Source organism: Pseudomonas sp. B21_DOA, assembly GCA_030544685.1.
Classification (GTDB): Bacteria; Pseudomonadota; Gammaproteobacteria; order Pseudomonadales; family Pseudomonadaceae; genus Aquipseudomonas; species Aquipseudomonas fluorescens_AO.
Window position 1 is genome coordinate 5467944 of record CP086683.1, and the last position, 115343, is coordinate 5583286.

At 59.8% G+C, this 115343-nt stretch carries 83 protein-coding genes, 1 tRNA gene and 14 pseudogenes (2 of these 98 cut by a window edge); 41 read left to right on the forward strand and 57 right to left on the reverse strand.

Annotation, left to right across the window (positions count from 1 at the left end):
• Window positions 1–284, reverse strand: the 5' portion of a protein-coding gene (gene zwf / locus LJU32_25370) for a glucose-6-phosphate dehydrogenase (protein ID WKV88651.1). The gene continues 1183 nt to the left of window position 1, outside the view; the window shows 284 of its 1467 coding nt (coding positions 1–284); it begins with the start codon at window positions 282–284; the stop codon falls past the left edge of the window.
• Between the two features lie 226 nt (window positions 285–510).
• On the opposite strand from zwf, the gene LJU32_25375 reads away from it, so the two are divergent.
• Window positions 511–1371 (forward strand): MurR/RpiR family transcriptional regulator, encoded by an 861-nt coding sequence (locus LJU32_25375; protein WKV91199.1) that lies wholly within the window; start codon window positions 511–513, stop codon window positions 1369–1371.
• A 122-nt stretch (window positions 1372–1493) separates the two neighbouring features.
• Here the strand turns inward: LJU32_25375 and LJU32_25380 are convergent, their stop codons facing one another.
• The 11 genes and pseudogenes from LJU32_25380 to edd form a co-directional block, all read right to left on the reverse strand.
• Window positions 1494–2348 carry a D-hexose-6-phosphate mutarotase gene (locus LJU32_25380; protein ID WKV88652.1) on the reverse strand — a complete coding sequence of 285 codons (855 nt, stop codon included), beginning with the start codon at window positions 2346–2348 and terminating at the stop codon, window positions 1494–1496.
• A 291-nt stretch (window positions 2349–2639) separates the two neighbouring features.
• Complete coding sequence (locus tag LJU32_25385) at window positions 2640–3989, reverse strand: carbohydrate porin (protein WKV88653.1); 1350 nt, start codon at window positions 3987–3989, stop codon at window positions 2640–2642.
• 193 nt (window positions 3990–4182) lie between these two features.
• Window positions 4183–5342, reverse strand: a pseudogene (gene ugpC, locus LJU32_25390) (sn-glycerol-3-phosphate ABC transporter ATP-binding protein UgpC).
• A gap of 2 nt (window positions 5343–5344) precedes the next feature.
• The gene (locus LJU32_25395) at window positions 5345–6190 is read right to left on the reverse strand and encodes a carbohydrate ABC transporter permease (GenBank protein ID WKV88654.1); all 846 of its coding nucleotides are present in this window, start codon (window positions 6188–6190) and stop codon (window positions 5345–5347) included.
• Window positions 6183–7091: a sugar ABC transporter permease gene (locus tag LJU32_25400; GenBank protein ID WKV88655.1), complete on the reverse strand. Its 909-nt coding sequence runs from the start codon at window positions 7089–7091 to the stop codon at window positions 6183–6185. The genes LJU32_25395 and LJU32_25400 overlap by 8 nt, the downstream gene beginning before the upstream one ends.
• Before the next feature lie 213 nt (window positions 7092–7304).
• Window positions 7305–8606 (reverse strand): ABC transporter substrate-binding protein, encoded by a 1302-nt coding sequence (locus LJU32_25405; protein ID WKV88656.1) that lies wholly within the window; start codon window positions 8604–8606, stop codon window positions 7305–7307.
• A 118-nt stretch (window positions 8607–8724) separates the two neighbouring features.
• Window positions 8725–9984: an AGE family epimerase/isomerase gene (locus tag LJU32_25410; protein ID WKV88657.1), complete on the reverse strand. Its 1260-nt coding sequence runs from the start codon at window positions 9982–9984 to the stop codon at window positions 8725–8727.
• Between the two features lie 194 nt (window positions 9985–10178).
• Window positions 10179–11648: a HAMP domain-containing protein gene (locus LJU32_25415; GenBank protein ID WKV88658.1), complete on the reverse strand. Its 1470-nt coding sequence runs from the start codon at window positions 11646–11648 to the stop codon at window positions 10179–10181.
• Window positions 11638–12369: a response regulator transcription factor gene (locus tag LJU32_25420; GenBank protein WKV88659.1), complete on the reverse strand. Its 732-nt coding sequence runs from the start codon at window positions 12367–12369 to the stop codon at window positions 11638–11640. The genes LJU32_25415 and LJU32_25420 overlap by 11 nt, the downstream gene beginning before the upstream one ends.
• 174 nt (window positions 12370–12543) lie before the next feature.
• A pseudogene (locus tag LJU32_25425) lies at window positions 12544–13502 on the reverse strand (glucokinase).
• Window positions 13499–15325, reverse strand: a complete 1827-nt coding sequence (gene edd / locus LJU32_25430; GenBank protein ID WKV88660.1) for a phosphogluconate dehydratase — start codon at window positions 15323–15325, stop codon at window positions 13499–13501. The pseudogene LJU32_25425 and the gene edd overlap by 4 nt, the downstream one beginning before the upstream one ends.
• 220 nt (window positions 15326–15545) lie before the next feature.
• Between edd and gap the strand changes: the two genes are divergently transcribed.
• The 8 genes and pseudogenes from gap to LJU32_25470 all read left to right on the forward strand — a co-directional run bounded on the left by gap (window position 15546) and on the right by LJU32_25470 (window position 26179).
• Window positions 15546–16547, forward strand: coding sequence for a type I glyceraldehyde-3-phosphate dehydrogenase (gap, locus tag LJU32_25435; protein ID WKV88661.1), 1002 nt, complete (start codon window positions 15546–15548; stop codon window positions 16545–16547).
• A 199-nt stretch (window positions 16548–16746) separates the two neighbouring features.
• Window positions 16747–17274 (forward strand): sigma-70 family RNA polymerase sigma factor, encoded by a 528-nt coding sequence (locus LJU32_25440; GenBank protein WKV88662.1) that lies wholly within the window; start codon window positions 16747–16749, stop codon window positions 17272–17274.
• A gap of 101 nt (window positions 17275–17375) precedes the next feature.
• Window positions 17376–18340: pseudogene (locus LJU32_25445) on the forward strand (FecR domain-containing protein).
• A gap of 122 nt (window positions 18341–18462) precedes the next feature.
• A pseudogene (locus tag LJU32_25450) lies at window positions 18463–21047 on the forward strand (TonB-dependent hemoglobin/transferrin/lactoferrin family receptor).
• 107 nt (window positions 21048–21154) lie between these two features.
• Window positions 21155–21751, forward strand: coding sequence for a biliverdin-producing heme oxygenase (locus tag LJU32_25455; GenBank protein ID WKV88663.1), 597 nt, complete (start codon window positions 21155–21157; stop codon window positions 21749–21751).
• Between the two features lie 166 nt (window positions 21752–21917).
• On the forward strand, window positions 21918–22328 hold the full coding sequence (locus LJU32_25460; GenBank protein ID WKV88664.1) for a YbaN family protein: 411 nt from the start codon (window positions 21918–21920) through the stop codon (window positions 22326–22328).
• A 169-nt stretch (window positions 22329–22497) separates the two neighbouring features.
• Window positions 22498–24636: a methyl-accepting chemotaxis protein gene (locus LJU32_25465; GenBank protein WKV88665.1), complete on the forward strand. Its 2139-nt coding sequence runs from the start codon at window positions 22498–22500 to the stop codon at window positions 24634–24636.
• A gap of 196 nt (window positions 24637–24832) precedes the next feature.
• Window positions 24833–26179, forward strand: a complete 1347-nt coding sequence (locus LJU32_25470) for a CoA transferase (protein ID WKV88666.1) — start codon at window positions 24833–24835, stop codon at window positions 26177–26179.
• Between the two features lie 117 nt (window positions 26180–26296).
• On the opposite strand, the pseudogene arcD (LJU32_25475) reads toward LJU32_25470, so the two are convergent.
• Window positions 26297–27723, reverse strand: a pseudogene (gene arcD / locus LJU32_25475) (arginine-ornithine antiporter).
• A gap of 437 nt (window positions 27724–28160) precedes the next feature.
• Between arcD (LJU32_25475) and arcD (LJU32_25480) the strand changes: the two are divergent.
• From arcD (LJU32_25480) to LJU32_25535, 12 genes and pseudogenes are all read left to right on the forward strand, one after another.
• Window positions 28161–29587 (forward strand): annotated as a pseudogene (arcD, locus tag LJU32_25480) (arginine-ornithine antiporter).
• A 34-nt stretch (window positions 29588–29621) separates the two neighbouring features.
• Window positions 29622–30877: pseudogene (arcA, locus tag LJU32_25485) on the forward strand (arginine deiminase).
• Between the two features lie 68 nt (window positions 30878–30945).
• Window positions 30946–31956 carry an ornithine carbamoyltransferase gene (locus tag LJU32_25490; GenBank protein WKV88667.1) on the forward strand — a complete coding sequence of 337 codons (1011 nt, stop codon included), beginning with the start codon at window positions 30946–30948 and terminating at the stop codon, window positions 31954–31956.
• 160 nt (window positions 31957–32116) lie between these two features.
• Window positions 32117–33046, forward strand: coding sequence for a carbamate kinase (gene arcC, locus LJU32_25495; protein WKV88668.1), 930 nt, complete (start codon window positions 32117–32119; stop codon window positions 33044–33046).
• A gap of 63 nt (window positions 33047–33109) precedes the next feature.
• On the forward strand, window positions 33110–33472 hold the full coding sequence (locus LJU32_25500; protein WKV88669.1) for a DUF5064 family protein: 363 nt from the start codon (window positions 33110–33112) through the stop codon (window positions 33470–33472).
• A gap of 207 nt (window positions 33473–33679) precedes the next feature.
• Window positions 33680–35188 (forward strand): sigma-54-dependent transcriptional regulator, encoded by a 1509-nt coding sequence (locus LJU32_25505; protein ID WKV88670.1) that lies wholly within the window; start codon window positions 33680–33682, stop codon window positions 35186–35188.
• Window positions 35189–35637: 449 nt separating this feature from the next.
• The gene (gene gcvH / locus LJU32_25510) at window positions 35638–36021 is read left to right on the forward strand and encodes a glycine cleavage system protein GcvH (GenBank protein WKV88671.1); all 384 of its coding nucleotides are present in this window, start codon (window positions 35638–35640) and stop codon (window positions 36019–36021) included.
• Between the two features lie 10 nt (window positions 36022–36031).
• Window positions 36032–38884 (forward strand): aminomethyl-transferring glycine dehydrogenase, encoded by a 2853-nt coding sequence (gene gcvP, locus LJU32_25515; GenBank protein ID WKV88672.1) that lies wholly within the window; start codon window positions 36032–36034, stop codon window positions 38882–38884.
• Between the two features lie 201 nt (window positions 38885–39085).
• Window positions 39086–40462: an L-serine ammonia-lyase gene (locus tag LJU32_25520; GenBank protein ID WKV88673.1), complete on the forward strand. Its 1377-nt coding sequence runs from the start codon at window positions 39086–39088 to the stop codon at window positions 40460–40462.
• A gap of 87 nt (window positions 40463–40549) precedes the next feature.
• Window positions 40550–41674 carry a glycine cleavage system aminomethyltransferase GcvT gene (gene gcvT / locus LJU32_25525; protein ID WKV88674.1) on the forward strand — a complete coding sequence of 375 codons (1125 nt, stop codon included), beginning with the start codon at window positions 40550–40552 and terminating at the stop codon, window positions 41672–41674.
• 404 nt (window positions 41675–42078) lie between these two features.
• Window positions 42079–42291 carry a cold-shock protein gene (locus tag LJU32_25530; GenBank protein WKV88675.1) on the forward strand — a complete coding sequence of 71 codons (213 nt, stop codon included), beginning with the start codon at window positions 42079–42081 and terminating at the stop codon, window positions 42289–42291.
• Between the two features lie 97 nt (window positions 42292–42388).
• Window positions 42389–42877, forward strand: coding sequence for an RDD family protein (locus LJU32_25535; GenBank protein WKV88676.1), 489 nt, complete (start codon window positions 42389–42391; stop codon window positions 42875–42877).
• Between the two features lie 177 nt (window positions 42878–43054).
• Here the strand turns inward: LJU32_25535 and nadA are convergent, their stop codons facing one another.
• From nadA to LJU32_25630, 19 genes and pseudogenes are all read right to left on the reverse strand, one after another.
• Window positions 43055–44113 carry a quinolinate synthase NadA gene (gene nadA / locus LJU32_25540; protein ID WKV88677.1) on the reverse strand — a complete coding sequence of 353 codons (1059 nt, stop codon included), beginning with the start codon at window positions 44111–44113 and terminating at the stop codon, window positions 43055–43057.
• Window positions 44114–44382: 269 nt separating this feature from the next.
• A tRNA-Lys gene (locus LJU32_25545) sits at window positions 44383–44458 on the reverse strand.
• A 62-nt stretch (window positions 44459–44520) separates the two neighbouring features.
• Window positions 44521–45213: a 7-cyano-7-deazaguanine synthase QueC gene (queC, locus tag LJU32_25550; GenBank protein ID WKV88678.1), complete on the reverse strand. Its 693-nt coding sequence runs from the start codon at window positions 45211–45213 to the stop codon at window positions 44521–44523.
• A gap of 1 nt (window position 45214) precedes the next feature.
• Complete coding sequence (queE, locus tag LJU32_25555; protein WKV88679.1) at window positions 45215–45862, reverse strand: 7-carboxy-7-deazaguanine synthase QueE; 648 nt, start codon at window positions 45860–45862, stop codon at window positions 45215–45217.
• A gap of 167 nt (window positions 45863–46029) precedes the next feature.
• Window positions 46030–46868: pseudogene (ybgF, locus tag LJU32_25560) on the reverse strand (tol-pal system protein YbgF).
• Between the two features lie 6 nt (window positions 46869–46874).
• Window positions 46875–47372 (reverse strand): peptidoglycan-associated lipoprotein Pal, encoded by a 498-nt coding sequence (gene pal / locus LJU32_25565; GenBank protein ID WKV88680.1) that lies wholly within the window; start codon window positions 47370–47372, stop codon window positions 46875–46877.
• 52 nt (window positions 47373–47424) lie between these two features.
• A pseudogene (gene tolB, locus LJU32_25570) lies at window positions 47425–48704 on the reverse strand (Tol-Pal system beta propeller repeat protein TolB).
• A gap of 17 nt (window positions 48705–48721) precedes the next feature.
• Window positions 48722–49798 carry a cell envelope integrity protein TolA gene (gene tolA / locus LJU32_25575; GenBank protein ID WKV88681.1) on the reverse strand — a complete coding sequence of 359 codons (1077 nt, stop codon included), beginning with the start codon at window positions 49796–49798 and terminating at the stop codon, window positions 48722–48724.
• The gene (gene tolR, locus LJU32_25580) at window positions 49749–50249 is read right to left on the reverse strand and encodes a protein TolR (protein WKV91200.1); all 501 of its coding nucleotides are present in this window, start codon (window positions 50247–50249) and stop codon (window positions 49749–49751) included. The genes tolA and tolR overlap by 50 nt, the downstream gene beginning before the upstream one ends.
• A gap of 23 nt (window positions 50250–50272) precedes the next feature.
• Window positions 50273–50968 (reverse strand): protein TolQ, encoded by a 696-nt coding sequence (gene tolQ, locus LJU32_25585; protein ID WKV88682.1) that lies wholly within the window; start codon window positions 50966–50968, stop codon window positions 50273–50275.
• Entirely contained in the window at window positions 50958–51425 is a 468-nt protein-coding gene (gene ybgC, locus LJU32_25590) for a tol-pal system-associated acyl-CoA thioesterase (GenBank protein WKV88683.1), read from the reverse strand. Before ybgC ends, tolQ begins: the two co-directional genes overlap by 11 nt.
• Window positions 51426–51552: 127 nt before the next feature.
• On the reverse strand, window positions 51553–52614 hold the full coding sequence (gene ruvB / locus LJU32_25595) for a Holliday junction branch migration DNA helicase RuvB (GenBank protein WKV88684.1): 1062 nt from the start codon (window positions 52612–52614) through the stop codon (window positions 51553–51555).
• Window positions 52615–53222: pseudogene (gene ruvA / locus LJU32_25600) on the reverse strand (Holliday junction branch migration protein RuvA).
• 114 nt (window positions 53223–53336) lie between these two features.
• Complete coding sequence (gene ruvC, locus LJU32_25605; protein WKV88685.1) at window positions 53337–53864, reverse strand: crossover junction endodeoxyribonuclease RuvC; 528 nt, start codon at window positions 53862–53864, stop codon at window positions 53337–53339.
• Between the two features lie 155 nt (window positions 53865–54019).
• A complete protein-coding gene (locus LJU32_25610; GenBank protein ID WKV88686.1) occupies window positions 54020–54766 on the reverse strand; it encodes a YebC/PmpR family DNA-binding transcriptional regulator in 747 nt (248 codons plus the stop codon).
• Between the two features lie 118 nt (window positions 54767–54884).
• The gene (gene aspS / locus LJU32_25615) at window positions 54885–56660 is read right to left on the reverse strand and encodes an aspartate--tRNA ligase (GenBank protein ID WKV88687.1); all 1776 of its coding nucleotides are present in this window, start codon (window positions 56658–56660) and stop codon (window positions 54885–54887) included.
• A gap of 98 nt (window positions 56661–56758) precedes the next feature.
• Window positions 56759–56980 carry a zinc ribbon domain-containing protein gene (locus LJU32_25620; GenBank protein WKV88688.1) on the reverse strand — a complete coding sequence of 74 codons (222 nt, stop codon included), beginning with the start codon at window positions 56978–56980 and terminating at the stop codon, window positions 56759–56761.
• Between the two features lie 130 nt (window positions 56981–57110).
• A complete protein-coding gene (locus LJU32_25625; GenBank protein ID WKV88689.1) occupies window positions 57111–57449 on the reverse strand; it encodes a ribbon-helix-helix domain-containing protein in 339 nt (112 codons plus the stop codon).
• Window positions 57450–57630: 181 nt separating this feature from the next.
• A complete protein-coding gene (locus LJU32_25630; GenBank protein WKV88690.1) occupies window positions 57631–58101 on the reverse strand; it encodes a DNA starvation/stationary phase protection protein in 471 nt (156 codons plus the stop codon).
• A gap of 692 nt (window positions 58102–58793) precedes the next feature.
• Between LJU32_25630 and LJU32_25635 the strand changes: the two genes are divergently transcribed.
• Window positions 58794–59015, forward strand: coding sequence for a cold-shock protein (locus LJU32_25635; GenBank protein ID WKV91201.1), 222 nt, complete (start codon window positions 58794–58796; stop codon window positions 59013–59015).
• A 63-nt stretch (window positions 59016–59078) separates the two neighbouring features.
• Here LJU32_25635 and LJU32_25640 read toward each other — a convergent pair whose 3' ends face one another.
• Complete coding sequence (locus LJU32_25640; GenBank protein WKV88691.1) at window positions 59079–59285, reverse strand: SlyX family protein; 207 nt, start codon at window positions 59283–59285, stop codon at window positions 59079–59081.
• A gap of 3 nt (window positions 59286–59288) precedes the next feature.
• Entirely contained in the window at window positions 59289–59714 is a 426-nt protein-coding gene (locus tag LJU32_25645; protein WKV88692.1) for an HIT domain-containing protein, read from the reverse strand.
• An 889-nt stretch (window positions 59715–60603) separates the two neighbouring features.
• Here LJU32_25645 and LJU32_25650 point away from each other — a divergent pair.
• Entirely contained in the window at window positions 60604–61953 is a 1350-nt protein-coding gene (locus LJU32_25650; protein ID WKV88693.1) for an OprD family porin, read from the forward strand.
• A 108-nt stretch (window positions 61954–62061) separates the two neighbouring features.
• Here LJU32_25650 and LJU32_25655 read toward each other — a convergent pair whose 3' ends face one another.
• Together LJU32_25655 and LJU32_25660 are read right to left on the reverse strand one after the other, a co-directional pair.
• Window positions 62062–62904, reverse strand: coding sequence for a mechanosensitive ion channel family protein (locus LJU32_25655; GenBank protein ID WKV88694.1), 843 nt, complete (start codon window positions 62902–62904; stop codon window positions 62062–62064).
• 159 nt (window positions 62905–63063) lie between these two features.
• Window positions 63064–63549, reverse strand: a complete 486-nt coding sequence (locus LJU32_25660; GenBank protein ID WKV88695.1) for a YajQ family cyclic di-GMP-binding protein — start codon at window positions 63547–63549, stop codon at window positions 63064–63066.
• 141 nt (window positions 63550–63690) lie between these two features.
• On the opposite strand from LJU32_25660, the gene LJU32_25665 reads away from it, so the two are divergent.
• Genes LJU32_25665 through LJU32_25675 form a run of 3 tightly spaced genes read left to right on the forward strand, consistent with a single transcriptional unit; the run spans window position 63691 to window position 67278 of the window.
• Window positions 63691–64608, forward strand: a complete 918-nt coding sequence (locus LJU32_25665; protein ID WKV88696.1) for a putative 2-dehydropantoate 2-reductase — start codon at window positions 63691–63693, stop codon at window positions 64606–64608.
• A gap of 45 nt (window positions 64609–64653) precedes the next feature.
• Window positions 64654–66690 (forward strand): HAMP domain-containing protein, encoded by a 2037-nt coding sequence (locus LJU32_25670; protein WKV88697.1) that lies wholly within the window; start codon window positions 64654–64656, stop codon window positions 66688–66690.
• Window positions 66691–66693: 3 nt separating this feature from the next.
• On the forward strand, window positions 66694–67278 hold the full coding sequence (locus LJU32_25675) for a cob(I)yrinic acid a,c-diamide adenosyltransferase (GenBank protein ID WKV88698.1): 585 nt from the start codon (window positions 66694–66696) through the stop codon (window positions 67276–67278).
• Window positions 67279–67397: 119 nt separating this feature from the next.
• Here LJU32_25675 and LJU32_25680 read toward each other — a convergent pair whose 3' ends face one another.
• From LJU32_25680 to secA, 4 genes are all read right to left on the reverse strand, one after another.
• Window positions 67398–68345, reverse strand: a complete 948-nt coding sequence (locus LJU32_25680; GenBank protein ID WKV88699.1) for a Nudix family hydrolase — start codon at window positions 68343–68345, stop codon at window positions 67398–67400.
• Complete coding sequence (locus LJU32_25685; GenBank protein WKV88700.1) at window positions 68342–68974, reverse strand: glutathione S-transferase family protein; 633 nt, start codon at window positions 68972–68974, stop codon at window positions 68342–68344. Before LJU32_25685 ends, LJU32_25680 begins: the two co-directional genes overlap by 4 nt.
• A 180-nt stretch (window positions 68975–69154) precedes the next feature.
• Entirely contained in the window at window positions 69155–70372 is a 1218-nt protein-coding gene (argJ, locus tag LJU32_25690) for a bifunctional glutamate N-acetyltransferase/amino-acid acetyltransferase ArgJ (protein WKV88701.1), read from the reverse strand.
• Window positions 70373–70493: 121 nt separating this feature from the next.
• Complete coding sequence (gene secA, locus LJU32_25695) at window positions 70494–73235, reverse strand: preprotein translocase subunit SecA (protein ID WKV88702.1); 2742 nt, start codon at window positions 73233–73235, stop codon at window positions 70494–70496.
• A gap of 307 nt (window positions 73236–73542) precedes the next feature.
• Here secA and LJU32_25700 point away from each other — a divergent pair, with 307 nt between their 5' ends.
• The gene (locus LJU32_25700) at window positions 73543–73998 is read left to right on the forward strand and encodes a DciA family protein (protein WKV88703.1); all 456 of its coding nucleotides are present in this window, start codon (window positions 73543–73545) and stop codon (window positions 73996–73998) included.
• 133 nt (window positions 73999–74131) lie between these two features.
• Here the strand turns inward: LJU32_25700 and LJU32_25705 are convergent.
• Window positions 74132–75618, reverse strand: a pseudogene (locus LJU32_25705) (DUF853 domain-containing protein).
• A gap of 186 nt (window positions 75619–75804) precedes the next feature.
• Here LJU32_25705 and LJU32_25710 point away from each other — a divergent pair.
• The 4 genes from LJU32_25710 to LJU32_25725 all read left to right on the forward strand — a co-directional run bounded on the left by LJU32_25710 (window position 75805) and on the right by LJU32_25725 (window position 80757).
• Window positions 75805–77694: a methyl-accepting chemotaxis protein gene (locus LJU32_25710; GenBank protein WKV88704.1), complete on the forward strand. Its 1890-nt coding sequence runs from the start codon at window positions 75805–75807 to the stop codon at window positions 77692–77694.
• Window positions 77695–77910: 216 nt separating this feature from the next.
• On the forward strand, window positions 77911–79002 hold the full coding sequence (locus tag LJU32_25715) for a glycosyltransferase family 1 protein (protein ID WKV91202.1): 1092 nt from the start codon (window positions 77911–77913) through the stop codon (window positions 79000–79002).
• Window positions 78995–79765 (forward strand): polysaccharide deacetylase family protein, encoded by a 771-nt coding sequence (locus tag LJU32_25720; protein WKV88705.1) that lies wholly within the window; start codon window positions 78995–78997, stop codon window positions 79763–79765. The genes LJU32_25715 and LJU32_25720 overlap by 8 nt, the downstream gene beginning before the upstream one ends.
• Window positions 79762–80757 carry a flippase-like domain-containing protein gene (locus tag LJU32_25725; protein WKV88706.1) on the forward strand — a complete coding sequence of 332 codons (996 nt, stop codon included), beginning with the start codon at window positions 79762–79764 and terminating at the stop codon, window positions 80755–80757. Before LJU32_25720 ends, LJU32_25725 begins: the two co-directional genes overlap by 4 nt.
• A 71-nt stretch (window positions 80758–80828) precedes the next feature.
• Here LJU32_25725 and LJU32_25730 read toward each other — a convergent pair whose 3' ends face one another.
• Together LJU32_25730 and purU are read right to left on the reverse strand one after the other, a co-directional pair.
• On the reverse strand, window positions 80829–81005 hold the full coding sequence (locus LJU32_25730) for a hypothetical protein (protein ID WKV88707.1): 177 nt from the start codon (window positions 81003–81005) through the stop codon (window positions 80829–80831).
• Window positions 81006–81086: 81 nt separating this feature from the next.
• Window positions 81087–81935, reverse strand: a complete 849-nt coding sequence (purU, locus tag LJU32_25735; GenBank protein ID WKV88708.1) for a formyltetrahydrofolate deformylase — start codon at window positions 81933–81935, stop codon at window positions 81087–81089.
• A gap of 337 nt (window positions 81936–82272) precedes the next feature.
• On the opposite strand from purU, the gene LJU32_25740 reads away from it, so the two are divergent.
• On the forward strand, window positions 82273–82650 hold the full coding sequence (locus LJU32_25740; protein WKV88709.1) for a DNA binding protein: 378 nt from the start codon (window positions 82273–82275) through the stop codon (window positions 82648–82650).
• 97 nt (window positions 82651–82747) lie between these two features.
• Here the strand turns inward: LJU32_25740 and sbcB are convergent, their stop codons facing one another.
• Window positions 82748–84178 (reverse strand): exodeoxyribonuclease I, encoded by a 1431-nt coding sequence (gene sbcB / locus LJU32_25745; protein ID WKV88710.1) that lies wholly within the window; start codon window positions 84176–84178, stop codon window positions 82748–82750.
• A 267-nt stretch (window positions 84179–84445) separates the two neighbouring features.
• Between sbcB and LJU32_25750 the strand changes: the two genes are divergently transcribed.
• The 6 genes and pseudogenes from LJU32_25750 (at window position 84446) to LJU32_25775 (ending at window position 91146) form a co-directional block, all read left to right on the forward strand.
• Window positions 84446–85162, forward strand: a complete 717-nt coding sequence (locus LJU32_25750; protein ID WKV88711.1) for an RDD family protein — start codon at window positions 84446–84448, stop codon at window positions 85160–85162.
• The gene (locus LJU32_25755) at window positions 85159–86136 is read left to right on the forward strand and encodes a stage II sporulation protein M (GenBank protein ID WKV88712.1); all 978 of its coding nucleotides are present in this window, start codon (window positions 85159–85161) and stop codon (window positions 86134–86136) included. Before LJU32_25750 ends, LJU32_25755 begins: the two co-directional genes overlap by 4 nt.
• Complete coding sequence (locus LJU32_25760; protein WKV88713.1) at window positions 86123–87661, forward strand: DUF4129 domain-containing protein; 1539 nt, start codon at window positions 86123–86125, stop codon at window positions 87659–87661. The genes LJU32_25755 and LJU32_25760 overlap by 14 nt, the downstream gene beginning before the upstream one ends.
• Window positions 87658–88820 (forward strand): annotated as a pseudogene (locus LJU32_25765) (DUF4350 domain-containing protein). The gene LJU32_25760 and the pseudogene LJU32_25765 overlap by 4 nt, the downstream one beginning before the upstream one ends.
• Window positions 88817–89818, forward strand: coding sequence for a MoxR family ATPase (locus LJU32_25770; protein WKV88714.1), 1002 nt, complete (start codon window positions 88817–88819; stop codon window positions 89816–89818). Before LJU32_25765 ends, LJU32_25770 begins: the two are co-directional and overlap by 4 nt.
• Complete coding sequence (locus LJU32_25775; GenBank protein WKV88715.1) at window positions 89815–91146, forward strand: DUF58 domain-containing protein; 1332 nt, start codon at window positions 89815–89817, stop codon at window positions 91144–91146. The genes LJU32_25770 and LJU32_25775 overlap by 4 nt, the downstream gene beginning before the upstream one ends.
• Window positions 91147–91483: 337 nt before the next feature.
• Here the strand turns inward: LJU32_25775 and LJU32_25780 are convergent, their stop codons facing one another.
• The 10 genes and pseudogenes from LJU32_25780 to LJU32_25825 form a co-directional block, all read right to left on the reverse strand.
• Window positions 91484–93241, reverse strand: a complete 1758-nt coding sequence (locus LJU32_25780) for an Ig-like domain-containing protein (GenBank protein WKV88716.1) — start codon at window positions 93239–93241, stop codon at window positions 91484–91486.
• Between the two features lie 250 nt (window positions 93242–93491).
• The gene (locus LJU32_25785) at window positions 93492–94829 is read right to left on the reverse strand and encodes a hypothetical protein (GenBank protein ID WKV88717.1); all 1338 of its coding nucleotides are present in this window, start codon (window positions 94827–94829) and stop codon (window positions 93492–93494) included.
• A 1-nt stretch (window position 94830) separates the two neighbouring features.
• Complete coding sequence (locus LJU32_25790) at window positions 94831–95217, reverse strand: hypothetical protein (GenBank protein ID WKV88718.1); 387 nt, start codon at window positions 95215–95217, stop codon at window positions 94831–94833.
• A pseudogene (locus LJU32_25795) lies at window positions 95210–99332 on the reverse strand (insecticidal toxin complex protein TcaB2). Before LJU32_25795 ends, LJU32_25790 begins: the two are co-directional and overlap by 8 nt.
• The gene (locus tag LJU32_25800) at window positions 99329–101290 is read right to left on the reverse strand and encodes an Ig-like domain-containing protein (protein WKV88719.1); all 1962 of its coding nucleotides are present in this window, start codon (window positions 101288–101290) and stop codon (window positions 99329–99331) included. The pseudogene LJU32_25795 and the gene LJU32_25800 overlap by 4 nt, the downstream one beginning before the upstream one ends.
• Complete coding sequence (locus LJU32_25805) at window positions 101236–102873, reverse strand: Tc toxin subunit A (protein ID WKV88720.1); 1638 nt, start codon at window positions 102871–102873, stop codon at window positions 101236–101238. Before LJU32_25805 ends, LJU32_25800 begins: the two co-directional genes overlap by 55 nt.
• 336 nt (window positions 102874–103209) lie before the next feature.
• The gene (locus LJU32_25810) at window positions 103210–104469 is read right to left on the reverse strand and encodes a hypothetical protein (protein WKV88721.1); all 1260 of its coding nucleotides are present in this window, start codon (window positions 104467–104469) and stop codon (window positions 103210–103212) included.
• A 32-nt stretch (window positions 104470–104501) separates the two neighbouring features.
• The gene (locus LJU32_25815; protein WKV88722.1) at window positions 104502–105959 is read right to left on the reverse strand and encodes a hypothetical protein; all 1458 of its coding nucleotides are present in this window, start codon (window positions 105957–105959) and stop codon (window positions 104502–104504) included.
• Window positions 105960–106394: 435 nt separating this feature from the next.
• Window positions 106395–106754 (reverse strand): PilZ domain-containing protein, encoded by a 360-nt coding sequence (locus LJU32_25820; GenBank protein ID WKV88723.1) that lies wholly within the window; start codon window positions 106752–106754, stop codon window positions 106395–106397.
• 229 nt (window positions 106755–106983) lie between these two features.
• On the reverse strand, window positions 106984–107370 hold the full coding sequence (locus tag LJU32_25825) for a tetratricopeptide repeat protein (protein WKV88724.1): 387 nt from the start codon (window positions 107368–107370) through the stop codon (window positions 106984–106986).
• Between the two features lie 172 nt (window positions 107371–107542).
• Between LJU32_25825 and pyk the strand changes: the two genes are divergently transcribed.
• A complete protein-coding gene (gene pyk / locus LJU32_25830) occupies window positions 107543–108994 on the forward strand; it encodes a pyruvate kinase (protein WKV88725.1) in 1452 nt (483 codons plus the stop codon).
• Between the two features lie 167 nt (window positions 108995–109161).
• Here pyk and LJU32_25835 read toward each other — a convergent pair whose 3' ends face one another.
• Genes LJU32_25835 through LJU32_25845 form a run of 3 tightly spaced genes read right to left on the reverse strand, consistent with a single transcriptional unit; the run spans window position 109162 to window position 111969 of the window.
• Entirely contained in the window at window positions 109162–109905 is a 744-nt protein-coding gene (locus tag LJU32_25835) for an enoyl-CoA hydratase-related protein (GenBank protein WKV88726.1), read from the reverse strand.
• Window positions 109906–109934: 29 nt separating this feature from the next.
• On the reverse strand, window positions 109935–110870 hold the full coding sequence (locus LJU32_25840; protein WKV88727.1) for an iron-sulfur-binding ferredoxin reductase: 936 nt from the start codon (window positions 110868–110870) through the stop codon (window positions 109935–109937).
• On the reverse strand, window positions 110863–111969 hold the full coding sequence (locus LJU32_25845; GenBank protein ID WKV88728.1) for a GGDEF domain-containing protein: 1107 nt from the start codon (window positions 111967–111969) through the stop codon (window positions 110863–110865). The genes LJU32_25840 and LJU32_25845 overlap by 8 nt, the downstream gene beginning before the upstream one ends.
• 487 nt (window positions 111970–112456) lie before the next feature.
• On the opposite strand from LJU32_25845, the gene LJU32_25850 reads away from it, so the two are divergent.
• Window positions 112457–113980 carry a fumarate hydratase gene (locus LJU32_25850; GenBank protein WKV88729.1) on the forward strand — a complete coding sequence of 508 codons (1524 nt, stop codon included), beginning with the start codon at window positions 112457–112459 and terminating at the stop codon, window positions 113978–113980.
• A gap of 197 nt (window positions 113981–114177) precedes the next feature.
• A pseudogene (locus LJU32_25855) lies at window positions 114178–115343 on the forward strand (toxin); it runs 3304 nt beyond the window's last position.

Here is a 115343-nt window from a genome sequence, read left to right on the forward strand (position 1 = left end):
GCCTTGAGGAAATCGACATGCAGATAGGTCAGGCGCGCGAGAAAGCGCTCAGCCACGGTTTCGTTCAGCTCTTTGCCGACGTAACGGCGCAATTCGGCGGCGATGAACGCCATGTGCTGCTGCTCGCTGCCGGGCTCACGGGCCAGCGCGATGATGCGCGTGTCCTCATGCAGCAGATCGGCACCGTCAAGGTGATACAGGGCAGGAAACAGCTTGCGCAGGGCCAGATCGCCAAGCGCGCCGAACAAGGCAAAGGTGCACGGTTCAACCGTAATGGAAGGCATGATGTTTGTTCTTTTATCAAGTTAAGCTACAAATACCTTTTTTCAAGGCATCACTCAAGGGAAAATGTAGTAATAACCACAACATTTTCGCAGAATACTCAATCCGAGTGGTGGTCGCCCGGACGCATCAGTAGGATAGGCCACCGTCACGGGCCATATCAAAGGCCCAATTTGCATAGCCCGACGCAACTCTGCGTCGGTGAATCAGGAATTCCATATGGACCGCGTGCGAAATTTACTGGAACAGATCCAGAGTCGCCTTGAAGAGCTGAACAAGGCCGAACGTAAGGTCGCCGAGGTGATCCTGCTCAACCCGCAGCAGGCCACCCGCTTCAGCATCGCCGCCCTCGCCCAGGCCGCTTCGGTGAGCGAGCCGACGGTCAACCGTTTCTGCCGTTCGTTCGGTGTCAGCGGTTACCCCGAGCTCAAGCTGCAATTGGCGCAGAGCCTGGCCAGTGGCGCGGCGTATGTCAGCCGTGCGGTTGAAGCCGATGACAATCCCGAGGCCTACACGCAGAAGATTTTCGGCAGCGCCATCGCCTCGCTGGACAGCGCGTGTCAGGCACTCGACCCGAACCTGATCAGCCGCGCCGTCGACCTGCTGATCCAGGCCCGGCAGATCCATTTCTTCGGCCTCGGCGCTTCAGCCCCGGTGGCGCTCGATGCGCAGCACAAGTTCTTCCGCTTCAACCTTGCGGTCACCGCGCATGCCGATGTGCTGATGCAGCGGATGATTGCTTCGGTGGCGCACACCGGTGAGCTGTTCGTGATCATTTCCTACACCGGCCGCACCCGCGAGCTGGTGGAAGTGGCACGGATCGCTCGGGAGAACGGTGCTTCAGTGCTGGGCCTGACGGCGGAGAATTCGCCGCTGGCCAAGGCGAGTACCTTGAGCCTGAATATTCCGTTGCCGGAAGACACCGACATTTATATGCCGATGACCTCGCGAATCATTCAGTTGACGGTGCTGGATGTGTTGGCGACGGGGATGACCTTGCGCCGTGGCGTGGATTTCCAGCCGCATCTGCGCAAGATCAAAGAGAGCCTGAATGCCAGCCGGTATCCGGTTGGGGATGAGTTCAACTGATCTCTGTCGGCTGATCGTTCCCACGCTCTGCGTGGGAATGCCTCAAGGGACGCTCCGCGTTCCGGCTCCGAAAGGGACGCAGAGCGTCCCGGGCTGCATTCCCACGCAGAGCGTGGGAACGATCAAGCCGCCGCCCACGCCTGCAAACTCAAATGCGCCTTCTCTCCCGGCGCCAGATGCAGGCTGTCGGTGCCACCCGCCGCCGCCTCCACGCAGACGAATTCAGAAATCTCATCCCAGCTCACCCCCAGCAACGGACGTGCGCCTGGGTGCCACACCACGGTGTCGCCACTGTCGCCGGTATCAATGCACAACTCGCGTTGCCAAGCGTGATCCTTGAGCTGCAATTCGCCGCCATGCTGGAACACTCGCTGACAACCACCATCAACGCGCAACTCGCCTTCCTGCTGGCAAACCTGACGATTCAACTGATCATAACCCTGCGCACCTTCGAGGCCAGACAGCGCTATCTCGCCGACATCGCCAATACGCCAGTAAGCGTGCAAAGCCTGGCTCAACTGGCACGGCATGTCGTCTTGATGCTCGGTACTCAGGCGTAATTCCATGCGTTCGCCCAAATGCGCGTGCAGGTCGACCTGCCAATCGCACAGCTGCAATTGCCAGTGCAGGCGCACGCCGTCTTCGGCGCTGCTGCTGTCGAGCAACTTCCAGTCGAGCAATCGCGCCCAACCGTGCGACGGCCACGCATTTTCGCTTGGATGACGGCCATACCAAGGCCAGCACACCGGCACGCCACCGCGAATCGCGCCGACATGCGGCCACTTCGCCGCGCACCACAACCACGGTTTTTGCCCACGCGGCTGAAAGTGCAGCAATTGCGCCCCCTGCCGACTGAACACCGCCTGACACAACGGATGATCGATCACCAACACGTCGCGCATCTGATAGCGCTCCCAGGCGAACACCGGTCGCTCGCGCAGGGATTTGAAGAAGCGTTGCAGCGGATGCTCATGCATTGGCTACGGTCCTGAAAATCATGGGGTACTTATCAATCCAAAAGCCTTGCATAGCACTTTGTGGCGAGGGATTTATCCCCGCTGGGTCGCGAAGCGGCCCCAAATCCGATAAACACAATCTGGCTGATACACCTCGCTGAATGGTTTCAGGGCCGCTTCGCAGCCCAGCGGGGATAAATCCCTCACCACAAATGCGTACGACCCAACCCTTTCTGCGGTTCTCGCAAAAAAAGCGGACAGCCTGGGCTGTCCGCAAAATGCGCACATAGAGAGGAGCTTATCGCAGACGCGTCAGAACGTTGACTGAATTTTCAGGCCAGCGACCAAAGCGTTATCGACTTCATCCACACCGCCCGGATGGGTGATGTATTGCAGGTTGGGACGCACGGTCAGCCAGTTGGTGACGTGGAAGCCGTAGTTGAGTTCGTAGTTGTATTCGGTCTCACGAATCGGCGAGAACGCGGCGTTGTCGTAGTCGGAAACACCGTTGGAGGCGTTCAGCAGTTCAGCGTTGCGCTTGACGTCCTTGTTGACGTGGATACGCGCTGCGCCAATACCGATGTCATCTTTCGGACGGGCATCGAACGGGCCTTTGTAGACAAACATCACCGACTGGTAGTTGTCGATGAAGTTGGTGTCCTTGTCGTGGAAGGTCGCGTTGGCGGCGATGTTCAGACCGCGAGTCGCATCACCGTTGTGGCTGGTGAGTTGCTGCTGCGCGACGAACCAGTAACCGCTTTTGCTGTTGTGCGATTTGTAGGCGTCACCGGTGGTCGCCGCGTCGAAACCGTTGACGTCTTCGCGAACGTCGTCGGCATCGGCCGTGCTCTTGTAGTAACCGACGCGGTATTCGCCCGGCAGGCTGTTGACCTTCGGCGACCAGACCAATTCAACCGGCAGAACGGTACCCTTGGTGCCACTGCCGCTGAGCTTGAAGCCGTTGCCGTGTTCCAGCTGCGACGGGTTCTGGTTGTACGCACCGATCTGCGCGTAGAGCTCGTCGTTGATGTTGTACTTCACGCGGATCGCGGCCTGGCTGACTGGCCAGTTGTACCAGATGTTGGTTGCCCAGTTACCCACTTGCGAACCGCAGAACGCGAGGTTCTGGAAATCGCACGGGAAGGTGTTGAAGTCTTCGCCTTCGCCGAAATAACCGGCCTTGACGTCGAGCTTGTTGTCGAAGAACTGGTGCTGGATCCACAACTGGGTCAAACGCACCATATGGCCACGGCCGTAGACCTCCTGCGAGGAGCTGAGGGTGCCGGCACGTGGATCACCAACGCGGTCGTTGGAGATGTTGTAGCCGTTACGGTTGGTCAGCTGGATCTTCGCTTGCGTGTTGTCCCAGCCCCACAGTTTCTGCAGATCGAGGGCCACGCCGAGGCCGAACTGGTCGCTGTAGCGGCCGGTCTTGTCGTCGTCATAACCACCGTGCAGGTTGGCGCCCATCTCGCCAACGTAGTCGGCCTTGATGTCGATACCCTGCTCAATCAGCTTGGTGCGCTCGCCGCCCCAGTCGCCGGTCATCCACTTGGAGTCGGAGCTGAACGCATCCGCCGCCATCGCATTACCGGCCAGCACCAGTGCAGCTGCCGCAGAAACCTGGCAGATCAACCGGGCATTGACGTGTTTCTTTTTCATCCCTACATCCTCGTCTTTATTGTTATTAACTGTTTTTATCTAACGCGGTTTACATAAAGTGCGACGAATGACAGGCCATTCACCGCGTTTGCCCTTGTGGGAGCGGGCTTGCTCGCGAATGCGGAGTGTCAGTCAATACATGTGTTGCCTGACACTCCGCATTCGCGAGCAAGCCCGCTCCCACATTTGTTTTTCAGCGGCCTTTGAACTGCGCCACATTTGCCGACCGGGTTTCGCTCTGCACTTGGCCCGCAACGCCCAGACGCTCACCGGTGTTGGCATCAAACAACAACACTTTCGACGGATCGAACTGCAGCGTCAGGCTTTCGCCCACCTGCGGTGCCACGTCCGGCGCCAGTCGGCAGCAGACCTTGGTGTCATTCAGGTTGACGAATACCAGCGTGTCCGGGCCGGTCGGTTCCGTGACCTGCACTTCAGCGCGGATGCTCGGCAGACCATTGCCCTCGCCGTTCGCCAGACAGATCTGCTCCGGGCGCAGGCCGAGGATCACTTCGCGATCTTCAAGCCCGGCGTCCTGCATGCTCATCGGCAATTCACAACGCGCCTGGCCGCTGTCGAGCAGCGCCAGCAGACGACCGTCCTTGCGCTGCAAACGCAGGGGGATGAAGTTCATCGGCGGCGAACCGATGAAGCTCGCCACGAACAGGTTCGCCGGGTCGTTATAAATGTCTTTCGGCGTACCGAACTGCTGAATGATGCCGTCCTTCATCACCGCGACTTTATCGCCCAGGGTCATCGCTTCGATCTGGTCGTGGGTCACGTAGACCGTGGTGGTTTTCAGGCGCTGGTGCATCAGTTTCATTTCGGTGCGCATCTCGACGCGCAGCTTGGCGTCGAGGTTGGACAGGGTTCGTCGAACAGGTAGATCTTCGGCCGCCGCGCCAGAGCACGGCCCATCGCCACGCGCTGTTGCTGACCACCGGAGAGCTGGCCCGGCTTGCGATTGAGCAGGTGTTCGATCTGCAACAGCTTGGCCACGCGGGCGACTTCTTCGTCGATCGCTGCCTGCGGCATCTTGCGAATCTTCAGGCCGAACTCGATGTTCTCGCGCACGCTCATGGTCGGATACAGCGCGTAGGACTGGAACACCATGGCGATGTCGCGATCCTTGGGGCTCATGCCGCTGACGTCCTGGTCACCGATCATGATCGCGCCGCCGGTGATGGTTTCCAGCCCGGCGATGCAGTTCATCAAGGTCGATTTGCCGCAGCCCGACGGGCCGACAAGGATCAGGAATTCACCGTCCTTGATCGACAGTTCGATGTTCTTCAGGGTGTCCGGCAGGCCGGCCCCGTAGGTCTTGTTTACGTTGCGAAGTTCAAGCGTAGCCATGATTACCCCTTGACCGCGCCGGCCGTCAGCCCGCGCACGAAATACTTGCCTGCGACCACATAGACCAGCAGGGTCGGCAGGCCGGCGATCATCGCCGCTGCCATATCCACGTTGTATTCCTTGGCGCCGGTGCTGGTGTTGACCAGGTTATTGAGCGCCACGGTGATCGGTTGCGAATCACCACTGGAGAACACGACCCCGAAGAGGAAGTCGTTCCAGATCTGGGTGAACTGCCAGATCAGGCAGACCATGATGATCGGCGTCGACATCGGCAGAATGATGCGGCGGAAAATCGTGAAGAACCCCGCGCCATCCAGACGCGCAGCCTTGACCAGCGCATCGGGAATGCTCACGTAGTAGTTGCGGAAGAACAGCGTGGTGAACGCCAGACCGTAGACCACGTGCACGAACACCAGGCCGGTGGTGGTGCTCGCCAGGCCCATCTTGCCGAGGGTGAACGAGGCCGGCAGCAGCACGGTCTGGAAGGGCAGGAAGCAGCCGAACAGCAGCAGACCGAAGAACAACTGCGAACCACGGAAGCGCCACATCGACAGCACATAACCGTTCAATGCACCGATGGCGGTGGAGATGATTACCGCCGGTACGGTGATCTTGATCGAGTTCCAGAAGTAGCCGTCAACCGTGGCCCAGGCCTTGACCCAGCCGATGCCGCTGACCACGGTCGGCCAGCTCAACAGGTTGCCGGTGCTGATGTCTTCCGGGGTCTTGAAGCTGGTCAGCAACATGACCACCAGCGGCACCAGATAGAGGAACACCGCGAGGATCAGCACCGCGTAGATCGCGATGCGGCTCAAGCTGATGGCGGGTTTGGCAGCAAGACTAGTCATTACGCTTGGTCCTCAGCTCGGAGTACAGGTAAGGCACGATGATCGCGAGGATCGCACCGAGCATCAGAATCGCACTGGCCGAGCCCATGCCCATCTGGCCGCGACTGAAGGTGAAGGAATACATGAACATCGCTGGCAGGTCGGAGGAATAACCCGGGCCGCCGGCGGTCATCGCCGCAACGAGGTCGAAGCTCTTGATCGCGATGTGCGCCAGGATCATCACCGCACTGAAGAACACCGGACGCAGGCTTGGCAGCACGACTTTCCAGTAGATGCGCGGCATGCTCGCGCCGTCGATCTGCGCCGCGCGGATGATCGATTGATCGACGCCACGCAGGCCGGCGAGGAACATCGCCATGATGAAGCCCGAGGCTTGCCACACAGCGGCGATCACCAGGCAGTAGACCACGCGATCGGGGTCGATCAGCCAGTCCAGACGGAAGCCTTCCCAGCCCCAGTCACGCAACAATTTGTCCAGGCCCATGCCCGGGTTGAGCAGCCATTTCCACGCGGTACCGGTGACGATCATCGAGAGCGCCATCGGGTACAGGTAAATGGTGCGGATGAAGCCTTCGCGACGGATGCGCTGGTCGAGGAAGACCGCCAGCAACACGCCGATCACCAGGGTGATGCCGATGAACATGCCGCCGAACACGGCGAGGTTCTTGCTCGCCACCCACCAGCGATCGTTGTCGAACAACCGCGCGTATTGCGCCAGGCCGGCCCACTTGTAGTTGGGCAGGAAGGTCGAGGTGGTGAACGACAGAATGAACGTCCACAGGATGTAGCCATAGAAGCCCACCAGCACGATGAACATGCTCGGCGCCAGCACCAGTTTTGGCAGCCAGCGTTGCAATGCATCGAACGGCGAGGCCTTGCTGAACACAGCAACAGAACTCATGGGGAAATCCACAATAAGGGTTTACGAAAGCATTCCCTTGTAGGAGTGAGCCCTGTGGCGAGGGATTTATCCCCGATCGACTGCGCAGCAGTCGCGAAATCATTACATGCGGTATTTCACACACTGCACCGCTGCAACTTTCCGGGGTCGCTTCGCAACCCATCGGGGATGAATCCCCTCACCACAAACGCCCACTCCCACAGGGGCCAAGCATTACTTGGCCGACTGAACCGCCGCGCCGAGTTTCTTCGCCGCATCGGCCGGGTCGGCTTTCGGGTCGTTGATGTAGTTGGTGACTACGTCAAAGAACGCGCCTTGCACGGCCAGCGTGGTCGCCATGTTGTGCGCCATGCTTGGTTGCAGGCCGCCGGACTTGGCGTCCGCGAGGAAGTCCTTGGCAGCGGTCTGTGCGCAGGAGTCGAAGCCGAGCTTGTCCATGTTGTTCAACATGTCGTTGCGCACCGGGATCGAGCCTTTGTTGATGCTGAAGACTTTCTGGAAGTTCTCACCCAGCACGACTTTGGCAATGTCCTGCTGACCGGCCGCAGTGCCGGCGTCCTTCTGCTTGAACACGGCCAGCGAGTCGATGTTGTAGGTGAACGCCTTGTCGGTGCCCGGGAACGCTACGCACTCGTAATCCTTGCCGGCGACTTTCTTGGCGGCGGTCCATTCGGACTTGGCCCAGTCACCCATGATCTGCATGCCGGCCTTGCCGTTGATGACCTTGGCCGCTTCGAGGTTCCAGTCCTGGCCTTTGCCGTCCGCGTCCATGTAGGTCGCGACTTTCTTCAGCTCAGTGAGCGCTTTGACCATTTCCGGGCCGGTCAGCGCTTTGTTGTCGAGATCGACCAGGGCTTTCTTGTAGCCGTCCACGCCCATGACCGAGAGCACCACCGCTTCGAACACGGTGCTGTCCTGCCAAGGCTGACCGCCGTGGGCCAGCGGAATGAAGCCAGCGGCTTTCAGCTTGTCGCCGGCGGCGTAGAACTCTTCGAGGGTGGTTGGATTTTTGGTGATGCCGGCTTTCTTGAAGACTTCCGGGTTGATCCACAGCCAGTTCACACGGTGAATGTTCACCGGCACGGCCACGTAATCACCGTCGTACTTCACGGTGTCGGAGACCTTCTTGTCGAGCAGGCTGTCCCATTTTTCCGACTTGGCGACATCTTTCAAAACGTCGGTGTCGAGAAGGCCGGTCGATGCCCATTCCTGGATGTCCGGGCCTTTGATCTGCGCGACGCCTGGCGGGTTGCCGGCAACGGCGCGGCTCTTCAGTACGGTCATGGCAGTCGCACCGCCACCCCCGGCGACAGCGCCGTCTTTCCAGGTGAAACCGTCTTTTTCGACTTGGGCCTTGAGCACATCAACAGCGGCTTTTTCGCCACCGGAAGTCCACCAGTGCACGACTTCGACCGAACCTTTGGAGTCGGCAGCGGAGACACTGAGCGGCAGGATTGCGAGCGGGAACAGGGAGGCGACAGAAATGACAGTAGCGAGGCGAGAAATCGCATTCATTCGAAATGTACCTTTCTTGTTGTTATGCATTGCAAGTCTGGTGCTTGCGCTGCACGGAGTTTAAACAGAGCGTTTCGCTTCGCAGGTAACGAAGGGACGCGTAAATGTCACGACATGGTTACACAGGAACAGGCCGCGACAACTGCGCCAAAGCCGTGGCCATGCTTGGCGCCAGCGGTAATCGTGGAATCAGCACAGCCTGCCAGGCGTGATACAGATCGGGCTTGCCCGGCCAGATATCGGCACTCGGCACATTCTGCGGATTGAGTTCGTGATGCCAGCTGCCGTTGCAGCGGTCGATGAAATTCGTCTCGCAGAATTCCCAGAACAGTCGGTACCAGGTTTCGTATTGCGCGTCGCCGGTGCGCTTGAGCAAAGCGCTGGCGGCGGCGCTGGCTTCGGCATGCGTCCAGTGCAGGCGATGGCGAACCACGGCTTGGTTATTCCAGTCGAGGGTGTAGACGATGCCCGGCGCGCCATCGACATCCCATCCGTGGCGGCAATTGTTTTCGAAGAGTTTTTGCGCATCCACGGCCAGCCAGCCGGGCGTGAGCATGCCGGCTTGCACCCGTGCGGCCTCAAGGTGCAGGAGCAAGCGCGCCCATTCGAAACCGTGGCCCGGCGTGGTGCCGTAAGGACGGAAACCGTCAGCGGGGTTGTCGTGGTTGTATTCGCGCAGCGGTTGCCAGTCGCGATCGAAGTGTTCGATGACCATGTAATCGTTGGCCGCAGCGTGACCATGAATCACTCGCTCGACGATGCGCTGGGCGCGCACCAGCCAGCGCGGGTCTTCAGTGACATCAGCCAGCGCAAGGAACGCTTCGGTCGCGTGCATGTTGCTGTTGGCGCCGCGATAGGCTTCCTCTTCGCTCCAGTCGCGATTGAAGAATTCACGCATGGCGCCCTCTTCTTCGCTCCAGAAATAAGTGTCGATGATGTCGATTGCGTCATCGAGCAAAGCTTGGGCGCCGGGCCGTTGCGCGACTACGGCAGAGCTGGCGGCGAGCGCGACGAAGGCGTGCAGGTAGGCGTTCTTGCCGGTGTTGTCGTCGCGGTGCTCGGCCACCGCAAACCAGCCGCCGTGCAACGCATCACGCAATGGCCCGCGCAACGCGGCGATACCGTGGTCGACCAGTTCGGCAAATCCCGGCAGGCCCTGAATGTGGGCCATGGCGAAGCTGTGGGTCATGCGCGCGGTGTTCATGGTTTCGGCTTGCGCGTGCGCCGGCAAACGGCCGCGTTCGTCGAGATTGCCGAAACCTTCGGGCAACTTCGCCGCCTTGGCGAAATCCAGCAGACGCAGGCCTTCGGCAGCGAGCCATTGCTGGTGGGCAGGAGCGTTCAGCCAACTGCTGAAGTCTGGGTGAAAGGTGTCCATCGCGTGACCCTTTTTTGTTGTTAGGACTGCGGGCAGTCTAATCAACGGGCCGGGGCGGGCTTGTAACGAAGGGGACGGGGTTTGTCACGGGCCTGTGACATTAGCAAAGCAAAGTCAAAAGATCGCAGCCTTCGGCAGCTCCTGCATTTGAAATGCGTTTCCATGAGCTGCCGAAGGCTGCGATCCTTTGATCTTCAATCAACCGAACGCGGCAACTGCAACGTCACCCGCAACCCGCCCTCACGCAGATTTTGCAGCGTCACCTCGCCGCCATGGCTGTGGGCAATATTGCGCGCGATACCCAGACCCAGTCCGTAGCCCTGCTGTTGCCCCGCCAAACGGAAATGCGGTTCGAACACTTGCTCCAACCGCTGCTGCGGTACGCCCGGCCCTTCATCGTCGACGTGCAGAACAAACGCGCTGTCATCGTCATCGATGTGCAGATGCGCGTTCTGCCCGTACTTCAAGGCGTTGTCGATCAGGTTGCCGATGCAGCGCTTGAGCGCCAGCGGTTTGCCCGGGTACGCCGACAGCGCGCGGCCATGTTGAGTGACGCGGCCATTGCCGTTCGGCGCCAGGTAAGGCTCGACCAGACAATCGAGCACATGATTGAGATCCACCGGCTCGATGTTCTCGTGGATGTCGGTGTCCTTGACGCATTGCAGCGCGCCTTTGACCAGCAGCTCCAGCTCATCCAGATCGCGGCCGAACTTGGCTTGCAGCTGTTCATCTTCGAGCAGTTCGACGCGCAAGCGCAGGCGCGTGATCGGCGTGCGCAGGTCGTGGGAAATCGCGCTGAACAACTGGCTGCGTTCGGTCAGGTAGCGGCTGATGCGTTCGCGCATGGTGTTGAACGCGCGGCCGACTTCGACCACTTCACTGCCACCACCCTCCGCCACCGGCTCGACATCGGCACCCAGCGACAGATCCCGCGCTGCTCGCGCCAGGCGCTTGAGCGGCCGGCTCTGCCAGTGCACCAGCAAACCGATGAACAACAAAAGAAAGCCGCTGGTGAGGACGATAAACCACACCTGCTGCGCCGGCAGGCCTTGCTCTTCGAGACTGGTGTAGGGCTCGGGCAGCAACGAGGCGATGTACAGCCACTCGCCCGGCGCCATCTGAATTTGCGTGACCAGCACCGGCGGATTCACCGGCTCCAGGGTCAGCGCGTAATGCGCCCAGGAGCGCGGCAGCTCATCAAGTTTCAGCCCGGCGTTGAAAATCCGCAGGTCTTCGGGGCTGACGAAGGTCACCGAAATGTCCGTGTCGTGACCGAGGGACTGGCGCAGCACTTCGTCTACCGCTTGCATCACCGCAGCCTTGCGCGGCGTCACCGGCAGCACGTCCATGCCCAGCGGCTTGTCATTGAGCGTCACGACAAATCGGGTACCGCCCATGCTGCGCAATTGATCGAGCACCAGCGGCCGATAGGCCACCGGCAAGGAACGGAAATAGCTGACGCTGGCGGTCATCGAATGCGCCAGGCTGCGGGCACTGGTGACCAGACCTTCGAGTTGAGTGGCGCGCAGTTGCGAGACCCAGATCACGCTCGACAGCGTCTGCGCGAACAGCACCGCCAGCAGGGTCAGCAGCAACATTCGCCCGAGCAGTGAGCGCGGCACCGGCACGCGGCTGGCGAACTTGCGCAGCGTCTCAGTGAGCATTGCCGGCAACCACATTGGCTGCCAACTGATAACCGCTGCCGCGCACGGTGCGGATCAGCCGTGGCGGTTTCTCGGTGTCGCGCAGGCGTTGGCGCAAACGGCTGACGGCCATGTCGACGATGCGATCGAGCGGCATCAGATCGCGGCCACGGGTGGCGTTGCCGATGGTGTCGCGGTCGAGGATTTGCTGCGGATGATCGAGGAACAGTTTCAGCAGGGCGAAATCGGCGCCGGAAAGAATCACTTCCTCGCCGTCGGTGTGGAACAGCCGATGACTGACCGTGTCCAGGCGCCAGTCGTCGAAAGCCAACACTTCACTGCCGCTGCGTTCGTGGGCGAATTGCGCGCGGCGCAGCAGGGCCTTGATCCGCGCTTGCAGTTCGCGCGGGCTGAACGGTTTGCCGAGGTAGTCGTCGGCGCCGAGCTCCAGACCGATCACCCGGTCGGCTTCGTCGGAACTGGCGGTCAGCATGATGATCGGCACCTGCGCCTGACGCGGATGCTGGCGCACCCAGCGGCACAGGCTGAAACCGTCTTCGTCGGGCAGCATCACATCGAGGATCACCAGATCGCTCGGCGCCTCGTTGAGGGCCTGACGAAAACCGGCACCATCGGCGGTGGCCCGCACCTGAAACCCGGCGCGGGTCAGGTAGGTTTCCAGCAACTCGCGTATTTCCTGGTCGTCATCGACCAACAATATCGACTTGTTGACTGAGCTCACTTCGAAGGCATCCTTGTTGTTGGAGTTGGGGCGGATTATGCCTGATGAACCTGGAAAATTTGTCGCCTGTTGATCGTTCCCATGCTCTGCGTGGGAATGCAGCCCGTGACGCTCCGCGTCACTGGACGCGGAGCGTCCCTTGAGGCATTCCCACGCGGAGCGTGGGAACGATCTCTATGCAGTTGTTGCTTGATCCAGCGCCACACCGGCGCCGACCAGGCCGGAATACGGCGCGGTCACCAGCCACACCGGGATGCCTTTGAAGTAGTCGCTCATGCAACCCTTGTCGGCGAAGCAGCGGGCAAAGCCGCTTTCGAGGAAGAAATCGGCGAACCGAGGAATCACCCCGCCAACGATAAACACGCCGCCGCGCGCGCCGGTGGTGAGCACGTTGTTGCCGGCGACGCGACCGAGCCAGCAGCAGAATTGCTCGAGTACTTCCAAAGCGATCGGATCACCGGCAAGGCCGGCGGCGGTGATCGCTTCCGGCGTCTCAAGCTTCGGCTCATGGCCATCCACCGCGCAGATTGCCCGGTAAAGGCGCGGCAGGCCGCCGCCGCTCAACGCGGTTTCCGCGCTGACATGGCCGATCTCGTTGTAGATGTGTTGCCACAGCTGCGTTTCCCGCGGGCTGCTCAGCGGCAGGTCGACGTGGCCGCCCTCGCCCGGCAACGCGGCAAAGCGCCCTTCGCCGAGATCGAGCAAAGTGCCAACCCCAGGCCAGTGCCCGGGCCGATCACCACCGCCGGGCGCAACGGCTCCGGCGTGCCTTCGCAGACCACGCGGAATTCGTCCGGCTGCAAACGCGTCATGCCCAGCGCCATCGCCGAGAAATCGTTGGTCAGCAACAACTGCTCGACCTGCAAGGTCTTGCAGAACGCGCTGCGGCTGAGCCGCCAGTGATTGTTGGTGAACTTGAATTCATCGCCACTCACCGGACCTGCCACCGACAGGCACACTGAGCCGATCGAACCCGGCGCCAGGCCGAGCCCGCTCAGGTACAGAGCAATTGCCTCTTCCGGGCTGGCAAAGTCGGCCGTGGCCAGCACCTGAACCGATTGCAGTTGCTGGTTTTGCCACAACGCGAACCGCGCGTTGGTGCCTCCGATGTCACCGACCAAAGCCAGTTTCAATTAAGCGTCTCCAGGGCAGAAGTGAAGGCGCTGGCGCCCTGCTCCGCCGAGCTGAAGGCCATGCGCATGAAGCCAAACAACTCGCGTCCGCTGCCAATGTTGTTGCCCAACAGGCCCTTGGCAGGTTCGCGCGCTGCAAATTCGGCGGCGTCGACCTTCAGTTCCAAGGTACCTTTGACGCCATCGACGCGGATGATATCGCCCTCTTGCACCCGCGCCAAAGCACCACCGACATAAGCTTCCGGGCTGACGTGAATCGCCGCCGGGATTTTCCCCGACGCGCCGGACATGCGCCCGTCAGTCACCAGCGCCACCTTGAAGCCGCGATCCTGCAGCACGCCGAGGAACGGCGTCATCTTGTGCAGCTCCGGCATGCCGTTGGAACGCGGACCCTGGAAGCGCATCACGGCGACAAAATCCTTCTCCAGCAGACCGGCCTTGAATGCATCCGCCAGATCCTGTTGATCCTGGAACACCATCGCCGGCGCTTCGACAATCTGGTTCTCCAGCGCCACCGCAGACACCTTCATCACGCCGCGACCGAGGTTGCCTTCCATCACCCGCAGTCCGCCTTCTTGCGAGAACGCACGGGACACCGGACGCAAAATGTTTTCGTCGAGGCTGTTGGTCGGGCCTTCGCGCCAGACCAGTTCGCCGTTATCGAGGAACGGCTCTTTGGTGTACTGGCTCAGGCCGTGGCCGAGCACGGTGTTGACGTCTTCGTGCAGCAGGCCGGCGCCAAGCAGTTCGCGGATCAGGAACGACATGCCGCCCGCGGCCTGGAAGTGGTTGATGTCGGCTTTACCGTTCGGGTAAACGTGGCTCAGGGTCGGCACGACTTCGGAGAGGTCGGCCATGTCCTGCCAGGTCAGTTGGATGCCTGCGGCCATGGCGATGGCCGGCATGTGCAGGGTGTGGTTGGTCGAACCGCCAGTGGCGTGCAGGGCAACGATGGAGTTGACCAGCGCCTTCTCGTCGACGATTTCGCCGATCGGCATGAAGTTGCCGTTCTGCTTGGTCAGGCGCGTCACTTGATGCGCGGCTTCGCGAGTCAGTGCGTCGCGCAGTGGCGTGTTCGGGTTGACGAAAGAGGCGCCCGGCAAGTGCAGGCCCATGACTTCCATCAGCAACTGGTTGGTGTTGGCGGTGCCGTAGAACGTGCAGGTGCCCGGGCTGTGGTAGGACTTCATCTCCGATTCCAGCAGCTCTTCGCGGGTGGCTTTGCCTTCAGCATATTTCTGCCGGACGTCGGCTTTTTCCTTGTTGGAAATCCCCGAAACCATCGGCCCGCCCGGCACGAAGATCGTTGGCAGATGGCCGAAGCGCAGCGAGCCCATCATAAGGCCCGGAACGATCTTGTCGCAGATGCCGAGCATCAGCGCGCCGTCGAACATGTTGTGCGACAGCGCCACGGCGGTGGACATGGCGATCACTTCGCGGCTCGGCAGGCTCAGTTCCATGCCCGGCTCGCCCTGGGTCACGCCGTCGCACATGGCCGGAGTGCCGCCGGCGAACTGGCCGACCGAGCCGATCTCGCGCAGGGCGTTCTTGATCTGTTCCGGGAAAACTTCGTACGGCTGGTGCGCCGAAAGCATGTCGTTATACGAAGACACAATGGCGATGTTCGCCGAGTTCATCATCCGCAGGCTGTGCTTGTCTTCCGTGCCGCAACCGGCCACGCCGTGGGCGAAGTTGGCGCATTGCAGCTTGCCGCGCATCGGGCCGTCGGTGGCGGCGCCGCGAATCAATGCAAGGTAAGCCTGACGCGTGGCGCGGCTGCGGGCGATAAGCCGTTCGGTGACCTCAAGAACGCGGGGATGCATGTGTAGAACTCCAGGCTAACGGATGTGGCGACCTGATTGTCTATGCTGATCAAACGCCGTTGTTGTTGGAATGACAGACGGCTTTTTTGACCATTCGGACCAGTTGATTCAGGTCACTCGTTGTAGATAAAACAAAATATTGCCACTAAAAAGGCTTGTTTTCTATTTTTATGCGAATAATCTTGTAATTCCAACAACAAAACGACGGCGGCGCTGTTCCATGACTCTTCGAATTGCAATCAATGGTTTCGGCCGCATCGGCCGTAATGTCCTGCGCGCACTGTATACCCAAGGCTATCGTCAAGACCTGCAGATCGTCGCGATCAACGATCTGGGTGACAGTTCGATCAATGCCCATCTGCTCAAATACGACACCGTCCACGGCACGTTCGACGCCGAAGTGGCGCACGATAACGAAAGCCTGACGGTCAATGGCGACCGCATCGCGGTCAGCGCCATTCGCAACCCGGCCGACCTGCCATGGGCTGCAGAAAAAATCGACGTAGTGTTCGAATGCACCGGTCTGTTCACCGACCGCGCCAAAGCCGCCGCGCACATCAGCGCCGGCGCGCGCAAAGTGATCATCTCGGCCCCGGCCAAAGGCGCCGACGCCACGGTGGTTTACGGCGTCAACCACGACATTCTGCGTCAGTCGCACCAGATCGTTTCCAACGCTTCGTGCACCACCAACTGCCTCGCGCCAGTGGCGCAGGTGCTGCATCGCGAGCTGGGGATCGAAAGCGGCCTGATGACCACCATTCACGCCTACACCAACGACCAGAACCTCACCGACGTCTATCACAGCGACCCGTACCGCGCCCGTTCCGCCACACAGAACATGATCCCGAGCAAGACCGGCGCGGCCGAAGCGGTAGGCCTGGTGCTGCCGGAACTGGCGGGCAAACTGACCGGCATGGCCGTGCGTGTACCGGTGATCAACGTGTCGCTGGTCGACCTCACCGTGCAACTGAAGAAAGAAGCCAGCGCCGACGAAGTCAACGCCCTGCTGAAAGCGGCGAGCCAGCATTCGAAAATCCTCGGTTACAACACCTTGCCGCTGGTTTCCAGCGACTTCAACCACAACCCGCTGTCGTCGATCTTCGATGCCAACCACACCAAGGTCAGCGGCAAGTTGCTGAAAGTGCTGGCCTGGTACGACAACGAATGGGGCTTCTCCAACCGCATGCTGGATAACTGCCTGGCGTTGTGCAACGCCGAATAATCCCAGCCGGCCCCCAATCCTTGTGGGAGCGAGCTTGCTCGCGAAAGCGGTTCCTCAGTCGACATTCAAGCGCCTGACACTCCGTCTTCGCGAGCAAGCTCGCTCCCACAGGGGTTTCTGATTTCAATTGAAATCAACGCTTGACCATTCAGCTGGATGATAAGCATTATCATTCGCTCGAAATGGATCAGGTCCTCCCGTGAGTCAATCGCGTTTCAACCACGTCTTCCTCGCCCAGCGCACGTCCCTGCTGCGCACGCTGGAACGGATGGTCAACAATCACAGCACCGCTGAAGACCTGTTGCAGGAGACCTACCTGCGCGTGACCCGGGCGTTGAGCGAACGGGCCATCGACCACCTTGAACCCTTTGTCTTCCAGACCGCGCGCAATCTGGCGCTGGACCATTTGCGTGCGCGCAAGATTCATGCGCGGACCATGATCGATGACGTGCCTCAGGACGTAGTACAGAGCATCGCCGCGCCGGCCAGCAGCGCCGAAGACGCCGCCCATGCCGAACAATTGCTGGAGCGTTTGAACGTGAGCCTCAGCCAGCTCAGCCCGCGTCAGCAGCAGATCTTCATCCTCAGCCGTTTGCACGGCCACAGCTATCAGGAAATCGCTGATGAACTTGATGTTTCGCTGAGCACCGTGCAGAAGGAACTGAAACTGATCATGTCGATCTGCATCGGCGTTGCCGAACGACATAACGGCAGCGGCAAGTTTTGAGCTGCAAGCTACAAGTAAAAACAAAAAGCAGTATTGCATCCGGCTTGCAGCTTGCAGCTTGAAGCTAGAAACTGCTTCGCCAGAAGCCCTGAGGAACCACCGTGACGGACACCCACCGCTCGCCTTCGCCCGATTCGGCGCGGGACGCTGCAGCTGCAATGGACCAGGCGCTGGACTGGCTCATCGTGCTCGGCAGCCCGGATGAGGAACAGACCCGGCAATTTCATGCCTGGCTGGCGGCTGATCCGTTGAATGCCGAGGCATTCGCCAAGGCCCAGGCCATCTGGGATGGCCCGCAAGTCGCACTGTGCGCCGAGGCTCTGGCAGCAAAACCGGTAAAAATCACTTTTCTCAAACGCTTGCGCCCGCACTGGAAACCGCTGGCTACCGCTGCGGTGCTGATCCTCGGGCTGTTCAGTTTCAGCAACCTGCCGATGCGCATTCAAGCGGATCACCTCACCGTGGTTGGCGAGCGTCAGCGGCTGCAACTGGAGGACGGCTCGAAGGTCCTGCTCAATACCAACTCGGCGTTTTCCAGCACCATCAACGATCAACAGCGCGTGGCCCGGCTGTTTCAGGGCGAGGCGTTTTTCGAGATCGCCAGCGGGCGCAATCAGCCGCTGGAGATAGACGCAGGCCCGGTGCAGGCCAGCGTGCACGACACCGCATTTGCCGTGCGCTACCTCGACGGGGTCGCACAAGTGAACGTGCAGCGTGGCGATGTCGATCTGCGCGCCACCCACAATGATGCCCGTGTGCGCCTGCGTGCCGGGAAAGCATTCGCATCGGCCCCAACGGATTTGATCGCCCGGCCAAGCTCGACGCCAATGCCGACCTGGCCTGGGTTGAAGGCCGTCTGGTGTTCGAGAACTGCCCGCTCAATCAGGTGCTGGCCGAGCTGCGCCGCTACTATCCGGGCTGGATTATCAACAACAACGAGCAATTGGCCGACGTCGCCGTCACCGGCAATTACCGCCTCGACCAGCCGCTGGACGTGGTCCGCTCCCTCGCCCACATCACCTCGGCACGCCTGCAGGAATTCCCTGCACTGGTGATCCTGAACTGAATGAGAATTATTTTTACTCGATAGCCAACGGCAGTACGTCTCGTTATAGCCAATGCAATTGATTCGCATCTGACCATGCCAATCAGCACCTATAAAGATTCGTGCGACACGGAGCGCTATCGATGTCCTCACGCCTTACCCGCCAGACTGCTTCCCCTTCCCGCGTCCTCTCGCTGCTGACGGCGGCCATCCTCATGGCTGGCACCGCACCGCTGCTGGCGGCCACCGAGCAACCGGCGCGCAACATGGGCGATTACTCGTTCGCCATCAACCAGCAACCGCTGGTTTCGGCACTCAATGCCTTTACCGCCGTGACCGGTTGGCAGGTCGGTTTGCCGGCCGAGTTGGGGCAGAACGTTTCGTCGCCGGGAGTGCGCGGTTCGCTGCCGCCGGAGAAAGCCCTCGAGCGCCTGTTGGTGGGGACCAACCTGAGCTTTCGCAAGCTGAGCAACAACAATGTCGTGCTGGAAAAACGCAACAGCAGCGGCACGCTCAATCTGGATCAGGTGACCATCAGCGCCACTCGCCAGGAACAGTCAGTCAACAGCGTGCCCTCGACGGTCAGCGTGCACGATCGCCAAGCGCTTGACCGCAACAACGTCAACACCATCAAGGATCTGGTGCGCTACGAGCCGGGCGTTTCCGTTGGCGGCGCCGGGCAGCGTGGCGGCATCAGTGGCTACAACATTCGCGGTATCGACGGCGACCGCATCTTGACCCAGGTCGATGGCGTGGAGATTCCTAACGGTTTCTTCAACGGCCCCTACGCCAAGAGCCAGCGCAACTACGTCGACCCGGAAATCGTCAAACGCGTGGAAATCCTCCGTGGCCCGGCCTCGGTGCTGTACGGCAGCAACGCCATTGGTGGCGCGGTCAGTTACTACACGCTGGACGCCGACGACATCATCAAACCGGGCAAGGACGTCGGCGCGCGCCTGAAAAGCGGTTACAGCTCCGCTGATGACAGTTGGCTGAAATCCGCCACCGTCGCCGGCCGCAGCGGTGAGTTCGACGGCTTGCTGCATTACAGCCAGCGCGACGGACACGAAACCGAGTCCTTCGGCGGCAACAATGGCACCGGCCTTGCGCGCACCGCCGCCAACCCGGAAGACGTGCGCGCGACCAACGTCCTGGCCAAGCTCGGCTGGAACTACAACGACGATTCGCGCCTGGGCCTGACCTACGAAAAGTACAAGGACGATCGCGACACCGACCAGAAAAGTGCCTACGGCGGCCCGTATTTCAACGGCGCGCCGACCATTCCGAGCAGCATCCTGCCCGGCGGCATGTACCAGTGGCGCACCGGCAACGACACCATCACCCGCGAGCGTTTCGGCATCGAACATTCGTTCGCCCTCGACAGCCTGCTGGCCGATAACGTCAAGTGGAGCCTCAATCACCAGATCGCCAAGACCGACCAAAGCACCGAAGAGTTCTACTACCCGATCACTCGTAAGGTGCTGCGTACCCGCGACACGATCTACGAAGAAAAACAGTGGGTATTCGACGCGCAACTGGACAAGGCCTTCGCCATCGGTGACACCGATCATCTGCTGACCTACGGCACCACGATCAAGCAACAGAAGGTCACCGGTTCACGCAGCGGCGACGGCACATGCCTGGCGGTCGGTCGCGGCTGCACGGCGATTGGCGCGACCAGTGCGGCGGACGTGCTGGCCAAGGCCAGCGATTTCCCCGATCCGACCATCAACACCTCCAGCCTGTTCGCTCAGGATCAGATCAGCTGGAACGACTGGACCTTCCTGCCGGGCCTGCGCTACGACTACACCCAGCTCAAGCCGCACATTACCGAGGAATTCCTCAACACCGTGAACGCCGACGGCCAGGGCACGGTCAGCGACAAGAACAAGACCTGGCACAAAGTCTCGCCGAAATTCGGCCTGACCTATGCGCTGACGGAACACTACACCTGGTACGGGCAATATGCCGAAGGCTTCCGCACCCCGACGGCGAAAGCGCTGTACGGGCGTTTCGAGAACAACACCAGCGGCTACACCGTCGCGCCCAACTCCGACCTTGAGCCGGAAAAAGCAAAGGTTTCGAAACCGGCCTGCGCGGCAATTTCGAGCAGGGCTCGTTCGACGTCGCGGTGTTCTATAACAAGTACCGCGACTTCATCAACGAGGACGCGGTCAAGCCGGGCGACGATCAGTTGACCTTCCAGAGCAACAATATCAAGCGCGCCACGATCAAGGGCGCGGAGGTCAAAGGACGCTTGAACCTGGATGCGTTCGGTGCGCCGCAAGGTCTGTATACCCAGGGTTCGATCGCCTACGCCTACGGTCGCAACAACGACAACGGCGAACCGATCAACAGCGTCAACCCACTCACCGGCGTATTCGGCCTCGGTTACGACCAGGACAACTATGGCGGCCTGCTGAGCTGGACGGTGGTGAAGAAAAAGGACCGCGTCGACGACAGCAACTTCAAGTCGCCGGACGGCGTCAGCAGTCAGTTCAAAACCCCGGGCTTCGGCATTCTCGATCTGGCCGGCTATTACAAGGTGACCGACGACGTCACCGTCAGCGGCGGAGTCTACAACCTGACCGACAAGAAATACTGGCTATGGGATGACGTGCGCGGTTACGACAGCGTTGGCGAAGCCTCGGTGACGCAACCGGCCAACCTCGACCGGCTGACCCAACCGGGACGCAACTTCGCGATCAACCTGATCTGGGACATCTGACCCGCCCGGCCTCACTGCGCGTGTTATCGCTGCGCAGTGAGGTTTTTACTATCCGCCGCCCGCCCGTACGTCTTGTTATCAAGCGCCTCATTTATCAAGGACACCCCATGACTGCCCCGGAAAAAGCCCTGCGTTCGCAACGCTTGAACCAGATCACCCACGAGCCGCACAGCAAACTCGATGCGCTGGTCAAAGCCCACGCACCCTTCGAAACCCGCGCCAGCTTCGCCCGTTTCGTCGTTGCGCAATACCTGTTCCAGGCGGAACTGGTCGAGCTGTACAACGATGCCGAACTGACCGCGATCGTCCCGGATCTGCCGGCCCGTTGCCGCGCCGAAGCGGCCAAGGCTGACCTCGCCGACCTCGACACCGAAGTCCCGGCGCCGGTGGCCGGCGCGCTGAAAAATCCGAGCAAGGCACGGGCGCTGGGCTGGATCTTCGTGTCGGAGGGTTCGAAGCTCGGCGCGGCGTTTTTGATCAAGCGTGCGGTGGCGCTCGATCTGAGCGAAACCTTTGGTGCCCGGCATTTGGCTGAACCGCAAGGTGGCCGTGCCGAGGGCTGGAAAAGCTTTGTGCGCACCCTCGATGCGTTGCCGTTCACGGCAGCGGAAGAGGCGGAAGTTGAGCAAGGTGCACTGGATGCGTTCAACCGCTTTACCGTGCTGCTGGAACGGGCTTATGCGACTGAAGTCGAACCTGCCTGATCCTCGACACAGCAGAGAATCCTGTGGGAGCTGGCTTGCCAGCGATGGCGGTATGTCAGTCAACTTTGTAGTCACTGATCGACCGCTATCGCTGGCAAGCCAGCTCCCACAGAGGACTGAGTAAGTCTGTAGAATCCCCGACTCGCTTCACTGCCACTTCGAGCCCATGCCCGCACCCGCCCCATCAAAACTCGCCCGTCTGCTGTTCGGCCTGCTGGCCTATATCAGCCTCGGCATTGGCCTGATCGCCATCGTCGTGCCCGGTCTGCCGACCACCGAGTTCATCCTCCTTGCCGCATGGGCCGCGACCCGCAGTTCGCCGCGCTTGAGCGCATGGCTGGAAAATCACCGGCTGTTCGGGCCGCTCCTCAGTAACTGGCGCAACGGCAGGATCATCGCGCGCAAGGCCAAACTCAGCGCCACCGTCAGCATGCTGCTGTGCGCCACTTTGATGCTGGTCATGCTCGATCACGGCTGGCCGATCTACCTGGCGATTGCCGGCATGGGCCTGGGCAATCTGTGGATCTGGTCGCGCCCGGAAACGCCCGTCACGGTCGCGAAACATTCCTGTAATTAACGCCTTTTCAGCACTTTCCCCTGCGCAAACGTTTAGCGGCGACCGTCCGTCGGCAAGCGCCTCATGCCGTCTCGCTTAACGCCGATGAGGATTGAATGGCGCTGAATGGATTTGGCAAAACGGGCCTCAGGCCCAGCCACCTGTTTCTTTCCATTCGCGAGACCGCCCCATGTTCGACGCTCTGTCCATTCGCCTGAAAATCGTCCTGCTCTCCGGCCTGTGCCTGCTCGGAGTGGTGGCGCTGATTGTCAGCATGAACATCTACCAGACCAACCAGAACGACGAGTTGGTCAGTCAATCCAGCAACCAATTGCTCACCGCCAGCGTGCAGAACCTGCTGCAGGCCAAGGCTGCCGAGCAGGCAGTGCGGGTGCAGAAAACCTTTGGTGAAAGCCTGCTGGTGGTCACCTCCCTCGCCGACCAGATCAAGGATCTGCGGACGATGGCGGCCAAGCGTTCGCTCGAAGCTGGCGCCGTGCGTGAAGAGTTGAACCAGAACCTGAAAACCGCCTTCGAGCGCAACGACAAAGTGCTGGGCATCTGGCTGGCTTTCGAACCCAACGGCCTCGACGGCAAGGACAGCGAATTCGCCAACGATGCCGCGCGGCAGTCCAACGAAGCCGGGCGCTTCGCCTCGTACTGGAGCCGTGCCGCCGGCGCTGCGCTGAATACGATCATGGTCGAAGATGACCTGACCAAAACCACTCTCAGCGTCAGCGGCACGCCGTACAACAGTTGGTACACCTGCCCTCGCGACAACAAGCGCACCTGCCTGCTCGACCCGTATGCCGACACCGTCGGTGGCAAGGAAATGCTCATGACGACCATTTCCGTGCCCGTGATGGTCGACGGCAAAGCGATCGGTGTGGTCGGTGTCGACATCGCGCTCGACGCCCTGCAAGCCGCCGCCGTCGACTCGCAGCGCAGCCTGTTCAACAACGCCGGGCACATGCTGATCGTTTCCGGCAGCGGCGTGCTCGCGGCCGACAGCGCTGACGCAACGCGGGTCGGCAAAAAAATCAACGACGCCCTCGGCGCTGACGGCCAAGATGTATTGCAACTGGTCGGCAGCGGTACGGCGAAAATCCTCGAACAGGGCGACCTGATTCGCGCGGTTTACCCGGTTGATCCGATCGGCAACTCGCGCGCCTGGGGCGTGGTCATTGACCTGCCCGAGCATGTGCTGCTGGCCGATTCGGTAAAGCTGCAAGCAGTACTGGATGACGCACAACAAACCGGCGTGATCACTGCCCTGCTGGTGGCGGGCGTGGCCGGTCTGGTCGGCCTGCTGCTGATCTGGCTCACCGCTTCCGGCGTCACCCGTCCGATCAACAGCGTCGCCGACATGCTGAAGAACATCGCCAGCGGCGAAGGCGATCTGACCCAGCGCCTGAACTACAGCAAGAAAGACGAACTGGGCGAACTGGTGAACTGGTTCAACCGCTTCCTCGACAAGCTGCAGCCGACCATCGCGCAGATCAAACAAAGCATCACCGAAGCGCGCGGCACGGCTGACCAGTCTTCGGAAATTGCCCGCCAGACCAGTGAAGGCATGCAGGTGCAGTTCCGCGAAATCGATCAGGTCGCCACCGCGTCCAACGAAATGAGCGCCACCGCCCACGACGTCGCCAACAGCGCCTCGAACGCCGCCAATGCGGCCAAGGGTGCCGACCAGTCGGCGAAGGACGGCATGGCGATCATCGAGCGCAGCACCCGCGACATCAATCAGCTGGCCGATGAAGTCAGCAAAGCGGTGACCGAAGTCGAAGCGCTGGCGGTCAACAGCGAGCAGATCGGTTCAGTGCTGGAAGTGATCCGCAGCATCGCCGAACAGACCAACCTGCTGGCTCTCAACGCCGCCATCGAAGCCGCCCGCGCCGGCGAAAGCGGTCGCGGTTTTGCCGTGGTCGCCGATGAAGTGCGCAACCTCGCCAAGCGCACGCAGGATTCAGTGGAAGAAATCCGCATCGTCATCGAGCGCATCCAGACCGGCACCCGTGGCGTGGTCGCGACCATGCACTCGAGCCAGACCCAGGCGCACAACAACGCCGGGCAGATTCGTCAGGCCGTTGATGCACTGGGCAAGATCAGCGACGCGGTGACGGTGATCAGCGACATGAACCTGCAGATCGCCAGCGCCGCCGAAGAGCAAAGCGCCGTGGCCGAAGAGGTCAACCGCAACGTCTCGGCAATTCGCACCGTGACCGAAACCCTGACCGAACAGGCCACGGAATCGGCAGCGATCAGCAGCCAGCTCAACAGCCTGGCGAGCCAGCAGATGAAATTGATGGATCAGTTCCGCGTCTAGCCGCAAGAGCGGGAACAACAAAAATCCCTGTGGGAGCTGGCTTGCCAGCGATGGCGGCAGGTCAGTTGACCATTCTGTGGCTGACACACCGCTATCGCTGGCAAGCCAGCTCCACAGGGTAAGTGTTCACCCTGTGGTTTCATCTAAACCGCGATTCTTTTGCACTATCATCCCCTCTCGTTCCGGAGGGCCTTCGATGACTGATCTGCTCACGTCCATCCAAACCGCACTCGGCCTGCCGCGCACGCCGATCCCCTTCCACGGTGACGGCGCGTTGCCCTCGGCGTTCGCCGTCACCGATCTGGCCTGCGCCAGCATCGCCGTTGCCGGGCAAGCGCTCAGCGAATTGCTTCACCAGCAAACCGGGCACTTGCCTGCGGTTGCAGTCGACCGACGTCTGGCCTCGTTCTGGTTCTCCACCTCGCTGCGCCCGATCGGCTGGCAAGTGCCGCCCTTATGGGACGCGATCGCCGGGGACTATGCGACCCGGGATGGCTGGATCCGTCTGCACACCAACGCCCCGCACCACCGCGCCGCCGCCGAACGCGTGCTGGGGGTCTGCGCCGACCGCGCGGCGATGGCGGCGAAAGTTGCGCAGTGGGGCAGCACCGATCTTGAACAGGCGGTGGTCGAGGCCAAGGGTTGCGCCGCCGAAATGCGCAGTTGGGCGCAATGGCAGCAGCATCCGCAAGGGCTGGCGGTAAATGCCGAAGCGCTGGTGCAGTTCATTGAGCGGACGGACGAGAACCGCACTGCATGGCAAGGCTCGATCGCACGGCCTCTGGCCGGGATCAAGGTGCTCGACCTGACCCGTGTCCTCGCTGGTCCCACCGCCAGCCGCTTTCTCGCCGGGCTGGGCGCCAACGTGCTGCGCATCGATCCGCCGAGCTGGAACGAACCCGGCGTGGTTCCTGAAATGACCGTGGGCAAACGCTGCGCGCGGCTGGATCTGCAAGTGCCAGCGGATCGCGCAGTGTTCGAAGGTTTGCTGCAGGACGCTGACATTCTCCTGCATGGCTATCGCGCCGATGCGCTGGAACATCTGGGGTTTGGTATTGAACGTCGAAGGCAACTGGCACCGGGGCTGATCGACGTCTGCCTCAATGCCTACGGCTGGAGCGGCCCCTGGCAGAACCGCCGGGGTTTCGACAGCCTGGTGCAGATGAGCAGCGGCATCGCCGAGGCCGGACAGCATTGGAAGCACAGCGATAAACCGACGCCGCTGCCGGTGCAGGCGCTCGATCATGCCACCGGGTATCTGCTGGCGGCGAGTGCGATCAGATTGCTGACGAAGCGTCTGGCCAACGGTCGCGGGGGTTCGGCGCGGTTGTCGCTGGCGCGTACGGCGAAGCTGTTGGTCGAGCATGGGCCGGGGATACTTGATCCGCTGCGGACCGAAGACGTGCAGGATCAGGATTCGGCAATTGAACAGACCGCGTGGGGGCCGGCGCGGAGGTTGCGCGTGCCGGTGCAGATCAACGGGGTGGCGGTGCGGTGGGATTGGCCGGCAACTGATCTGGGTTCGCATCGGGCGCAGTGGTGATTTTAAGGCCGCCTTCGCGAGCAAGCTCGCTCCCACAGGGTGCTGTGTCGTGCACAAAACCCATGTGGGAGCGAGCTTGCTCGCGAAGAGGCCGGCCCTGCCAAAGCAACATTCCGATCACAACGACAACACCCCGCTATACAACCCATAAGCCGCCAGCCCCGCGCCAATCACCACGCAGGCAAAAATCCCTTTCTCCACCGTGGTAAACACCGGCTGGCCCTGTTCACGCTTGGCCTTGGCAAACAGAATCACCCCAGGGGCATACAACAGCGCCGACAGCAGCAGATATTTCACTCCGCCGGCATACAACAGCCACACCGCGTAAACCAGTGCGATGCCGCCGATCAGCAGATCCTTGGTGCGCTCGGCCGACGCGTGTTCATAGGTTTCGCCGCGCCCGCTGAGCAGCACCGCGTAGGCCGCCGACCACAAATACGGCACCAGAATCATCGACGAGGCCAGGTAAATCAGGCTGGTATACGTGCCCGCCGAGAACAGCGTGATCAGCAGGAAAATCTGAATCATCGCGTTGGTCAACCACAACGCATTGACCGGCACGTGATTGTTATTTTCCTTCTTGAGGAACGCCGGCATGGTCTTGTCCTTGGCCGTGGCGAAGAGGATCTCCGCGCAGAGCAAGGCCCAGGACAACAATGCACCGAGCAGGGAAATCGCCAGCCCGACACTGATCAGCAACGCGCCCCATGGTCCGACGATGTGCTCCAGCACCGCCGCCAGGGAAGGGTTTTGCAGATTGGCCAGTTCCGGCTGGCTCATGATCCCCAGCGACAGCACGTTGACCAGCACCAGCAGCGCCAGCACGCCGAGAAAACCGATCACCGTGGCGCGGCCGACATCGCTGCGTTTCTCCGCGCGGGCCGAGTAGACGCTGGCGCCTTCGATGCCGATGAACACGAACACGGTGACCAGCATCATGTTGCGCACCTGATCCATCACCCCGCCGAAGTTGGGATTGCTGCGGCCCCAGATGTCACGTGTAAAGATGTCAGCCTTGAATGCCACCGCAGCGATGACGATGAACATGATCAGCGGCACCACCTTGGCCACGGTGGTCAACTGGTTGATCAGCGCCGCCTCCTTGATCCCGCGCATCACCAGAAAATGTACCGCCCACAACAGCACCGAGGCGCAGCCAATGGCGATTGGCGTGTTGCCCTGGCCGAACACCGGAAAGAAATAGCCGAGTGTGCTGAACAGCAAGACGAAATAGCCGACGTTGCCCAGCCACGCACTGATCCAGTAACCCCAGGCCGATGAGAACCCCATGTAATCGCCAAACCCGGCCTTGGCATAGGCATAGACGCCGGAGTCCAGCTCCGGTTTGCGATTAGCCAGGGTCTGGAAGACGAACGCCAGGGTCAGCATGCCTATTGCAGTGATGCCCCAACCGATCAGGATCGCCCCGGCATCGGCGCGTGCCGCCATGTTCTGCGGCAAGGAGAAAATTCCCCGCCGATCATCGACCCCACTACCAGCGCGATCAACGCACCAAGGCGCAGCTTTTGCGTCGGTTGCGACATGCAGATCTCCTTGAAAAAGCCGCTGTTGTTTATTTGTAACAACAGCTGACTAAAAAGCTAAGAGTAGATGACGTTTATCAGGTAATGCCCGGCTGCGCACTCTTATATATAGCTGATAACGATAACGCGTAGCACGTTAAGTCAGTTTTGTGCGCTGATCCTGATAATTCAATTCTGTGCTGAAAACAGATGACGGACATTTGCCAAACGCGGAAAAGCAACTAGCGTCATAGTTCGAAAGCATTAATAGCTATTCCCAATTGCGTTAGCGAAACGGCTCTGGCACGGGCCTTTCAGACCGCAGCTTTATTCCCGCAACGGGTGGATAAGTCATTCATTAACAATGGAATGTGACCATGCACTGATCCAAGTCAGCTGTTCGAACAGACAACAGTACTAGGCTGTGAGCTCTCCTTTCCTGCAATGGAGTCATGCAAATGTCTGAAGCGCCCGGAAAACTAAGACTCGGTGCACTGGTTGCACTGGTAGTCGGATCAATGATTGGCGGCGGGATATTTTCGTTGCCACAAAACATGGCCGCCAGCGCCGACGTCGGTGCCGTGCTGATCGGCTGGGCCATCACTGCAGTCGGCATGCTCACCCTCGCTTTCGTCTTTCAGACCCTCGCCAATCGCAAGCCTGACCTGGATGGCGGTGTCTACGCTTACGCCAAGGCCGGATTCGGCGACTACATGGGATTCTCCTCGGCCTGGGGCTACTGGATCAGCGCCTGGCTGGGCAACGTCGGTTACTTCGTTCTGCTGTTCAGCACCCTCGGTTACTTCTTCCCGATCTTCGGCGAAGGCAATACGCCGGCGGCGGTGATCGGCGCATCGTTGTTGCTGTGGGGCGTGCATTTCCTCGTGCTGCGGGGATCAAGGAAGCAGCGTTCATCAACCTGGTGACCACCGTCGCCAAGGTCGTGCCACTGCTGCTGTTCGTGCTGATCGCGATCTTCGCGTTCAGACTGGACATCTTCACCGCTGACATCTGGGGCGTGAAAAACCCCGATCTGGGCAGCGTGATGAATCAGGTGCGCAACATGATGCTGGTCACCGTCTGGGTGTTCATCGGCATCGAAGGCGCAAGCATCTTCTCCGCCCGCGCCGAGAAACGCTCGGACGTCGGCAAGGCCACCGTGATCGGTTTCATTACCGTGCTGCTGTTTCTGGTGCTGGTGAACGTGCTGTCGCTGGGCATCATGACCCAGCCGGAACTGGCGAAACTGCAGAACCCGTCGATGGCCGCCGTGCTTGAGCATGTGGTCGGTCACTGGGGTGCGGTGCTGATCAGCGTCGGCCTGATCATCTCGCTGCTCGGCGCCCTGCTGTCGTGGGTGCTGCTGTGTGCGGAGATCATGTTCGCCGCTGCCAAAGACCACACCATGCCGGAGTTTCTGCGCAAGGAAAACGCCAACCATGTGCCGGTCAACGCCCTGTGGCTGACCAACGCCATGGTGCAGATCTTCCTCATCATCACCCTGTTTTCGGCCAGCACTTATCTGTCACTGATCTACCTCGCCACCTCGATGATTCTGGTGCCGTACCTGTGGTCGGCGGCCTATGCCCTGCTGCTGGCGGTGCGCGGCGAGAGCTACGAAGGCTTTGCCGCCGAGCGGCGCAAGGATCTGATCATCGGCGGTATCGCCCTGATCTATGCGGTGTGGTTGTTGTATGCCGGCGGGGTCAAGTACCTACTGCTGTCGGCCCTGCTCTATGCGCCCGGCGCGATCCTGTTCGCCAAGGCCAAGCTGGAACTCAAACAACCGGTTTTCACCAACGTCGAGAAGCTGATTTTCGCCGCAGTGGTCGTGGGCGCCGTGGTGGCGGCCTACGGTCTCTACGATGGCTTCCTGACGCTGTAACCCCTGATTGATTGTCATCTGGAGGAACACAGAAATGACCACGGAAAAAGTGAAGTACGGCGTCCACTCCGAAGCCGGGAAACTGCGTAAAGTCATGGTTTGCTCCCCAGGTCTGGCCCATCAGCGGCTGACCCCGAACAACTGCGATGAACTGCTGTTCGACGACGTGCTGTGGGTGGCGCAGGCCAAGCGCGATCACTTCGACTTCGTCACCAAGATGCGCGAACGCGGCATCGACGTGCTGGAAATGCACAATCTGCTGACCGACATCGTCGCCATCCCCGAAGCGCTGGACTGGATCCTCGAACGCAAGGTGACGGCCGACTCGGTGGGCCTGGGCCTGATCAGCGAAGTGAAATCCTGGCTGAAAAGCCTCGAGCCACGGCACATCGCCGAATTCCTGATCGGCGGCGTCTCGGCCGATGATCTGCCGGACAGCTTCGGTGGCAAGACCATCCAGATGTTCCGCGACTTCCTCGGCCACTCCAGCTTCATCCTGCCGCCGCTGCCCAACACCCAGTTCACCCGTGACACCACCTGCTGGATCTACGGTGGCGTAACGCTGAACCCGATGTACTGGCCGGCGCGCCGTCAGGAAACCCTGCTGACCACCGCCATCTACAAATTCCATCCGCAATTCACCAACGCCGACTTCGAGATCTGGTACGGCGACCCGGACAAGGATCACGGCAACTCCACCCTTGAGGGCGGCGACGTCATGCCGATCGGCAATGGCGTGGTGCTGATCGGCATGGGCGAGCGTTCATCGCGTCAAGCTATCGGCCAACTGGCGCTGAACCTGTTCAACAACAAAGCGGTGGAAAAAGTCATCGTCGCCGGCCTGCCCAAATCCCGCGCGGCAATGCACCTGGACACCGTGTTCAGCTTCTGCGACCGCGACCTGGTGACGATCTTCCCGGAAGTGGTCAACCAGATCGTTGCCTTCACCCTGCGCCCTGACGAAAGTAAACAGGGCGGCATCGACATCCGCCGCGAAGAAGGCAGCTTCCTCGACACCGTCGCCGCTGCGCTGAATCTGCCGAAACTGCGCGTAGTGGAAACCGGCGGCAACAGCTTCGCCGCCGAACGCGAGCAATGGGACGACGGCAATAACGTGGTGGCGATGGAACCGGGGTGGTCATCGGCTACGACCGCAACACCTACACCAACACCCTGCTGCGCAAGGCTGGCGTGGAGGTCATCACCATCAGCGCCGGCGAACTCGGTCGCGGCCGTGGCGGCGGCCACTGCATGACCTGCCCGATCATCCGCGACCCGATCGATTACTAAACGACCGTCTCCTGGCCGCACCCATCCCGTAGCGGCCGGGCCGATTACCGAATCCAAGGAGAATCATCATGGCGTTTAACATTCATAACCGTAACCTGCTCAGCCTGGAACACCACACCCCACGTGAGCTGCGTTACCTGCTCGACCTGTCCCGCGATCTGAAACGCGCGAAATACACCGGCACCGAGCAACAGCATCTGAAGGGCAACAACATCGCCCTGATCTTCGAAAAGACCTCGACCCGCACCCGTTGTGCCTTCGAAGTGGCGGCCTATGACCAGGGCGCCAACGTCACTTACATCGACCCGAACTCGTCGCAAATCGGCCACAAGGAAAGCATGAAGGACACCGCCCGCGTGCTGGGGCGCATGTACGACGCCATCGAGTACCGTGGCTTCAAACAGGAAATCGTCGAAGAGCTGGCCAAGTTTGCCGGCGTGCCGGTGTTCAACGGCCTGACCGATGAATATCACCCGACCCAGATGATCGCCGACGTGTTGACCATGCGTGAACACGCCGACAAGCCGATCCACGAAATCAGCTACGCCTACCTGGGCGATGCGCGCAACAACATGGGCAACTCGCTGCTACTGATCGGCGCCAAGCTCGGCATGGACGTGCGCATCTGCGCGCCGAAAGCCTTGTGGCCGCATGATGATCTGGTCGAGCGCTGCAAGAAATACGGCGAAGAAAGCGGTGCGCGCATCACCCTCACTGAAGACCCGAAAGCGGCGGTCAAAGGCGTCGATTTCATTCACACCGACGTCTGGGTATCGATGGGTGAACCGGTGGAAGCCTGGGCCGAGCGCATCCAGCAACTGCTGCCGTACCAGGTCAACGCCGAGCTGATGAAAGCCACCGGCAACCCGCGTACCAAGTTCATGCACTGCCTGCCGGCCTTTCACAACAGCGACACCAAGGTCGGCAAACAGATCGCCGAACAATATCCGCACCTGAAAAACGGCATCGAAGTGACCGACGACGTGTTCGAGTCGCCCGCCTGCATCGCCTTCGAGCAAGCGGAAAACCGCATGCACACGATCAAGGCGATTCTGGTCTCGACACTGGCTGATCTCTAACTGATCGACCCGGTCCCTGTGGGAGCTGGCTTGCCAGCGATGGCGGTGTGTCAGCCGACATAAACACTGACTGATACACCGTCATCGCGGGCAAGCCCGGCTCCCACAGGGATCGCATTCGTCCTGCACGAACTCACTGTTTTCTAGAAGGACATGCACCATGCGTATCGTCGTAGCCCTGGGCGGTAACGCCCTGCTCCGCCGTGGTGAGCCGATGACCGCTGACAACCAGCGCGCCAACATCCGCATCGCCACCGAGCAAATCGCCAAGATCCATCCCGGCAACCAACTGGTCATCGCCCACGGCAATGGCCCGCAAGTCGGTCTGCTGTCGCTGCAAGCGGCGGCCTACACCTCTGTCACCCCCTACCCGCTGGACGTGCTCGGCGCTGAAACCGAAGGCATGATCGGCTACATCATCGAACAGGAACTGGGCAATCTGCTCGACTTCGAAGTGCCGTTCGCCACCCTGCTCACCCAGGTCGAAGTCGACGCCAACGACCCGGCCTTCAAGAACCCGACCAAGCCGATCGGCCCGGTGTACGAGAAAGCCGAAGCGGAAAAACTCGCCGCCGAAAAAGGCTGGGCGATTGCAGCCGATGGCGACAAATTCCGCCGCGTCGTCGCCAGTCCACGGCCGAAACGCATCTTCGAAATCCGCCCGATCAAATGGCTGCTGGACAAAGGCAGCATCGTCATCTGCGCCGGTGGCGGCGGCATTCCGACCATGTATGACGAGCAGCGCAATCTCAAAGGCATTGAGGCGGTGATCGACAAGGATCTGTGTTCCTCGCTGCTTGCCGAGCAACTGGAAGCCGACCTGCTGGTGATCGCCACTGACGTCAACGCGGCGTTCATCGACTATGGCAAGCCGACGCAGAAAGCCATCGCCGAAGCCCATCCGGACGAACTTGAGCGCCTCGGGTTCGCCGCCGGCTCCATGGGGCCGAAGGTGCAGGCAGCCTGTGAATTCGCGCGCCATACTGGCAAGGTTGCGGTGATCGGTTCGCTGGCCGATATCGAAGCCATCGTCCAGGGCACCGCCGGTACGCGGGTCAGCACGGCGAAGCCGGGAATCAGCTACCGATAACAATAAAACGCCGGGGCAGACTCAATGCCTGCCCCGCGACCATGCCTTGAAAGGAGTAGCTCAATGGCCCAATTCGAACCCGGTCATCTGCATATCGAGCGGCACGCGTTGACCGACGATGACGTCAATTACAACGTCTGCCTCGACTATGAAGTGTTCACCGACCCGCAGAAAGGCAAAGGGATTCAGTTCACCCTGCACGGCAGCATGCAAGGCAAGGACGTGAAGGAGGTGTTTTTCCTGCCCAAGGAAGAGGCCTACAACTTTGCCCGCGACGTGACCCGGATCGCCGAGAAATACGGCATACCCAAGACCCACAGCCAGATCGGCTCGGTGCACAAGCATTACGATCTTATGTTTGAAGACATTCGGCAGAAGTTGAATATGCATTCGGGGGATCCGGTCAATCCCGAGCATTTCGAATAACCCGAATCCACCACAACCTCCTGTGGGAGCGGGCTTGCTCGCGAAGGCGGTGTATCAGTAACGAAAATATCGACTGACACACCGCCTTCGCGAGCAAGCCCGCTCCCACAGGGCATTATGTTGTGACGAAAGTCGCCGCAGATTTCATCATTAGCCCGCCCCAAGGCATACTTGCCCCCTCCGCTCTGCAGATCATTGAACCGCCCCATGCGTATCCACGTCAGCTTCATCGACCGCGTCGGCATCACCCAGGAAGTCCTGGCTATCCTCGGTGGGCGCAACCTCAATCTGGATGCCGTGGAGATGATCCCGCCGAACGTCTACATCGACGCGCCTACCCTTAGCCCGCAAGTGCTCGAAGAACTCAAGGATGCGCTGTTTCGCGTGCTCGGCGTAGTAGCGGTGACTGTCGTCGATATCCTCCCCGGCCAGCGCCGGCACTTGCAGCTCGATGCTCTGCTCGCGGCCATGACCGACCCGGTGCTGGCCCTCGACAGCGCCGGCAAGGTGCTGCTGGCCAACCCGGCGTTGATCGCGTTGTACGGTCGCGAACCGGCCGGCGAAAGCGTCTCGGCGCTGTTCAACGATCCCGGCCTGCTCGACACGCTGCTGGAAAACGGCTTTCGCCTGCCGCTGCGCGAGATCACCGTCAACGGCCAGACCCTGCTGCTCGACGCCACGCCGATCACCGACGCCGGCGCGCTGCTGACGCTGTATCAACCGAACCGCATCGGCGAGCAACTCTCGGCACTGCATCACGACCACGCCGAAGGCTTCGACGCGCTGCTCGGCGAGTCTCCGGCGATCCGCACACTCAAGGCCCGTGCGCAACGGGTCGCGGCGCTTGATGCTCCGCTGTTGATTCAGGGCGAAACCGGCACCGGTAAAGAACTGGTGGCACGTGCCTGCCACGCGATCAGTGCGCGGCACAGCGCTCCTTTTCTGGCGTTGAATTGCGCAGCGCTGCCGGAAAACCTCGCCGAGAGCGAACTGTTCGGCTACGCCCCCGGCGCCTTCACTGGCGCGGCGCGTGGCGGTAAACCGGGGCTGATGGAACTGGCCAACCAGGGCACGGTATTTCTCGATGAAATCGGCGAGATGTCGCCGTACTTGCAGGCCAAACTCCTGCGTTTTCTCAATGACGGCAGCTTCCGCCGCGTCGGTGGTGATCGGGAAGTGAAGGTCAACGTGCGCATCCTCAGCGCGACTCACCGCGATCTGGAAAAAATGGTCAGCGAAGGCCTGTTCCGCGAAGACCTGTTCTATCGCCTCAACGTGCTCAACGTCGAAGTGCCGCCGCTGCGTGAACGCGGTCAGGACATTCTGCTGCTGGCGCGCTACTTCATGCAGCAGGCCTGCGCGCAGATCCAGCGCCCGGTCTGTCGTCTGGCGCCGGGGACTTATCCGGCGCTGCTCGGCAATCGCTGGCCGGGCAACGTGCGGCAATTGCAGAACGTGATTTTCCGCGCGGCGGCGATTTGCGAGAGCAGCCTGGTCGATATCGGCGACCTCGACATCGCCGGCACTTCAATGGCGCGTCAGGCCGACAGCGACGTCGACAGCCTCGAACAAGCGGTCGAATCGTTCGAGAGAGAACTGCTGGAAAAGCTCTACGTCAGCTACCCCTCGACCCGACAGTTGGCGAGCCGCTTGCAAACCTCGCACACAGCCATCGCCCATCGCCTGCGCAAATACGGCATTCCCAATAAACCCTGACTCACCGCGCATCCCTTTTGCAGGAAATTCCCATGTGGGAGCGAGCCTGCTCGCGAAAGCGGTCTATCAGCAAAGTGGCTGGCGCCTGACACACCGTCTTCGCGAGCAGGCTCGCTCCCACAGGATTTATGGCGGATTCGAAATCCGTCCAAAAACGACCTCCACCTGTACCGAAAGCGCTACAGCGGAACGATATCGATACACCCGCCTGTGACCAGCGCTGCGCAACGCTTTGATCCCGTTAAGCTTTTCTTCCCGCCCCAAGCTGTAGCGATTTCGCTACAGGTGCGACCTGCCGACAACCACCTAAAAACTACAAGCTATTGATTTATATAGATAAATCAACCTTGGCCGCATTCTTGCTACCCGCCTCCTCATCTATAAAGGGCTTCCCCGCCCCAAGCTTTCCACCGCGTCCGCCAGACGAGTCTGGCCCCTGAGGAGTTTCCATGAGCGAGTTGCGTTTTACTGAAGATCACGAATGGCTGCGCACCGAAGCCGACGGCAGTGTCACCGTCGGCATCACCGCATTCGCGCAGAACGCCCTGGGCGACGTGGTGTTCGTGCAACTGCCTGAGCTGCAGGCTTACGAAAAAGGCGCTGAAGCCGCCACCGTGGAATCGGTAAAAGCCGCCAGCGGCGTATACATGCCGCTCGATGGCGACGTGCTGGAAGTCAACCCGGCACTGCAAGACGCTCCTGAGCTGGTCAACGAAGATCCGCTGGGCGATGGCTGGTTCTTCCGCTTTCAGCCAAGCGATGCCGCCGCTGTCGGCAAACTGCTCGATCAGGACGCCTACGACCGTCTGATCAAAGCCCAAGCCGAAGCCTGAGGAATTAGCCATGACCGCCATCAATCTCGGCACCGCCAACGAATTCATCGCCCGTCACATCGGACCGCGCGCCGGTGACGAGCAAGCCATGCTCAACAGCCTCGGCTTCGACTCGCTCGAAGCGCTGAGCGCCAGCGTCATCCCGGAAAGCATCAAGGGCACCAGCGTGCTCGGCATGGACGACGGCCTCAGCGAAGCCGATGCCCTGGCGATGATCAAATCCATCGCCGGCAAGAATCAGTTGTTCAAGACTTACATCGGCCAGGGCTACTACAACTGCCACACGCCGTCGCCGATCCTGCGCAACCTGCTGGAAAACCCGGCCTGGTACACCGCTTACACTCCGTACCAGCCAGAAATTTCCCAAGGCCGTCTCGAAGCACTGCTGAATTTTCAGACGATGATCAGCGACCTCACCGGCCTGCCGATCGCCAACGCCTCCTTGCTCGACGAAGCCACCGCCGCTGCCGAAGCCATGACCTTCTGCAAGCGCCTGAGCAAGAACAAAGGCAGCCACCAGTTCTTCGCCTCGATCCACAGCCACCCGCAAACCCTCGACGTGCTGCGAACCCGTGCCGAGCCGCTGGGTATCGAGGTGGTCGTGGGCGATGAGCGCGAACTGACTGACGTCACGCCGTTCTTCGGCGCGCTGCTGCAATACCCGGCGAGCAACGGTGATGTGTTCGACTACCGCGAGCTGACCGAGCGCTTCCACGCCGCCAACGCTCTGGTGGCGGTGGCCGCTGATCTGCTGGCCCTGACGCTGCTGACCGCTCCGGGCGAGTTCGGCGCTGACGTCGCCATCGGTTCGGCACAACGCTTCGGCGTGCCGCTGGGTTTCGGTGGCCCGCACGCTGCTTACTTCTCCACCAAAGATGCGTTCAAGCGCGACATGCCGGGTCGTCTGGTCGGTGTCTCGGTTGACCGTTTCGGCAAGCCGGCCCTGCGTCTGGCGATGCAGACCCGCGAGCAACACATCCGCCGCGAGAAGGCCACGTCGAACATCTGCACCGCCCAAGTGCTGCTGGCCAACATCGCCAGCATGTACGCCGTTTATCACGGCCCGAAAGGCCTGACCCAGATCGCCAATCGCGTGCATCACCTGACCGCAATCCTGGCCAAGGGCCTGACCGCGCTGGGCGCGCAAGTCGAGCAAATCAGTTTCTTCGACACCCTGACCGTCGCCACCGGCGCACACACTGCCGCGCTGCACGATAAGGCGCACGCCCAGCAGATCAACCTGCGCGTCATCGACGCCGAACGTCTGGGCCTGTCGGTCGACGAAACCACCACTCAGGCTGATATCGAAACCCTGTGGGGCCTATTCGCCGACGGCAAGACCCTGCCGGACTTCGCTGCGCTGGCCGCCTCGGTGCAGAGCACCATCCCTGCTGCGCTGCTGCGTCAGTCGCCGATCCTCAGCCACCCGGTGTTCAACCGTTATCACTCGGAAACCGAGCTGATGCGCTACCTGCGCAAACTGGCGGACAAGGACCTGGCACTGGATCGCACCATGATCCCGCTAGGCTCGTGCACCATGAAACTCAACGCCGCCAGCGAAATGATCCCGGTGACCTGGGCCGAATTCGGTGCCCTGCACCCGTTCGCCCCGGCCGCACAAAGCGCCGGTTACCAGCAACTGACCGATGAGCTGGAAGCGATGCTCTGCGCCGCCACCGGTTACGACTCGATCTCGCTGCAACCGAACGCCGGTTCGCAAGGTGAATACGCAGGTCTCCTGGCGATCCGCGCCTACCACCAGAGCCGTGGTGATGAACGCCGCGACATCTGCCTGATCCCGTCGTCGGCCCACGGCACCAACCCTGCCACCGCGCAAATGGCTGGTATGCGCGTCGTGGTCACCGCTTGCGATGCCCGTGGCAATGTCGACATTGAGGACCTGCGCGCCAAAGCCCTCGAGCACCGCGAACACCTCGCCGCACTGATGATCACCTACCCGTCGACCCACGGCGTGTTCGAAGAAGGCATCCGCGAAATCTGCGCGATCATTCACGACAACGGCGGCCAGGTGTACATCGACGGCGCCAACATGAACGCCATGGTCGGTCTCTGCGCACCGGGCAAGTTCGGCGGCGACGTCTCGCACCTGAACCTGCACAAAACCTTCTGCATCCCGCACGGCGGTGGCGGCCCGGGCGTCGGCCCGATTGGCGTCAAATCGCACCTGACCCCGTTCCTGCCGGGCCATGGCCAGATGGAACGCAAGGAAGGCGCGGTCTGCGCGGCACCGTTCGGCAGCGCGAGCATTCTGCCGATCACCTGGATGTACATCCGCATGATGGGTGGCGCCGGTCTGAAGCGCGCTTCGCAACTGGCGATCCTCAATGCCAACTACATCGCCCGTCGTCTCGAAGAGCACTACCCAGTGCTGTATTCGGGCAGCAATGGTCTGGTGGCGCACGAATGCATCCTCGACCTGCGTCCGCTGAAAGACAGCAGCGGCATCAGCGTCGATGACGTCGCCAAGCGCCTGATCGACTTCGGCTTCCACGCGCCGACCATGTCGTTCCCGGTCGCTGGCACGTTGATGATCGAGCCGACCGAAAGCGAATCCAAGGAAGAACTCGATCGCTTCTGTGACGCGATGATCCGCATCCGCGAAGAAATCCGCGCAGTGGAAAACGGCACGCTGGACAAGGAAGACAATCCACTGAAAAACGCCCCGCACACCGCAGCGGAACTGGTTGGCGAATGGACCCACCCGTACAGCCGCGAGCAGGCCGTGTACCCGGTCGCGTCGCTGATCGAAGGCAAATACTGGCCGCCGGTCGGACGCGTCGACAACGTCTTCGGCGATCGCAACCTGGTGTGCGCCTGCCCGTCGATCGAAAGCTACGCTTAATGGAATGTGGGGGCGGGTCACCTGTCCCTGTCTCCAGAACGCCACAAATCCCTGTGGGAGCTGGCTTGCCAGCGATGAGGGTGGATCAGTCTGCATATCTGTTGCCTGACACTCCGCCATCGCTGGCAAGCCAGCTCCACATGGAACGCATCAAGCTTTACGCTTCGCCAATCCCTATAACAAGAAACCGGAGAACCACTCATGTCGTTAAGCGTGTTCGACCTGTTCAAGATTGGCATCGGTCCCTCCAGTTCCCACACCGTCGGCCCGATGCGTGCGGCTGCGCGCTTTGCCGAGGGTTTACGCCGCGAAAACCTTTTAACCAGCACCGCCAGCGTGCGCGTTGAGCTGTACGGTTCGCTCGGCGCGACAGGCAAAGGCCACGGCAGCGACAAAGCCGTGCTGCTCGGCCTCGAAGGCGAACATCCAGATACCGTCGACACCGAAACCGTTGCCGCGCGGCTGCATGAGATTCGCGGCAATGGCCGACTGAATCTGCTCGGTGAACACAGCATCGCGTTCAACGAAAAAGAACACCTGGCGATGATCCGCAAACCGTTGGCCTATCACCCCAACGGCATGATCTTTCGCGCCTTCGACGCAGCGGGAATTCAGATCCGCAGCCGCGAGTACTACTCGGTCGGCGGTGGTTTCGTTGTCGATGAAGATGCCGCCGGCGCCGATCGCATCGTCGAAGACGCCACGCCACTGACCTTCCCGTTCAAAAGTGCCAAGGATTTGCTCGGTCATTGCGCCACCTATGGGCTGTCGATCAGCCAAGTGATGCTGACCAACGAAAGCGCCTGGCGTCCGGAAGCCGAGACCCGTGCCGGCCTGCTGAACATCTGGCAAGTGATGCAGGATTGCGTCGCTGCCGGCTGCCGCAACGAAGGCATTTTGCCGGGCGGTTTGAAGGTCAAACGCCGGGCGGCGGCGCTGCATCGGCAATTGTGCAAGAACCCGGAATCGGCGCTGCGCGATCCGCTGTCGGTGCTCGACTGGGTCAACCTTTATGCACTGGCGGTCAACGAAGAAAACGCCAACGGCGGGCGCGTGGTTACTGCGCCCACCAATGGCGCGGCGGGCATCATTCCGGCGGTGCTGCATTACTACATGCGTTTTATCCCCGGGGCGAATGACGACGGCGTCGTGCGCTTTCTGCTGACCGCTGCCGCAATCGGCATTCTCTACAAGGAAAACGCTTCGATCTCCGGCGCCGAAGTCGGCTGTCAGGGTGAAGTCGGCGTGGCCTGTTCGATGGCCGCCGGCGCCTTGTGCGAAGTGCTTGGCGGCAGCGTGCAGCAAGTCGAAAACGCTGCGGAAATCGGCATGGAACATAACCTCGGCCTGACCTGCGACCCGATTGGCGGCCTGGTGCAGGTGCCGTGCATCGAGCGCAACGCGATGGGCTCGGTGAAAGCCATCAACGCGGTGCGCATGGCCATGCGTGGCGACGGTCAGCATTTCGTCTCCCTCGACAAAGTCATCCGCACCATGCGCCAGACCGGCGCCGACATGAAAAGCAAATACAAGGAAACCGCTCGCGGCGGTTTGGCAGTCAACATTATCGAATGCTAATTAGCCCCTCTCCCTCCGGGAGAGGGCTGGGGTGAGGAACTCTTGATCTTGCCTCTCACCCGCAACCCACATTCAAAGGAGCCACGCATGTCCACCGAACAACTCTCGAAAACCCCGCTGCACGCACTGCACCTCGAACTCGGCGCACGCATGGTGCCGTTCGCCGGCTACGACATGCCCGTGCAATACCCGCTGGGCGTGATGAAAGAACACCAGCACACCCGCGAACAGGCCGGGTTGTTCGACGTTTCGCACATGGGCCAGATTCGCCTGACCGGTGCCAATGCAGCCCAAGCCCTGGAAACCCTGGTGCCGGTGGACATCATCGACCTGCCGGTGGGCATGCAGCGTTATGCGATGTTCACCAACGAAAGCGGCGGCATCCTCGATGACCTGATGGTCGCCAATCTGGGCAATGACGAGCTGTTCCTGGTGGTCAACGCCGCGTGCAAGGATCAGGATCTCGCGCATCTGCAAAAACACATCGGCGATCAGTGCACCATTACGGCGCTGTTCGAAGAGCGCGCCCTGCTCGCCCTGCAAGGTCCGGCAGCCGTCACGGTGCTGGCGCGTCTTGCGCCGGACGTGGCGAAGATGACTTTCATGCAGTTCAACCGTGTGTCGTTGCTGGGCGTGGACTGCTTTGTCAGCCGTTCGGGCTACACCGGTGAAGACGGTTTCGAAATCTCCGTCCCGGCCGCCGAAGCGGAAAAACTCGCCCGCGCCCTGCTCGCCGAACCAGAGGTCCAGGCCATTGGCCTCGGCGCCCGTGATTCGCTGCGTCTGGAAGCCGGCCTGTGCCTGTACGGCCATGACATGAACACCGAGACCACACCAATTGAAGCCAGCCTGCTCTGGGCGATCTCCAAGCCACGCCGCGCTGACGGCGCGCGGGCCGGCGGTTTCCCGGGCGCAGAGCCGATCTTCGCGCAGCAACAAAATGGTGTCGCACGCAAACGCGTCGGCCTGCTGCCCCAGGAACGCACCCCCGTGCGTGAAGGCGCAGAAATCGTCAACGAGACCGGCGAGATCATCGGTAGCGTCTGCAGCGGTGGCTTCGGTCCGACCTTGGGAGGACCATTGGCGATGGGTTACCTCGACAGCGCCTACGTTGCTCTCGACACTCCGGTGTGGGCCATCGTCCGTGGGAAAAAGGTGCAAATGCTTGTAAGCAAAATGCCATTTGTTCCACAACGCTACTATCGCGGCTGATCGACTGTTTCTATAAGTAACGCGATTGCGTTATACGTGCACTAATGTGTAACGCAATCGCCATAAAACAGTGCGTTTTTTAACATTCGTTTCGAATATGAACGGTGCTTATAACGTTTGCTGAAAATAGAGCCGGACAATCGTCTAAGACACAACTAGTTAACTGACGAACTGCCATGAAGGGCAGTAAAACCGGGGCCTTCGCAGGGCTTGTTTTTTCTCCCGTAGTTGGCGTAGAGTTTGTCCACTGTGTTTGCATGGGTCAGCTTGGAATCGTGACCTGGGCAGTAGCCTACAAGTTAGCTACATCCCGCTCGACGTCTTCTTACTCCTTGCAACCAGCTCCAGTACTCTTTCATGTGAAAGGGGCTGTCATCAATTTTATGCGTCAAAGGAAATAAGAAATGTCCACACGTCAGAGCGGTACCGTCAAGTGGTTTAACGACGAGAAAGGTTTTGGTTTTATCACTCCAGAAAGCGGTCCGGATCTGTTCGTACATTTCCGCGCCATTCAGGGCAACGGCTTCAAAAGTCTGAAAGAAGGCCAGAAAGTGACTTTCGTTGCTGTGCAAGGCCAGAAAGGCATGCAGGCTGACGAAGTACAAGCAGAAGCCTGATCTGCTGATACGAAAAAGCCCCTGATATTGATATCAGGGGCTTTTTTGTGCGCGCTAATCCGTAAACTGGCGCTTCCATTCACGCCTTGAGGCTGTCATGTCGAAACACCTGCTCACGCCGCAAGGGGACTTTCCTCCCGTTGCTCTCGGTCGTCGTCTGGCGGCGATGTTCTACGACTTCCTGCTGTGCACCGCCCTGCTGATCGTCACCGGATTCATCTACAAGCTGATCCAGGCCGCCATTGTCGGCGAAGAACGCCTGCGGGCGATGACCGATGCCGGCCAGCTCGATGGCGATCCGCTCTATTCCACGGTGCTGCTGCTGGTGCTGTTCGGCTTCTTCGCCAAGTTCTGGACCCACGGCGGGCAGACGCTCGGTATGCAGGTGTGGGGCATTCGCGTGCAGAACAACGACGGCACGGCCATCAGCCTGTGGCAGGCGCTGCTGCGCTTTATGGTGTCGATCGCGTCGTGGTTGTGTATCGGGCTGGGGTTCTTCTGGTCGCTGTTCGACAAGCAGAAACGCACCTGGCATGACATTTACTCGGATACCCGCGTGGTGCGGATCCCGAAGAAGAGCAAATAATTTCCATACTCAAGAGCCGGCCTGTGGTGAGGGGATTTATCCCCGTCCGGCTGCGTAGCAGTCGTAAAGAAGGACACGCGGTATCCCTGATATGCCGCGGTGTTTGATTTAGGGCGGCTTCGCCACCCAATGGGGATAAATCCCCTCACCACAGGGCTCACTTCTACAAGGGGGTACTCAGGCGTTACCGGCCAACTTCATCCGCGCAGCCTGGGTGAAGTCCAGCATGCGCTTCAGCGGGCGAATCGCCTGGGGAATCAGCGCCGGATCGACAAAGATCTCGTTGGTGCCTTCCTTCAAGCTCTTGAGGGTGCGCTCAAGGGTGTTCATGGCCATCCACGGGCAATGCGCGCAACTGCGGCAAGCCGCGCCGTTACCGGCAGTAGGCGCTTCGATGAAGACCTTGTCCGGGCACAGCTGCTGCATCTTGTAGAAGATGCCACGGTCGGTGGCGACGATCAGGGTCTTGTTCGGCAGGCTTTGCGCGGCGGCGATCAACTGGCTGGTGGAACCGACCGCGTCCGCCAGCTCGATCACCGAAGTCGGCGACTCGGGATGCACCAGAATCGCTGCGTCCGGGTACAGCGCCTTCATGTCCTCGAGCTGCTTGGACTTGAACTCTTCATGGACGATGCAGGCACCGTCCCAAAGCAGCATGTCGGCACCGGTCTTGCGCTGAATGTAAGTGCCCAGGTGCTTGTCCGGACCCCAGATGATCGTCTCGCCGTTATCCATCAGGCTTTCGACAATTTCCAGTGCACAGCTCGATGTCACCACCCAGTCAGCCCGAGCCTTAACGGCGGCGGAGGTGTTGGCGTAAACCACCACGGTGCGTTCCGGATGCTGATCGCAGAACGCCGAGAACTCGTCGAAGGGGCAACCCAGGTCCAGCGAGCAGGTCGCCTCCAGGGTTGGCATCAGCACGCGTTTTTCCGGGTTGAGAATTTTTGCCGTCTCGCCCATGAATTTCACGCCGGCGACCACCACGGTCTTGGCCGGGTGAGCATTGCCGAAGCGGGCCATTTCCAGGGAGTCGGAAACACAGCCGCCGGTCTCTTCGGCCAGGGCCTGAATCACCGGATCGCAATAGAAGTGAGCCACGAGCACCGCGTCCTGAGCCTTGAGCTCGGCAGCGATGGCGGAACGGTAATAAGCCTCCTCCTCTGCCGTCAGCGGTTTAGGCTGCTTGGCGTCGAGGTGGGCTTGAACCAGAAGGCGTTCGGAAATCTGCGTCATGTTCGCAAGACCTGCAGGCGCATTCGCGCGAAAGTCGAGTATACACCCGGCTCCGGACCGCTAGAGGGTACCGCCGGGAGAGTGAGTATCATCAGGCACGGGACAGCGTTGAAGCTGCGCAAGGCTACAGAATATCCCGTTGATACAAAAGATGAATCTGACCTGTGTCAGGTCGGGCTGCGCTGAAACATCGAACGCCGAATGGCAGGCAAAAAAACCCGGAAATCCTCACTTTCGTGGGCCTTCCGGATTTTCTAAACCGCCAAATATGGTGGGTCGTGTGGGATTCGAACCTACGACCAATTGGTTAAAAGCCAACTGCTCTACCAACTGAGCTAACGACCCGCTGTGTGGTGGCGCGTATAATACTGATTTTTAAGGACTATTCAACACCTTTTTTGAAAAAATCAAAAATAAGGGGTTGGATCGTCCACACCAGCTGCCGCGAAGCCTTCTGCACGCAGGCGGCAGCTGTCGCACTTGCCGCAGGCGCGGCCGTCATCATCGGCCTGATAGCAGGAAACGGTCAGGCCATAATCCACGCCGAGCTTCACCCCAGCCTGGACGATCTGCGCCTTGCTGAGGTTTTGCAGTGGCGCCTGAATGCGGAAGCCATTGCCTTCCACGCCCGCTTTGGTGGCCAGGTTGGCCATGCGCTCGAACGATTCGATGAACTCGGGACGGCAGTCCGGGTAGCCGGAATAATCCACCGCGTTGACGCCGATGAAGATGTCGCGGGCGCCGAGCACTTCGGCCCAACCCAATGCCAGCGACAGGAACACGGTGTTGCGCGCCGGTACGTAAGTCACCGGAATGCCTTCACCGAGCTCTTCCGGGATGTCGATGCTGGTGTCGGTCAGCGCCGAGCCGCCCATGCCATTGAGGTTCAGCCCGATAACCTTGTGCTCGACCACACCCAGATCGCGAGCCACGCGGGCGGCAGCGTGCAACTCGGCATGCGAGCGCTGGCCGTAATCGAAACTCATGGTGTAGCAGGCATAGCCTTCGGCGCGAGCCATCGCCACCACGGTGGCCGAGTCGAGGCCGCCGGACAGCAGGATGACTGCACGTTTTTCGGTAGTGTTCAGTTGTTCAGTCATCTCAGCGCCCCGGCTCGTCGTTCCAAAGATATTTATGCAGCTGCAATTGCAGGCGTACCGGCAGATTGTCCGCCACCACCCAATCTGCCAACTCGCGGGCATTGAGATCGTGGTGACTTGGCGAAAACAGCACTTCGCCGGCGCGCTGATCGAGACCGTACTGGATCAGTTTGGAAACCGCCCAGTCATAGTCTTCCCGCGAGCAGATGACAAACTTCACCTGATCGTGGCGGGTCAGCAGTTCGATGTTCTCGTAACGGTTGCGGTGGGCTTCTTTCGAGCCCGGCGTTTTCAGATCGACGACGCGACTGACACGCGGATCGACAGCCGAAACGTCAAGGGCGCCGCTGGTTTCCAGCGACACCTCGTAGCCGGCATCACACAACCGCTCAAGCAAAGGAATGGCGTTTGGCTGAGCCAATGGCTCACCGCCGGTGACACAAACGTAGCGCGGACGATATCCAGCCACTTGCTCAAGGATATCGTCGAGGGTGCGGACGGTGCCGCCACTGAACGCATAAGCGCTGTCGCAGTACTGGCAACGCAACGGGCAACCGGTCAGGCGCACGAAAACCGTGGGCAGCCCGGCAGTCCGAGTTTCACCCTGCAACGAGTAGAAAACTTCGGTGATTCTCAATGTGTCTTGCATAGTCGCCACGGGCGTAACAGCTAAACAGGCTGTCCGCCTCCGTCAGGCACTTCAGGCAATCCCGCCAACGCGTAGACCGCAAGAAGCGTGTTTCAGAAAAAGGGCGTGAATTCTAACGAAAAAACCCGCGACAAGCGCGGGTTTCTTCAAAACACGGATGAACCGGCTTACATGCGCTGTAGATCACGCTGGGCCAACTGCGCAGCAGACGTGCCCGGATATTGGGACACCACCTGCTGCAGAATGCCTTTGACCTTGTCGGTGTGACCGAGGCGGCGTTCTACGTCAGCCAGTTTGTACAGCGAGTCCGGCACCTTGTTGTGCTTGGGATACAGCTGCGAAACCTTCGCGAAGGCCTGACCCGCACCTTGCAGATCACCCTTGGCCAGGTTCACTTCGCCCAACCAGTACTGAGCGTTGCCCGCGTACTGGCTGTTCGGGTATTTACGCAGGAAAGCGGCGAAGGCCTGGCTGGCCTTGTCGAAATCCTTGGCTTTGATCAGGTCGAAAGCGGCATCGTAATACAGCTTTTCCTTGGCCGGATCAGCCGGTTCGCTACCCGCAGCAGGGGCTTGGGCGGCCGTAGCAGCACCCGCGCCTGCGGCAGCACCGGCAGCAGCACTTGCGTCGCTACCGGCAGAAGAATTCTCGGGAGTCGCGGCTGGTGCAACGCCGGATCCTATGCGCCGATCAAGATCCTGGTATCGCTCCAGGGATTCCTGCTTCATGCGCGCAACCTGATTCTGCAGTTCTTCGATCACGCCTTGCTGGCGCGAGATCTGATCCTGCATCTGTTGCAATTGGTTGAACAGCATGCCTTGTGCCGAGGCAGGGGCCGAAGCCGCTCCCCGGCATAGGCGCCGTTCGTACCGTAACCCGCAGGCGGATAACTGCTCCCGCTATTGTTATAACCGGAGTTGTCATCGACCACAGGAACCGCAGCCCACGCCGCAAGCGGCGCGAGGCTGAGAGCCAGAACAGTTACAGCACGACGGCACGTTCGCATATCGAATTACTTACGCAGTTCGACGCGACGGTTCTGGGCCCAGGACTGCTCGTCGTTGCCGGTAGCAACTGGACGCTCTTCGCCGTAGGAAACCAGTTCCAGCTGAGCTGGGGAAACACCTTGCAGTACCAGGTAGCGCTGAACGGCTTTCGCACGACGCTCGCCCAGTGCCATGTTGTACTCACGAGTACCACGTTCGTCGGTGTTGCCTTCCAGAACAACGCGAGCGCCGTTTGCTTTCAGGTCTTTGGCGTGAACGTCCAGAGCGCGCATGGCTTCTGGCTTCAGGTCCGAGCTGTCGTATTCGAAGTAGAAGGTGGTGATTGCGCGCAGAGCAGCTTCTTCGCTCAGGGAGCCGTCAACGGCACCAGTGTTTGCGCCGTAACCAGCGTTTGGATCAACAGCGCCTTCACCGGCGTTGTCGCCGCCTTTGGACGAGCAACCTACAGCTACAGCCATGGCCAGAGCCAGCGCAGCAAATTTACCAAACTTCAGCATTTCCATCGTGAAACTCCTAATGAACCCCAGTGTGTTAAGTAAAACGTGTAGCGCCCGCTCACTTCAGGTAAGGGGACCAGGACGGTTCTCTGACTTCGCCTTGAGCGGTAGGAAGCGGGAGCCTCACGCGCCCATTAATGGACACGAGCATCAAGACTCCCGGCCCTGTTGGCGGGTGGCGTAGATTACCATGGTGCCGTTGGGCGCAACAGTAGGTGACTCGTCCAGAGTGCTATCAGTGAGGATCTTTACACTACCCCGCTGCAGATCCTGAGCTGCCACCTTGAAATTGGTGAAGCCATCCTGACGATGAATCATCACCAAAGTCTTTTCATCAGCCGAAAGTTTCGGGTTGGCGTTGTAGTTGCCCACGAACGTCACACGCTCGGCACCACCGCCACCGACGCTGGTTTTATAGATTTGCGGCTTGCCGCCACGGTCCGAGGTGAAATAGATGGTCGAGCCATCCTTGCCCCAGAACGGTTCGGTATTGATGCCCTGGCCGTTGGTTACGCGGCTGATCTGACGCGAACCGAGGTTCATCACGTAGATGTCCGGGTTACCGTCTTTCGACAGCACGAACGCCAGGCGATTGCCGTCCGGCGACCAGGCTGGCGCGCCGTTGAGGCCTTCGAAGTTGGTGATCTGCTCACGGCGACCGGTGTCGATGTTCTGCATGAAGATACGCGGACGCTTCTGCTCGAACGACACGTAGGCGATACGCTTGCCGTCCGGTGCAAAACGCGGCGACAGGATCGGCTCGCGCGATTGCAGCAGAGTCACTGCGCGCGCGCCGTCGTAGTCGGAGCGTTGCAGGGTGTAGCGCGTATTCTTCTCGGAGAAACGCTCAGCCGTCACATACAGCAGGCGAGTCGAGAAGGCACCTTCAATGCCGGTCAGTTTCTGGAACGACTGATCGGAGATGAAGTGCGCCATGTCACGGATCTGGTCGGTCGTACCGGACACACTGCCGTCAGCCACTTTCTGTTCGGTGGCGACGTTGAACAGTGCCCACTGCACCTGCAGGCGACCGCCCGCTGGAGCGATGCTGCCGACCATCATGTACTGAGCACCCACCGCCTTCCAGTCACGGAAAATGATTTCGCTCGGCTGGCTTGGCTGGCTGATCATGTTGGCTTTCGGAATCGGCGAGTAATAGCCCGAGTTGCGCAAATCGTTGCCAATGATTTCAGCCATGTCATCCGGCAGCACGGCGCCGCCCTGCATGCCGAACGGTACGACGGCGATCGGAGTAGCCCGATCGCTGCCGCTGGTGACCAGAATGTTCTTTTCATCTGCCGCCGCGATCCCTGCCATGCAGCAGATCACGACCAGCATTCCTCGAAGAAGGTTTCTCACAAGGCTAGATCCTCAGGTGTGAATGTCATCTTGAATGAACGATACGGAGCGAAATCGCTCGGCTTCATTCCCTGCATTTCTGTCAAACGTCCAATATTCTTCACTGCCGCGACTGCCGAAGCATCGAACGGACCGTCACCGCTGGACTTGGCCACGCTGACCGAAGTCACCGTGCCGTCCGGCAACATGCCGATTTGCAGCACGACCGTCATGCCTTTGCGCGCCGAAGGAGGACGAGCCCAGCCTTCTGCTGCGCGAGCGCGAATCAGGTCATCGAAACTGCCGGCAACCTCGTCACCCTGCTCATCGGCCAGGGCCTGCTGACGCTGCGGCGTGTCGGAAAGCAGATCTGCCAGGGCCTGGGCCTTTTTGTCTTCGGCGGATTTGCGTGCCGCTTCCTGCGCTTTCTTCTTCGCAGCATCGGCAGCAGCTTTCTTCTTCGCGTCTTCGGCGACTTTCTTCTTCGCCTCTTCAGCTTCAGCTTTCTTCTTGGCGTCTTCGGCGGCTTTCTTCTTCGCGTCTTCGACGATCTTCTTCTTGGCTTCTTCGGCAGCGGCTTTCTTCGCCTCTTCCTCAGCAGCCTTCTTCGCTTCGTCTTCGGCCTTCTTCTTGGCTATATCAGCCAATTGTTTCTCTTCGGCCTTTTTCGCTTCGGCTTTCTTCGCGTCGTCGGCTTTCTTGGCTTCATCAGCCTTTTTCGCTTCGTCCGCTTTCTTCGCCTCGTCGGCCTTCTTGGCTTCCTCGGCCTTTTGAGCCGCTTCCTCTTTCTTTTGTTCCGCCGCCTTCACCGCTTCCTGCTCGATCTTTTTCTGTTCCATCTGTTCGACTTCGGTCTGGCGCGCGGCGGATTTCTTCGCCTCACCCGCAATCTTCTGATTGGTCTGGGTGGTCGCCTGACTTTTCGATTTCAGCTGGTACAGAGTCGCCTGAACGATCGGCTTGGCCGGCGGCAGTTCGGGCGTGAAGGCAAAACTGACGAACAGCATCCCGAACACCAGCACGTGCAGGACGATTGCCAGAACACTAGGCCAGAAGTAGCTTTCCGAGGCGGACGGCTCTCGCTGTTGCTGCATCAGGGGCCTCGGTAATCAGACCAACGTTACCGACCCCGGCTTTCTGCAACCCGCCCATGGCGCCCATGACGGCGCCGTAGTCGACAGTCTTGTCGCCGCGAATGAATACCTGGGTGCGTTTGCCGCCCTCGGTGCCAGCGCGAATGATCTTGGTCACCGCGTCAGTCATTTGCGGCAGGGTCATGGCCCTGTCCTGTTGCTTCTCGGTGTCGACTTCGCTGCCAAGGTTCCAGTAGTAGGTCTTGTCAGCCTTGATCGAAATGGTCAGGACCTGGGTGTTGTTGTCCTGCGGCAAGGCTTCGCTGGAAACCTTGGGCAGATCAACTTTCACGCCCTGATTGAGCATCGGCGCGGTCACCATGAAGATGACCAGCAGCACCAACATCACGTCGATGTAGGGCACCACGTTCATCTCGGCGACCGGCTTGCGCTTTTTGCGAGCTCGAGCGATTAAAGCCATCGGGAAATACCTGCTTATTCTTCGCTGGTGTGCACTTTGCGGTGCAGGATCGCCTGGAATTCATCGGCGAAGGTGTAATAGCGGCCAAGCAAGGTTTCGCTGCGCGCAGCAAAACGGTTGTAAGCGATGACCGCTGGGATCGCAGCGAACAGGCCGATCGCCGTGGCGATCAGCGCTTCGGCGATACCCGGAGCTACGGTGGCGAGGGTCGCCTGCTGAGCACTGGCCAGACCGCGGAAAGAGTTCATGATCCCCCACACGGTACCGAACAGGCCGATGTACGGACTGACCGAACCAACAGTGGCGAGGAACGGCAGGCTCTGCTCGAGTTTCTCTTCTTCGCGGGAGATGGCGACGCGCATGGCACGAGCGACACCTTCCATCACCGCTTCAGGATCGACGCCTGGCTGCTGACGCAGACGGGAGAATTCCTTGAAACCCGCACGGAAGATCTGCTCCACGCCCGAATCCGGATCAGGGTTGCTGCCGGCCTGACGGTACAGTTTGGACAGGTCGATACCCGACCAGAAGCGCTCCTCGAAGCTCTCCAGGGCGCGTCGACCGGCACGCAGCAAATTGCTGCGCTGAAAGATCATGATCCATGAGGTCACCGATGCGGCCACCAGGGTCAACATTACCAACTGCACCACGATGCTGGCATTGCTGACCAGGCTCCACATGGAGGAATGGTCGACGACGTTAGCTTCCACGCTTTATCTCCTGCTTTGAGTGTGTACCCGGACCGACCGCGTCGGCGAAGGCCGCACGCAGGTCTTCGGGAAGGGCCCGGGGTTTCAAACTGTCGGTGCGCACGCAGGCCACCAAAAACTGCCCTTCGCAGAGCAGCACATTATCCGTGGCCCGCCTGACCTGCTGTTTGAAGCGCAGGCTGGCACGGTTCAATTCGGTTACATCAGCGCTTACCAGCAGTTCGTCGTCCAGTCGCGCCGGCGCGTGGTAGCGCGCTTCGCTGGAATGCACGACGAACAACAGGTCCTCTGCGGCCAGCTGCGATTGGGCAAAGCCCAGTTCCCGTAGCCGTTCGGTTCGAGCCCGTTCCATAAACTTGAGGTAATTAACGTAATACACGATGCCGCCCGCATCGGTGTCCTCGTAATAAACGCGACAACGATGTGCGAACGGCTCAAGCCCGTTTTGCGCGCGCATACTCTAGTGCTTACTCCTCAGGTTGCCAATCCGGCCAGACAACTGTTTTTCGTGGTTTCAAAGCTTTAACGCAAAAGTACCGTCGTCTGACAGTACAAACCCTGAATAAATCACCAGCAAATGTGTATCAATCGTCGACGGCGTCGAGAAACTCGTCTGCCACGGGCATCTCGCCCATGCGTGACGGAACATTCAAACCGAAATGCAGATAGGCATGGCGCGTCACCACCCTGCCTCGTGGCGTGCGCATGATATAGCCCTGCTGGATCAGATAAGGCTCGAGCACGTCTTCAATGGTGTGGCGCTCTTCACTGATCGCCGCCGCCAGACTGTCGATCCCCACCGGACCGCCGTCGAACTTCTCGATCATGGTCAGCAGCAGGCGCCGATCCTGGTGATCGAAACCGTGTTCGTCGACATCCAGCAGGTTCAGCGCCAGATCCGCCACCGCTTTGGTGATATGACCCTTGGCGCGGACCTCGGCGAAGTCGCGTACTCGGCGCAGCAGACGGTTGGCAATTCGCGGGGTGCCACGGGCGCGACGGGCGATCTCGAACGAACCTTCCGGGTCCAGCGGCAGACCCAGAATGGCCGCTGAACGGCTGACGATTGTTGCCAGATCCGCCGTGCTGTAGAACTCCAGGCGCTGGACGATACCGAAGCGATCACGCAACGGGTTGGTCAGCATGCCGGCGCGGGTGGTGGCGCCGACCAGGGTGAACGGCGGCAGATCAAGTTTGATCGAACGCGCCGCCGGCCCTTCGCCGATCATGATGTCGAGCTGGAAATCTTCCATCGCCGGATACAGCACTTCTTCAACGATCGGCGACAGACGATGAATTTCGTCGATGAACAGCACGTCGTGCGGCTCGAGATTGGTCAGCAACGCGGCCAGATCACCCGGACGTTCCAGCACTGGTCCGGAGGTGCTCTTGATCGACACGCCCATTTCCTGGGCAATGATGTTGGCCAGCGTGGTCTTGCCCAGCCCCGGCGGGCCGAAGATCAAAGTGTGATCAAGGGATTCGCTACGGCCCCGGGCAGCCTGGATAAACAGTTCCATCTGCTCGCGCACGGTCGGCTGGCCAATGTAATCGGCCAGGCTGACCGGGCGGATGGCCCGATCCTGGACTTCTTCGCGCTCGCGCGGGCTGTGCGCGGCGGCGATCAGACGATCAGCTTCAATCACTTAAATCATTCCCTTCAGAGCTCGGCGGATCAGATCTTCGCTGCTCAGATTCTTGTCTTTGATCGCGGAAATCGCCTTGCTCGCTTCCTGCGGCTTGTACCCCAGCGAGATCAGCGCACTGACCGCATCAGTCTCGGCGCTGTTGACCGGCGCCGGCCCATCGGGCTGATTCGGCACCAGCGCGAACATCGCCGGCGACGTTTCCCAAGCCTTGAAGCGGTCTTTCAATTCGACCAGCAGACGCTCGGCGGTCTTCTTGCCAACCCCGGCACCTTGGTCAGCGCCGAAGTATCCTGAGACTGCACGCAGCGCACCAGTTCATCGACTTCCAGGCTCGACATCAATGCCAGCGCCAGTTTCGGGCCTACGCCGTTGAGACGAATCAGTTCGCGGAAAAAGTCTCGCTCACGCTTGCCGGCAAAGCCATAGAGCAATTGCGCATCCTCGCGTACGACCAAATGGGTGTGCAGGGTCAGCGGTTCACCGACCGACGGCAACCGATAAAGGGTGGTCATCGGCACTTCCACCTCATAGCCGAGGCCATTCACATCGAGAATCAGGTGCGGCGGCTGTTTCTCAGCCAAGGTGCCGCGCAAGCGTCCAATCACGTTTTGAATCCTTGAGCGCTGGCCAGCCGTGGGCTGGCGACGATTGAAGGTGGCTTGCGCGCCGGCAACACAGGCACCAGAGAGCCACTTTCAGGAAAATTGATGCTGATGCTATCAGAGACGCAGGCGCCCGCCACGACTGCGTGCGGTTCCCAGACCGTGCGGCAGAAGGCTCGAGCGTGTATGCGCATGGCAAATGGCGATAGCGAGGGCGTCGGAGGCGTCGATTTGCGGCTTGCTGGTCAATTTGAGCATGTGCATGACCATCATCTGCACCTGCTCTTTATTGGCCGCGCCCGTGCCGACCACGGCCTGTTTGACTTGGGTAGCGGTGTATTCGGCGATTTCCAGGCACTCTTCGGCGCCGGCGACGATGGCCGCGCCGCGCGCCTGACCGAGCTTCAGCGCCGAGTCGGCGTTTTTCGCCATGAACACCTTTTCGATGCCCATGGTCACCGGGCCGTAGGTCTTGATTATTTCGCGCACGCCGCGATAGACGATTTGCAGACGCTCATGCAGTTCGCCGGAGCCGGTGCGAATGCAGCCCGAAGCCACATAGATGCAGCCGCCGCGCCCGGTATCGCGAACGATCCCGTAACCGGTAATGCGCGAACCGGGGTCGATACCAAGAATTAAAGTCATAACGCCTGCAGATTCATAAAACGATTTACCTGACAGCCAATAGCAAATGTGGGAGCGAGCCTGCTCGCGAAGGCGGTATGTCAGCAGATACAGGTGCTGAATGACACACCGCTTTCGCGAGCAGGCTCGCTCCCACAGGGAAGACTAGTCGCTTATCAGCCAAGCTGAGCGGCGACGTCTTCCGGGATGTCCGCGTTAGAGTAGACGTTCTGCACGTCATCCAGGTCCTCAAGCATGTCGATCAGCTTGAGCACCTTCTCCGCACCTTCCAGATCCAGCTCGGCACTGGTGGTTGGCTGCATGACGATTTCCGCGTCGTCGCCCTTGAACCCGGCCGCTTCCAGCGCGTTGCGTACCGCATAGAAACCGGTGAACGAGGTAAACACGTCGATCGAACCGTCTTCGTGGGTAACCACGTCATCGGCATCCGCTTCCAGCGCCGCTTCGGTCAGTGCGTCTTCATCGACGCCCGGGGCGAAGCTGATCTGGCCCTTGCGCTCGAACAGATACGCCACCGAACCGTCGGTGCCGAGGTTCCCGCCACACTTGCTGAACGCATGACGCACGGCTGCGGCGGTACGGTTGCGGTTATCGGTCATGCATTCGACCATGACCGCGACGCCGCCAGGGCCGTAACCCTCGTAGGTCAGCTCTTCAACGTTGTCCGCTTCGGTGGCACCGGCACCGCGCGCGACGGCGCGGTCGATGATGTCGCGACTCATGTTCGCGCTCAACGCCTTGTCCAGAGCCAGGCGCAAACGCGGGTTGGAACCCGGATCACCGCCACCCTGACGGGCCGCAACGGTCAGTTCACGGATCCACTTGGTGAAGATCTTGCCCCTTTTGGCATCCTGACGTTCTTTGCGGTGCTTGATGTTTGCCCACTTGGAATGACCTGCCATAACTTGCTCCGAATGCTCTTTGAAACCTTGCCCGCCCTGCTGGTGCAGCGGCCGGCAATTGAAAAATTCGACCTGAGAAAGAAAAAGGCGCATCCGAAGATGCGCCTTCAGGCCCGTCTTACTCAGCCTTTGGCGTTTCGCGCAGGCGAATATGCAGCTCGCGCAATGCCTTGGCATCCACTACGCCCGGAGCCTGCGTCATCACGTCGGCAGCACTCTGGGTTTTCGGGAAGGCGATCACTTCACGGATCGACTGGGCGCCGGTCATCAGCATCACCAGACGGTCCAGACCGAAGGCCAGACCACCGTGCGGCGGTGCACCGTACTTCAGCGCGTCGAGCAGGAAGCCGAACTTCTCTTCCTGTTCCGCTTCGTTGATGCCCAGCAGGCGGAATACCGCTTGCTGCATTTCCTTGCGGTGAATACGGATCGAACCGCCGCCCAGCTCGGTGCCGTTCAACACCATGTCGTACGCACGGGACAGTGCGCCGGCCGGGTTGGCTTCGAGTTCCTGTGGGGTGCACTTCGGTGCGGTGAACGGGTGGTGCAGCGCCGAGAAGCTACCGTCGTCGTTCTCTTCGAACATCGGGAAGTCAACGACCCACATTGGGGCCCACTCGCAGGTCAGCAGCTTGAGGTCGTGACCGAGCTTGATCCGCAGCGCGCCCAAGGCTTCGCTGACGATCTTGGCCTTGTCGGCACCGAAGAACACGATATCGCCATCGACTGCGCCAACGCGATCGAGGATCACGTTGAGCTTGTCTTCAGGAATGTTCTTCACGATCGGCGATTGCAGACCTTCAACACCGGCAGCACGCTCGTTGACCTTGATGTACGCCAGGCCCTTGGCACCGTAGATGCCGACGAACTTGGTGTAATCGTCGATCTGCTTGCGCGGCATGCTCGCCCCGCCTGGAACGCGCAGTGCGGCGATGCGGCACTTCGGATCGTTGGCCGGGCCGCTGAACACCTTGAATTCAACTTCTTTGAGCTGGTCGGCAACGTCAACCAGTTCGAGTGGAATACGCAGGTCCGGCTTGTCCGAACCGTAGCGGCGCATGGCTTCTTCGAAAGTCATGTGCGGGAATTCGCCGAATTCCAGATTCAGCACTTCCTTGAACAGGTTGCGGATCATCTGCTCGGTCAGGCCCATGATCTCTTTTTCATCGAGGAAACTGGTCTCGATGTCGATCTGGGTGAATTCCGGCTGACGGTCGGCACGCAGGTCTTCGTCACGGAAGCATTTGGCGATCTGGTAGTAACGGTCGAAGCCGGCCACCATCAGCAGTTGCTTGAACAGCTGCGGCGATTGCGGCAGGGCGAAGAACGAACCGGCGTGGGTACGGCTCGGCACCAGATAGTCCCGCGCACCTTCCGGGGTGGCCCGGGTCAGGATCGGAGTTTCGACATCGAGGAAACCGTTTTCGTCGAGGAAGCGGCGGATGCTGGTGGTCATGCGCGAACGCAGACGCAGCTTCTCGGCCATCTCCGGACGACGCAGGTCGAGGAAGCGATAGCGCAGGCGGGTTTCTTCGCCGACGTCGGAGAACTCGTTGAGCGGGAACGGCGGGGTTTCCGACTCGTTCAGCACTTCCAGTTCATAACCCAGCACTTCGATCATGCCCGAGGCCATGTTGGCGTTGGTCGCACCGGCCGGACGCAGACGCACCTTGCCGGTGATTTTCACAACGTATTCGCTGCGCACGCGATCGGCGGCGGCGAAGCTCTCGGCACGATCCGGATCGAACACCACCTGGGCCAGACCATCACGATCACGGATGTCGAGGAAAATCACCCCGCCGTGATCGCGGCGACGGTGAACCCATCCGCAAAGGGTAATTTCCTGGCCTTCCAGGCTTTCGTTCAGTTGGCCGCAATAGTGGCTGCGCATCATGGTGTGGTTCGCTTCTCGTAATTCGAAATTCGGTGGAGTAACTGTCGCCTTCAAGCAAGGCGGCCACTCACGCGTGTCGTTCGTTCAGGGTTTGAACCCTAGTCAGCTTTGTCGCCACCGGCCAGATTCTTCTTGGCTCCGGTCTTGAAATCGGTCTCGTACCAACCGTTGCCGCTGAGGCGAAAACCCGGCATGGACAGCTGCTTCTTCAGTTCGGGCGCCTGGCAGGCAGGGCAGTCGACCAACGGTGCGTCGCTGATCTTCTGAATGGCTTCCAACTGATGACCACAGGAAGCACATTGGTAATCGTACATTGGCATGGGGGTGTCTCGGCGATCAGATTGCTGCCGCGCGCAGGGCTTTGCGGCGAAAGCGCGGGATTATATCGATTAAATGCGGGCTGTGCAGCCGTAACACTGCACAGCCCACAACCTCATTGCAACCGCCGTTTCAGCGCGAAACGGCGGGTGCGAGTTCTTTGATCCCGTTCATGACACAAACCACCCGTACCAGCGCACTGAAATTCTTCACCCCGCCGTGACGCAGATGCACCTCACGGTCGACATGGGACAACAGTGTGCTGATCGAACAATGATTGGCCTCGGCCATGCCGCCGAGGATGTTCCAGTAGACCTGCTCGAGTCGCAGGCAGGTCGCAAATCCGTTGAGGCGAATCGATCGCGATAACGGCCGGATCAGATTCATGTCGAACTCGCTGACAAACGGATCGACTTTTATAACGTGCCGCGAAGCCGACATCCTGTCGCTTCGCCTGTCTCCTTCTACCATAGCGTTGACACTCCTTTGCCATGACTGCTGATTTATAAGGCAACATCCTGCGCCTTCATAAAAACTCAGTGACAAAGTTATCGCCATACGACTTGTTGACCAGCCTCGTAGGATAAGCCAACGACAATAGTAAGAGTCTGGACAGCGTGCGGACGACCTCAAGCCGTCCGCAGCGGCCGGGTCACTCCTCGAGCAGCGCGCGCAGCATCCACGCGGTTTTTTCGTGCACCTGCATGCGCTGAGTCAACAGGTCAGCGGTCGGCTCGTCGCTGACCTTGTCCAGCAGCGGGAAGATACCGCGTGCGGTACGGGTCACCGCTTCCTGGCCCTCGACCAACTGCTTGATCATGTCTTCGGCGCTCGGCACACCGACTTCTTCCTTAATAGAAGAAAGACGCGCGTAGGTCGCGTAGGCGCCCGGTGCCGGGAAGCCCAACGCACGGATACGCTCGGCGATTGAGTCGACGGCCAACGCCAGTTCGTTGTACTGCTCCTCGAACATCAAATGCAGCGTGCGGAACATCGGGCCGGTGACGTTCCAGTGAAAGTTATGGGTTTTCAGATACAGCACGTAGGTGTCCGACAGCAGTCGCGACAGCCCTTCGACGATGGATTTGCGGTCTTCTTCACTGATACCGATATCAATGGCCATGCTTACCCCCTAACAATGAGTGAATTCATCCAGCAGGTTCGCCCCCACTTTAGCAAGGCAAGCGCCGGCTCGCAGCTATGAATCGGTGACCTGACTGCGACAAATCGACCGTTTCCCTGCCGCTGGCCGGGCTGATTTGAGTAGCCGCAGGCTTTGCTGTTAAATAGGCAGTGTGTCGCCATGCCCTATTTTCCGGGGTGTTGCGCATAGGCTGATGCCGTGTACGTGTCCACCGCCTCTTATTTTGTCCTGAAGCGAACCGTGCGCCTTCAGCTCTTCCTTGTGAGCCGTCATAACGTGAGCCAATCAAAATGTTGAAAATCGTCCACCTGCTAATGGGCGCAGCAGCCTTGCTGCTGTCGTTCATACCCAGCCTGAAAGCCGAAGCCGCTCCTTACCTGCAACAGCCCGATGCACTTTACCTGGCCTTTTTCGGCCTGCTGAACCTGGTCATCGCTCCAGTGATTCCTTACTGGAACAAAGGCCCGCGCCAGCATCTGCAAAATCTGGTCAGCGCCCTTCTGGTACTGACCGTCGTCCTGCAAACCTTGACCCTGATCGCGCCGATGCCGGTTATCGCTGGCCAGCCGGCCGTATTGTTCAGCCTGGTCATTGCGCTGGTTGCCGTGCTGCTGCACCTGGCCATCAGCTTCTACAAATCGTCACCGGCCGCTGCGCCGACTACCTATGACATGAGCAATCGCGATACCGGCACCGTGAAGTGGTTCAACACTTCCAAGGGTTTCGGTTTTATCTCCCGGGATTCCGGTGACGATATTTTCGTGCACTTTCGCGCCATTCGTGGCGAAGGCCATCGCGTCCTGGTCGAAGGCCAGCGCGTCGAGTTCTCGGTGATGAACCGCGACAAAGGCCTGCAAGCCGAGGACGTGATCGCCGCCCTGCCGCGTCGCTGATCCAAAGCAAAAAAACCGCGAACAGCCTGGCTGCTCGCGGTTTTTTTATGCCTGCCGAATGGCTCAGTAATGTGGCGGCGGCGCGTCTTCTTCAAAGGCACCGAACTGCCCGACCATTTCTTCGTGACGCTTGATCAGCGCTTCCATCTGCAATTGCAGGCGCTCGATGACTTTCTGCTGGGCCACCAGCACATCGTTCAATGCCTGAATGGTGTCATCCTGAAAGGCCAGACGGCTTTCCAGATCGGTTACGCGCTCTTCAAGGCTCATGACTCAGCCCTCCACAAAGGTGAATTCTTCAGTCAGCACCAGACGCAAGCGCTCGCGAATGGCTGCTACCTGTTCCGCGCTGTACGGCTTGGCCGGATGCCTGCCCCAGACCGGCGCCGGCCACGCAGCATCATCGCGTTTGCGCACGATGACATGCATGTGCAGTTGGCTGACAACGTTACCCAGCGTTGCGACGTTCAGCTTGTCAGCGTCGAACGAATCCTTGAGCAACTCGGCCAGCGTGGTGGTTTCCTGCCAGAGCAGCTGCTGATCGGCGACATCCAACTGAAACAACTCGCTTATATCCTCGCGGCGAGGCACCAGGATGAACCACGGGTAATTGCTGTCGTTGGACAGCAACAGCCGGCACAACGGAAAGTCACCGATGACCAGGGTGTCCTGTTGAAGTCGTGAATCCAAAGCAAACACTGTACGTACTCCCGGCTGATCCTATGACTCAGCTTAGCGGCGGCTCCAAAGAGGCGACGCGCCAAGCGACAGGACGGCAGCATACCTGCGAATGCAGCGGCCTTCACGCTGCCCCGGCAGTTAATCCCCAGCTGCTTCGACATGAGACATCTGTCCGCGCCGCGCACCAACTTAGGCCATGACATGAGCCTTGACGTGAAGAGTCGCATGAAATTCCTTGATCTAGCGAGCCTCGACTCTCTGACGGACAGACTACCCTCAGGCCCACCGTCGATTTTTTTGCACCAAAACTGCACAACCCGTCTACGCTCACTGGGTCGGGCATCCGCCAAATACTCAGTACGGGGTGAACCGGTAACGTTTTTTGCTGTCTCGCGCACCTTTGGTGCGTTGCAACACCATTGGGCAAACCACGTCAAGCGTGTGACAAAACAAGCCCGAGGCCCCGTTTTCACAAGGTTTTCACATATGCGGGCGCGCTACAGAAAAATAACCGCGACATTTTTGCGGTTTGTGCACGCTTGTTGCATTCGTAACGTTATGGACTATAGGCGTGCCAGCGGCAGTGGTCGCCTGAAGCCAATAAAAACAGTGGCAGGGTTGCCCGATGGAGATTCAAGTGTTTTGCCAGGGACTCTTTTGTAGCGATGCCAAGAGGTCCGGAAACAGCGATAAAGTTGTCAGTCCGGCTGCATCGGTACTGTGAATTTGCGACATCCAGCGCTCCTTTTGCGACAACGCCGTAAAGAAGCTGAAAGGTTGGTTTCGCAAGTATCGCCAACATTGTCGGCGTGATATAAGTTTGCGCCGACACAAAAAGAAAGAGCCGCCCAGATAATAAAACAGGTGGGACGGCAGTACTCTTCTAAAACCAAAGGAGCAAATCACGATGCGCGTGATGAAGTGGAGCATGATCGCACTGGCAGTTGCTGCAGCAGCCAGTTCCCAGTTGGCTACGGCCGCCCCGTTCGTAGATGACCAGGCAGAAGCCAAAGGTTTTGTTGAAGGTGCGAAACTCACCGAAACGTTGAAGAACTACTACTTCAACCGTGACAACAAGAATGGTGGCCGCGACCAGAAAGACTGGACCCAGGGTTTCCTCGGCAACTTCACCTCCGGTTATACCCAGGGCACCGTGGGTGTAGGTATTGATGCCTACGGCTATCTGGCCTTGAAACTGGATGGCGGTGACGGTACTTCCGGTACTGGCAACATGAGCCGTAGCGATACCGTCAAGGCCAACGGCTACGCTCGTGACGTCAACGACAGTCAGGGCAAGGCAGGCGCTTCCATCAAGTTCCGCGTTTCCAAGACCGAACTGAAATTCGGCGACATGCAGCCAAGCACTTCCCCAGTGTTTGCTGTCGGCGGTTCGCGCATCCTTCCGCAAACTGCCACTGGCTTCCAGTTGCAGAGCAGCGAAGTGAAAGACCTGGATCTCGAAGCCGGTCACTTCTACTCCGGCTCCAGCCAGGACAAGAACGCCCGTGATGGCGGCCTCTACGCTACCTATGCCGGTGTTGAGGCGAACAACATCGACTACTTTGGTGGCAAATACTCGATCACTGACAACCTCAGTGCATCGCTGTACGGCGCGAAGCTGGAAGACATCTGGAACCAGTACTACGCCAACGTGAACCTCACCACTCCATTCGGTGGTGATACTTCGCTGAACACCGACTTCAACATCTATCGCACCACCGACACCGGTAGTGCCGAAGCGGGCGACATCAGCAACACCACGTTCTCGCTGGCAACCGCTTTGTCGTTCCTCAAAGCGCACACCTTCACCCTGGCCTTCCAGAAGGTCAACGGCGACACCCCGTTCGACTACATCGGCGTGGGCAAGAACAACCGTGGTGGCGACTCGATCTTCCTGGCCAACTCGATCCAGTACTCTGACTTCAACGGTGCAGGCGAAAAATCCGTTCAAGCCCGTTACGACCTGAAAATGGCTGAGTACGGCGTGCCTGGCCTGAGCTTCATGGTTCGTTACGTCAAAGGTTGGGACATTGATGGCACCAATACTCCAGCAGGCAGCGCTTATGCCGGTCTGTATGGTGAAGATGGCAAACACCACGAAACCAACTTTGAAGCCAAGTACGTTGTTCAAAGCGGCCCGGCGAAAGACCTGTCCTTCCGCATTCGTCAAGCTTGGCACGTGGCCAACGCCGACGAAGGTGAAGGCGATGTCAAAGAGTTCCGCCTGATCACCGAGTACCCGCTGAACATCTTGTAATTGTCAGTGGTTAGTTTTAAAGCATGAAAAAAGGCCCATCTTCCGATGGGCCTTTTTTATTTCATCTGTATTGACAGACCGGCTAATAATTACTTAGCTAGCAACCTATCATTGCGCCGCCGATTCCTGCACTACACGTATAACTCGCTGCGGAAATGGAATATCAATCCCGGCAGCCTTCAAACGATCACGCGCCTGTTCATTAAACATGAACATCACATCCCAATAGTCTGCGGTTTTAACCCAGACGCGCAGGGACACCGTGATCGAACTGTCACCCAGCGTCGAAATCACCGCTTGCGGTTCCGGATCCTGCATGACGCGGGCATCCTTGGCCAGATCCAGCAGCACCTGCCGAGCTTTCTGCAGATCCGCCTCGTAATCCACGCCCACATCGAATACCACTTTGCGGGTTGGCTGACGGTTGGTGTTGGTAATGATGCCGTTCGACAGGTTGCCGTTGGGCACGATGATGGTCTTGTTGTCGCCGGTGCGCAGCACGGTGTGGAAGATCTGGATGCTGTCGACAGTGCCCGCCACGCCTTGGGCTTCGATCCAGTCACCGATACGGAACGGACGGAACAGCAGAATCAGCACACCGCCGGCGAAGTTGGCCAGGCTGCCTTGCAAGGCCAGACCGATTGCCAGACCCGCAGCACCGATGGCCGCGACAAATGACGTGGTTTCGACGCCGATCATCGACGCGACGCTGACAATCAGCAGCACCTTGAGAATGATGTTGGCCAGGCTGCTGATGAAGCCTTGCAGGGCAAGGTCAGCATTGCGCAGCGCCAGCAGACCGCCGAGTTTTTGCGTGACCTTGTTGATCAGCCACCAGCCGATGGCCAGGGTAATCACTGCCAGCAGTACGCGGCTGCCGTATTCCATGATCATCGGGATCCACGCCTGGGACGCCTTGACCAGGTGGTCCACTTCCGCATTCAAATCCATGTTCTATCTCCTGATTTCCGGCTTCCCGGGTGTATTCAAAACAACAAAACAACTGTGGGAGCGAGCCTGCTCGCGAAAGCGGTGTGTCAGTCAACTCTTCGCTGAATGAAACACCGCATTCGCGAGCAGGCTCGCTCCCACATAGCCTTCAGACCAAGCTTAGTCGCGGAAGTTGTTGAACTGCAGCGGCATGCCGAATTCCTTGGCACGCAGGGCCGCGATGGCTTCCTGCAGGTCGTCGCGCTTCTTGCCGGTGACACGCACCTGCTCGCCCTGAATGGCGGCCTGGACCTTGAGCTTGGCTTCCTTGATGTGGCCGACGATCTTCTTCGCCAGCTCTTTGTCGATGCCTTCCTTGAGGATGGCGTCCTGCTTCATCAGCTTGCCGGAAGCGTACGCATCCTTGACCTCGAGGCACTGCACGTCGATCTTGCGCTTGGTCAGCGCGAGCTTGAGGATTTCGATCATCGCTTCGAGCTGGAAAGCGGCTTCGGCGGTGAGGCTGACGGTCAGGTCTTTTTCCTTGAACTCGAAGCTGCCTTTGCCTTTCAGGTCATAACGACGATCGAGTTCCTTCACGGCGTTCTCGACCGCGTTGGTGAGTTCGTGTTTGTCCAGTTCGGATACCACGTCGAACGACGGCATGTAATCTCTCCAATAAAAAAGGCGCGCTCGATGTGGATGGAGCGCGCTTGGCTTGCGGTTAAAATCGGGCTCATTATAACGGGTCTTTTCCTACCGATACGGCGAGCCGCACATGCCTGCAAGCAATCGAGCAAAAAACTGATGTCGACCACCTGGCACGTACTTGGCGCCGGCAGCCTCGGCACACTCTGGGCGACACGTCTGGCCCGCGCCGGTTTGCCTGTGCGACTGATCCTGCGCGATGCGGCACGCATGCAAAGCTACGAGGCACTGGGCGGATTAACCCTGGTAGAGAACGGACAAGCTCACACCTATGCAGTTCCCGGCGAAACCCCGGACAGCCCCGAGCCCATTCGCCGATTGCTGGTCGCGTGCAAGGCCTATGACGCGGAAGAGGCCGTCGCCCGCCTCGCTTCACGTCTCGCTCCGGATGCCGAACTGATCCTGCTGCAAAACGGCCTTGGCAGTCAGGACGCCGTCGCCGCGCGGGTGCCACAGGCGCGCTGTATCAGTGCGTCCAGTACCGAGGGTGCGTTCCGCGATGGCGATTGGCGCGTGGTGTTTGCTGGTCACGGGTTCAACTGGCTGGGCGATGGCGCGAATCCGCTGGCGCCAGTCTGGCTGGATGAACTGCAAGTGGCGAACATTCCCCATGAATGGAACGCTGACATCCTCACTCGGCTGTGGCGCAAACTGGCGCTGAACTGTGCGATCAACCCGCTGACCGTGCTCCACGACTGCCGCAACGGCGGGCTGAGCGAGCATCATTGCGAAGTCGCCACGCTCTGCGCCGAACTGACTGAATTGCTGGAGCGCTGCGGCCAACCTGCGGCGGCGGAAAACCTGCAGGCGGAAGTCGAACGAGTGATCCACGCCACCGCCGCCAATTATTCTTCGATGTATCAGGACGTCGCCAACCAGCGCCGCACCGAGATCAGCTATCTGTTGGGCCACGCATGTAAAGTCGCCGAGCGCCATCAGTTGCATCTGCCGCATCTGCACCAGTTGCAGCAACGTCTGATCGCTCATCTGCACAAGCGTGGATTGCCCAGCGACTGAGCAGCCGCTAGGCTGACGACTTGTTCCCCTGCTGCGATAAACCTGATGCCATTGCGCCAGCGCCTTGAAAACCTGCCGGTCGGCCAGAAACTGCTGGCCGCCCTGCTGGTGTTGTTGACCACGGTTCTGCTGGTCGCCAACCTGACCTTTATCAGCGCCGCCTATTACATTTCCCAGGAAAGCATGGCGCCACAGGCCCTGCAGACCATTGGCCGGCTGATTGCCAATCCGAGTCTGGTCAGCGATGCGCTGGAATCACCGCGCAGCGCCGAACGTCTGCTCAAGGAGCTCGACAGTTATTCACCGTTGCGCGCCGCTGCCCTGTACGACGGCAAGGGTGAACGTCTGGCGCAGGTGCAGCGCGGCGACAAACTTCACTTGCCGGAGCGCTATCGGCATGTCGAAGCCTGGCAGCTTACCGAGTTTCGCAGCAATCAACTGATCACCCTGCCCCGTCCCGGTGCGGCGCCGGGACATCTGTTGCTGGTCGCCAGTAGCGAACTGCCGATGGCGTTCTACACCGGCACCCTGACCGCCAGCCTCGGCATCCTGATTTTCAGTGTGTTGTTGTGGCTGGTGATTGCCCGGCAGATCAAACGTCTGATTACCCGCCCCATTCATCAACTTGAGGAATTGTCGCGGCAGGTCACCCGCGAAGAGAACTACGCCCTGCGCGCCGCGCGCGGCAATCACGACGAAATCGGCAGTCTGGCCGAGGCGTTCAACACCATGCTTTCGCGCATCGAAGCCCGCGAGCAGCAACTCAAACGCGCCCGCGACGACTCGCAGGCTGCCTACGATCAGGCGCAGGGGCTGGCCGAGGAAACCCGTCACACCAACCGCAAACTGGAGCTGGAAGTCCAGGTGCGCAGCAAGATCGAGAAGAAGCTCACCGGCTTCCAGAACTACCTCAACAGCATCATCGACTCGATGCCCTCGGCGCTGATCGCCCTCGACGAGCAACTCTACGTCACCCAGTGGAACCAGGAGGCCAGCGCGCTCTCCGGCACCCGCTTGGACGAGGCGCTGAACCAGCCGATCTTCCTCGCCTTCGAGCCGCTCAAGCCATTCTTGCCGCAGCTCAAGGCTACCGTTGAGCAGCACACCGTGGCCAAAGTCGACCGGGTGACCTGGTTCAAGGACGATGAACCCAAACACTATGCGCTGACGTTTTATCCGCTGATGGGCGGGGCCGGGCGTGGCGTGGTGATCCGTATCGACGACATCACCCAGCGTCTGTCGCTGGAAGAAATGATGGTGCAGTCGGAGAAGATGCTCTCGGTCGGTGGCCTCGCCGCCGGCATGGCCCACGAAATCAACAACCCGCTCGGCGCGATCCTGCACAACGTGCAGAACATTCGCCGGCGTCTGTCGGCGGATCTGCCGAAGAACATCGAGACTGCCGAACAACTGGGCATCGAACTGGACACGGTGAACCGCTACCTGCAAGGCCGCGAAGTCCCGCAATTGCTCGACGGCATTCAACAGGCCGGCGCCCGCGCGGCGAAAATCGTCACGCACATGCTCAGCTTCAGCCGCCGCAGCACCCGGCAAATGGCGCCGTGCGATCTACCGGCGCTGATCGACCAAGCCGTGGAAATCGCCGGCAACGATTTCGATCTGGCCATCGGTTTCGACTTCAAGGGCCAGGCGATCATCCGCCAGTTCGACCCAGCCCTCGGGCCCGTGCCGGGCACCGCCAACGAGCTGGAACAGGTGTTGCTCAATCTGCTGAAGAACGCCGCCCAGGCCATTCACCAGCGTGAAGACGACAGCGAGCCGGGCCGGATCATCTTGCGCACAAGACTCAATCCGCCATGGGCCGAGATTCAGGTCGAAGACAATGGCATCGGTATGAGCGAGAGCGTGCGCAAGCGTACCTTCGAGCCGTTCTTCACCACCAAGGAAATCGGCCAGGGCACGGGGCTTGGTCTGTCGGTGTCGTACTTCATCATCACCAACAACCACAAGGGCCAGATGGAAGTGCAGTCGGCGCCCGGCCAGGGCACTTGCTTCACCCTGCGTTTGCCGCTGGCGCAACCGGCGCCATTGACCACCGAAACCAATTCATTACCGAGGTAACCCATGGGCTTTCGCTTGTCGAAGATCTACACCCGCACCGGCGACAAAGGCGAGACCGGCCTCGGTGACGGCCGCCGCGTCCCCAAGGATCACCCGCGCATCGAGGCGATCGGCGAGGTCGATACGCTGAACAGTCAGGTCGGCGTGCTGCTAGCCGGTTTGCTCGCCGAGCGCGCAGTGCATCCGGGGCTGAATGAAATCATCGACGTGCTGGCGCCGTGTCAGCATCGCCTGTTCGACCTCGGCGGTGAACTGGCGATGCCGGAATACCAGGCGTTGAACGAGGCTGAAATCGAGCGGCTGGAAGCGGCGATCGATGTATGGAATGAAGAGCTGGGGCCGCTGGAAAACTTCATCTTGCCCGGCGGTTCGATGCTGATTGCGCAAGCGCATGTCTGCCGCAGTCTGGCGCGCGGTGCCGAGCGCCGCTGTCAGCATTTGAACTCGGTTGAGCCATTGGCCGGGGTTGGCCTGGCGTATATCAATCGGTTGTCGGATTTGCTGTTTGTTGTGGCGCGGTTGATTGCGCGGCGGCAAGGGGTGGCGGAAATTTTGTGGCAGCCGGCTGCGAAACCTGAAGGAAAGTAGCGCCTGATATACCGCCATCGCTGGCAAGCCAGCTCCCACAGGGATCCAGATCGTTCACAAACGTTGTGTACATCCATAACCTGTGGGAGCTGGCTTGCCAGCGATGGGGCAAGCAGCCCTTACACTGGATCAGGCCAGAACGCCCGAATCCCCGCCACACCCTGAGCCCCGGCACCCCAGGCTTTCTCGCGATCCGCCGGGCCTACTCCACCGAGCAGAAACACCGGTTTACTGAAACCGTCGATCAATGCCTGTGCCTGCTCCCACCCCAACGGCGGTGCATCCGGGTGCGTCAGCGTCGGCTGCACCGGTGACAGGGTGACAAAGTCGACGCCCATCTGCTCGGCCAGCGCCAGCTCTTCGGCGTTATGGCACGATGCCGCGAGCCAGCGTTCGGCCGGCAACGGACGTCCTGCCGCTGCGTATTTACGCAGCTGGGCAGCGGTGATGTGCCAACCGGCCGAGGGGAAATCGCCAAGCCATTCGAACGGCCCTTTGATCATCAACTGAGCCTTGCCCGCGCACAGGCCCACGGCATCCACCGCCAGATCGCGGTATTTCGGGTCGTAGCCGTTCGGTGCGCGCAGCTGGATCAGTTTGATTCCACCAGCAATCGCCTTCTGGATGCCGCGCAACAAGGCCGGGCCTTCCAGATCTTCCGGAGTGATCAGGTATTCGGCAGGCAAGCGCGCTGCTGCGACGATCGGCTGATTGGCCGCCGGGAACTCGTAGTTGATCAACTCCCTGGCAGGGACCCAAGCCAAAGGCTGGCCTTCAGCGCCGTGGGGTTCACCGCTGAACGCCGAGACTTCCCAGACATCCAGCAACACCTGTTTGTCCGGATAATCGTGGCGAACCTTGATCAGCGGACGGGCAGCGGCAACGACGATGCCCAGCTCTTCGTGCAGCTCGCGAGCGAGTGCCGATTCGACCGACTCGTCAGCCTCGACCTTGCCACCGGGAAATTCCCACAAGCCGCCCTGGTGTTGAGTGTCAGCGCGGCGAGCGATGAGGATTTTGCCGGCGCCGTCACGAATGACGGCAGCGGCGACGTGGACGCGTTTCACGGGTTCAATTCCTCCAGTCCAGCCTTTTGCCACGCCTTGAAGGCGGGCCATTGGTAGACGGTTTCAACATAAGCTTCGTCGACTGCCGGCAACTTCACCTGATAGGTGCGCAGGCGCACGGCGATCGGCGCGAAAAAGGCATCGGCGAGACTGACACGACCGAGCAGGTATGGGCCCTCTTCCGTGGCTGCCGCCCGACACTCAGCCCATAGCGCGAGCATGCGTTCGATATCGACCTTCACCTCTGGCGGCACCGGGTTCAGTGGTGCGTCCTGGCTCAGGTTGAACGGCATGTGATTGCGCATGGCGAAGAAGCCGCTGTGCATCTGTGCGCAGGCCGAGCGGGCCTGGGCGCGGGCGAAGGTATCGCTCGGCCAGAGTTGCTCGGACGGAAACTGCTCAGCGAGGTATTCAGCAATGGCCAGCGAATCGGCGATGGTGCCACGGGTGGTTTGCAGCAGCGGCACCTTCCCGGTAGGCGAATGCCTGAGCAGGCGCTCGCGGGTGTCGGGCTTGCCGAGCTTGATCAGCTCTTCGCTGTAGGGTGCGCCGGTCAGGTCCAGCGCCAGTGCCGCGCGCAGGGACCAGGAGGAAAGCAGTTTGTCGCCGATGATCAGGTGCAGGGACATGGTGTGGCGCCTTTTCGTCAGGGAAACAATCCAGAATGTCTGGCGTCTGGTCGTCCGTCATCGCGGGCAAGCCCGCTCCCACAGGTTTTGGTGGTGGACACGGCATTTGTGAACGACCGCAATCACTGTGGGAGCGGGCTTGCCCGCGAAGAGGCCGGCAGCCCACTCCCACACCTTGAATCAAGTACGGTATTCAGCGTTGATCTTCACGTACTCATGCGACAGGTCGGTGGTCCAGATGGTTTCGCTGCAATCGCCGCGACCCAGTTCGATGCGAATGGTGATTTCTTCCTGCTGCATCACTGCCGAGCCCTGGGCTTCAGTGTAGGTCGCGGCGCGGGCGCCACGGCTGGCGATGCACACGTCACCGAGGAACACGTCGATCTTGCTCACGTCCAGATCCGGCACACCGGCACGGCCCACGGCGGCCAAAATGCGGCCCCAGTTCGGGTCGGAGGCGAACAGCGCGGTCTTGATCAGCGGCGAATGGGCCACGGTGTAGCCGACGTCCAGGCATTCCTGATGATTGCCGCCGCCATTCACTTCGACGGTGACAAACTTGGTCGCGCCTTCGCCGTCGCGCACGATGGCCTGGGCCACGTCCATGCACACTTCAAACACCGCCTGCTTCAACTTGGCGAACAGCTCGCCTTCAGCGCGGGTGATTTCCGGCAACGCGGCTTTGCCAGTGGCGATCAGCATGCAACAGTCGTTGGTCGAAGTGTCGCCGTCGATGGTGATGCGGTTAAACGACTTGTTCGCGCCGTCGAGCATCAGATTGTGCAGCACCTCGCGGGAGACTTTGGCGTCGGTGGCGATGTAACCCAGCATGGTCGCCATGTTCGGCCGAATCATGCCGGCGCCTTTGCTGATGCCGGTAACAGTGATGGTCACGCCGTCATGCTCGAACTGGCGGCTGGCGCCCTTCGGCAGGGTGTCGGTGGTCATGATCCCGGTGGCGGCGGCTTCCCAGTTGTTCTCCGACAGGTCGTCCAGCGCGGCTTGCAGTGCGCCTTCGATCTTCTCGACCGGCAGCGGCTCGCCGATCACGCCAGTGGAGTACGGCAGAATCTGGCTGGCATCGACGCCGGTCAGCTCGGCCAACTTAGCGGTGGTGCGCTCGGCAGCCGCCAAACCAGGCTCGCCGGTACCGGCGTTGGCATTGCCGGTGTTGGTCAGCAGATAGCGCACGGCATTGTGCACGCGCTTTTTCGCCAGGATCACCGGCGCGGCGCAGAACGCGTTCAGGGTAAACACGCCAGCCACGGTCGAACCTTCAGCGCAGCGCATCACAACCACATCCTTGCGCCCCGGGCGCTTGATGCCGGCCGAGGCGATACCGAGTTCAAAACCGGCAACCGGGTGCAACGTTGGCAAAGGACCAAGACCAACAGCCATGAATGCGCTCCTTACTCAATGATGTCAGCACCGCCACGGGAAAGGACGGTGGGATAAATGGCAAAACGCCGCGACGGCAGAAGCCGGTCGCGGCGCGGGTGTTCAGCGATTGAAACGGGTTTTACTGGATCTGCCCATGGCAATGCTTGTATTTCTTGCCCGAACCGCAGTAGCACAGCTCGTTGCGGCCCAACTTCTGCTCGTTGCGAACCGGGGCAGCGGCGGTGGCGAGGGCCACATCGACCTCTTCACCCAACGCTTCCGGCTGATCCAGCCCAGGCGCTTCGGCGTGTTCGAACTGCATGCGCGCCGCCAGTGCTTCGGCTTCCTGACGCAGGCGTTGTTCTTCGGCTTCCGGATCTTCGCGGCGTACCTGAACGTGCGAGAGCACGCGGATCGAATCGCGCTTGATCGAATCGAGCAGCTCGGAGAACAGCGTGAAGGATTCGCGCTTGTACTCCTGCTTCGGGTTCTTCTGCGCATAGCCACGCAGGTGGATGCCGTGACGCAGGTGATCCATGGTCGACAGGTGGTCTTTCCACAGGTCGTCGAGTACGCGCAGGACGATCTGCTTCTCGAACGAGCGCAGCGCCTCGGCACCGGCCTGGTCTTCTTTCTCGTTGTACGCGGCGATCAGCTCGGCCATGAGCTTCTCACGCAGGGTTTCTTCGTACAGGTGATCGTCTTCGTCGAGCCATTGCTGGATCGGCAATTTCACGCCGAAATCGCTTTCGATCGACGCTTCCAGACCGGCCACGTCCCACTGCTCTGGCAGCGATTGCGGCGGAATGTGTGCGCTGACGGTAGCGTTGAGCACGTCCTGACGGAAGTCGGCGATGGTCTCACCGATGTTGTCGGCGGCCAGCAACGTGTTACGCATGTGATAGATCACTTTACGCTGTTCGTTGTTGACGTCGTCGAACTCGAGCAGTTGCTTGCGGATGTCGAAGTTGCGGCCTTCAACCTTGCGCTGCGCCTTCTCGATCGCGTTGGTCACCATGCGGTGTTCGATCGCTTCGCCCGGCTGCATGCCCAGGGCTTTCATGAAGTTCTTCACCCGATCAGAAGCGAAGATGCGCATCAGGCTGTCTTCCAGCGACAGGTAGAAGCGGCTCGAACCGGCATCGCCCTGACGGCCGGCACGGCCACGCAGCTGGTTGTCGATACGACGCGACTCGTGACGCTCGGAAGCGATTACCTGCAGGCCGCCGGACTCCAGCACTTGCTGGTGACGCTTCTGCCAGTCGGCCTTGATCTGTGCAATCTGCTCAGGGGTCGGGTTTTCCAGCGAAGCGACTTCCACTTCCCAGTTGCCGCCCAACAGGATGTCGGTACCACGACCGGCCATGTTGGTGGCGATGGTCAGCGCACCCGGACGACCGGCCTGAGCGATGATTTCAGCTTCTTTTTCGTGGAACTTGGCGTTGAGAACCTTGTGTTCGATGCCTTCTTTGACGAGCAATTCGGACATGTGCTCGGAGGTCTCGATGGTCGCGGTACCCACCAGCACCGGGCGACCGGCAGCCATGCTTTCCTTGATGTCGGCCACGATCGCCGCGTATTTCTCTTCGGCGGTGAGGAACACCAGGTCGTTGTAGTCTTTACGCGCCAACGGCTTGTTCGGCGGGATGACCATGACTTCCAGACCATAGATCTGGTGGAATTCGAACGCTTCGGTGTCGGCGGTACCGGTCATGCCCGACAGCTTGGTGTACAGACGGAAGTAGTTCTGGAAGGTAGTCGAGGCCAGGGTCTGGCTCTCGGCCTGGATGTTCAGACCTTCCTTGGCTTCGATAGCCTGGTGCAGACCTTCGGACAGACGACGACCCGGCATGGTACGACCGGTGTGTTCGTCGACCAGTACGACCTGACCGTCCTGGACGATGTATTCGATGTTGCGGTTGAACAGCTTGTGCGCACGCAGACCGGCGTAGACGTGGGTCAGCAGGCCAAGGTTGTGCGCCGAGTACAGGCTCTCGCCTTCGGCCAGCAGGCCGACGCGGGTGAGCATTTCTTCGATGAACTGGTGACCGGCTTCGTTGAGTTCGACCTGACGGGTCTTTTCGTCAACGGTGTAGTGACCGGCCTTGGTGACCTGGCCTTCAACTTCTTCGACGTGCAGTTCCAGCTGCGGGATCAGCTTGTTGATCTCCATGTACAGCTTGGAGCTGTCCTCGGCCTGACCGGAAATGATCAGCGGAGTACGCGCTTCGTCGATGAGGATGGAGTCGACTTCGTCGATCACGGCAAAGTTGAGTTCGCGCTGGAATTTTTCATCCATGCTGAACGCCATGTTGTCGCGCAGGTAGTCGAAACCGAATTCGTTGTTGGTGCCGTAGGTGATGTCGGCGGCGTAGGCGGCGCGCTTCTCTTCCGGCGGCTGGAACGGCGTTACGACGCCGACGGTCAGGCCGAGGAATTCATACAGCGGGCGCATCCAGTTGGCGTCACGGCGGGCCAGGTAGTCGTTCACGGTCACAACGTGCACGCCCTTGCCGGACAGTGCGTTGAGGTAAACACCCAGGGTGGCCACGAGGGTCTTGCCCTCACCGGTGCGCATTTCGGCAATCTTGCCTTCGTGCAGGGTCATGCCGCCGACGAGTTGCACGTCGAAGTGGCGCATGCCCATCACGCGCTTGCCGGCCTCGCGGGCAACGGCAAAGGCTTCCGGCAACAGCTTGTCGAGGGTTTCCCCTTTGGCGATACGGGCCTTGAACTCAGCGGTCTTGGCACGCAATTGATCGTCCGAAAGGGCCACCATTTGCTCTTCGAAGGCATTGACGAGCTGCACCGTCTTGAGCATGCGTTTGACTTCACGCTCGTTCTTGCTTCCAAAAAGTTTCTTTAACAAAGGCGCAAACATATCGGCAGGATCTTCCACACTAAAGGGATGGAGGGCGGCCCCGTGAGTCGCCCGTGCAGCCCTCATGGCCGCATGCGAACGAGCATTCTACCCGGAAACGGTGGTGAGGAAAGTGGCGATGTTCCACGATGCTGGCACTGCGCTTTGACGGGGCTCACTTAAAATAGGGGCGTTTTGCTCAACTTCAACCCGTCGGGGAAAGAAGTCAGGCGTTGATTTAATGAGCAAAGCAGGGACAAAAGCAATGGGCCAGAGGTTCCACAGCTTTCTGCTAACATGGCGCCTCTGTTACTTCAGGTGTTCGATCATGGCGTTTCGCCCTCTCACGGCCAGAGCCCCCGCCGTTCTGTTACGTGAAGCCAAACCGCTGAAAGCCATCCTCGGCCATGCCCAGCGTCTGGAGCATTTACAACGCCTGCTCGAAAGTCAGCTGCAACCCGCTGCCCGCGAGCATTGCCGGGTGGCCAAGTGGCGCGAGGGCGAGCTGTCGCTGGTGGTCACTGACGGCCACTGGGCAACGCGCCTGCGCTATCAGCAGAAACGCCTGCAACGACAACTGCAATTGTTCGAAGAGTTCGCCAACCTGTCGCGGATCAAATTCAGCGTGCGCCCGCCGATCGTCCAACATCGGGCGGTCGGGCACACGATGGATTTGTCCAGCAGTGCGGCGGAGACGATTCAATCAACGGCTGACGGGATCAGCGATCCGGGATTGCGCGCGGCGCTGGAGCGGCTGGCGGCGCATGCCAAAAGCAAGACCTGACTGTGCACACGATTCCCATGTGGGAGCGAGCCTGCTCGCGAAGAGGCCATGTCAGCCGACATTGATGTTGAATGACACACCGCTTTCGCGAGCAGGCTCGCTCCCACAGGTTTGATCTCCGGCAATTCCTGGATCAGCGGCGCTTGCTGCCTCCGAGCAGAGACCCCATCAACCCCCGCACCAATTGCTTGCCAAGGTTATTGGCGGCCTGGCGCATCGCCGATTTCAGCGCCTGGCCTGCTGCCGTACCGAGGAATTCTCCCGCCCGATCGGCGAGGCTCGGCTCTTCGGCCGCCGGTTTGCCCGCTGGTGTTTCAGCCTCCGGCGCCAGCCCTTTGCGTCCCATCAAAATCTCATAGGCCGACTCGCGGTCGATCGGCTTGTCATAGCGGCCCTTGAACGGCGAGCCGGCGATCAGCACGGTGCGCTCGGTTGCAGTCAGCGGGCCGATCCGCGATTGCGGCGGCGCCACTAGCACGCGCTGGACCAATTCCGGCGTGCCCTTCTCGGTAAGCGTTCCTACCAGCGCCTCGCCAATCCCCAGTTCGGTCAACACCGACAGGCTGTCGAATGCTGGATTCGGCCGAAAACCATCGGCCACGGCGCGCAGGGATTTCTGTTCTTTGGCGGTAAACGCACGCAGACCGTGTTGAATGCGCAAGCCCAACTGCGCCAGCACGTCATCCGGCAGGTCCGCCGGCGACTGGGTGACGAAATACACGCCAACACCTTTGGAACGGATCAGGCGCACCACTTGTTCTAGCCGTTCCTGCAACGCCTTGGGCGTGTCGCCGAACAGCAAGTGCGCCTCGTCGAAAAACAGCGCCAGCAGCGGTTTGTCAGCATCGCCTCGCTCGGGCAGTTGCTCGAACAACTCGGCCAACAGCCACAGCAGGAATGTCGCATAGACTTTTGGCGCCTCGTGTACCAACCGACTGGCGTCGAGCAGATGGATGCGTCCACGGCCGTCAGCGCCCGGTTGCAGAATGTCCTCAAGTTGCAGCGCCGGCTCGCCGAACAGGGCTTCGGCGCCCTGTTGTTCCAGCGTCGCCAAACGGCGCAGCAGCGCCTGGCTGGAACCGGTGGTCATCAGCGCCGCGTCTTCGCCGAGCAACTGCGGATTGTCCTTGAGGTGATTGAGCAGCGCTTTCAGATCCTTGAGATCCAGCAGGAGCAGACCTTCGCGATCCGCCACTTTGAAAGCCGCGTACAGCGCCGACTGCTGGCTGTCGGTCAGCTCGAGCAGGCTGCCGATCAGCAGCGGGCCCATTTCGCTCAACGTGGTGCGCAGCGGATGACCGGACTCACCGTGAATGTCCCACAGCGTCACGGGATAAGCCTGGGGGTGTGACTGAGCCACGGCATGCCGGCAATGCGCTCGGCCACTTTGCCCTGCGGGTTGCCGGCAGCACCGAGGCCGCAGAGGTCGCCCTTGATGTCGGCGGCGAACACCGCCACACCGGCGTCGCTGAACGCTTCGGCCAGACGCTGCAATGTCACGGTTTTGCCGGTGCCGGTGGCGCCGGCGATCAGGCCGTGGCGGTTGGCCAGGCGCATGGCCTGAGCGATGGGTTGCGCGGCCGGATCAGCGCCGATAACGAGTTGCGAAGAGTCAGGCATTTTCTCACCCAATGGTTAATCTTTGATGACACATGGCCGATACATCAATTGGACAGACCCATCAGAAAATCGGGTCGGACATTTCCCTAAGGAGAGCCGGAAATATCAGTTTTTCAACCTTGCCCATAGTGCGCGTCTCTATCAAAGCACGCCCAGGACATTAAGACCTTAGCGGAACCCCAAGCCATGAACAAAAACCTGCGCTTCAGCCATAAGATTTTGCTTGCCGCCGCTCTCATCGTCATTGCCGCTTTCGCCTCGTTCACGTTGTACAACGACTGGCTGCAACGCAATGCGATCCGCGATGACCTGAACAACTACCTCAATGAAATGGGCGAGGTCACCGCCGGCAATATCCAGACCTGGCTCAGCGGGCGCATTCTGCTGATCGAGAACGCCGCGCAGAACATCGCCATCAACCCGGAACCTGCCACGGTCGCCAGCCTCCTGGAACAGAAAAGCCTGACCTCGACGTTCATGGCCACCTATCTGGGCGATGCCACTGGCCACTTCACCATCCGCCCGGATGTGAAAATGCCGGACGGTTTCGATCCGCGCGTACGCCCTTGGTATAAAGGTGCCGAAAGCAGCAGCACCTCGACCCTGACCGAACCCTACATCGATGCGGCCACCGGCCAGTTGATTATCTCCATCGCCACCGCGTCGAAAAAGGCCGGGCAGAGTGTTGGCGTCGTCGGCGGCGACCTGAGCCTGCAATCACTGGTCGATACCCTCGCCGCGCGGGATTTCGACGGCATGGGCTATGTGTTTCTGGTCAGCGCCGACGGCAAGATCCTCGTCCACCCGGACAAGGCTCTGGTGATGAAGTCGCTCAAAGAAGCCTACCCGCAGGACACCCCGCGCATCAGCAGTGATTTCAGCGAAGTGACGGTTGATGGCAAAACCCGCATCGTCACTTTCGCCCCGATCAAAGGCCTGCCGTCGGTGAACTGGTACATCGGTCTGTCGATCGATAAAGACCAGGCCTACGCGATGCTCAGCGAATTCCGCACCTCAGCGGTAATCGCGACCGTTATTGCCGTGGCGATCATCATCGCCCTGCTCGGTATGCTCATCCGCCTGCTGATCCAGCCGCTGCACGTGATGACCCGCGCCATGGAAGACATCGCTGACGGCGAAGGCGATCTGACCAAACGCCTGAACATCATCAATAACGATGAATTCGGCATCCTCGGCACCGCGTTCAACCGCTTCGTCGAGCGCATTCACGGTTCGATCCGCGAAGTGTCCTCAGCTACCGGCCAGGTCAACGAGGTCGCCCTGCGCGTGGTCGCAGCTTCGAACTCGTCGATGTACAACTCCGACCAGCAAGCCTCGCGCACCAGCAGCGTTGCCGCCGCGATCAATCAGCTCGGCGCCGCCGCCCAGGAAATTGCCCGCAACGCCGCGCAAGCCTCGAACCAGGCCAGCGACGCTCGGGGTCTGGCCGAGGACGGCCAGCAAGTGGTCGAGCGCAGCATCAAGGCGATGAACCAACTGTCGAGCATGCTCAGCGCATCGAGCACCAATATCGAGTCGCTGAACAGCAAGACTGTCAACATCGGCCAGATTCTCGAAGTGATCACCAGCATTTCCCAGCAAACCAACTTGTTGGCCCTGAACGCGGCGATCGAAGCGGCGCGCGCCGGTGAGGCCGGTCGTGGTTTTGCCGTGGTGGCCGACGAAGTGCGTAACCTCGCGCACCGCACGCAGGAATCGGCGCAACAGGTGCAGACCATGATCGAGGAGCTGCAGGTCGGCGCTCGGGAATCGGTGAGCACCATGAGCGACAGCCAGCGCCACAGTCAGGACAGCGTGGAGATCGCCAACCTTGCCGGCGAACGCCTGAACAGCGTGACCCTGCGCATCGGTGAGATCGACGGGATGAACCAGTCGGTGGCGACCGCGACTGAAGAGCAGACTGCTGTGGTCGAGTCGATCAATGTCGATATTACTGAGATCAACACGCTGAACCAGGAAGGCGTGGAGAACCTGCAAGCGACCTTGCGCGCGTGTTCGGATCTGGAGCAGCAGGCTTCGCGCCTCAAGCAACTGGTGGGCAGCTTCAGGATTTAAGCTGCGGCGACTGGCCACTTCGCGAGCAGGCTCGCTCCCACAGGGAAAATGCATTCCATTGTGGGAGCGAGCCTGCTCGCGAATATCTACCTTTCAACAAAACCCGACTGACACCCCACCGCGCAATCCCGACCGAACATCTATTCTGGATAACGGTCAACCAAGGGAGAACAACACAGCGGAGGGTTGCTCACCGTGCATATCGCCGACATCACCATGTTCTACGCCCCGGCCAGCGGAGGCGTGCGTACTTATCTGGATGCCAAACACCGTCGCCTCGGCGACCGCAGCGGTATTCGTCATAGCCTGCTGATCCCCGGCGCGCGGCTGGGTGAACATGACGGCATTTACACGGTTCCAGCACCTGCCCTGCCCTTCGGCAAAGGCTATCGCTTCCCGCTGCGCCTGGCGCCTTGGCGAAACGTCCTGCAGGATTTGCAGCCGGATCTGATCGAAGTCGGCGACCCTTACCTCACCGCGTGGGCGGCGCTGGATGCCCGGCGGCAGCTGGATGTGCCGGTGATCGGCTTTTATCACTCGGATCTGCCGCTGCTGGTGGGCAATCGCATGGGCCATTGGGTCACGCCGAATGTCGAGGCTTACGTGACTCGTCTCTACGGCAATTTTGATCGTGTGCTCGCACCGAGTCAGGTCATGGCTGACAAGCTCACCGGGCTCGGCGTGCGCAACGTTCATGTGCAACCGCTGGGTGTGGATCTGCATACCTTTCATCCTGACGCCCGAGACCCCGGCCTGCGTGCCGAGCTGGGGATTGCCGAAGACACTCGCTTGCTGATCTTCGCCGGGCGCGGTTCCAAGGAGAAAAACCTGCCGGTGCTGCTCAAGTGCATGCAGCGCCTCGGCCCGCGCTATCACTTGCTGTTGGTCGGCTCGTCGATGCCCGCTGCGGTGCCGGACAACGTCAGCGTCATCGACGAATTCTGCCCGGCGCCAAAAGTCGCGCGACTGATGGCCAGCGCCGATGCGCTGCTGCATGCCGGCGACCAGGAAACCTTCGGACTGGTCATCCTCGAAGCCATGGCCTGTGGCATTCCGGTGGTGGCGGTGGCGGCCGGTGCGTTTGAAGAGATCGTTAACGATTCCTGCGGCTTGCTTTGTGCACCGAATAACCCGCAAGCCATGGCCAATGCCGTGCGCGAACTGTTCAGTCGTGGCTGTGAGCGCCTCGGTCGCCAGGCGCGCCAGCATGTCGAACGCCATTACGCCTGGGACACGGTGGTCGATAGCCTGCTCAGCCACTACCATGCGGTGCTCGGTCATACGCTGCCACGGGTGGCCAATGGTTGAGAACATGAAAGCGGTGTGCCTGGTATTGCACGACGTGGCGCCCTCGACGTGGGCGGATTACCATCCCTTCGTCGACGCCGTCGATGCCTTGGGCAATGTGCCGATCACGTGGCTGGTGGTGCCGGACTTCCATCGCCATGATGCGCTTGATGCCAACCCGGCATTTCGCCGAGTGCTCGATGCCCGGGTCGCTCGGGGCGATGAACTGGCGCTGCACGGTTATTACCACGACGACCAGGAACCCATGCCGAACACCCCGCGCGACTGGTTCATGCGCCGGGTCTACACCCATGAAGGCGAGTTCTATCGCCTGTCCCGCGAAACCGCCCTCGCCCGCCTGCACGCCGGCCTTGAAATCTTTCAGCGTTACGACTGGCCAGTGCATGGCTTCGTTGCCCCGGCCTGGCTGATGAGCGACGGCACCCGCCAAGCCTTGCGCGAATTGCCACTCAGCTACACCAGCGATCCACAGCATCTTTATCGCTTGCCCGACTTCAGCGCCATAGATGCTCCGGGACTGGTATGGAGTGCGCGCAGTGCCTGGCGTCGCGGCTTGTCGAAAATTGTCAGCGACCAGCGTGAACAGCGTTGGCGCGAGGCGCCGGTGATTCGCCTGGGCCTGCATCCGGTGGACATGCGCCACCGTTTCTCGCGCGATTACTGGCTACACACCTTGCAACGCCTGCTGGCAGACGGACGCGTGCCCCTGACCAAGATCGACTGGCTTGCCCGCCAGCACGGTCAGCTGGAACGCGCAGCATGAAGCGCAGCCTGTTGTTGCTGATCGGCCTGCTCGCGGCGGTGCTGATTCCGGTGCTGCTCGGCGGCGGGGAAACCTGGTCACGCCTGCGCAGCTTTCCGCTGAACTGGCTGTTGATCATGTTCGGCATGATTCTGCTGTGCTGGGGGATCAATACCCTGCGCCTGCGATTGTTGCTCGGCGATCAGCGTGACAAGGTCGCGCCCTTGAAAAGCCTCGGTGTGGTGATGGCGGCCGAGTTCGCTTACTGCGCCACGCCCGGCGGCAGTGGCGGGCCGCTGACGATCATGGCCTTGCTGGCGCGCTGCGGCGTACGTCCGGCGCGAGGCAGTGCGGTATTTGCCATGGATCAGCTCAGCGATCTGCTGTTCTTTCTCTGCGCGCTGAGCGCAATTCTGATTTACGCGCTATTCCAGCACTTAAGCGATCGGCTCGAGTGGCTGCTGACAGTCAGCGCAGTGTCGCTGTTCGGCGGCTTGGTCAGTTGCGTGTTGATTGCACGCTTTCACCGGGCGTTGATTCGTCTGAGCGGCCGGCTGTTGGCAGGTATGAACGTCACGGCGCGTACGCGTCGCCGCTGGGCGCGCAAATTGCTGCACTTTCTCGCGGCGTTTACCGATACCTTGAAACTGCCCTGGCAGACGCTGATCCAGGTGTTCGCCCTGACCTGCGTACACTGGTTGTTGCGCTATAGCGTGCTGTATCTGGCGCTACGCGGGCTCGGTGCCGACTTGCAGTGGGCCTGGAGTTTTCTGGTGCAGATGCTATCGCTGGGCGCCGGTCAATTCAGCCTGTTGCCCGGTGGCGCGGGGGCCGCAGAATTGACGTCTGCAGCGCTGCTGACGCCAATGGTGGGCAAATCCACCGCAGCGGCGGCGATTCTGATCTGGCGGGTAGTGACTTATTACTTCTATCTGCTGGTTGGTGGCCCGGTGTTCGTGTTGATGCTGGGCAAGCCGTTGCTCAAGAAGCTGATGAAAGTGCATCAAGCTTGAAAGATCGCAGCCTTCGGCAGCTCCTACATTGAAACGCGACTCTCTCTGAGCTGCCGAAGGCTGCGATCTTTTCAGGCATTACCGGTTTCATCGTCCGACTCTGGTTTCACCTGTTCCCACAACTCGGCGGCACCGGGAAACTCGGTGCCGTCCTCGGGGCTCATGTCTTCCGGGTCGTAACGACTCAGGCAACCCTCACCGAGAGTGGCGGGCGCTTTTGAAGTAGCTGTGTCCAGTGGGTCGCTCATGGCTGTTCCTCGGGCGCAAATGACAAGGGCCTGAGCGATTCAACGCCCAGGCCCCTGGTTTTTCAAGCGTGGCGTGCTCGATCAGAACACAACAGTCTTGTTGCCGTGCACCAGCACGCGGTCTTCGAGGTGATAACGCAGGCCGCGGGCCAGCACCATCTTCTCGACATCGCGGCCGAAACGCACCATGTCTTCGATGCTGTCGCTGTGGCTGACACGCACCACGTCCTGCTCGATGATCGGGCCGGCGTCCAGCTCTTCGGTGACGTAATGGCAGGTCGCACCGATCAGCTTCACGCCACGCAGGGACGCCTGGTGATACGGTTTGGCGCCGACAAACGAAGGCAGGAAGCTGTGGTGAATGTTGATGACTTTGTGCGCATATTCGCGGCACATGTCTGGCGGCAGGATCTGCATGTAGCGCGCCAGCACTACTACTTCGGCGTCGTGCTGTTTGACCAGACGCGATACTTCGTCGAATGCCGGCTGCTTGTCCTGTGGATTGACCGGCACGTGGTAGTACGGGATGCCATGCCATTCGACCATGCTGCGCAGGTCGTCGTGGTTGGAAATTACGCAGGAGATTTCGCAGTCCAGTTCGTCGCTGTGCCAGCGGTGCAGCAGGTCGGCCAGGCAGTGGGATTCGCGGCTGGCCATCAGCACCACGCGTTTTTTCTGCTCGGTGTCGGTGATGCGCCAGTCCATCGAGAACTCTTCGGCGATCGGTGCGAACTTCTCGCGCAACTCCTCGATACCGAACGGCAGCGAATCGGCACGGATTTCGTGACGCATGAAGAACCAGCCCACTTGATTGTCAGAGTGGTGGCTCGCTTCGGTGATCCAGCCGTTATGAGAGGCCAGAAAATTACTGACTTTGGCAACGATGCCAACGCGGTCCGGGCAAGATATCACCAGCCGAAAAGTGCGCATGAGGGGGAAACTCCAGAACTTCACAAAGGCCGCCATTCTAGCGACTGTGCAGGAAAACTGCAGTACGCATGCGCGCCGGGTGGGACGAAGCCCGGCGAAACGACTTTCTGACGGTGATCTTCGTCAACGCCGTGACGCTTTGCCGAGGCTTTTGTCAGACAACTGTAAATATCTGTGCTGACTCCATCACATTATTTAACGGAACATTCAATTGACGGCTAATTTCCTGTAACTCATTTAAATAAAAAGCCGATCTAAATGTTTACTTGATGAAACAGCCTGACTATTATTGCGGCACTGTCCCCTGTCATTCAGCATTCTACAAAAGGTAGTACTCATGTCCTTGATCAACGAATATCGCGCCACCGAAGAAGCCATCAAAGAGCTGCAAGCCCGTCTGAAGAACCTGTCCGAAGACGACAAACTGCAAGCCGAACTGGAATTCGAAGGCAAACTGCGCACGCTGATGGGTGAATACTCCAAGTCGCTGCGTGACATCATCGCGCTGCTGGATCCGGAAGCCAAATCCAAGGCGCCACGTGGCGGCGCAGTAAAAACTACCGGCACCAAGCGTGCACGCAAAGTTAAGCAATACAAAAACCCGCACAACGGTGAAGTCATCGAAACCAAAGGTGGCAACCACAAGACTCTGAAAGAGTGGAAAGCCAAGTGGGGCGGTGACGTGGTTGAAGGCTGGGCGACCCTGCTGGGCTAAGCCGCGACGCTTTCGCCGAGCGATCCGCGAACAAAAAAACGCCAGCTTGAGCTGGCGTTTTTTTATGCCCGCAAATTAATTCCGGGTATGTTCGATTTCAAAGATTCAAACGTTTGCGTAATGCCTGGACATAGTTCTGCCAGTCATTGAGTACCTCGCGCTGCAGGGGCGTCGCACTAAGCGACCATTGCTCGGCCGCTTCTGTAAAAGACTGCACGGTATTCGGCGCGCCGGCCTCGGGTTGCGTAAGACGCTGCTGACAAAACAATCTCCAGCGCTCTTGTTCCGCCACATCCAGGGTGTCTGGAAAGTTGCGTGCTCGATATCGAAAAAGTAATTCAGGCAAACGTTCATCATCGAAAGGCCATGCCTCTTGCGCCAATTGCGCAGGATCAGCCGCTCGAACTTGTTCGCATAGACGCCGATCACGATCACCGATAAATCCGTCGTACAACTGTTGCTCGGGATCTTCGCTGGGAGTGAAATCTTCGCTGGTATAAATCGCTGCGATTTTATCTTTCCAGACTTGTTGTGCGTCAGTTAGTCGCATGACCCGTTCATCATAAAGCGCCATATCCAGCCCAAGGCGTTGCTGATCTTCTGCGCGCAATACCTTCAGCGGCGCTACCACCGGGCAACGATTGATGTGAATGAGCTTGAGCGGCACCGGCAGTTCACCTTCGGCCAACTCATCGCGGCGGGTGTACAAGCGCTGGCGCAGCGTTTGCGCGTCGAGCTCCAGCAGCCCCTGCGGATCGAGATGCAAGTCACAGACGATCAAGGCGTTGCGGTTCTTCGGGTGCCAGGCCAGCGGCAGGACCACGCCGACATAACTGCGCGCCGCCGAGAAACGTCCGGACACATGCACCACTGGCTGCAACAGGCGGATCTGATCCATGACCTTTTGCTTGCTGCGCAGCTGGAACAGCCACTCGTAGAGTTTGGGTTGTTTCTCGCGAATCAGCCGCGCCAGGGCGATGGTGGCGCGCACATCCGACAGTGCCTCGTGGGCATGCCCGTGATCGATATTGTTGGCCGCCGTGAGGCGTTCAAGCTTGAGGGACACCCGGCCCGTGTCATCGGTCGGCCAGACCAGACCCTCCGGGCGCAACGCGTAAGCGGCGCGCACCACATCAATCAGATCCCAGCGACTGTTGCCACCCTGCCATTCACGGGCGTAGGGGTCGAAGAAGTTGCGATAGAGGCTGTAGCGGGTCATCTCATCGTCGAAACGCAAGGTGTTGTAACCGGCGCCGCAGGTACCCGGTGCGGCCAGTTGCGCATGCACGCGAGTCATGAAATCGGCTTCGCTCAGGCCTTTCTCGGCGAGCTGGCCAGGGGTGATGCCGGTGATCGCACAGGCCGCCGGATGCGGGAGGATGTCTTCGCTGGGCTGGCAATAGAGGTTGACCGGCTCATCGATTTCGTTGAGCGCATGGTCGGTGCGGATCCCGGCCACTTGCAGCGGCCGGTCGTTGCGCGGATTGATGCCAGTGGTTTCGTAGTCGTACCAGAAGATTGAAGTCACGGGCGCATCCTGAACAGAAGATCGGCGAAGTCTAGGCGCTCCAGTGATGCCAGGGCCAGCCTCGTCGCCCTCGAACCGCAATTTCTCCAGATTCCTACAACAGAAGCGCATTGCCCTTGTGGGAGCAAGCCTGCTCGCGAAGGCTTTCTGTCAGTTGCAAATGGGCTGACTGATCCACCGCATTCGCGAGCAGGCTCGCTCCCACACCCGAGAGGCTGCTAGCATCAGGCGCACTTGCATCCCGGACAGGCGAACATCAGGTAGCCCATGCTCGAACCCACAGCACCGCCAAGGAAAGCACCGCTGGATACGCGGCATCAGGTCGAAACGCCGGAAGGCATCGACCTGCCGTTGCGCCCTGCCGGGTTGATGGTGCGCGCCGTGGCATTTGCCATCGATCTAGGGATCCGCGGCCTGATTCTGGGCGTGCTGTTTATCGCACTGGCATTTCTCGGCCAGCTCGGCATGGGCCTCGGCTCTTTGCTGCTGTTTGCCATCAGTTGGTGGTACATGGTGCTGTTCGAGGTACTGCGTCAGGGCCGCTCGCCGGGTAAACAGTGGATGGGCTTGCGCGTCGTGCACGACGACGGCACGCCGATCGGCTGGTCGGCCTCGTTGCTGCGCAACCTGCTGCGTTTCGTCGATCTGCTGCCGCTCGGCTATTTCCTTGGTGCGCTCAGTTGCCTGCAGCACCCGACCTTCAAACGCCTCGGCGATCTTGCCGCCGGCACGCTGGTGGTTTACAGCGAGCGACCGCTGAGCCGTCCGCAATTGCCTGACGCCGAACCTCGCCCCTGCTCCTTTGCGCTCACACTCAGCGAACAACGCGCGGTGCTCGGTTTCGCCGAACGTCAGGCGCACCTGTCGCCGGCCCGGGTCAATGAGCTGGCGGCATTGCTGGCTCAGCCGCTGCACATTTCTGCGCACAAAGCGGTATCCGAACTCAACGGCATTGCGCGCGGTCTGTTGGGGCCGACGCCATGAAGCAGAGCCTGTTCGAAACCCGCCACAAGGCTGAATGGGAGCGCTTCGCCGTGGCGCTCGAACACCTCGAACACGGCAAGGACACTTCGCAAGTGGCCGCTTTCCCCAAGGCCTATCGACGCCTCTGCCAACATCTGGCCCTGGCCCAGGCGCGCGGCTACAGCAGTTTTCTCATCGACTCATTGCAGCAGCAAGTGCTGCGCGGTCATCAACAGCTGTATCGGCATCGCAGTCGCCTGGGTGCGCAAATCATCAGTTTTATTCTCGCCGACTTCCCGCGACTGGTGCGTGAAGAGTGGCGCTTCGTCGCGGTCGCCAGCCTGCTGTTCTTCGGCAGCCTGATAAGTTTCGCGCTGCTGGTTTACCTGTTCCCGGAACTGATCTACAACCTGATCCCGGCCGAACAGGTGCGCGAGATGCAAGGCATGTACGACCCTGTCGCCGGCCACCTCGGCCGCTCCGCGGAACGGGCAGCCAGCGAAGATTGGGTGATGTTCGGCTATTACGTGATGCATAACATCGGCATTGCCTTTCAGACCTTCGCCAGCGGTTTGCTGATTGGCGTGGGCAGCGGTTTTTTCCTGCTCTACAACGGCATGATCATCGGCGCGGTGGCCGGACACCTCAGCGAAATCGGTTTTGGCCAGACCTTCTGGTCGTTCGTGATCGCTCACGGTGCATTCGAACTGACCGCCATCGCTCTCGCCGGTGCAGCCGGCCTGAAGCTGGGCTGGGCGCTGATTGCACCGGGGCGCCTGACGCGCAGCGAGGCACTGCGCCTGGCTGCGCGCAAAGGTGTAATGCTGGTGTGCGGGGTCATGCTGTTCTTGCTGATCGCTGCATTCATCGAGGCTTACTGGTCGTCGAAAACCAGCGTCACGCCGCTGACCAAATACGCCGTCGGCGCCGCGCTGTGGCTGGCCGTTGCGGTGTATCTGCTGTTTGCCGGAAGGACCCGCCATGCGCCTGAGTGACGCCAGTGTGGTGATTCGACCGCGCACGACCTGGGAAGCCATGGACCTGGGCGTGTTGATGAGCCAACAGCACCGCCGGTTATTAATGACCAGTTGGGCGATCGTCACCCTGCCGCTGTTCGCCCTGCTCAGCCTGTTGCTGTGGGATTCGCCATCGCTGGCGGTGTTCATTTTCTGGTGGCTGAAACCGGCCTATGAACGCCTGCCGTTGTACATCCTTTCCAAAGCGCTGTTCGGCGAAACTCCAACACTCAAGCAAGCCTTGCGTGAATGGCCGCGCCTGCTCAAGCCGCAACTGCTGGCGAGTCTGACCTGGCGACGGCTGAGCCTGAGTCGCAGCTTTGTGCTGCCGGTGACGCAACTCGAAGGTCTCGACGGCGAGGCCAGGCAACAACGGCTGCAGGTGCTGCTGCAACGTAACGGCGGCGCCGCGCAATGGTTGACGATTATCGGCATGCATCTGGAAACCGCGCTGTGGATCGGTTTGATGCTGCTGTTCTATATGTTGCTGCCGCAGCAGATCGAAACCGATTGGGACTGGCAGTCGCTGCTGCTCGCCGCCGATCAGGACTGGCGTTGGCTGGAGCATCTGACCAACGTTTTTTATGCACTGATCCTGGTGGCCTGGGGACCGGTATATGTCGCCTGCGGTTTCAGCCTGTACCTGAACCGCCGCACACAACTGGAAGCCTGGGATATCGAGCTGGTTTTCCGCCGTTTGCGCCAGCGCTTGAACAACGGCGTGCTCGGGATGTTGCTGGCGGCGTGTCTGCTGCTGCCGAATCTGCAACCGGCATGGGCCAGCGATGCGCCGGATGCTCCAAGGTTGCTCAATCAGCCGCTGACCAGTCAGGCCTCGCGTGACAGCATCCAGTCGCTGCTTGAGCAACCGCCGTTCAAGAACAAGGAAAGCGTCACCCGCTATCGCTTCGGCGACGACCCGGCAAAACCCGCCGAGAACCAGCAACCGGGTGAGGCACCGCAGTGGCTGAAAAACCTGCTCGGCTGGCTCGACGGCCGGCACCTCGATAGCCTCGCCGGCGTGATTGAGGTGCTGCTGTGGGGCGCGCTGATAGCCGCGCTGGGCTGGTTGATCTGGCGTTATCGCGAATTTCTCCAGGCTTTCGTCAGCCGCCGCCCGAACCTGCCAACGCGCCGCAAACCAGCGGCGCCGTCACAAGTCTTCGGCCTTGATCTGAACCGTGAAACCCTGCCGAATGACATCGCCGCCAGCGCCGAACAGTTGTGGCTGAGCGAACCTCGCGCCGCGCTGGGCCTGCTCTATCGCGGCCTGCTGAGCCATCTGCTGCATGATTTTGACCTGACGCTGAAAGCCGCCGACACGGAAAACCAGATCCTCAAACGCATTGAGCAATTACAACGCCCGGACCTGCTCGCCTACAGCCGCAACCTCACTGCTCACTGGCAGAACATGGCCTACGGGCATCGGGTTCCAGCCGCGCATCTGCAAGCAGAACTGTGCGACGGCTGGCGTGAATTGTTCAGCAAAGGATCCGGGCATTGAACCGGCGCATCGGCTGGTTGTCGGGTGCGCTGGCGCTTCTGCTGCTTGGCGGTTTGAGCCTGTTCCTCTATCTCAAGGCCCAGCCGTATCAGGAAACCATTGATCACGGCCCTCGCCTGCCGCGCAAGCCAATCCTTACTTGGCGGCGGAAATGTTCCTGCGCGAGCGCGGCCTCTCGGTCAATCACGCCGAGACCCTGGTGGTGCTGCCGCAGATCGATCCGCATAGCCACACTTTGCTTTTGTTTGGCGAGCGCGCGCGGATGACGCCGCGTGAAGTCGATCAAGTGCTGAACTGGACTCGCGCCGGCGGGCGGCTGGTGTTTGTTGCCGAGTCGCTGTGGGATGCGCAAACCCGGCAAAGTAATGATTTGCTGCTCGACCGGGTGCAACTGCAGCAATCGCTGAGCAAGGATCTGAAAGATCCTCCGCAAGCAGTGGAAAAGGACCGCTTCCCGAAACTGACCAAGCTGTACCTGGAAGACGAAGATGCGCCGGCCTACGCCGGGTTCGACACCGACTTCCACCTCGACGACCCCAACAATGTCGCGCAAGCCTGGGCCAACAGCGCCAAAGCCACGCACATGATGCAACGGGTGTACGGCCTCGGCACAGTCACCGTGGTCACCGATGCCGAGCTGTGGAAAACCCCGACCATCGGCCAATACGATAACGCCTGGCTGCTTTGGTACCTGAGCGCCGACACCGACGTCACGCTGATTTACAACACGGCGCACGACAGTTTGTGGTCATTGCTCTGGCGCTATTTCCCGCAGGCCATCGTCGCCCTGCTTGCTTTGATCGGCCTGTGGCTGTGGCAGGCCGGCGTGCGTCACGGCCCGGTGCAAATGCCGGCGCCAGCGGGCCGCCGACAGTTGCTCGAACATCTGCGCGCCAGCGCCGATTTCCTCTTGCGGCATAACGGCCAGGAAGCCTTGTTGCAAGCGCTGCAGCAAGACATCCTGCGCCGCGCCCGCCGCCGCCATCCCGGTTTCGATCAATTGAATGTGGCCGAGCAATGGCTGGCGTTAGCGCGCCTGACCCGGCAACCCACCCGCGCCATCAGCCAGGCCCTGAGCCCACGACCGAAGCAGCGATTGTCCAGCGCCGAATTCAGCCGTCAGGTCGCTCATCTGCAAACCTTGAGGAACGCGTTATGACTGAACAGATCGAGCCCGGCAGCGCGACGCACGCCGCCCAGCAACGCCAGCGTGCCAGCCAGTTGGCGCAGGCGGTACGCAACGAATTGAACAAGGCCTTGATCGGCCAGGAGGCGGTGGTCGACGATGTCCTGACCGCGCTGATTGCCGGCGGCCATGTGCTGCTCGAAGGCGTGCCCGGTCTGGGCAAGACCTTGCTGGTGCGGGCCTTGGCGCGATGCTTCGGCGGCGAGTTTGCGCGCATCCAGTTCACCCCGGATCTGATGCCCAGCGACATCACCGGTCACGCCGTGTACGACCTGCAGACCGAACAGTTCAAGCTGCGCAAAGGCCCGCTGTTCACCAACCTGCTGCTGGCCGATGAGATCAACCGCGCCCCGGCGAAAACCCAGGCAGCGTTGCTCGAAGCCATGCAGGAACGGCAGGTGACACTCGAAGGTCGCGCCCTGCCCATCGCGCAACCGTTCATGGTGCTGGCGACGCAGAACCCGATCGAACAGGAAGGCACTTATCCACTGCCGGAAGCCGAACTCGACCGCTTCATGCTCAAGGTGCGCATGGATTATCCCGACGCCGATCAGGAGTTGAACATGGTCCGTCAGGTCTGTCGTTCGACCCGCGCCGACATGCTCGATGTGCAACCGCTGCGCACGGTGTTGCAGGCCAAGGACGTGCAAGCCTTGCAACGCATTGCGAGTGACTTGCCGCTGGACGATCAGGTCCTCGACTATGCCGTACGCCTGGCGCGCAGTACGCGCACCTGGCCGGGGCTGACCCTCGGCGCCGGACCACGCGCCTCGATTGCACTGGTGCGTTGTGCCCGTGCCCGGGCGTTATTGCGCGGCGGCGAGTTTGTCATTCCGGATGACATCAAAGCCTGCGCGCTGGCGGTGCTGCGCCATCGCGTGCGCATCGCGCCGGAGCTGGACATCGAAGGCCTGCAGGTCGATCAGGTGCTTGCGCAATTGCTCGACCAAGTGCCGGCGCCGCGCCTGTGAAACCCTCGCGACTGCTGCTGATCTGGCTGGGCCTGCTGCTGGTGGTCAGCATGGTGCTCGGCACTTTGCAGGCTTTGCAGCTTGAAGTTCCAAGTAGTCTGGTTTCGATCAACTGGGGTTTGCTCCTGGCGCTGTTGGCGCTGGCAGTGATTGACGCGGTGCGCCTCAGACGTCTGCCCTCGCCGCTTATCAAAAGGCAGATGCCCGGCAGCCTGGCACTGGGGCGCTGGGCAGAGGTACAACTGGAAGTTGCCCATGAGTTTGCCGAGCCACTGAACATCGATCTCTTCGACCACGTCCCCGAGGGCCTCGCGTTCGAACATCTGCCATGGGCCGTCGAGCTCCAACCCGGTCATGTCAGCCGGATCACCTACCGTTTGCGCCCGACCAGACGCGGGCATTTGCGCTTCGAGCAGTGCGAAGTCAATCTGCCGAGTCCCTTGGGCTTATGGTCAGGCAAACGCCTGATCAAGGTCGCCGATCAGACCCGTGTGTATCCCGACTTCGCCCGGCTCTACGGTGGTGAATTACGCGCCGTCGACAACTGGCTGAGCCAGCTCGGCGTGCGCCAGCGGCAACGTCGCGGGCAGGGTCAGGAGTTTCATCAACTGCGCGAATTTCGTGAGGGCGACAGCCTGCGCCAGATCGACTGGAAAGCCACCGCCCGCCAGCGCACACCGATTGCCCGGGAGTACGAAGATGAACGCGATCAACAGATCATCTTTCTGCTCGATTGCGGCCGGCAGATGCGCAGTCAGGACGGTGAACTGTCGCACTTCGACCACGCGCTCAATGCCTGCCTGTTACTCGCTTATGTGGCGTTGCGTCAGGGCGATGCGGTGGGGTTGAGTACGTTTGCCGATGATCAAACGCGCCATGTCGTGCCAGTCAAAGGCAGCGGGCAACTGAACGTGCTGCTCAACGCGGTTTACGACCTCGACAGCACGCAACGTCCTGCCGATTATCAAGCCGCCACCAATCAACTGCTGACACGACAGAAGCGCCGGGCACTGGTCGTACTGGTGACCAACCTGCGTGATGAAGACGATGAGGAGTTGCTGAGCGCGGTCAAGCGCCTGAGCGCACAACATCGGGTGCTGGTCGCCAGTCTGCGCGAAGAAACATTGGATACGTTACGCCAGACACCGGTGCAAACCTTGCCCGAGGCATTGGCTTACTGCGGCACGGTGAACTACATGAATGAACGGGCAGAACTCCATGAGCGGTTGAGCGCTCATGGCGTTCCGGTGGTAGATGTCCGGCCCGCCGAGTTGGGGGCCGGACTGGTGACGCAGTATCTCAGTTGGAAAAGGAGCGGAACCGCATGATCCCGTACTGATTTGTGTACGAGGTTCAAGGCAACTCCGAGTCAAAGAATTGAAGCCGGAATACTTCCTCTTCAAGTACCGCCCCTGCTCATCGACAACAGAAGCACGAACGATCTTGTAGCCAACCATTCCTCGCGACGAATAACTTTTTCTCACCCATCCATCTTCTGTTGAAAATGACGATCCATCGGGATCACTGTTCAGTACCCAGAGAACTTTTTGGCCAACAATCGGCTTGCCGTCGGGGATCGATACGATCCTGAACGAGATGGACGCAGATTGATCAATCGGGTAACTGCCGCTGCCGCTGATCTCAGTCATCATTCGCTCGTGCGCTTTAAGCGTAAAAAGAATCGAACTGACCTCCCATCCAGCCAGCCCCCGGAACGGCTGCATCGAGAAGACCGGATTGAAGAGCCGAAAGTCGGAACACGACATTGGCGATACCCTGGCTATCCGTTGTCGTCGGCGCGATGTCGACTCCAGAGAATTCCCAATTGACCTCAACGTTTGCCAAGGGATTACCGGTAATGGCCGAAACGACGTAAACCCGGGCTGAAACTTCCTGCCCCGGATAACCGCTCGGGTCATCACTGACCAGCTCTTTGATCTCTCGCGGCTCGTGCAGGAAATACGGCAATGAAATCGACTCCGAATACTGCACATCCCCCACGGTCGCCGTCAGTTGCGCCGCTCCGGGAGTCTTGGGCACGAAACGGATCCGCGCCTCGCCGTAGAAGTTAGTGGTCGTCGTCACCTCGCCAAGATCCGGAGCGCGCCAGACAACTTTCATCCTCGCCATCGGCCTGCCGCTGATAGTCGAAACAATGGTGATCTGCTCGGACACCGCTTCGCGCCAGAACAGCGTCTGACTAACCCGCGAACGCTCGGCGATTTTCACCACTTGCGCGCCTTCGCCCACCGACATTGCGTTGACAGGTGACCATCGAGCCAGGCTTTCGCAGGCCAGAAACAAGCCGAAACTGCCGTTACGCTGGTCATCGACCGTGAAGTAATCGGTGAATCCCGTCTCACCATGGAAAACCCTCGGCAAACCGAGCACTGGCTGAGCAAAGCGGATACCCAGTGCCTCCGGGCCGGTACCGACCATCCCCAATGTCAATTTGCGCCCAGACAGGAAAGTGTCACCCGGGGCGTTTACATCGATTTTATGGGTCAGTTTGCGCCGCGCAAAACCGGTGTCCTGGCCGAAAGGCTGTGCCGGGCTGAGATCCATACTGAACAGCAATCGATCCCAGGGGTCGTTGGCCAGCGAACATACCTCCATCGAGCGTGTATCAGTAACATTGTCATACGGACTGTTCACAGACACTTCGACCGTTGCATTGCCCTCCTTCGCTGCCTCATAGGCATAGCGAACCCATCCCTCTTCATCTGTAACATGCTCTTCAGTATTGCCGCTCACCGTCCACAGTGTTCGTGCCTGAGCCATCCGGTCTTCCGAGAAGTCCGAACGGACCTTCGCCCACATCCATGCCGGATCCTGACCCACGATCGGAAAAACGGCAGACTCACGCACGGTTTCAATGCTGAGTTTGTTGTGGCCCAAGTGCATTCTGGTGACATCCGTCGGGTCAGCGCTAGTCAAGAAATGTAGACCGAACTCACCGCCACCCCGACTATTCGAACAATCCAGTGTCCAGGTCATGCCACTTTCATCAATAAAATTCGAGGTCCTGACTGGAGGATCGAGAATGATCCCCAGATCTTCGGCCGAGCTTCCGGACCAACTCAAATCCATTTCAGTGCCTACCAGAGGACTCAACGCATTCGTTCTGAAAATATACCGGTGCACAGCGCCAATGCAGGGATACAGCGACTGACCTCGTTTGGAGGGCATTTGATCGAGAACAAGCTCGAACTCATCGTAAATATCCGGCGAAAGCAAGCGACCGAGCAACTCCCGATCCTCCAGTGAATCGCTCAACAACCGCAGTCCGAACATACTGCTGCGGCTCGTTGCGAACTCAGAACTCAGGGTCCAGACCAATGGTTCATCTGCCCGCAATATCCTCGGCTCGCCAAGCTCACTCACCGCCAGCCCGATGTTTGATCCGTCAACGCCCCATGCCAAGGTAATTTCCTGGCCGATAAGAGGACTGTCGGCAAGCGCCGTGACCTCCAGAGAATGGATTTGACCTCGTCGGCAGAAAAACCCAGAACATTGTCGATGTAGCCGCGATCAAATGTGATGTTGACCTTGTCTTTCCATGAACTTCTGGCAATCGCTGTCACGCTGAATTCGCACTCATGCGGCTCGGCAGATTCATGCGCTCGGACCGCTGCAGTGATTTCATGAGTCCCGGGTTCTCTGGTGTAAAACTTCAGGCTCCCCAACCAGCGCTTCCCGTTTGGCTCTGCACGACGCCGTCGGCGGTTTGCCACTTGACCAGCGCACCGATCACCGGTTCGCCGTCGCCCTCATCGGTAACATGCACCACTTGCAATCGCAGATACGCACTTTCGTGCTCCTCCACCACCGGACTATTCTCGGCCTGGCGTATCTCTTTGATCCTGATCCTGTTGCGCGCCAGCGACATGCGCTTCCTGGGCGACGGCAACAACAGCTTCGAGCAGCCCAGTGACAACTCGAATATCCCGTCGCGCCGGTCTTCGCAGTTCAGCGTCCAGGAGGCAGTGCCCCCGTCATCGATCGGCATGGGCACTGCCGTTTCCAGAGGCGGACTGACAACGACACCCAGTTGCTCATGCCTGTCACCATGCCAGTGCAGATAGAAGTCGCTGCCTCGCAGAGGACTGTCTGCCGCCAGCATGACATCAATGGAATGGGTGGCGCCTCGGTTCGGATAACTGTTATCAATCCAGTCCCTGATCTCGTTGTTTTCAAAGACAGTCAAATGTGCCCACGGGTCCTCGCCCAGTACCAGCACGTCAAACGTCTGGGTCCACACACCCTGCTTGTAATAAAGGCTGACCACAGAGGCTTCAATAATGAAGTCCCCTGCTGCCTTTGCCTCATAATCGAAGTAGGCCCAGCCTTGTTCATCCGTAACGGCAGCCGCCAACACCCGTTGCTCGGTCGACCAGTTCACCGTAAGCCCGGCCAATGGCTGGCCGGTGTAAAACGACGCCACTTGCACACCCAGGCGAACAGTTTGCTCAATCAACGGATAGTAAGCGGCCTCGACCACCTCGCGAAAAATCAGTCGATGATGCCCCAGCGATACAGGGATCTCGTAGGCCTGCGCGGTGTAACGGTTGCGTAAACTCAGGGTGAATTGATATTCCTGATCATCGATCAACGGGCAATCGAGCGTCCATGGCAAGTCCAGCGATTGCTGAATGTCCCAAGCAGGAGACGCGACGATCGAGCCCTGCAGGTTATTGTCGATGCTCAACGCAACCGGGGTGTCGCGCCAAGGGTTATCCGGCACAGGTACAAAACCGAGTACGTGGGGCGTGATCAATGCGTCGCTGCCAAAAGTTGCGCCGCTGCTGGCGCCCTGACACAGGTACATTTTGCTCAAGGGTCGGAACGACATACCGTCCAGCGTTATTTCCTGCAACTCGAGCGGGGCGAGTTTCAACGCGATCTTGACGCGTGTAACCCAGAGTTCGCCAAATGGACTCGAAGACTCTGTTGAGCTGCATATTTCGATGCGCAGCGGCTTTGAGCTTGAGAGGTCCGATGTCAGTTCCACCTCATGCAGGGTCGGACTGAATCGCCTCTCTGGCTCCTGATCCGAAACCCTCGCGCTGTTGTGCCTGCCCGGCTTCACCGTCGGGTTTGAGTTCGATGCGATAATGCTCGGTTTCTCCCTGAGAAACCCTCACCCAGCCTGACTGGCTGAAACTGCTTTCCCACAGAAAACTCAGCCAATAAGCACCCTTGCCATCGGGATCTCTGGGAAGGGTGACGTCCTGAGTGACACCCCCGCCCTTCGGTGCTTTCATGTGCTTGATCGGCGTGTTGTCGTAATACGCCGTGCCTATAGCAACCGTCCCCGTCCTTGCCCAACATTCGAACCTTTCTTCGAAATCACCATTGCACACCAGGTTTTCATTCACCTGAACGATAGGCTCATTCATGACTGCGCACTCCCTTGCCCTTGCCGGCCAGACCCTCTTGCGCTGCATTGACCAACTCCTTCACCGAATCGATAAACGACTGATCTCCGCTCTTGCACGTATAGCGAATGCGCAAGATGCAATCGTTCATCGAGCACAGCATGGCCTGCTGCAGCGGCTTTTTATGCCATGGCCATTTCAGCTCCCAGGCGGACACCACACCGGTATTTTCAAAGGGAAAGAGCAAACCTTCATCTGGCTTCGCCGCCGCCATGCCGTTGTCGGCAAACCCCACCGACAGGGCAATCTGTTGGCCCGGACGCAAGTTGAACAGCACATCGGCAGGGGCCACGTCCCCAGGATCAGGATTGTGCAAGTACTGCACCGACTGCACCGAAGCCCGGCTGGCGGTCATGCTGCCGACCTGCAGCAAGGTCGCGCGCACGTCCTCGAAAGGCCCCGTCAGCACTGGCAAGTCGACTTCCACCGAACTGATCTGCCGGCAGTAATGTCCAGGATAATCCCGATCGAACAGCAATTGCGTCAGTCTGAACTCAAGCGAGCCGGTGGTCTGCAGCTGCTTCAGTGCAGCCTCCCAAGTGCTGATGCCGACCTGAGGGTCTATTGCATCGTTGAACAGCTGACGCAAGGAGATGGTTTTCACCAGTTCCAGCCGCCGCTCGGTGCGCTGCAGGTACTCATGCTCCATGCGCAGCAGGTGCACGCGCAAATGCTCGCCAGCGGTCAAACCGTGGCGTTGATCCTGCCAGACCTGCGGCAAGGGAATATGGGAATCGTAATCGCCGGTTTCGGCATTCATCGCCGCTTGCGCGCTGAGGCACAGACTGACCACCGCGTCGTAAGCCTGATAGTGCAAGGCTTTGAGCTGGCCCAGCATCCAGCCGAACAATTCGGCATTGGTCGCGCGCTTTTTCAGATAGTTGTACATCGTCAAAGCCTGAGCGTTAGCTCGCAGCGTTTGCGCGAGGTTGGTTCTGGCCGCATCAACCGCATGGTTCTGCGCGACGATCTGCGCATCGATGGCCGCGATTTCTGTCAACGCCTGATCGCGTTGCAGCCCCCATTCGTTGCGGCGACGGCGATAGCCTTCGGTGGTGGCTTGCTTGTCTGCATCGATTTGCAGCATCGACGAAGCTATTTCCAGGCCAAAGCAGATGGCATCCGTGACTTTATCGACCCGAAAACCACCGTTCGCCATCCCGAAAATATTAGGCGCAGCCGCCACCGCGGCGCCTACCGGTTTGAGAATTTTGGCAGCCAGCGCCAACTCTTTGGACTGGTCCAGGTTTGCCATGACCTGATATTCGACAGCCGACACGTTTTCGTCATAGCGGGCTGCGTAAGCATCAGCCCGTTCCCGCGCCACTGCCCGGCTCTGCTCAAGCGCCGTCGTGCTCGCTTCCAACTGAGCGATGGATTGCTCCTGCAAGGTTCTGGCGTAGTTGCCCAACTCCACCAGATGGTTTTGCTGCAGCTCTTCCTGCTCGGCACGGTCATGCCGCTCAAGCAGATTGAGTACCTGGCTGCCGTAATCCTGCAAGGCCTGCACCGCACGCAAGGCAACCTCGAAGATCGCACGCCAGCGAAACGCAATCACCACCAGCCGGCCACCCATCGGTCTGGCGCCACCGACGCCACCTGCGGCCAGATCGCGCAGCAATTGGTTCGGGTCAGTCGGTGGGTTGAACAACGGCAGGAGCATGGGCTTGCCATCAATCGTCAGGTGGTTGCGCAAGTTGTTCATGCGGTACTGCGGCTGGTTGAACCAAGAGAGCAACTCATCGTTGATGGGTGCCCTGAACGGCGGACATCCCAACATGCCCAGCATGGGAGCCGTATCCGAGCCGGCCGGAACATCTGCCAGGCTGTAATTTAATGTCTGCTCGAAAGTTTCCAGTGCCGTACGCGTGCAGCTTTGGGCCAGAAGGCTCCCCAGCGTCGCGGTCTGCCACAAGTTCACCGTTTGAGTCAGAGGTGGTTTGCCCATCAATGACCCCGCTTGCACATAGCACAGCTTTGCCGCCACCAGGCTTTCGCGGGTCAGTTGGCGGTAATGCCAGTCCCCCAGGCCATGAGATTCTTCACATACTCGATGAACATCAGCAGCCTCAAATGCACAGGCGCTGAATATCCAATTGCATCCGGGTCGGCGGGCGCCACGGCTTCACAGCCGGCATTGCCCAGATCGTTGATCAACGGTCGGCAGCGCCAGTAACTCGGTTTTTCGGGGACCGAGCTGCTGTCGGCGGTAGCCCGGGGATCAAAGACGAAATGCAACCACGTCTGTGCTTCGGCAAACCGTTCTTCATCACGCAAGCGTGTCGCAATCAAATGCGGCAAATGGAAAAACAGCTCCCAGAAAAACAGCCCGTTGGCACCGTCGAAAGCGCCGTTGCGTTCCTCGAAATCAGCATCAGTGGGTGGCGGCTCTGACAAATGCTGAGAGTCCCAGTTGATCAGCGTGGCTGGAGAGGCAGTGGAGCGTGTGACCAACTCGGGGCCGAACAGCGAATTGAGCCGAACGTATCGCAGCGCCCAGCCAGCGCCCAGTTGAAAGTCGAGGAATTGGGCGGCATCCGTGGTCTTTTTCAGCAGTGTTGGCGGGCGGAAATCAGAGAGATCGACAATCGTCAGGTCAAACTGTTTGCCGCCAAAGCCTTCAGTATCGTTCTTTAGAGTGAACTTGACGTTGTCCCAGTGCCCCTTTGGTCGAGTGAAGCTCCCCAAGAACTTCATGGTCCAGTCGCCGGCGACTGCGACCTCACTTTTCACAGGTTTAGGGTCGTCAGCCGTTGCAAGTTCCAACTGCAAGGTAAACGCAGTCTTTTCGACACCTGGTAACCCTGTTGACCTGCAAACCCCTCAACCGTCAGCACATCGTTGTTACCCACTCGCATGGCGAAGACGTTCAGCCCCAGAAAAGCTGCCATGGAGCCTGGCGGCGACTCGCTTGATACCACCTTAACCTCAAGACCCAAGGGGTGCTGAACCGTCAAGGCAGAAACAAATCGATCGCTCTTGGCCAACTCAAGCCAGTTGCCACTGTCCCCGGTAACGGGACGCATCAGCACATCGATGATTGCGATCTCTTTCAAGGCACCTGTGCCGGTTTTATCGTTGACCAGCAATACCCCCAGCTTGCCTTTGGGGAGCTGAGGGTCGGCCCACACGGTTGCAATCAGCCTGGCATCTGCAGAGATATCCTCATCAAACTCGCTATGGCGTAAATTCAAAGGCGCCGACCACTGGCCGTTCTGCTTCATGAAGGCCACATTGATATGCAGTTGATGGGGCACGAATCGGGATCTGTCGTCTGGCAATGGCGATTCTCCGTCACCCGCAGGATCGGCTTTGATGATCTCGCCGACCTTGTCCCGCCACTCCGCCCAGACCAGACACAGCCGGCCGTTCCAGACCACCGGACGCATGTCCAGCACCCGCCCGGCGGGTTGAATGTCCACCGCTTTCCACTCACTCCACGCCGCCGGGTTGACGGCGAGGCAAGTGGGCGTGATCTCGATTTGCGCCTTGCGCCAGAAGTACTGGAACGGCGGCACCCGCTGGCGTCCGACAAAGTAATAATCGGCGCCCTCAGGGGTTGTGCCGTCCATGTAGCCACTGATGACATCCAGATCGCAGATCTGCTCGAAGGCTTGCAAGTAACCCTGCAACGCCGCCTGAACCGAATCGGTGCTCAGACGGGCCTGGTTGAGATTGTTTTCAAGGGTCTTGAACAGATCCGTCTTGCGCTGACGCACAAACGGATTAATGTAGTTTTCCGGGTAGAGCGCGATCATCTGCACCGCTGCCCAGTCCGAGTAGTTGTTGTACAGCGCCCAGTTTTCCAGCTGTTCAGGGGGAAACTCGTGGTTTACGAAACCGGGCTCCATTTTGTTGTACACCGCACTGATGAATTGCTGTGCACAACTGATCGCTTCGGCCACCCCCGACGTCTGTACCCGAGCACTGTCCAGCGGGTCGATGCGCAGCAATTCGAACACGTCCTCCGGGGTCCGCAAAGGCGGGTAACGCTCCGCCCTCACTTGCCCGATGCAGTACTCAAGCAACGCGCTACGACGTTTTTCCTGCAACAGGCCAATGTTGTTCGATGTCATGATCCTTGCTCCGTGGAAGAGATTCCCGCGTCACTGTCGGAAGGCGGTGCCGTTTGTTCAAGCGAGTCGGCGCGCCCTTGCGCCACCCCAAACCTGATGGGTTCGAAGAGCGTCCCCAGCCCGCTTGCCAGGCTGCGTATACCAACCTGGAATTCACCGCTGAAATCGCTGGTGATATCAACCGTGGTTTCACCTTTGTGATTGGTGAAACCCTGTGTCGGACGGATCGTTGGTCTTTCTTCGGGATCTGTTTCTTGCTCCCAGGCCCAGTCCACCAGCATGTTGGCCCCAAGGTTTCCGTACTGGTCCACCATCGTGGCGTAGAGTGTGACTTCCTGACCAAGCGGCACGACCTCCGTTGGCACCGGAGACATTAGCCCCGTCGGGAAATTCATGCTGTTGACGTCGGCAATGACGTCGATGCTCACTGCCCACTCAGGCTCGAGCAAGCTCATCGAAAAATAAAGGCTGTCCGTGCCCAGGACTTTGCCGGGAGAATACTCAGCCGTGAGGACTCCTTTGGTATCAGTGATACCTGACGTGATGGTCCCTAGCTCGGAATGCCAGTCAACAGCGACACCTTTCAATGCTGCGCCCTGGGCGTCGGTGAGCGTCATCGTAATGATCGCTTTCTCGCCTGGTTTACCAGCGAAGACTTCTGTAGGCGTTACGATGCAAGTCATCCTGACCAGCTGGTTCAGTTCGCCCGGTATTTGCACGACCGGCACACGCGTCCGGGTCTGACTGAGCAACGCCAGTTCAGCCGCCTCGGCATAGGCCTCACTGGCATCGGTGGTCTCCGGCAAGGTACCGATGCGCAAAATGGTCCGGGCATCCATACCGGTCTGCATCGACAACTGGTAAACGCGCATCAGCAGATCCAGTTGCTCGAGGGTTTTCAACACTTGGGTTTCAGGATCGATATAGCGAACGCATTCGCTGACTTCCTGCGCGCTCCAGGCAAAGAACTCAGCCAGTTTGATGGCTGCGGCCTGTCGCACCACGCGTAATGCATCGGCGCTGAGCTTAGGCGGTAGCGAATGGACCTGACGCAGAAAGTCCAGCAATTTCTGCTCCGGTTGTTTACTCATGCTGAACGCGCGGGCCAGCGTGGTCATTGCGTAAAGTATGCGCAACGAGAACATATATTTTTGAGAGGGATCGATGATGGTGAGTGGGTCGACCCACACCTGATATCCATAATCCAGGTAATCCCCGACCAGAGCCGCACTCAAGCCCAGGGTCGAAACAACTTCAGCGCGCAGGCGCACAACAGCCAGCAATTCGAGTAACGAATCTGAAGGTTCGTCGCGCCTGCGCTCTGTCGCTGGCGATTCGAAGTCGGTGCGGTCACACACCTGGCGCAACAGTTGATACACCGAGGAATCGACCCAGTTCAGCACCAGAATGGCCAATTCGCCGTCGAGGCCGGCGTAGACTGCCAACGACTCCCTGACCAGCGACACCTGAGCGTCTCTGGCCTGCAGAAGAACGGTGAGCATGATCTCGACCAAAACGCTGACCTGGGTTTCCTCAATGTCCAGGCCGTTCCTGACGGCCCATTCGAGCTTCACGCGGGCAAAAGCCAAATAATCTTCCGGCGTCATGGCAGTGGGCAGAATCAGGCCATTGACGTCGACAAGCGGCGGCTGCCCCTCACTGTCAATCGAGAGCAAATCCAGCCAGTCTCTTCTTCCGGCCGGCGGAATACGGGCCACGAGAAATGAATTGTTGGATAACCGCGCGCTGGGCAGGAGGGTGCCGATCTTGTCGAAGAACTGCTGGTCCTGCTGGGAGAACTCGCGCAAACGCAGTGGTGCACTCACGTGCTGCAACATCCACAACACCGATATCTTGCTTTGTTCGCACCATTGCACACAGGCCTGCATGGCTTCGATCAGGCTCAGCACATCCGGACCGCCAGCCGTGGCGTCAGTGCGGCTGTCATCATCCGCCACGGCGACAATACGCGGCTTGCCCGCCAGCCCCTCGAGCCAGGTTTCGCCCCCAGCACACTGAGCATCAACACGCCTTCGACCGGCGTGATATTCAACAGTCGAGGCAGTTTTACCAACCGGTAAAAACTGGAAATAACCGCCGAACTGCGTTCCAGCTTATCGATAAGGCCATGAGCCTGGGCTATGGCCACCGCCAGGTAATGGTAAGTCTGAAGATCGATACCCAAACCACTGCATAGCTGGCTGACCGTAAGATTGTCCTTGTCCGATGTCGGTATCAGCGCAAACGGTGTGTCGTCGAGTTTCAGCGGCTCGCGATAATTGTCCTGATTGTTGAAGACCTGATCGAACTGCGACAGTGCATCACCACGACCGTAGAGTGACATTTCATCGAGAAACACGGCGAAATCCGCCGCCGTGCACTTGTAGCGTTCACGCAATCGCTGAAACAGGCCCAATGCATGGATCACATTCACCGAAATCGCCCACACTTCAGACTTTTCCGCACCCCGTGCTTCAGCCCTGATCGCTGCCACCAACAAGGCGTCAGTCTGCTCAGGGGGTAGATTCAGCCATTTGTCCAGGCGTAACTTGCGGTTGAGTCGATCAAATGCACTCAAGCCTCTTGGGGTATTGGGATTAACGATAATCCGATGAAAATTATTCCCTGACTGGGTGGTGATACCGATAGCGGGGTGAGCATTATCATTGATGTAAACCGAGCCGGATCGGCCGCCTTCCGGAACGTCGGGCTCACTGGAGTATTTGACATTGGCCGAACGCCGCGGCGCGTAGTCCCCAACCGACAAAAGACTTGTCACCTCCTCGGCCACAAGATTTGTACGTTCAGCCAAATAAAATATCTGATTGAGATTCAGAAACTCCAAGTCTTCCGTGCCAAAGCTCTCCAGATAAAACTGATACATCTCCCCGGATTCTTTATATTCCTCAGTCACCAAACGCTGCTGGTACGGGCCAAGTCGAGAGGCATGAGCCAAGGCAGCAGCGGCGAGCCTGGTCAGAGACCCGGAGTGCAAGAAGTTGGGGAATTTACTGTCAACGATGTTGGCAAAATCCCCCACGGATCGATTGTTGAAACCGGCCACACCATCGATCGTGACCCAGTGCTGGTAATACGGCAGACCGTTGGGATAGCGCGCTTCGATCAATGCCTGTTCAATTGGAACCGTTGTGTTCGCAGCGATGAACGCCTGCAGCACGCGTACGATCACGTCGACGGATGACTCCAGCGCGTTCACCGTTTTACTGTCGACCGTCAACGTCATCAAATCCGTGCGACGCTCATGCAACGGCAGACTGGTGTTGTCGCCAACGGATTCGATCAAGTCGCGAATCAAGCGATACAAGAAGACGAGATACGCTGAAGGCCCGAACATGGATTCCAGAGAATCCGAGGGGCATTTGGTTCTCAACTGCAGATCGAATATTCGCTCCAGTTGCGGCCCGACAACAATCGACATCAAACCACTGGACGGTCCTGTCGACCCGGCTTTGTCCTCCTGCTGGTGATGTTCAATGAACCGACGCCGCACATAGGTCGCCAGGCTGTTGGCCCGGCGCAAAAGCGCCGGGCCTCTTCCTGCTCAAGTCCGTACTCGCCGACCAGCACAGGAAGACCCTTTTCCACCAGAGAGAAAAACGATCCCCCTGCTCAACGTAACTCCAGAGCTTCGAAAGCCGGTTTGGCGCGGTGGACGCTTGCTCACCAAACAGCTGAATGAACAACTGCGCAGCGGGACGGAGTGAATCAGCCATGGCCACATTCCTTTAGTCGATAACGGGCCCGGGGCGCCTGACTGATGTGTCAGGCGAACCCAGCGGTGCATAAGGATTTAGCGCTTTAACGCAACAATTGAAAACTGTCATAAATGACAGTTGTTATGACCACCCATCGGAATTTACAACCGTGCTTTGTCCGCCGGCGCTGATTCGATTTCAAACCGCTCGCTGACGACCCAGTCAGAACCCATCGGATCGCTGTCGCTTGGCTGCAGCTTGAAACGACACCAGTTGCCACCTGACGGTAGCGCTTGGTCAGACAGACCTTGCCAGTCAGGGGCGACCTGAATCGACGCTACCCATATCTTGTCCGGGTTGAACGGGTCGACCAGAACACCGACACCTTGACGGCCCTCGCCGGCAAACAGCACCGGGTTGCTGACCCAGCCTCCGGGCGCTGGTTTGTCAATGGTGGGTAGATAAGTCGCCAGCTGAAGCGTGCGTTTCGCGCTATCGGATTCAAACCCTTCGCAAGCCGCTACAACTTCCAGCTCATGATTGCCCTCGTCTTGCCCAGGCTCCAGCGTTACCGACCACGTCCGGTTTTCCCGCACCTCGACGTTTGCGTGGTCGCTACCCAGCGTCACGGATACGGTGTCGCCGGGCGTCGCGAAACCCGACACCACGACCCGTCGGCCGACATGGTCATCGGCAGTCGGGGTTTCGATAAACGGAGTCGCTGGCACGACCTTGTAACGCAAACGCTCATTGGGCTGAGAACGCAGCGCAATGCCATTGACGACGAGCGTCTGAAACGCCCAGATGGTTGTGTTGCCCACCGGCAAACTCACTTCCGCCTCCCAGTTGCCTGACGCGTTCACCTCAATATCCGTCAGCAATGGCTCAGTAGCGCCTTCCAGCCAGACCTCCACCAGCGCGGTACGTCTGCCCGTGCCAGCAATCTTCGAGATGCGCGGCACTTTCCCGCCAGGGATCGGCGTCGTGAATCGAGGCGGCGGCACCACCACCTTGAGTTCGTGCTCAGCGCTGTTGGATGACTTTTGCCCGTTGAGTATCTGTTGCGCGTGGAGGAAATAATGCCTCAGCTCCAGATCGCGCAGTCCGATCGACCATTTGCCCTCCTCTAGCAATTCGAGCGGAGCACCCAGTTCTCCTCCCATCTGGCTGTCATGCAATTGCATCATCGCGCCCAGCATGCCGTTATCACCGTCAATGGTGACGTCGTACCCCACTTCTGAGCCGGATACCGGCGCGACGATGAGCGGTTGCAACATGACTCTGTGGACAGTGAAGGTTTTCGAGGTCGATTCTGAAGGGAGATCGAGGATAGTTTGCGTGACCTCCACGGTATGTTTGATATTTGCCTCGAACGGGGTTGGTCGCTGAAACATCCAGGTGGCCCCCGTCACGGTCGCCACGTGCGTCTCGGTATCGTCGCTGAACCGGAGCTTCACCACCGCTTCAGACCAACAAGTGCCGCTGAATATCGGCTCCAGACCCTCCTCGCAAGGATCATCCAGACCTGGCGCCAGCGGTGGAATCGTGACGTACAGGATGAAAGGACGTTGTGAGGGATTGTCCCCAGATGCTGTGTAATGCGCACTTCCCGCTTGTTGGTTGGGCCCCACGTGACCAATGCCGGGGTCAACCATTTGCCGTTCACGACCACTACACGTCGTGCAGCCTCGGTTGAATCGGGAAACCTGAGCGAGACGGTGGCGTCTGAATAACCTTCGCCGCTGAAGACGGGTAGATAGTCCTCGGTGTAGCTCGCCTTGATGATATCCGGCATGTCGTTGTGGACTTTGAATTCAACAGGCTTGGACTCGATCCAGCCATCGGCCTTGTCGGCGATTTTTTGCATCACCGTCACATCGTAGCTGCCCAAAGGCCAGACAACGGGGGCAGTTTCCCACTGGCCTTGAGCATTGACGCGAACGTTGGAAGGCAAAGGCAGCGAGCCGTCGCTGGCAGAGAACTGGATTTCGGTCGAGAGGTTGTTATCGAAATGGCCAGTGCCGGAGAACTTCAAGCCTGTATCCGGGAGAAAGGTGACCTCAGGTTTTTCCAGTTGCGGCGGGCGGATTCGGTAAGAGCGTGGTGCGCTTCTCTTGGACGGTTCATTTTTCAATACCTGCATCGCGACAAGTGAAACCGGTCCAGGCTCGACCGTCACAGGCAAGCGCCAGTCAGTCGCCGTGACGGCTGTCTCACCCAGATTTACCGATGTCAAGTCTGTATAGATATAAAGAGTTGCGTCCACGACGCCATCGATACCTGACAGGAAGAAATGGCGCTCCTGCAAATCAATGACCGGGAAAGTGATGGTCGGAATGCGAATGCCCGGCGAATAGGTCTCAGGTTGAGATTCGTCTGAAGCGAATTGTGTGCCGCCGATGGTAAACCTGCTTTTTGCTACGTATACATATTCCCTTTCTTCAGGTTCATACCCTCCGAGCCACTTGGGATTCCACTTTCCATCAGCCTCAACGACAGCAGTCCCAATCACGCCCTTTCCATCGGAGTCCGTGCCGTATATCAGTATGTTTGTACCGAATATTCCCGTTCCGCCAACCTCGACACCGGTGCCTTCCTGAGGAGCAATCCTTGGCGGTGGCTGAGTAGCAGTGAAGTAATTCTTCACCTCAAAAATTACGCTGCGTGCTGTAACCTGGAGTCTGCCTGTGGGCAAGAAGTGCGGCAGGGTATAACTCCAGACACCCTGCCTGGCAGACACCTCGAAATTCAGCGAAATAGTAGGTCCACTGATGTGAATGTAGACGTTCTCATTGTGGATCAGGCCTCTACCTGAAATGGTATTGCTCCTGAAATCAATCTCAGATCCATCTGCAGGCTCGTCGATGATCAAGGTGAACGCATCAGGATTCTGGTGAGTATCGTCGTTCATGCTTCACCTTTGGATACAGTGACAGGAGAGGACAGAAAGCCACAGGAATCAGCTTATTCCTACCTGTAAAATCTGACAGTCCCGACGAACGGTAGCTGCTCGCCTAGCGAGCCGATAATCTCGTGCAAGCTTCAGCTCGCAACGCAACGCCCTGGTTCCTTACCGGCAAATCCCTGAAAAAATGCGCTGGTTTGTGCACTTGCGGATCTGACTGACAGGCCGCGGACCCTGCCTGACGATCAATCAGTTGAGCGAGAGGGAAATATGGCTTCGCAGAAGTCTGGGTAACGAATCGGCCAATGACACGATCTGGCGGTCAGCGTTCGAGTGCCCGTGAAGACGCTTTCGCGGGCAAGCCCGCTCCCACAGGATGCTTGTGCACCCCGGATCCAGTGTGAGAGCGAGCCTGCTCGCGAAGCGTTTGGAGGTTTGAATTCAGGCCGAAGCTGGCATCGGCTGAAAACTGAAGTACTGCTGCAACGCCTGCACCAGTTGGCCGAATTCCGGCGGCGCGCGCCGCAGGATGAAACCGGCGTCGTAATGCAACGGGGTGGCGTCTTCATGGCACCACACGCAGCAGGCGCTGAAATCGATCACTTGCTGGCTGCTATCGCGGGCGGGGACTTTGAGGCGTAACTGGAAATCCACCCCAACCATCATCGGCAACTGGCTGATCAGCATCAGCCCGTCCGCCGACACATTGCCGAGAAAGCCGACAGGTTTGTCGGTGACGCTGTTGAAGACTCTGAGGTAATACGGCAATTGGTGCCGTTCGATCCGGCGGTCGGTAAACATGATGTGCTGTTCGCCATGCAGGGCTCCGCAAGGAGCCGCACCTGTGCTTCGGAACGAACCTGTGCGGCAGGCCCGCTCTCCCCGCTTCCGGTGTGACGCTCGCATAGCGCCGTCACCTTTACCACGGCCAGTCGCAGGTGTTGCGCCGCCGTCGAGACAAGGCTCGCAAGCGGTTTCCTTGACTATAGCGGAGCTTGTACAGAGGGCCAGAGTTTGTACGACAACGCCGTCAGAAGCGTGTCGGCCGCACCACCGCAGCGGCGCTGCGTGTCGGGTAATGGCCCAGGCTCTGCAGGGTTTCCAGACGTGCGCGGGCGCGGTAGGCGTATTCGCTGTTCGGGTATGAGGCGATGATGAACTGGTAGGTCTGCACCGCGTCGATGTACAGCTTCTGCCGTTCCAGGCACTGGCCACGCATCATCGACACTTCCGGCCACACATACGGGCGGGCGCGGCTGGCGCGTTCGACCTTGGACAGTTCGAGCATGACCTGCTCGCAATTGCCACGTTCATAGGCGCTGTAGGCGTTGTTCAAATGATGGTTCATCGACCAACGGGTGCAACCGGTCGCGGCGAGGACGCTGAGGGCAAGGGCGGCAATGGGCAACAATCGCATGGGGGTTCTCCTGTCTTGTGCTCTGTATCGACCCCTGGTCGGAAATCTTCAGGCGCGCTGAGCGCAAAGTTGCCGCGTTCAATAAAGAAAACGATAAGTAGTGCATTCGAACAATGACTACACCCTTCGAGCATAGTAGCCTCTGCCTGCGCTTGAACTCAGGAGTCTTTGCATGTCCGTCCGTCGTACCAAAATCGTCGCTACCCTTGGCCCGGCCAGTAACTCGCCGGAAGTTCTCGAACAGCTGATTCTGGCTGGTCTGGACGTTGCCCGTCTGAACTTCTCCCACGGCACCCCCGACGAGCACAAGGCTCGCGCGAAGCTGGTGCGTGACCTCGCGGCCAAGCACGGCCGCTTCGTCGCCCTGCTCGGCGACCTGCAAGGCCCGAAAATCCGTATCGCCAAATTCGCCAACAAGAAGATCGAGCTGAAGATCGGTGACAAGTTCACCTTCTCCACCAGCCATCCGTTGACCGAAGGCAACCAGCAGGTAGTCGGCATCGACTACCCGGATCTGGTCAAGGACTGCGGCGTAGGCGACGAGTTGCTGCTCGACGACGGCCGCGTGGTGATGCGTGTTGAAACCGCCACCGCCACCGAACTGCATTGCGTCGTGACCATCGGCGGCCCGCTGTCCGACCACAAAGGCATCAACCGTCGCGGTGGCGGTCTGACCGCTCCAGCCCTGACCGAAAAAGACAAGGCCGACATCAAGCTCGCCGCCGAAATGGAAGTCGACTACCTCGCGGTGTCCTTCCCGCGTGACGCCGCCGACATGGAATACGCCCGTCAACTGCGCGACGAGGCCGGCGGCACTGCCTGGCTGGTGGCGAAGATCGAACGCGCCGAAGCCGTGGCCGACGACGAAACCCTCGACGGCCTGATCAAGGCCTCCGATGCGGTGATGGTGGCCCGTGGCGACCTCGGTGTGGAAATCGGCGACGCCGAACTGGTGGGCATCCAGAAGAAAATCATTCTGCACGCACGTCGCCACAACAAGGCCGTGATCGTCGCGACGCAGATGATGGAGTCGATGATCCAGAATCCGATGCCGACGCGCGCCGAAGTGTCCGACGTGGCCAACGCCGTGCTCGACTACACCGACGCCGTCATGCTCTCGGCCGAATCCGCCGCCGGTCTGTACCCACTGGAAGCCGTACAGGCCATGGCGCGCATCTGCGTCGGCGCCGAGAAGCACCCGACTGGCAAGACCTCCAGCCACCGTATCGGCAAGGAATTCAGCCGCTGCGACGAGAGCATTGCGCTGGCGACCATGTACACCGCCAACCACTTCCCGGGCGTCAAAGCGATCATCGCGCTGACTGAAAGCGGCTTCACCCCGCTGATCATGTCGCGTATCCGCTCCTCGGTGCCGATCTACGCGTTCACTCCGCACCGCGAAGCCCAAGCCCGCGCGGCGATGTTCCGTGGCGTCTACACCATCCCGTTCGACCCGGCCTCGCTGGAACCGCACGAAGTCAGCCAGAAAGCTATCGATGAGCTGACCAAGCGCGGCGTCGTGGAAAAAGGCGACTGGGTCATCCTGACCAAGGGCGACAGCTACCACACCACCGGTGGCACCAATGGCATGAAGATCCTGCATGTCGGCGACCCCCAGGTCTGAGTGACCGGCAGCTGAAACGCAAAAGCCCCGCCAGGTGAATGGCGGGGCTTTTGCTTAGATTCAACAGATAATTTGTCTGGTAAGGCCCTTTCGCAAGCAGGCTCGCTCCCACATTTGAAATGCAATCTCCTGTGGGAGCGAGCCTGCTCGCGAAGGCGTCTCAAGATTCAGCGAAAAAACCCACTCAACGCCGCCACTGCCTCCGGCGAACGCAGCCGCTGGGTGAACAACCCGCCCTCCTCCTCGATCACTTTGCGCAGCAGCTCGCGATCGGGCGCTCGCATCAATTGCTTGCTGATGCGCACCGCTTCGGCCGGCAATTCATCAAACCGCAGGGCCACTTCCCGAGCCTTGCTCAAGGTCGCTTCACCGCTGTCCAGCGCTTCGGTGGCAATCCCCCACTGCGCAGCCTGTTCGCCGTTGAAGCCTTCCCCAAGCAGCAATAACTCAGCCGCTTTCGCCTGCCCGAGCAAACGCGGCAGGATCAGGCTGGAACCGAATTCGGGACACAATCCGAGGTTGACGAACGGCATGCGCAGCCGGGCGTCGCGGCTGACATAGACCAGATCGCAATGCAGCAGCAGGGTCGTGCCAATCCCCACCGCGGCACCGGCCACGGCGGCGATCACCGGTTTGCGGCATTCGAGCAGATTGAGCATGAAGTGAAACACCGGGCTGTCGAGGTCGCTCGGCGGTTGCTCGATGAAATCGGCGATGTCGTTGCCGGCCGTGAAGCACTCGGCGCTGCCAGTGATCAGCACGGCATTGATTTCGAGGTCACCGTCGGCCTGTTTCAATGCTTCGGCGAGGCGGCTGTACATAGCCCGGGTCAGGGCGTTTTTCTTGTCCGGGCGGTTGAAGCGCAGGGTCAGCACACCGCGTTCGCGTTCCAGCAGGATGGCTTCGGTCATGGCGTGTCTCGCGTCTGAGATATCAGCGCTCAACCACGGCTCACAAACACGTCGGCCAGCAGTTGATTGCGCGGCAATCCGGCCAGGTACAGACGCTTGGCGAAGGCGTCGACGCTGGTCGTCGAGCCGCAGACTAAGGCCAGGGTCTGCCGGGAAACAAGGCGCAGTTGCGCCAAAGCGGCGGCCGACTCGGCCGCTGTCCACAGCTCGACACTGAGGTTTTCCCGCTGCGCGGCCGGTGCGGCAAGGGGTTTGGCCAGATAGTGCTCGCGTTCGTCATGGGCCAGGTGAATGACGCGGATGGCGCCTTGGTGATCCTGGCGCAAGGCTTCACGAAGCACGCCGAACAGCGGGCCTAAACCGGTGCCGGCGGCGAGCAGCCAGAGCGGCCGGGCGTGCCAGTCCGCATCGTAATGCAAGGCACCGCCGCGCAGTTCGCCGAGACGGATCGCGTCGCCGATCTGCAGCTTGCGTGCGGCATCGATGAATTCGCCGGGCTGGCGGCAATCGAGGTGAAACTCGAGAAAGCGATCTTCTTGCGGCAGGCTTGCCAATGAATACGGACGGGCGACATGGCCGATCCACAACACCAGATGCTGGCCGGCGCTGTAACGCAGTGGCCGTTGCGGGACCAGACGCAGACGCAAAACGTTGTCGCTGAGCCAGTCCAGCGCCTCGACGACGGCCGGGCGACCGTCGGCAATGGGATCGAAGGTGTGCACCTGCAGATCTTCATTCACCTGACATTGGCAGGCCAGCCGCCAGCCTTGCAGGCGTTGCTCGGCGCTCAGCGCATCCGGACGATTATCCGTGGGTGCGCCTTGAACGCATTGCACCAGACAGGCATGGCAACTGCCGGCGCGGCAGCTGTAGGGCACGGCGACGCCGTTGTGGTTGAGCGCATCGAGCAGGTTGCTGCCCGCCGCGACCGTCCACTGCCGATCACCGACCCGCAATTCAGGCATCGACGTTCTCCCACGCGGCGGCACAGCGATTGCGCCCGTCGCGCTTGGCCCGGTACAGCGCCTGATCGGCACGCTGCAACGCCTCATCCAGATCATCGCCAACGGCCAACAGGGTCATGCCCGCCGACAGGCTCAGGTTGCGCACTTGCAGGCCCATCAATTCCACCTCGCTGAAGGCGATGCGCAAACGCTCGCAACACGCGGTCAGGCGTTCGGCGTCACAGTCAGGCACCAGCACAACGAATTCTTCGCCACCATAACGCGCCAGCACGTCACCGTCGCGCAGGCACGCTTGCGCCACCCCGGCAAACGCTTGCAATACCTGATCGCCGGCGGCGTGGCCGTGCAGGTCGTTGATGCGTTTGAAGTGGTCCAGATCGATCAGCGCCAGGCCGTGCATCACGTCGCTGTCCAGCGCGTTCAGCTCGCGCGAGGCAATGCGCAGGAAGTGTCGGCGATTGAACAGCCCGGTCAGCTCATCGGTGGCCACCAGATCTTCGAGCTGACGCATCATCCCGCGCAGGGTGTCCTGATGCGCCTGCAAGGCAAAGCGGCGCTGGCGCTGACGTTGTCGGGAAACCTGGACAAAGCGCGCATAGAGCACCAGCCACGCCAGCACCATCGCCAGAATGCACACCTGCAACGCCGCGAGCGCAGGTTCGGCCAAGCGGAAGTGGTAAGCGTCCCACAGGGTAATGGCGCAGAAACTGAAAAACACCAGCAGCGCACAGCGGATGAACACGCGTCGGGTGAGATGGAACAGACCGAACAACAGGATCAGCACGTAGAACACCAGAAAAGCGCCGCGCGCCTCGTCGACATGGGCGATCAGCCACGTCTGCCAGCCCAGGCCCATCAGCACTTGCGCTTCGGTCAGGCTGGGGTCGGCGAAGCGCTGGTTGCGCCCGCTCCAGAACAGCCCGAAGAGGGTCGCCTGGCTGATGACCACCAGGGAGCTGCCGATGGCCACGCCACTGAGCGATTGCTGATAATGCCCGGTGAAAAACGCCAGCCACAGCAGCAGCAAAGCCAATCCGTAGGTGGCCGCAGCGAGGGCGAAGCGTTTGAGCAAAAGGCGTTGAATGGCGTTATGGGTCAATCGTTGACTCACCGTGCGATAGGAGGCTGACCGAGTGTCCTACTCTACAGACCGGATGCCACTTTAGAGGCCCGGTCGCTAAATGACCACCGATTTTCGGGCTCGAAAATTGACGTCAAATGCATGACCTGATTGAGCTGCATTGATGCCCGCACCAGGTCCCTGTGGTGAGGGGATTTATCTTCGATGGGCTGCGAAGTGGCCCCTTGCAACCGGTCAATCACTCTGAGCTCACAGGTTTTACGACTGCTGCGCAGCCGAGCGGGGATAAATCCCCTCGCCACAGGGTCATCCGACCAAAAGCCAATGTGCCCCCACCACCGAGCCGCGGTATACTGCCGCGCCTTTTTAGCGTCGCGCCACAAAGGGACAGCTACAAGCCGCAAGCCTGAAGCGGCAAGCTCAAGCTGTCCGCGTAATGCTTTAACTTGCCGCTCGAAGCTAAAAGCTTGTAGCTGCCCCATCGTGTTTTAGAGGAGCGCGACTCATGACCGTGATCAAGCAAGATGACCTGATTCAGAGCGTTGCCGACGCCCTGCAGTTCATTTCCTATTACCACCCCGTGGATTTCATCCAGGCGATGCACGAAGCCTACCTGCGCGAAGAATCGCCAGCGGCGCGTGATTCGATGGCGCAGATCCTGATCAACTCGCGCATGTGCGCCACTGGCCACCGCCCGATCTGCCAGGACACCGGTATCGTCACCGTGTTCGTCCGTGTCGGCATGGACGTGCGCTGGGACGGCGCCACCATGGGCCTGGACGACATGATCAACGAAGGCGTGCGTCGCGCCTACAACCTGCCGGAAAACGTCCTGCGTGCCTCGATCCTCGCCGACCCGGCGGGCGCGCGCAAGAACACCAAGGACAACACCCCGGCCGTGATCCACTACTCCATCGTCCCGGGCAACACCGTGGAAGTGGACGTGGCGGCCAAGGGCGGCGGTTCCGAGAACAAGTCGAAAATGGCCATGCTCAACCCGTCCGACTCGATCGTCGACTGGGTATTGAAGACCGTGCCGACCATGGGCGCCGGCTGGTGCCCGCCGGGCATGCTCGGCATCGGCATCGGCGGCACCGCCGAGAAAGCTGCGGTAATGGCCAAGGAAGTGTTGATGGAATCCATCGACATCCACGAGCTCAAGGCCCGTGGCCCGCAGAACCGCATCGAAGAAATGCGCCTGGAGCTGTTCGAGAAGGTCAACCAGTTGGGCATCGGCGCCCAGGGCCTCGGTGGCCTGACCACCGTGCTCGACGTGAAGATCATGGATTACCCGACCCACGCCGCTTCCCTGCCGGTGTGCATGATCCCCAACTGCGCCGCCACCCGTCACGCGCACTTCGTGCTCGACGGTTCCGGCCCGGCCTCGCTGGAAGCGCCACCGCTGGACGCCTACCCGGAAATCGTCTGGGAAGCCGGCCCGTCGGCACGTCGCGTCAACCTCGACACCCTGACCCCGGAAGACGTGCAGAGCTGGAAGCCGGGTGAAACCGTATTGCTTAACGGCAAGATGCTCACCGGTCGCGACGCTGCGCACAAGCGCATGGTAGAGATGCTCAACAAGGGTGAAACCCTGCCAGTCGACCTCAAGGGTCGCTTCATCTACTACGTCGGCCCGGTTGATCCGGTCGGTGACGAAGTGGTTGGCCCGGCGGGCCCGACCACCGCAACGCGGATGGACAAATTCACTCGTCAGATCCTCGAGCAGACCGGTCTGTTGGGCATGATCGGCAAATCCGAGCGCGGCCCGACCGCGATCGAAGCGATCAAGGACAACAAAGCCGTGTACCTGATGGCTGTCGGCGGCGCCGCCTACCTGGTTGCGCAAGCGATCAAGAAGTCCAAGGTGCTCGCATTTGCCGAGCTGGGCATGGAAGCGATCTACGAATTCGAGGTCAAGGACATGCCGGTCACCGTCGCGGTGGACAGCAAAGGCGAATCCGTACACATCACCGGCCCGGCGATCTGGCAACAGAAGATCAGCGAAAGTCTGGCGGTTGAAGTGCAGTAAGTTTTTCGCCACATCGAAACGGCCGGTGCATCTGCAAAGATGCCCGGCCGTTTTTTTGGTTAATACCGATCGCGATAACCAACCCGCCAATGCACAGAAAATGATCTTGCGCACCTGTCAGATCTGACAGGTTCATTTTTCCACCATTCTTGCTAGCGTCATTCCATGAACGCCCACTTCCCGCGAATGGAATCGACATGCCCGATCAAGACCTGAGCATCACCGCTCCCTCCATCGCCAAAAGCTCGTCGATTGCGACTATCGGCAAGAGCTGGAGCGCGGTAGGTCCGACGGGCACAGCCGGGGTTGAACTGCCGATCCCGACCGCTGGCCGTGGCTATGACCCGCACATGCTCCTGTCATCCAGCAGCCAGAGTGGTAACAGCCCGTTTGGCCTTGGCTGGAATCTGGCCGGGCTGAGCCAGATCAGCCGACGTACCAACAAGGGCGTACCGCGCTACACCGAGCACGACGAAATCATCGGCCATGACGGCGAAGTATGGATGCCGGAGCTGGATGACGATGGCAACCTGAAGTCACGCAGCGAAACGACCTACCGCGACCGGCCCATTCCGGCGCATACGGTGGTGTCTTATCGGGCGCGGATCGAAAGTGATTTTTCCCTGCGCGAATGCTGGCATCCGGCCGACGGCGGAGCGCCCTTCTGGCTGGTGCACGGCGCCGATGGCACATTGCATGTCTACGGCAAAACCGCCGCTTCACGCCGCGCCGACCCCGCCGACCCTTTGCGCGTCAGCAGCTGGCTGCTGTGCGAAAGCATGAACGCGCATGGCGAACACATCTGCTACGAATACAAGGCAGACGATCAGCCGGACGAACAGGACGCGATTCACGATTACCGCGCCCAGCGTTATCTGCGACAGGTGTGTCATGGCAATGCCACGGCGAGCGACCGCCTTTACAGCTGGGACTTCGACAGGCCGACGGATTTGGCGTGGCATTTTCAACTGTTGTTCGATTATGGCGAGCGCAGCGACTCACTGACGCAGATCCCGACCTACGATGAAGAAACCCGGTGGCGGGTACGACAGGACCGGTTTTCAACCTATGGCCAGGGTTTTGAACTGGGCACACGCAGGCTTTGCCAGCAGGTGCTGATGTTTCATCATTTCCCTAAGGGTCTGGCGACAGAAGCGAAGCTCGCACGTCGATTGCTGCTGGAATACCGGCCGATCCAGAACATCGCACAGTGGGCTTACAGCCAGATCAGCGCAGCGCACTATCAGGCCTTCGATGCTGAAGGCAATGTCGAGCATTCACCGCCGGTAGAGTTCGAGTACGCCCCTTCGAAATCAGCAAAACGCCTGCGCCCCTGCTGGAAAACCAGAACCAACCGGGCATC

Bases quoted from the DNA above. Each gene is read 5' to 3' on its own strand.
- LJU32_25380 (WKV88652.1), bottom strand. From the start codon at position 2,348: ATGCATGAGCATCCGCTGCAACGCTTCTTCAAATCCCTGCGCGAGCGA.
- LJU32_25385 (WKV88653.1), bottom strand. From the start codon at position 3,989: ATGAAAAAGAAACACGTCAATGCCCGGTTGATCTGCCAGGTTTCTGCG.
- LJU32_25395 (WKV88654.1), bottom strand. From the start codon at position 6,190: ATGACTAGTCTTGCTGCCAAACCCGCCATCAGCTTGAGCCGCATCGCG.
- LJU32_25400 (WKV88655.1), bottom strand. From the start codon at position 7,091: ATGAGTTCTGTTGCTGTGTTCAGCAAGGCCTCGCCGTTCGATGCATTG.
- LJU32_25405 (WKV88656.1), bottom strand. From the start codon at position 8,606: ATGAATGCGATTTCTCGCCTCGCTACTGTCATTTCTGTCGCCTCCCTG.
- LJU32_25410 (WKV88657.1), bottom strand. From the start codon at position 9,984: ATGGACACCTTTCACCCAGACTTCAGCAGTTGGCTGAACGCTCCTGCC.
- LJU32_25415 (WKV88658.1), bottom strand. From the start codon at position 11,648: ATGCTCACTGAGACGCTGCGCAAGTTCGCCAGCCGCGTGCCGGTGCCG.
- edd (WKV88660.1), bottom strand. From the start codon at position 15,325: ATGCATCCCCGCGTTCTTGAGGTCACCGAACGGCTTATCGCCCGCAGC.
- gap (WKV88661.1), top strand. From the start codon at position 15,546: ATGACTCTTCGAATTGCAATCAATGGTTTCGGCCGCATCGGCCGTAAT.
- LJU32_25455 (WKV88663.1), top strand. From the start codon at position 21,155: ATGACTGCCCCGGAAAAAGCCCTGCGTTCGCAACGCTTGAACCAGATC.
- LJU32_25460 (WKV88664.1), top strand. From the start codon at position 21,918: ATGCCCGCACCCGCCCCATCAAAACTCGCCCGTCTGCTGTTCGGCCTG.
- LJU32_25465 (WKV88665.1), top strand. From the start codon at position 22,498: ATGTTCGACGCTCTGTCCATTCGCCTGAAAATCGTCCTGCTCTCCGGC.
- LJU32_25470 (WKV88666.1), top strand. From the start codon at position 24,833: ATGACTGATCTGCTCACGTCCATCCAAACCGCACTCGGCCTGCCGCGC.
- LJU32_25490 (WKV88667.1), top strand. From the start codon at position 30,946: ATGGCGTTTAACATTCATAACCGTAACCTGCTCAGCCTGGAACACCAC.
- arcC (WKV88668.1), top strand. From the start codon at position 32,117: ATGCGTATCGTCGTAGCCCTGGGCGGTAACGCCCTGCTCCGCCGTGGT.
- LJU32_25500 (WKV88669.1), top strand. From the start codon at position 33,110: ATGGCCCAATTCGAACCCGGTCATCTGCATATCGAGCGGCACGCGTTG.
- LJU32_25505 (WKV88670.1), top strand. From the start codon at position 33,680: ATGCGTATCCACGTCAGCTTCATCGACCGCGTCGGCATCACCCAGGAA.
- gcvH (WKV88671.1), top strand. From the start codon at position 35,638: ATGAGCGAGTTGCGTTTTACTGAAGATCACGAATGGCTGCGCACCGAA.
- gcvP (WKV88672.1), top strand. From the start codon at position 36,032: ATGACCGCCATCAATCTCGGCACCGCCAACGAATTCATCGCCCGTCAC.
- LJU32_25520 (WKV88673.1), top strand. From the start codon at position 39,086: ATGTCGTTAAGCGTGTTCGACCTGTTCAAGATTGGCATCGGTCCCTCC.
- gcvT (WKV88674.1), top strand. From the start codon at position 40,550: ATGTCCACCGAACAACTCTCGAAAACCCCGCTGCACGCACTGCACCTC.
- LJU32_25530 (WKV88675.1), top strand. From the start codon at position 42,079: ATGTCCACACGTCAGAGCGGTACCGTCAAGTGGTTTAACGACGAGAAA.
- LJU32_25535 (WKV88676.1), top strand. From the start codon at position 42,389: ATGTCGAAACACCTGCTCACGCCGCAAGGGGACTTTCCTCCCGTTGCT.
- nadA (WKV88677.1), bottom strand. From the start codon at position 44,113: ATGACGCAGATTTCCGAACGCCTTCTGGTTCAAGCCCACCTCGACGCC.
- queC (WKV88678.1), bottom strand. From the start codon at position 45,213: ATGACTGAACAACTGAACACTACCGAAAAACGTGCAGTCATCCTGCTG.
- queE (WKV88679.1), bottom strand. From the start codon at position 45,862: ATGCAAGACACATTGAGAATCACCGAAGTTTTCTACTCGTTGCAGGGT.
- pal (WKV88680.1), bottom strand. From the start codon at position 47,372: ATGGAAATGCTGAAGTTTGGTAAATTTGCTGCGCTGGCTCTGGCCATG.
- tolA (WKV88681.1), bottom strand. From the start codon at position 49,798: ATGCAGCAACAGCGAGAGCCGTCCGCCTCGGAAAGCTACTTCTGGCCT.
- ybgC (WKV88683.1), bottom strand. From the start codon at position 51,425: ATGCGCGCGCAAAACGGGCTTGAGCCGTTCGCACATCGTTGTCGCGTT.
- ruvC (WKV88685.1), bottom strand. From the start codon at position 53,864: ATGACTTTAATTCTTGGTATCGACCCCGGTTCGCGCATTACCGGTTAC.
- LJU32_25610 (WKV88686.1), bottom strand. From the start codon at position 54,766: ATGGCAGGTCATTCCAAGTGGGCAAACATCAAGCACCGCAAAGAACGT.
- aspS (WKV88687.1), bottom strand. From the start codon at position 56,660: ATGATGCGCAGCCACTATTGCGGCCAACTGAACGAAAGCCTGGAAGGC.
- LJU32_25620 (WKV88688.1), bottom strand. From the start codon at position 56,980: ATGCCAATGTACGATTACCAATGTGCTTCCTGTGGTCATCAGTTGGAA.
- LJU32_25625 (WKV88689.1), bottom strand. From the start codon at position 57,449: ATGGTAGAAGGAGACAGGCGAAGCGACAGGATGTCGGCTTCGCGGCAC.
- LJU32_25630 (WKV88690.1), bottom strand. From the start codon at position 58,101: ATGGCCATTGATATCGGTATCAGTGAAGAAGACCGCAAATCCATCGTC.
- LJU32_25635 (WKV91201.1), top strand. From the start codon at position 58,794: ATGAGCAATCGCGATACCGGCACCGTGAAGTGGTTCAACACTTCCAAG.
- LJU32_25640 (WKV88691.1), bottom strand. From the start codon at position 59,285: ATGAGCCTTGAAGAGCGCGTAACCGATCTGGAAAGCCGTCTGGCCTTT.
- LJU32_25650 (WKV88693.1), top strand. From the start codon at position 60,604: ATGCGCGTGATGAAGTGGAGCATGATCGCACTGGCAGTTGCTGCAGCA.
- LJU32_25655 (WKV88694.1), bottom strand. From the start codon at position 62,904: ATGGATTTGAATGCGGAAGTGGACCACCTGGTCAAGGCGTCCCAGGCG.
- LJU32_25660 (WKV88695.1), bottom strand. From the start codon at position 63,549: ATGCCGTCGTTCGACGTGGTATCCGAACTGGACAAACACGAACTCACC.
- LJU32_25665 (WKV88696.1), top strand. From the start codon at position 63,691: ATGTCGACCACCTGGCACGTACTTGGCGCCGGCAGCCTCGGCACACTC.
- LJU32_25670 (WKV88697.1), top strand. From the start codon at position 64,654: ATGCCATTGCGCCAGCGCCTTGAAAACCTGCCGGTCGGCCAGAAACTG.
- LJU32_25675 (WKV88698.1), top strand. From the start codon at position 66,694: ATGGGCTTTCGCTTGTCGAAGATCTACACCCGCACCGGCGACAAAGGC.
- LJU32_25685 (WKV88700.1), bottom strand. From the start codon at position 68,974: ATGTCCCTGCACCTGATCATCGGCGACAAACTGCTTTCCTCCTGGTCC.
- argJ (WKV88701.1), bottom strand. From the start codon at position 70,372: ATGGCTGTTGGTCTTGGTCCTTTGCCAACGTTGCACCCGGTTGCCGGT.
- secA (WKV88702.1), bottom strand. From the start codon at position 73,235: ATGTTTGCGCCTTTGTTAAAGAAACTTTTTGGAAGCAAGAACGAGCGT.
- LJU32_25700 (WKV88703.1), top strand. From the start codon at position 73,543: ATGGCGTTTCGCCCTCTCACGGCCAGAGCCCCCGCCGTTCTGTTACGT.
- LJU32_25710 (WKV88704.1), top strand. From the start codon at position 75,805: ATGAACAAAAACCTGCGCTTCAGCCATAAGATTTTGCTTGCCGCCGCT.
- LJU32_25715 (WKV91202.1), top strand. From the start codon at position 77,911: ATGTTCTACGCCCCGGCCAGCGGAGGCGTGCGTACTTATCTGGATGCC.
- LJU32_25720 (WKV88705.1), top strand. From the start codon at position 78,995: ATGGTTGAGAACATGAAAGCGGTGTGCCTGGTATTGCACGACGTGGCG.
- LJU32_25725 (WKV88706.1), top strand. From the start codon at position 79,762: ATGAAGCGCAGCCTGTTGTTGCTGATCGGCCTGCTCGCGGCGGTGCTG.
- LJU32_25730 (WKV88707.1), bottom strand. From the start codon at position 81,005: ATGAGCGACCCACTGGACACAGCTACTTCAAAAGCGCCCGCCACTCTC.
- purU (WKV88708.1), bottom strand. From the start codon at position 81,935: ATGCGCACTTTTCGGCTGGTGATATCTTGCCCGGACCGCGTTGGCATC.
- LJU32_25740 (WKV88709.1), top strand. From the start codon at position 82,273: ATGTCCTTGATCAACGAATATCGCGCCACCGAAGAAGCCATCAAAGAG.
- LJU32_25750 (WKV88711.1), top strand. From the start codon at position 84,446: ATGCTCGAACCCACAGCACCGCCAAGGAAAGCACCGCTGGATACGCGG.
- LJU32_25755 (WKV88712.1), top strand. From the start codon at position 85,159: ATGAAGCAGAGCCTGTTCGAAACCCGCCACAAGGCTGAATGGGAGCGC.
- LJU32_25760 (WKV88713.1), top strand. From the start codon at position 86,123: ATGCGCCTGAGTGACGCCAGTGTGGTGATTCGACCGCGCACGACCTGG.
- LJU32_25770 (WKV88714.1), top strand. From the start codon at position 88,817: ATGACTGAACAGATCGAGCCCGGCAGCGCGACGCACGCCGCCCAGCAA.
- LJU32_25790 (WKV88718.1), bottom strand. From the start codon at position 95,217: ATGAATGAGCCTATCGTTCAGGTGAATGAAAACCTGGTGTGCAATGGT.
- LJU32_25815 (WKV88722.1), bottom strand. From the start codon at position 105,959: ATGAACGACGATACTCACCAGAATCCTGATGCGTTCACCTTGATCATC.
- LJU32_25820 (WKV88723.1), bottom strand. From the start codon at position 106,754: ATGTTTACCGACCGCCGGATCGAACGGCACCAATTGCCGTATTACCTC.
- LJU32_25825 (WKV88724.1), bottom strand. From the start codon at position 107,370: ATGCGATTGTTGCCCATTGCCGCCCTTGCCCTCAGCGTCCTCGCCGCG.
- pyk (WKV88725.1), top strand. From the start codon at position 107,543: ATGTCCGTCCGTCGTACCAAAATCGTCGCTACCCTTGGCCCGGCCAGT.
- LJU32_25835 (WKV88726.1), bottom strand. From the start codon at position 109,905: ATGACCGAAGCCATCCTGCTGGAACGCGAACGCGGTGTGCTGACCCTG.
- LJU32_25840 (WKV88727.1), bottom strand. From the start codon at position 110,870: ATGCCTGAATTGCGGGTCGGTGATCGGCAGTGGACGGTCGCGGCGGGC.
- LJU32_25850 (WKV88729.1), top strand. From the start codon at position 112,457: ATGACCGTGATCAAGCAAGATGACCTGATTCAGAGCGTTGCCGACGCC.